The 115,343-nt window shown below is 60.4% G+C and carries 104 protein-coding genes and 1 pseudogene (1 of these 105 only partly in view); 14 read left to right on the top strand and 91 right to left on the bottom strand.

Features of this window, described 5'->3' with window-relative positions:
• From hflX to C1722_RS03830, 25 genes are all read right to left on the bottom strand, one after another.
• Positions 1-465, bottom strand: partial view of a GTPase HflX gene (gene hflX / locus C1722_RS03955; protein ID WP_102378093.1) — the 5' portion only. Its footprint begins 846 nt before the window's first position; only the first 465 of its 1,311 coding nucleotides appear in the window; its start codon is at positions 463-465; the stop codon falls past the left edge of the window.
• Between the two features lie 189 nt (positions 466-654).
• Positions 655-4,470 (bottom strand): InlB B-repeat-containing protein, encoded by a 3,816-nt coding sequence (locus C1722_RS03950; RefSeq protein WP_180995031.1) that lies wholly within the window; start codon positions 4,468-4,470, stop codon positions 655-657.
• Between the two features lie 175 nt (positions 4,471-4,645).
• Positions 4,646-5,812: an LL-diaminopimelate aminotransferase gene (locus tag C1722_RS03945; RefSeq protein ID WP_102378091.1), complete on the bottom strand. Its 1,167-nt coding sequence runs from the start codon at positions 5,810-5,812 to the stop codon at positions 4,646-4,648.
• An 84-nt stretch (positions 5,813-5,896) separates the two neighbouring features.
• The gene (dapF, locus tag C1722_RS03940) at positions 5,897-6,823 is read right to left on the bottom strand and encodes a diaminopimelate epimerase (RefSeq protein WP_102378090.1); all 927 of its coding nucleotides are present in this window, start codon (positions 6,821-6,823) and stop codon (positions 5,897-5,899) included.
• A gap of 15 nt (positions 6,824-6,838) precedes the next feature.
• Complete coding sequence (gene miaA, locus C1722_RS03935) at positions 6,839-7,807, bottom strand: tRNA (adenosine(37)-N6)-dimethylallyltransferase MiaA (RefSeq protein WP_102379517.1); 969 nt, start codon at positions 7,805-7,807, stop codon at positions 6,839-6,841.
• A complete protein-coding gene (gene miaB / locus C1722_RS03930; protein WP_102378089.1) occupies positions 7,797-9,185 on the bottom strand; it encodes a tRNA (N6-isopentenyl adenosine(37)-C2)-methylthiotransferase MiaB in 1,389 nt (462 codons plus the stop codon). Before miaB ends, miaA begins: the two co-directional genes overlap by 11 nt.
• Before the next feature lie 27 nt (positions 9,186-9,212).
• A complete protein-coding gene (locus C1722_RS03925) occupies positions 9,213-9,560 on the bottom strand; it encodes a stage V sporulation protein S (RefSeq protein ID WP_279611909.1) in 348 nt (115 codons plus the stop codon).
• Positions 9,561-9,689: 129 nt separating this feature from the next.
• Positions 9,690-10,781, bottom strand: a complete 1,092-nt coding sequence (locus C1722_RS03920) for an ATP-binding protein (protein ID WP_102378087.1) — start codon at positions 10,779-10,781, stop codon at positions 9,690-9,692.
• Positions 10,782-12,314, bottom strand: coding sequence for a ribonuclease Y (gene rny, locus C1722_RS03915; protein ID WP_102378086.1), 1,533 nt, complete (start codon positions 12,312-12,314; stop codon positions 10,782-10,784).
• A gap of 216 nt (positions 12,315-12,530) precedes the next feature.
• A complete protein-coding gene (locus C1722_RS03910; RefSeq protein WP_102378085.1) occupies positions 12,531-13,112 on the bottom strand; it encodes a regulatory protein RecX in 582 nt (193 codons plus the stop codon).
• 14 nt (positions 13,113-13,126) lie between these two features.
• A complete protein-coding gene (gene recA, locus C1722_RS03905) occupies positions 13,127-14,179 on the bottom strand; it encodes a recombinase RecA (protein WP_102379516.1) in 1,053 nt (350 codons plus the stop codon).
• A 226-nt stretch (positions 14,180-14,405) separates the two neighbouring features.
• On the bottom strand, positions 14,406-15,650 hold the full coding sequence (pgsA, locus tag C1722_RS03900) for a CDP-diacylglycerol--glycerol-3-phosphate 3-phosphatidyltransferase (RefSeq protein WP_102378084.1): 1,245 nt from the start codon (positions 15,648-15,650) through the stop codon (positions 14,406-14,408).
• A gap of 3 nt (positions 15,651-15,653) precedes the next feature.
• Entirely contained in the window at positions 15,654-16,967 is a 1,314-nt protein-coding gene (gene rimO, locus C1722_RS03895) for a 30S ribosomal protein S12 methylthiotransferase RimO (protein WP_102378083.1), read from the bottom strand.
• A 12-nt stretch (positions 16,968-16,979) separates the two neighbouring features.
• Positions 16,980-17,477 carry a YajQ family cyclic di-GMP-binding protein gene (locus C1722_RS03890; RefSeq protein WP_102378082.1) on the bottom strand — a complete coding sequence of 166 codons (498 nt, stop codon included), beginning with the start codon at positions 17,475-17,477 and terminating at the stop codon, positions 16,980-16,982.
• A gap of 209 nt (positions 17,478-17,686) precedes the next feature.
• Positions 17,687-18,796, bottom strand: coding sequence for a helix-turn-helix domain-containing protein (locus tag C1722_RS03885; protein WP_244385718.1), 1,110 nt, complete (start codon positions 18,794-18,796; stop codon positions 17,687-17,689).
• 4 nt (positions 18,797-18,800) lie between these two features.
• Positions 18,801-21,275 carry an FtsK/SpoIIIE family DNA translocase gene (locus tag C1722_RS03880; protein WP_102378081.1) on the bottom strand — a complete coding sequence of 825 codons (2,475 nt, stop codon included), beginning with the start codon at positions 21,273-21,275 and terminating at the stop codon, positions 18,801-18,803.
• A 134-nt stretch (positions 21,276-21,409) separates the two neighbouring features.
• The gene (locus C1722_RS03875) at positions 21,410-23,299 is read right to left on the bottom strand and encodes a ribonuclease J (protein WP_102378080.1); all 1,890 of its coding nucleotides are present in this window, start codon (positions 23,297-23,299) and stop codon (positions 21,410-21,412) included.
• A gap of 21 nt (positions 23,300-23,320) precedes the next feature.
• A complete protein-coding gene (gene dapA / locus C1722_RS03870; RefSeq protein ID WP_102378079.1) occupies positions 23,321-24,220 on the bottom strand; it encodes a 4-hydroxy-tetrahydrodipicolinate synthase in 900 nt (299 codons plus the stop codon).
• A gap of 74 nt (positions 24,221-24,294) precedes the next feature.
• Complete coding sequence (gene dapB, locus C1722_RS03865) at positions 24,295-25,059, bottom strand: 4-hydroxy-tetrahydrodipicolinate reductase (RefSeq protein WP_102378078.1); 765 nt, start codon at positions 25,057-25,059, stop codon at positions 24,295-24,297.
• Positions 25,060-25,452: 393 nt separating this feature from the next.
• Complete coding sequence (locus C1722_RS03855; RefSeq protein WP_102378076.1) at positions 25,453-27,681, bottom strand: polyribonucleotide nucleotidyltransferase; 2,229 nt, start codon at positions 27,679-27,681, stop codon at positions 25,453-25,455.
• 185 nt (positions 27,682-27,866) lie between these two features.
• On the bottom strand, positions 27,867-28,154 hold the full coding sequence (gene rpsO, locus C1722_RS03850) for a 30S ribosomal protein S15 (protein WP_102378075.1): 288 nt from the start codon (positions 28,152-28,154) through the stop codon (positions 27,867-27,869).
• A gap of 178 nt (positions 28,155-28,332) precedes the next feature.
• Positions 28,333-30,384, bottom strand: a complete 2,052-nt coding sequence (locus C1722_RS03845; protein WP_180995029.1) for a transporter substrate-binding domain-containing diguanylate cyclase — start codon at positions 30,382-30,384, stop codon at positions 28,333-28,335.
• A 217-nt stretch (positions 30,385-30,601) separates the two neighbouring features.
• Complete coding sequence (locus C1722_RS03840) at positions 30,602-30,871, bottom strand: ATP-binding protein (RefSeq protein WP_180995028.1); 270 nt, start codon at positions 30,869-30,871, stop codon at positions 30,602-30,604.
• A gap of 115 nt (positions 30,872-30,986) precedes the next feature.
• A complete protein-coding gene (locus C1722_RS03835) occupies positions 30,987-32,117 on the bottom strand; it encodes a sensor histidine kinase (RefSeq protein ID WP_102378073.1) in 1,131 nt (376 codons plus the stop codon).
• Between the two features lie 9 nt (positions 32,118-32,126).
• Positions 32,127-32,822 carry a response regulator transcription factor gene (locus C1722_RS03830; RefSeq protein WP_102378072.1) on the bottom strand — a complete coding sequence of 232 codons (696 nt, stop codon included), beginning with the start codon at positions 32,820-32,822 and terminating at the stop codon, positions 32,127-32,129.
• Between the two features lie 366 nt (positions 32,823-33,188).
• Between C1722_RS03830 and C1722_RS03820 the strand changes: the two genes are divergently transcribed.
• Together C1722_RS03820 and C1722_RS03815 are read left to right on the top strand one after the other, a co-directional pair.
• The gene (locus tag C1722_RS03820; RefSeq protein ID WP_244902434.1) at positions 33,189-33,707 is read left to right on the top strand and encodes a C39 family peptidase; all 519 of its coding nucleotides are present in this window, start codon (positions 33,189-33,191) and stop codon (positions 33,705-33,707) included.
• 36 nt (positions 33,708-33,743) lie between these two features.
• Positions 33,744-33,989 carry a TIGR03905 family TSCPD domain-containing protein gene (locus C1722_RS03815; protein WP_102378069.1) on the top strand — a complete coding sequence of 82 codons (246 nt, stop codon included), beginning with the start codon at positions 33,744-33,746 and terminating at the stop codon, positions 33,987-33,989.
• 17 nt (positions 33,990-34,006) lie between these two features.
• Here the strand turns inward: C1722_RS03815 and recO are convergent, their stop codons facing one another.
• The 17 genes from recO to lepA form a co-directional block, all read right to left on the bottom strand.
• A complete protein-coding gene (gene recO / locus C1722_RS03810; protein ID WP_102378068.1) occupies positions 34,007-34,780 on the bottom strand; it encodes a DNA repair protein RecO in 774 nt (257 codons plus the stop codon).
• 6 nt (positions 34,781-34,786) lie between these two features.
• Entirely contained in the window at positions 34,787-36,211 is a 1,425-nt protein-coding gene (locus C1722_RS03805) for a PASTA domain-containing protein (protein WP_102378067.1), read from the bottom strand.
• 177 nt (positions 36,212-36,388) lie between these two features.
• On the bottom strand, positions 36,389-37,522 hold the full coding sequence (locus C1722_RS03800; RefSeq protein WP_102378066.1) for a C39 family peptidase: 1,134 nt from the start codon (positions 37,520-37,522) through the stop codon (positions 36,389-36,391).
• Between the two features lie 4 nt (positions 37,523-37,526).
• Positions 37,527-38,453, bottom strand: a complete 927-nt coding sequence (era, locus tag C1722_RS03795; RefSeq protein WP_102378065.1) for a GTPase Era — start codon at positions 38,451-38,453, stop codon at positions 37,527-37,529.
• Positions 38,454-38,461: 8 nt separating this feature from the next.
• Positions 38,462-38,881, bottom strand: a complete 420-nt coding sequence (locus C1722_RS03790) for a diacylglycerol kinase family protein (RefSeq protein WP_244902433.1) — start codon at positions 38,879-38,881, stop codon at positions 38,462-38,464.
• Between the two features lie 19 nt (positions 38,882-38,900).
• Positions 38,901-39,410: an rRNA maturation RNase YbeY gene (ybeY, locus tag C1722_RS03785; protein ID WP_102378063.1), complete on the bottom strand. Its 510-nt coding sequence runs from the start codon at positions 39,408-39,410 to the stop codon at positions 38,901-38,903.
• A 3-nt stretch (positions 39,411-39,413) separates the two neighbouring features.
• A complete protein-coding gene (locus tag C1722_RS03780) occupies positions 39,414-40,370 on the bottom strand; it encodes a PhoH family protein (protein ID WP_102378062.1) in 957 nt (318 codons plus the stop codon).
• Between the two features lie 121 nt (positions 40,371-40,491).
• Positions 40,492-43,242 (bottom strand): hypothetical protein, encoded by a 2,751-nt coding sequence (locus C1722_RS03775; RefSeq protein WP_102378061.1) that lies wholly within the window; start codon positions 43,240-43,242, stop codon positions 40,492-40,494.
• A 245-nt stretch (positions 43,243-43,487) separates the two neighbouring features.
• On the bottom strand, positions 43,488-44,798 hold the full coding sequence (locus C1722_RS03770; protein WP_102378060.1) for a MiaB/RimO family radical SAM methylthiotransferase: 1,311 nt from the start codon (positions 44,796-44,798) through the stop codon (positions 43,488-43,490).
• Positions 44,795-45,577, bottom strand: coding sequence for an RsmE family RNA methyltransferase (locus C1722_RS03765; RefSeq protein WP_102378059.1), 783 nt, complete (start codon positions 45,575-45,577; stop codon positions 44,795-44,797). Before C1722_RS03765 ends, C1722_RS03770 begins: the two co-directional genes overlap by 4 nt.
• A gap of 12 nt (positions 45,578-45,589) precedes the next feature.
• Positions 45,590-46,717, bottom strand: coding sequence for a molecular chaperone DnaJ (dnaJ, locus tag C1722_RS03760; RefSeq protein ID WP_102378058.1), 1,128 nt, complete (start codon positions 46,715-46,717; stop codon positions 45,590-45,592).
• Between the two features lie 28 nt (positions 46,718-46,745).
• The gene (gene hrcA / locus C1722_RS03755) at positions 46,746-47,753 is read right to left on the bottom strand and encodes a heat-inducible transcriptional repressor HrcA (protein ID WP_180995027.1); all 1,008 of its coding nucleotides are present in this window, start codon (positions 47,751-47,753) and stop codon (positions 46,746-46,748) included.
• Positions 47,754-47,920: 167 nt separating this feature from the next.
• Positions 47,921-49,030 (bottom strand): radical SAM family heme chaperone HemW, encoded by a 1,110-nt coding sequence (hemW, locus tag C1722_RS03750; protein WP_102378056.1) that lies wholly within the window; start codon positions 49,028-49,030, stop codon positions 47,921-47,923.
• Entirely contained in the window at positions 49,014-50,024 is a 1,011-nt protein-coding gene (dusB, locus tag C1722_RS03745) for a tRNA dihydrouridine synthase DusB (RefSeq protein WP_244902432.1), read from the bottom strand. Before dusB ends, hemW begins: the two co-directional genes overlap by 17 nt.
• Positions 50,025-50,038: 14 nt before the next feature.
• Entirely contained in the window at positions 50,039-50,575 is a 537-nt protein-coding gene (locus C1722_RS03740; protein ID WP_102378055.1) for a nitroreductase family protein, read from the bottom strand.
• A 61-nt stretch (positions 50,576-50,636) separates the two neighbouring features.
• On the bottom strand, positions 50,637-50,828 hold the full coding sequence (locus C1722_RS03735; protein ID WP_102378054.1) for a hypothetical protein: 192 nt from the start codon (positions 50,826-50,828) through the stop codon (positions 50,637-50,639).
• Between the two features lie 74 nt (positions 50,829-50,902).
• A complete protein-coding gene (lepA, locus tag C1722_RS03730; RefSeq protein WP_102378053.1) occupies positions 50,903-52,708 on the bottom strand; it encodes a translation elongation factor 4 in 1,806 nt (601 codons plus the stop codon).
• A 545-nt stretch (positions 52,709-53,253) separates the two neighbouring features.
• On the opposite strand from lepA, the gene rpsT reads away from it, so the two are divergent.
• The gene (rpsT, locus tag C1722_RS03725) at positions 53,254-53,748 is read left to right on the top strand and encodes a 30S ribosomal protein S20 (protein WP_102378052.1); all 495 of its coding nucleotides are present in this window, start codon (positions 53,254-53,256) and stop codon (positions 53,746-53,748) included.
• Positions 53,749-53,900: 152 nt separating this feature from the next.
• On the opposite strand, the gene holA is transcribed toward rpsT, so the two are convergent.
• The 12 genes from holA to carA all read right to left on the bottom strand — a co-directional run bounded on the left by holA (position 53,901) and on the right by carA (position 68,101).
• Complete coding sequence (gene holA / locus C1722_RS03720) at positions 53,901-54,872, bottom strand: DNA polymerase III subunit delta (protein WP_102378051.1); 972 nt, start codon at positions 54,870-54,872, stop codon at positions 53,901-53,903.
• Positions 54,873-54,881: 9 nt separating this feature from the next.
• On the bottom strand, positions 54,882-57,179 hold the full coding sequence (locus tag C1722_RS03715; protein ID WP_180995026.1) for a ComEC/Rec2 family competence protein: 2,298 nt from the start codon (positions 57,177-57,179) through the stop codon (positions 54,882-54,884).
• An 80-nt stretch (positions 57,180-57,259) separates the two neighbouring features.
• A complete protein-coding gene (locus C1722_RS03710; RefSeq protein WP_102378049.1) occupies positions 57,260-57,973 on the bottom strand; it encodes a ComEA family DNA-binding protein in 714 nt (237 codons plus the stop codon).
• Between the two features lie 388 nt (positions 57,974-58,361).
• The gene (gene thiI / locus C1722_RS03705; protein ID WP_102378048.1) at positions 58,362-59,651 is read right to left on the bottom strand and encodes a tRNA uracil 4-sulfurtransferase ThiI; all 1,290 of its coding nucleotides are present in this window, start codon (positions 59,649-59,651) and stop codon (positions 58,362-58,364) included.
• Between the two features lie 68 nt (positions 59,652-59,719).
• Entirely contained in the window at positions 59,720-59,980 is a 261-nt protein-coding gene (locus tag C1722_RS03700; protein WP_102378047.1) for a DNA-directed RNA polymerase subunit omega, read from the bottom strand.
• Positions 59,981-59,994: 14 nt separating this feature from the next.
• On the bottom strand, positions 59,995-60,561 hold the full coding sequence (gmk, locus tag C1722_RS03695) for a guanylate kinase (protein ID WP_102378046.1): 567 nt from the start codon (positions 60,559-60,561) through the stop codon (positions 59,995-59,997).
• Between the two features lie 10 nt (positions 60,562-60,571).
• The gene (gene mihF / locus C1722_RS03690; RefSeq protein WP_102378045.1) at positions 60,572-60,880 is read right to left on the bottom strand and encodes an integration host factor, actinobacterial type; all 309 of its coding nucleotides are present in this window, start codon (positions 60,878-60,880) and stop codon (positions 60,572-60,574) included.
• Between the two features lie 377 nt (positions 60,881-61,257).
• Positions 61,258-61,983, bottom strand: coding sequence for an orotidine-5'-phosphate decarboxylase (gene pyrF, locus C1722_RS03685; RefSeq protein WP_102378044.1), 726 nt, complete (start codon positions 61,981-61,983; stop codon positions 61,258-61,260).
• Positions 61,977-62,876, bottom strand: a complete 900-nt coding sequence (locus C1722_RS03680) for a dihydroorotate dehydrogenase (RefSeq protein ID WP_102378043.1) — start codon at positions 62,874-62,876, stop codon at positions 61,977-61,979. Before C1722_RS03680 ends, pyrF begins: the two co-directional genes overlap by 7 nt.
• Positions 62,846-63,109 (bottom strand): ferredoxin reductase domain-containing protein, encoded by a 264-nt coding sequence (locus C1722_RS03675; protein ID WP_425319365.1) that lies wholly within the window; start codon positions 63,107-63,109, stop codon positions 62,846-62,848. The genes C1722_RS03680 and C1722_RS03675 overlap by 31 nt, the downstream gene beginning before the upstream one ends.
• 391 nt (positions 63,110-63,500) lie before the next feature.
• Entirely contained in the window at positions 63,501-66,725 is a 3,225-nt protein-coding gene (carB, locus tag C1722_RS03670) for a carbamoyl-phosphate synthase large subunit (RefSeq protein WP_102378042.1), read from the bottom strand.
• A 2-nt stretch (positions 66,726-66,727) separates the two neighbouring features.
• Positions 66,728-68,101, bottom strand: a complete 1,374-nt coding sequence (gene carA / locus C1722_RS03665; protein WP_102378041.1) for a glutamine-hydrolyzing carbamoyl-phosphate synthase small subunit — start codon at positions 68,099-68,101, stop codon at positions 66,728-66,730.
• A gap of 465 nt (positions 68,102-68,566) precedes the next feature.
• On the opposite strand from carA, the gene C1722_RS03660 reads away from it, so the two are divergent.
• Positions 68,567-69,454 carry a proline iminopeptidase-family hydrolase gene (locus C1722_RS03660; protein WP_102378040.1) on the top strand — a complete coding sequence of 296 codons (888 nt, stop codon included), beginning with the start codon at positions 68,567-68,569 and terminating at the stop codon, positions 69,452-69,454.
• An 86-nt stretch (positions 69,455-69,540) separates the two neighbouring features.
• Here the strand turns inward: C1722_RS03660 and C1722_RS03655 are convergent, their stop codons facing one another.
• Complete coding sequence (locus tag C1722_RS03655) at positions 69,541-71,133, bottom strand: helix-turn-helix transcriptional regulator (protein WP_102378039.1); 1,593 nt, start codon at positions 71,131-71,133, stop codon at positions 69,541-69,543.
• A 178-nt stretch (positions 71,134-71,311) separates the two neighbouring features.
• Here C1722_RS03655 and C1722_RS03650 point away from each other — a divergent pair, with 178 nt between their 5' ends.
• The 3 genes from C1722_RS03650 (at position 71,312) to C1722_RS03640 (ending at position 75,044) form a co-directional block, all read left to right on the top strand.
• A complete protein-coding gene (locus C1722_RS03650; RefSeq protein WP_102378038.1) occupies positions 71,312-73,576 on the top strand; it encodes a molybdopterin-containing oxidoreductase family protein in 2,265 nt (754 codons plus the stop codon).
• Positions 73,577-73,606: 30 nt separating this feature from the next.
• Complete coding sequence (locus C1722_RS03645) at positions 73,607-74,242, top strand: 4Fe-4S dicluster domain-containing protein (protein WP_102378037.1); 636 nt, start codon at positions 73,607-73,609, stop codon at positions 74,240-74,242.
• Between the two features lie 115 nt (positions 74,243-74,357).
• Entirely contained in the window at positions 74,358-75,044 is a 687-nt protein-coding gene (locus tag C1722_RS03640) for a TorD/DmsD family molecular chaperone (protein ID WP_102378036.1), read from the top strand.
• Positions 75,045-75,120: 76 nt separating this feature from the next.
• Here C1722_RS03640 and C1722_RS03635 read toward each other — a convergent pair whose 3' ends face one another.
• Genes C1722_RS03635 through pyrR form a run of 3 tightly spaced genes read right to left on the bottom strand, consistent with a single transcriptional unit; the run spans position 75,121 to position 77,931 of the window.
• Entirely contained in the window at positions 75,121-76,413 is a 1,293-nt protein-coding gene (locus C1722_RS03635; protein ID WP_102378035.1) for a dihydroorotase, read from the bottom strand.
• Positions 76,397-77,341 carry an aspartate carbamoyltransferase catalytic subunit gene (locus C1722_RS03630; RefSeq protein ID WP_102378034.1) on the bottom strand — a complete coding sequence of 315 codons (945 nt, stop codon included), beginning with the start codon at positions 77,339-77,341 and terminating at the stop codon, positions 76,397-76,399. The genes C1722_RS03635 and C1722_RS03630 overlap by 17 nt, the downstream gene beginning before the upstream one ends.
• A gap of 2 nt (positions 77,342-77,343) precedes the next feature.
• Positions 77,344-77,931: a bifunctional pyr operon transcriptional regulator/uracil phosphoribosyltransferase PyrR gene (pyrR, locus tag C1722_RS03625; protein WP_102378033.1), complete on the bottom strand. Its 588-nt coding sequence runs from the start codon at positions 77,929-77,931 to the stop codon at positions 77,344-77,346.
• 439 nt (positions 77,932-78,370) lie between these two features.
• Here pyrR and C1722_RS03620 point away from each other — a divergent pair, with 439 nt between their 5' ends.
• Positions 78,371-79,780, top strand: coding sequence for a GGDEF domain-containing protein (locus C1722_RS03620; protein WP_146040595.1), 1,410 nt, complete (start codon positions 78,371-78,373; stop codon positions 79,778-79,780).
• Here the strand turns inward: C1722_RS03620 and C1722_RS03615 are convergent.
• From C1722_RS03615 to C1722_RS03600, 4 genes are all read right to left on the bottom strand, one after another.
• On the bottom strand, positions 79,772-81,136 hold the full coding sequence (locus C1722_RS03615; protein ID WP_102378031.1) for an APC family permease: 1,365 nt from the start codon (positions 81,134-81,136) through the stop codon (positions 79,772-79,774). The two genes, C1722_RS03620 and C1722_RS03615, sit on opposite strands and share 9 nt — an antisense overlap.
• A 174-nt stretch (positions 81,137-81,310) precedes the next feature.
• Positions 81,311-82,402 (bottom strand): KamA family radical SAM protein, encoded by a 1,092-nt coding sequence (locus C1722_RS03610; protein WP_219724272.1) that lies wholly within the window; start codon positions 82,400-82,402, stop codon positions 81,311-81,313.
• Positions 82,403-82,790: 388 nt separating this feature from the next.
• Positions 82,791-84,104, bottom strand: a complete 1,314-nt coding sequence (locus C1722_RS03605; protein WP_102378030.1) for a serine/threonine protein kinase — start codon at positions 84,102-84,104, stop codon at positions 82,791-82,793.
• A 9-nt stretch (positions 84,105-84,113) separates the two neighbouring features.
• On the bottom strand, positions 84,114-84,533 hold the full coding sequence (locus C1722_RS03600) for a transcriptional regulator (RefSeq protein ID WP_102378029.1): 420 nt from the start codon (positions 84,531-84,533) through the stop codon (positions 84,114-84,116).
• Positions 84,534-84,819: 286 nt separating this feature from the next.
• On the opposite strand from C1722_RS03600, the gene C1722_RS03595 reads away from it, so the two are divergent.
• Entirely contained in the window at positions 84,820-85,374 is a 555-nt protein-coding gene (locus tag C1722_RS03595) for a DUF3558 domain-containing protein (protein WP_102378028.1), read from the top strand.
• A gap of 98 nt (positions 85,375-85,472) precedes the next feature.
• Here C1722_RS03595 and C1722_RS03590 read toward each other — a convergent pair whose 3' ends face one another.
• The 9 genes from C1722_RS03590 to C1722_RS03550 all read right to left on the bottom strand — a co-directional run bounded on the left by C1722_RS03590 (position 85,473) and on the right by C1722_RS03550 (position 93,148).
• On the bottom strand, positions 85,473-86,324 hold the full coding sequence (locus C1722_RS03590; RefSeq protein WP_102378027.1) for an aldo/keto reductase: 852 nt from the start codon (positions 86,322-86,324) through the stop codon (positions 85,473-85,475).
• Between the two features lie 223 nt (positions 86,325-86,547).
• A complete protein-coding gene (locus C1722_RS03585; protein ID WP_102378026.1) occupies positions 86,548-88,221 on the bottom strand; it encodes an AMP-binding protein in 1,674 nt (557 codons plus the stop codon).
• A 9-nt stretch (positions 88,222-88,230) separates the two neighbouring features.
• Positions 88,231-88,782 (bottom strand): helix-turn-helix domain-containing protein, encoded by a 552-nt coding sequence (locus C1722_RS03580; RefSeq protein WP_102378025.1) that lies wholly within the window; start codon positions 88,780-88,782, stop codon positions 88,231-88,233.
• A gap of 9 nt (positions 88,783-88,791) precedes the next feature.
• Entirely contained in the window at positions 88,792-89,328 is a 537-nt protein-coding gene (locus C1722_RS03575) for a 2-oxoacid:ferredoxin oxidoreductase subunit gamma family protein (protein WP_102378024.1), read from the bottom strand.
• A gap of 2 nt (positions 89,329-89,330) precedes the next feature.
• Positions 89,331-90,158 (bottom strand): thiamine pyrophosphate-dependent enzyme, encoded by an 828-nt coding sequence (locus C1722_RS03570; protein WP_102378023.1) that lies wholly within the window; start codon positions 90,156-90,158, stop codon positions 89,331-89,333.
• 4 nt (positions 90,159-90,162) lie between these two features.
• The gene (locus C1722_RS03565; protein ID WP_102378022.1) at positions 90,163-91,227 is read right to left on the bottom strand and encodes a 3-methyl-2-oxobutanoate dehydrogenase subunit VorB; all 1,065 of its coding nucleotides are present in this window, start codon (positions 91,225-91,227) and stop codon (positions 90,163-90,165) included.
• Between the two features lie 2 nt (positions 91,228-91,229).
• Positions 91,230-91,436: a 4Fe-4S binding protein gene (locus tag C1722_RS03560; protein ID WP_102378021.1), complete on the bottom strand. Its 207-nt coding sequence runs from the start codon at positions 91,434-91,436 to the stop codon at positions 91,230-91,232.
• An 87-nt stretch (positions 91,437-91,523) separates the two neighbouring features.
• Entirely contained in the window at positions 91,524-92,288 is a 765-nt protein-coding gene (locus C1722_RS03555; RefSeq protein WP_102378020.1) for a nucleotide-binding protein, read from the bottom strand.
• A 467-nt stretch (positions 92,289-92,755) separates the two neighbouring features.
• Positions 92,756-93,148, bottom strand: a complete 393-nt coding sequence (locus tag C1722_RS03550) for a MerR family transcriptional regulator (RefSeq protein WP_102379511.1) — start codon at positions 93,146-93,148, stop codon at positions 92,756-92,758.
• 307 nt (positions 93,149-93,455) lie between these two features.
• On the opposite strand from C1722_RS03550, the gene C1722_RS03545 reads away from it, so the two are divergent.
• Positions 93,456-94,040: a helix-turn-helix domain-containing protein gene (locus C1722_RS03545; protein ID WP_102378019.1), complete on the top strand. Its 585-nt coding sequence runs from the start codon at positions 93,456-93,458 to the stop codon at positions 94,038-94,040.
• A 94-nt stretch (positions 94,041-94,134) separates the two neighbouring features.
• Positions 94,135-95,898 carry an AMP-binding protein gene (locus C1722_RS03540; protein ID WP_102378018.1) on the top strand — a complete coding sequence of 588 codons (1,764 nt, stop codon included), beginning with the start codon at positions 94,135-94,137 and terminating at the stop codon, positions 95,896-95,898.
• Between the two features lie 70 nt (positions 95,899-95,968).
• Here C1722_RS03540 and C1722_RS03535 read toward each other — a convergent pair whose 3' ends face one another.
• A complete protein-coding gene (locus tag C1722_RS03535; RefSeq protein ID WP_180995025.1) occupies positions 95,969-96,847 on the bottom strand; it encodes a LysR family transcriptional regulator in 879 nt (292 codons plus the stop codon).
• A gap of 306 nt (positions 96,848-97,153) precedes the next feature.
• Between C1722_RS03535 and C1722_RS03530 the strand changes: the two genes are divergently transcribed.
• The gene (locus tag C1722_RS03530) at positions 97,154-98,836 is read left to right on the top strand and encodes an FAD-binding protein (RefSeq protein ID WP_180995024.1); all 1,683 of its coding nucleotides are present in this window, start codon (positions 97,154-97,156) and stop codon (positions 98,834-98,836) included.
• A gap of 83 nt (positions 98,837-98,919) precedes the next feature.
• A complete protein-coding gene (locus tag C1722_RS03525) occupies positions 98,920-99,528 on the top strand; it encodes a cytochrome c3 family protein (protein WP_180995023.1) in 609 nt (202 codons plus the stop codon).
• A gap of 67 nt (positions 99,529-99,595) precedes the next feature.
• Here C1722_RS03525 and C1722_RS03520 read toward each other — a convergent pair whose 3' ends face one another.
• Positions 99,596-100,762: an iron-containing alcohol dehydrogenase gene (locus C1722_RS03520; RefSeq protein ID WP_102378014.1), complete on the bottom strand. Its 1,167-nt coding sequence runs from the start codon at positions 100,760-100,762 to the stop codon at positions 99,596-99,598.
• A 155-nt stretch (positions 100,763-100,917) separates the two neighbouring features.
• Entirely contained in the window at positions 100,918-101,670 is a 753-nt protein-coding gene (locus C1722_RS03515; RefSeq protein WP_102378013.1) for a GNAT family N-acetyltransferase, read from the bottom strand.
• Positions 101,671-101,922: 252 nt separating this feature from the next.
• Between C1722_RS03515 and C1722_RS03510 the strand changes: the two genes are divergently transcribed.
• The gene (locus tag C1722_RS03510) at positions 101,923-103,086 is read left to right on the top strand and encodes a baeRF3 domain-containing protein (protein ID WP_102378012.1); all 1,164 of its coding nucleotides are present in this window, start codon (positions 101,923-101,925) and stop codon (positions 103,084-103,086) included.
• On the opposite strand, the gene C1722_RS03505 is transcribed toward C1722_RS03510, so the two are convergent.
• From C1722_RS03505 to C1722_RS03435, 17 genes and pseudogenes are all read right to left on the bottom strand, one after another.
• The gene (locus tag C1722_RS03505) at positions 103,080-104,534 is read right to left on the bottom strand and encodes a GntR family transcriptional regulator (RefSeq protein WP_146040594.1); all 1,455 of its coding nucleotides are present in this window, start codon (positions 104,532-104,534) and stop codon (positions 103,080-103,082) included. The two genes, C1722_RS03510 and C1722_RS03505, sit on opposite strands and share 7 nt — an antisense overlap.
• Positions 104,535-104,671: 137 nt before the next feature.
• A complete protein-coding gene (locus C1722_RS17540) occupies positions 104,672-104,875 on the bottom strand; it encodes a fructose-bisphosphatase class II (RefSeq protein ID WP_280522948.1) in 204 nt (67 codons plus the stop codon).
• The gene (locus C1722_RS03495) at positions 104,841-105,539 is read right to left on the bottom strand and encodes a class II fructose-bisphosphatase family protein (RefSeq protein ID WP_425319364.1); all 699 of its coding nucleotides are present in this window, start codon (positions 105,537-105,539) and stop codon (positions 104,841-104,843) included. The genes C1722_RS17540 and C1722_RS03495 overlap by 35 nt, the downstream gene beginning before the upstream one ends.
• Before the next feature lie 75 nt (positions 105,540-105,614).
• Complete coding sequence (locus C1722_RS17300) at positions 105,615-106,022, bottom strand: RsmB/NOP family class I SAM-dependent RNA methyltransferase (RefSeq protein ID WP_244902551.1); 408 nt, start codon at positions 106,020-106,022, stop codon at positions 105,615-105,617.
• Positions 106,009-106,893, bottom strand: a pseudogene (locus C1722_RS03490) (methionyl-tRNA formyltransferase); the annotation flags it as partial. The pseudogene C1722_RS03490 and the gene C1722_RS17300, both read right to left, overlap by 14 nt.
• Positions 106,894-106,904: 11 nt before the next feature.
• Complete coding sequence (gene def, locus C1722_RS03485) at positions 106,905-107,435, bottom strand: peptide deformylase (protein WP_102378005.1); 531 nt, start codon at positions 107,433-107,435, stop codon at positions 106,905-106,907.
• A gap of 65 nt (positions 107,436-107,500) precedes the next feature.
• Positions 107,501-108,508, bottom strand: coding sequence for a transcription antitermination factor NusB (locus C1722_RS03480; RefSeq protein ID WP_244902431.1), 1,008 nt, complete (start codon positions 108,506-108,508; stop codon positions 107,501-107,503).
• An 18-nt stretch (positions 108,509-108,526) separates the two neighbouring features.
• Positions 108,527-109,489, bottom strand: coding sequence for a methionyl-tRNA formyltransferase (gene fmt, locus C1722_RS03475; protein WP_102378006.1), 963 nt, complete (start codon positions 109,487-109,489; stop codon positions 108,527-108,529).
• Positions 109,486-110,016: a peptide deformylase gene (def, locus tag C1722_RS03470; protein WP_102378005.1), complete on the bottom strand. Its 531-nt coding sequence runs from the start codon at positions 110,014-110,016 to the stop codon at positions 109,486-109,488. Before def (C1722_RS03470) ends, fmt begins: the two co-directional genes overlap by 4 nt.
• 90 nt (positions 110,017-110,106) lie before the next feature.
• The gene (locus C1722_RS03465) at positions 110,107-111,072 is read right to left on the bottom strand and encodes an SPFH domain-containing protein (RefSeq protein WP_102378004.1); all 966 of its coding nucleotides are present in this window, start codon (positions 111,070-111,072) and stop codon (positions 110,107-110,109) included.
• Positions 111,069-111,497 (bottom strand): NfeD family protein, encoded by a 429-nt coding sequence (locus C1722_RS03460; RefSeq protein ID WP_102378003.1) that lies wholly within the window; start codon positions 111,495-111,497, stop codon positions 111,069-111,071. Before C1722_RS03460 ends, C1722_RS03465 begins: the two co-directional genes overlap by 4 nt.
• Before the next feature lie 190 nt (positions 111,498-111,687).
• Positions 111,688-112,074 (bottom strand): hypothetical protein, encoded by a 387-nt coding sequence (locus tag C1722_RS03455; RefSeq protein ID WP_102378002.1) that lies wholly within the window; start codon positions 112,072-112,074, stop codon positions 111,688-111,690.
• A gap of 35 nt (positions 112,075-112,109) precedes the next feature.
• Complete coding sequence (locus C1722_RS03450; RefSeq protein WP_425319363.1) at positions 112,110-112,613, bottom strand: class I SAM-dependent methyltransferase; 504 nt, start codon at positions 112,611-112,613, stop codon at positions 112,110-112,112.
• A gap of 118 nt (positions 112,614-112,731) precedes the next feature.
• Entirely contained in the window at positions 112,732-112,875 is a 144-nt protein-coding gene (locus C1722_RS16850) for a hypothetical protein (RefSeq protein ID WP_180995021.1), read from the bottom strand.
• Positions 112,876-112,931: 56 nt separating this feature from the next.
• Positions 112,932-114,221, bottom strand: a complete 1,290-nt coding sequence (gene dnaG / locus C1722_RS03445) for a DNA primase (protein WP_102378000.1) — start codon at positions 114,219-114,221, stop codon at positions 112,932-112,934.
• A gap of 214 nt (positions 114,222-114,435) precedes the next feature.
• On the bottom strand, positions 114,436-115,017 hold the full coding sequence (locus C1722_RS03440; protein ID WP_102377999.1) for a hypothetical protein: 582 nt from the start codon (positions 115,015-115,017) through the stop codon (positions 114,436-114,438).
• A gap of 89 nt (positions 115,018-115,106) precedes the next feature.
• A partial coding sequence (locus C1722_RS03435) for a hypothetical protein (protein ID WP_180995020.1) occupies positions 115,107-115,343 on the bottom strand: 237 nt, incomplete at its 5' end.

Here is a 115,343-nt window from a genome sequence, read left to right as displayed (position 1 = left end):
GTTCGAGGCAAGGTGGGCCCACATGCCCCGAAGACGCGGAAGAAGGTATTGGTTCTGAGCAAGCCTCACCTGCAAACGCCCCTCTTTGCTCGTCGCATGCAGCGCGAATATATCGAGGATCAGCGCCGTTCGATCGATTACCTTGACCTCCTTCGGAACGACCCTCTCAAGGTTCGTTTGCTGCGATGGGGTAAGCTCGTCATCGAATATCACGATATCGGCGCTATGGGCGCGGCAGAGGTCGGCAACTTCCTCGGCCTTTCCCGAGCCGACGAACGTACGCGGATTCGGTGCATCGAGCTTTTGCGACGTTACCGCAACCACGTCGGCGCCGGCGGTGTTGGCGAGCCTCTCGAGTTCTGCAAGGCTTTCGGAAACGGGCCACGTCGTATCGCCGCGATCGACCCCCACGAGCACGGCGCGCTCGCGTACCTCTTCTATAGTGAAATGCTTGGATTGGGTCATGGTCTATGGCCTTTCGTAAGGTTCAGATGGCGTGTATATGAATGAGAGCGCTTACCGCAACCTTATCGTGGCCATGTACGTACCCCGTCCTTTCCCGAACGAACATCGGTCTCAGATACTAGCACGGGTGCCGCACGGCAGGCAACACCCGCGTTTGCATTTCGTTACGCTTCCCTTCGCGGAGTCACGTCATTCGGGCATGCGCCGCCTGCTCCTGCTCCATGCGGCTATCGCAGCCGCTAGGCTGCCGAGTGTCGCAACCGCGATACCGACAGCGGCGAGCGCATCACCCGTCTTCGCCAGCCCAGCTGCGGAGTCTTTCAAACTCGCAGAGCCGCTCGGCTGGTTGGAGCCGACGAGCTGCCCAGGGGTCCCGGGATCGGTCGGCTCGCCGGGATCGGTTGGCTCCGTCGGGTCAACGGGATCGACCGGATCGGGGTTTTTCACCCATATAGCATACAGTGTCACATCGGTATCCCCCATGTCGATAGACACCGGCACCGGCTCGCCGCCGTCCGCCTTGAAAGACCAACCTCCGAACGTGTACCCTTCTCGCACGAGCGTATGCTCCGCTTTCACTGCGGCGACATCGCCAGGCAGGTACTTTCGATTATCGACCGGCACCGCACCGCCCGTCGCCCCATTTCCGTCGTAGAGCACCATCGCGGCTCTCCGATAGCTGATGTCGTAGTTGTTGTACCCGTATTCGAAGACAGCATCGGCTGCGCGGAACGGGAGGCCTGACGCGTCGTAGCTCTCGGGACGTTCGGAGAAGCTTCGCGTATGAATCCTCTCGTCATGCAAGGCAATATCACCAGGGTTGCCGAGCAGCACCGATTCCAGTTCTCGCGAAGCGGTATTGCCGGAGAACACCGTGGTATCCTCGATTTGCCCTTCGGTATCGACGGTTAAGTGCCCAAGGTTTTCGTACGGCGTCCAAACACCGCCGCCCGAATCCCCTGCCGCGTTGTCCGTAATGCTCGATGACGAGACAAACATCTCGGTAGCGTTCTGATCGTCATCCATGGCGCCGAACGCGAATGCTCCGCCGTTTCTTCCCGCTGTATTGCCGCTCATGACCACCTGCTGCACAAGCCCTGTCTGCCATCCGCCCTCAAGACACAGAGCCCCTCCGTCGAGCGCGGCTGCATTGTCGGCAAACTCCATGGGTCCCGATCCCGAACCGGCGGCGTGCAGCGAGAGGTTGTTTACGTTCTTCCCGAGATACACCGCACCGCCCGAACCGGCTCGGGCGGCATTTTCGCTGAACCGCACACTCGTCGCGGCAAACGACGACCATGCGCCTTCGGCTTCCCCGCTTCTCGCGGCGTACACCGCTCCCCCGGATCCTCCGGCCTCGTTCTTCTCAAACGACGATTCTGCCACGCTCGTGTCAAGCGAAGTGCTCGAATCGCCTCCCGCCGCACTTCCTGACGCATACAGCGCTCCGCCGTCTTCATGCGAGACGTTGGCGCGGGCATCGATGCGCTCGAAACGGTTTTCGATCTGGGATCCCTCAAGATAGATTCCTCCCCCGAATCCATTGCGGGCGCGGTTTTCGGAAAGGCTTCTCCGGCTGGGATCCCCGGTTTTGGGATCCCAGCCTCCATGCATCGACAAAGAGGCGTACGACGCCTTCGCGTAGATGCCGCCGCCGCTCTCCTCGGCTACGTTTCCATCAATATCCACACCTTCGACCTGGCCGTATGATTGCTGGCCTGAAACGGCGTACACGCCGCCTCCGTTTCCGTAGGCATGATTATCCGAAACCGCGTTTTTCTGCTGAGTGCTCGATTCGCTGAATCCGTACGTTGCGTACCCCTCGTTCGAAGCGAGGTACACGCCCCCGCCATCGCCTCTAGCAACCTCGCTTCCTGCTGTATTGCCCTCAAGAGCTGCACCGTTTCCGTAAAACGAAGACGATTGCACAGATGCCAGGTATACGCCTCCGCCCGATGCACCCGCAATGTTTCGAGAAATGCTCATGCTCGAAGCCTCGCTTCCAGCCGCTGCATGCAGCGTGGCGCTGCTGGTTGCAGCTCCGTAGATGCCGCCCCCGCTGCCTCGGGCAACGTTATCGTCTATCAACGCACCTTGCATTTGCATCGCCAACATATGGTAATCACCGCTGTCGGGGTTCTCGGAATACACGCCACCCCCGTTGCCTCCCGATCTGTTGTTCGATACGGAGCTATTCGCAACGAACGAACCGGACCCATCGAGTGCGGCGCTGGGGTAGATGAAGCTCGAGTGGGCGTTTACCGCAATGCCGCCACCGTTGCCGGCGGCGGCATTCCCGTTCACGGCAGTACCGCTAAGCACGAGGGTCGCAGAAGCCGATTGGCCTACGGCGATGCCGCCTCCTTCCGATTCGCTCGTGTTGGTCTCGATGATTCCGTAGTAGCTTTCAAACGACACGTCCTCTGCGGAAGACACGTGGATGCCGCCTCCGCTTCCCTGCGCATGGTTTGCATAGATGCGCGGTTCGAGAACGGGAGGCTCGAAGCTATGCGTCGGCCCCAAAGCGATCGAAACGTACTGTCCCGCGAAGGCCAAACCGCCGCCTTGCCCCCCTGCGGCGGCGTTGTCGCGAACCGAGCCGGTAGCCATCGTGGTGCTGGCTGTACCCGATTCTCCCGCGCCTTCAACGTACACCCCGCCCCCGGAGCCCTTAGCGGTGTTGTTGTATATATCGGTTGCACGAGAGTTTGTATCGGAATCGTCGATGAGCATGTCGGCATTGTCTCCGTAGAGGTAGATCGCGCCGCCGTTACCCTGTCCGCTCAATCCCGACGCTTCGTTCCCGAACACGTTCGCATGGGCAAGCGTAAGCGAAGCCTCGAAATCCGCGCCTTTCGAGACGAGCGCGATCGCGCCGCCGTTTTCGTGCGCGACGTTTCCCCGCAACGTCGAGGATACGATTTCCAGATAGCGCTCTGCGTACACTGCCCCACCGTTTCGATTCGCCGTATTTCCCTCAAGAGCGGAATCGTACACCTCGATCGCCGGCTGTCCGGCTCCCGATGCATACACCGCCCCACCATCGCCTGCAGTGTTGCCTGAAACGCTCGAGGAACCAAGGTGCATCCACGCTTCCGTTCCGAGGAATACGGCACCTCCGCGCTCCGCCGCTGCGTTACCCACAATCGAGGTATCGTGTACGTGCAGTGCGGTATCGATCGCATGCAGTGCGGCTCCGTCGATAGCTGTGCAGTTCTTTATCGTGAGGCTCGGGCTCTCGAAACCCGGGGGAACCGTTGCATCGGAAGTCGAATTGAGATAAAACGACGAAGTTCCCTGCTCGAGTTCTATCCCGCCGCCATTGCCGTTGCCGTCGAGCACTATATTCCTGAAATAGAGGGCCCTATCCTCGCTTTGCGGCTCGATTATCACGTGGCGGGCGGCGGGCGAAGCGGTTAGCACGACGGGTGCATCGGCGAAGATAGCCAGATAGCCGGACGAGAGCGCAGGAACGGCGACGGGGCCGACAAGCTCGAAAGAGCCTTTGATCTCGATCGGCAGGTTCTGCCTCGTTCCGTCGGCTATTTCGTCGATCAGATTCTGAAGCGCTTCCTGGTTGTCGGCTTCGTAGGACTCCTCGGCAGCATCGCCTGCCAGCATGTTCGCCTCTGCAGAGCCTTCGCCCGATTCGCTTGCCGGCTCGCTGCCTTCAATCGGGAGTCGGTCCGCTTGAGCGAATCCCGTGCCGCATTCGATGTCTTTTTGGGAGCCGCCGTCGGAAAGCTCGTCTGCGGAATCGGGCCCGGCCATCGCCTCGTCGGCCCCAGCTTGTCCGGTATCCGCCGCAGGAGAGGCCTCTGCCGTCGATGCAGATCCGCCCGCAAACCCGCTTTCAGACGCGACCGTCGCACCTCCCGCATTTGGGTCAGGGGAACGGGCGGGTTCTTCCGCCATCGCGCTGTACGGGACGCCGACCGTCGTTGCCACAACAACCGATACGATTGCACGAGCCGCACTGCGCCGTTTGTCTCTCAGCCAGTCCATACAAGTCTCCTTTATACCGAAAACTTCCACGCGCGACCAAGATCGAACGTGCATGCAGATTGCCATATACACCTATATAGAATACCTTACGTAATTAAGTAAGGTATTATAAATTGGTAGTATGACACATCCGCTTATCGAGATAAAGAAGTATTTGCTACTTATGTAGATACATTTACGAGAGATCCGCGATGCCCTTTATACGCCTCACCGCTTCGAGAAGCCTCTCGTCGGGCGTGGTGAGGGAAATGCGGATGTACCCCTCGCCGTCAGGGCCGTAGCCGCTGCCTGGCGTAACGATTACGTGTGCCCGTTCGAGCAGTTCCGTGGCAAACGATTCCGACGTATAGCCGTACGGCACTTTCGCCCACACGTATATCGTGGCCCGAGGCTTCTCGCACTCCACGCCGATTGCGCGAAGCGCGTCGACGATGAGATCGCGACGGCGCTCGTAGATGGCGCACATGTCGTCGATGCACTGCTGCGATCCGGTGAGAGCAACGATCGCGGCATCCTGGATTGCCGTGAACTGCCCTGAATCGAGGTTGTTCTTCACTGTTCCGAGCGCAGCTATCGCCTTGGCGTTTCCCGCCGCGAACGCGATGCGCCACCCGGTCATGTTGTACGCCTTCGATAGGCTGAAGAACTCGATGCAGCATTCTCTCGCACGAGGTCGCTCGAGAATCGAAGGTGCGCGGTACCCGTCGAAGCCGATCTCGCTGTACGCGTTGTCGTGGGCGAGCAGCAAATCGTGCTCGAGGCAGAACGCGATTGCGCGGTCGAAGTACTCCCCCGTCGCAACGGCACCCGTGGGATTATTCGGGTACCCCAGAAACATGATCTTTGCCTTGGCCAGCACGTCTTCGGGCACGCTGTCGAAATCGGCGAGAAACCCGTCCCCCTCGCGCATGGGCATGAAATACGTCTGCGCGCTCATGAGCGTGGCGCCGCCCGAATACACCGGATAGCCGATCGAGGGGGCGAGCACGTAATCGCCGGGATCGACGAATGCCGTATGGAGGTGCGCGATGCCTTCCTTGCTGCCGATGAGGGCGAGCACCTCGGTTTTCGGATCGACCTCAACGCCGAAACGGCACCTCATCCAATCGGCGCAGGCCGTTCGGTACGCAAGCGACCCCTCGTAGTCGGGATACCGGTGGTTTTCCGGCTTGCGCACGGCATCGACCATGGCATCGACGATATGATCGGGCGTCGGCAGATCGGGATCGCCGATGCCGAGCGAAATCACGTCGACTCCCTGCTCGACGAGCGCATCGCGCTTCTTGTCTATCTGGGCGAACAGGTACGGGGCCAAATGATCCAAGCATTCTGCAGTTCTCACATACGTTCCTTTCATCGCAACCTCATCGCGCAACCGCATCGGGATCCGCGCAAGCCAATCGTACAAACGCGCACAAGCGAATCGCTACAGGGGCAGGCGAACATGCCCGGAAAAGCTTTCCGCAGCAGGCCCCCTCATGGATACGTGCCCGTCATCGCCCCACGAGATCGTGAGCACACCGCCGGGCAAGTGCACCTCGTTGCTGCACCCCGAGCGCCCCGACAAGCATGCTGCGACACCCGTCGCGCATGCACCCGTTCCGCAGGCGAGCGTTTCCCCGCATCCCCGCTCATACACGCGCATGGCGATTCCCCCGCTTTGCACGACGGCGAACTCGATGTTCGCCTTTTCGGGAAAGACCGGATGATTTTCAAAGAACGCACCGACCCGATCGAGGTCGAGCGCATCGAGGCTCTTTGCGAGGGGATCGGCGAACAACTCGTCCGGCAAGGCGCGCATATCGTCCAAGAAGCAGACGGCATGGGGATTTCCCATCGATACGCAGGTAAACGAAAACGGACCCCAAGGCGAATCCACGGAAGCGTCGAGGACGAACGCTTCGCCGTAGGGAGATACGGCGTTCGCGGCGAGCGTCGTGGGCACCTCGTCGGGCGCAAGGCGCGGCGTGCCCATGTCGACGGTAGCCGAGACGAGCTTGCCGTCCTCGTCCACCGAAAACGTCAAGGGCCTCGCACCCGCAAGCGTTTCGGCCGCAAGGGCGCCGTCGCCCGGATCGACAAAGGCGTAGTCGACAAGGTACTTGGCGAAGCAGCGCACGCCGTTGCCGCACATCTCGGCCAAAGTTCCGTCTGAATTGATGTAGTGCATGTACGCTGCGCACACGGGGTCGTTCGGGCGGCGAACGAGGATAACGCCGTCAGCGCCGATTCCGAAATGCCGATCGCAGAGCCAGGCAATCTGCTCCTTCGTCAACTCGAGGGTGCCCGAGAAATCGTCTATGAAGACGAAATCGTTTCCCGCACCGTGAAGCTTCACAAAATCGAGTTCCATGGCAGACGCTGCTCCTTATCGTCGGTCGGCGGCGGCTCCGTTCAGCTGTGAAAGCACCTCGCGTGCCAAAGATGCCGTATCTCCATCGTCGGCTGAAAGCCAGTGGATCCTTGCATCCTTTCGAAACCACGTGCGCTGCCGCTTCGCGTAGCGCCTCGTCGCCGTTTTCACCTGCGCGATCGCCTCTTCGAACGACGTTGATCCGTCGAGCGCCGAAACGATCTCTTTGTATCCTATCGCCTGAGGAGCGGTGATCCCCTCCCGAAACCCGTGATGTAACAGAGATTTTACTTCATCGACAAGTCCCGCTTCGAGCATGGCATCGACACGGCGATCGATGCGCTTTGAAAGAATCGCAGGATCGATACCCAACCCGAAGAATGCAGCTGGAACCGCTTGCGGCAGGTGCTGGAGCCGCTCGTGCTGTGCCGCGTACGTCGTATCATCGGCGAGCATCTCGAAGGCCCTTACGACCCGGCGCACGTTGTTGGGATGGATGAGAGCGGCGCTCTTCGGATCGATGCGGTCGAGCTCGTCCCAAAGCGCCTGAGCTCCGCACTCCTCGGCGAAGCGCATGTAGCGGTCTCGAACAGGATTGTCCACCTGCTCGCCTTTCGGAAAATCCATATCATCGATGGCGGCTCGCACGTACAGGCCCGTTCCGCCCGCAAGAACGGCCCGCTTGCCGCGTGCGGCCAAGCTGTCGAAGCAAGCTCTCGCGTACGATTGGAACATGGCGGCTGAATACGGCTCACCCGGATCGACCAGATCGAGGCCATGATGCGCGACCACCCTATCCTCGGGCATAACCTTGCCCGAGCCGATATCCATGCCGCGATATATCTGCATCGAATCAGCGCTTACCACCTCGCCGTCGAGCGCAACCGCCACCGCTTGGGCGAGATCGCTTTTCCCCGATGCCGTGGGACCGACGATGCAGACGACGGGCAATCCATCGCCGCGCATGGACTGCCTAGCACCCATCGCTTCCCCGCGCGCCTTCGTCGGCATCGACGACGGTCCCTGCAAGGTACCACGTTTTAGCTTCGTCTACCCGCACGTTGACGAAGCTGCCAGCTAGGTCTTCCGCGCTTTGTCCTGCGGAAACCTTTGCATGCACCGTCTGGTTCTTCGGGCTTTTTCCGGCAAGGATGCCGCTATCGCGCTTGGACGCACCCTCGACGAGTACCTCGACCGTCTTGCCTTTATCCGATTGGTTGCTCTGCCAAGCCCTGTCCTGGACAAGATCGACCAAGCGATCGAAACGCTCCTGGATGACTTCACGCGGCGTAGAATCCTCGATGCTTGCAGCTGGGGTGCCTTCGCGCTTCGAATAGATGAACGTGAACACCTGGTTGTAGCCAACTTCTTCGACGAGACGGTACGTATCCTCGAAATCCTTCTCGGTCTCGCCGGGAAACCCGACGATGATATCGCTCGAAAGGGCTATATCGGGACAGGCTTTTCGCAGCTTCGCGATCAGCTCAAGGTAGTGATCCCTCGTATAGCGCCTGTTCATGGCTTCGAGGATTCGATCAGAACCGGATTGGACGGGCAGGTGGAGCGCCGGCATGAGCGAGCGAAGCGTGCCGAACCGCTCGATGACGCCGTCGGTCAGATCCTTCGGATGGCTCGTCGCAAACCGCAGGCGCGCTATGCCCGTCCCGTCGATCGCATCGAGCAGATCGTCGAAGCGGGGGGCTCCGTACAGATCGCGCCCGTAAGAGTTGACGTTCTGCCCGAGCAGGGTAATCTCTTTGACACCCGCGTCGACGTACGCCTTCGCTTCGGCCACGACGTCTTCCAAAGAGCGGGATTTTTCGCGTCCGCGCACATAGGGGACGATGCAATAGGAGCAGAAGTTGTTGCACCCGATGGTTATGGGCAACCACGCCGCCCAACTGTGCTCGCGGGCGGTAGGCAGATCGGTTGGAAACGTTTCGGCGGAGTCGAGCACTTCGATCTGGTGCCCCTCGCCCCCGATCGCGCGCTCCATGAGCTTCGGAAGCGAGCCGAGGTTGTGCGTGCCGAACACCACATCGAGGTGCGGGAGTTCACGCGTGAGCTTTTCACCGTCTCGCTGCCCGATGCAACCGCCGACTGCAATGATGCGCCGCCCGATTGCCGCCCCCTCGCGCAAAGGGAGGTTTTTCAGAGAAGCGACTTGCCCCATAAGGCGCACGTCGGCAGCCTCGCGAACGCAGCAGGTCATGAACACGACCATATCGGCCTCTTCGGAGGTTTCTACCTGAAGGGCGCCGAGGCCCTCCAGCATGCCGGCTATGCGCTCCGAATCGTGCTTGTTCATCTGGCACCCGAACGTGCGGATGCAAAACGTCATATCTGAAAACGTATGGTGCATGCTCTATGTCCTTGCGTGTGAAGGCTGTTATTCGTCTACGCTGTATTCGCCCGACGATCCAGCGGCTCGGGAAACGCCCCTTGTATAGCGAGGTTCGACGGTAAAGCGGATGGCCGTACGGTACTCGCCGTCTATCACGATGTCGGCGAACGCGGGAACGCAGTAGATCTCGATTCCTATCGGCGAGAGAAAGCCCCTCGATATGGCGATGGCTTTCACGGCCTGATTGACGGCACCTGCTCCAACCGATTGAATCTCAACGCTCACGCCATCTTTGATCATGCCGGCAATCGCACCGGCGACCGAAGCCGGAGAGGACTTCGACGATACTTTGAGGCACCCCGTTTCGGGTCTCTGTTCGGATGAGTTAGACACGCGCATATCCTTTGGTCGTTGTAGTACGTATCACGTGCATTCAGTCGCTGGATTAATATGCCGTCGTATTTACATATGTGCTTTTCAAACGTGTGGTTTATTGTAGCTATTAATGAATGGGCGCGCAACTTATAGCAGCTTGAGGAGGGGAAAGTTCACGTGTATCCCATCACGGGCGACGCGCACCTCCGGCTGGACGCCCGGTTCGAGATAGTACTGCTCGGCCAAATCGGAAAACGCCCGCTGAAGCTTTTCCGAAAACGCCGCCATATCGGATTGCTCGATCTTGAGTCCCCGCGGGTCGACCGAGAGGGCCTTGCTCGAAGCGCTTCGGTTCTTTTTAGCGGACGGGCCCCGCTGCTCGAACGCAATCGTCTCGGCAACCGACTCGAGGCCCCTGATGCTTCCGTCCATGATCCTTCTCGCGGAACGCTCGGACATCTCGAGACCGATCCCGCGCGCCAGCTCGACAAACCCCGCCGGATCGACCGCCAGGCACAGTCTTTTCACGACGGGCAGCTCTTCCGGGTCGGCTGTAAACGCCCGCGTGTTGGCGGAAACCGTCGCATTCGCGTACTCGTACAGCGTAGCGGCGATATCGGTCGGCGAACCGCTGTACACCGATACGGCATCCCGGTGCTCGAAAGCGAACTCCGCTGTTATGCGGTTGATGTTGCGCGGCCCCCGCACCTGAAGCTCGCCTGTTTCGGAGTACGAGAACACCGGCGAGCTCGACTGGTCGGTCTTCTCGGGCAAACGTCCGAGATCGGTCTCCACCGCCAACGATGCCCCCATCCCCGCCGCCGAAGCGACCACATACGCGCTCTCGGCGTTTTCAGCGATGGAGAACAAGGCCATGCCCCTGCCGTGCACGCCCCATTTATCCACGTGCATGGTATCGAGCTTCGAGGTGACCCGGGGTTCGAAAATCGCCCCCCTCATCGCTTCGGGCACGCCTGCGCCATCGTCGATCATGCATATCTTACGTACGGAGCCCTCACGGGACAGCGCGACGAATATGCTGCGGGCACCCGCGTCACGGGCGTTACGCAGCATCTCGATGACGATATCCTCGGTCGATCGAATATCGTGCTTTGCCTGCCTGCGCTCGGCTTCGGCGCTCCTTAAACGGACGAAGCCATCCCCGAGATCGTCTTCGACTCGGAGATGGCTGTCGCCGCAGACTTCCTCGATGAACGATGTCAGCGATTGGCCCGTCATTTACTTTGCTACTGCTGAAGCGCGGCTTTCGCGGATCACAACGACCTTGACCTGCCCGGGATACTGCATCTCGCTTTCGATTTGGTGAGCGATATCGTGGGCAAGAACGGTGGTGGCCGCTTCGTCGACGACTTCGGGCGTCACCATGACGCGAACCTCACGGCCCGCCTGAATGGCGTACGTGCGCTCAACGCCCTTGTGTGCGTTGGCGATCTCTTCAAGCTTCTCAAGGCGCTTGATGTACGAATCAAGTGTTTCTTTACGAGCTCCCGGTCGCGCTGCCGATACTGCATCGGCAGCCTGTACGAGCACGTCGAGCACGCTGTTGGGCTCGACATCGTTATGGTGGGCTTCGATCGCATGAACGATCTCGGGCTTTTCGCCGAATCGACGGGCGAGATCGGCACCGATGACCGCATGGCTTCCCTCAACCTCGTGGTCAACGGCTTTGCCGAGGTCATGAAGGAGTCCGGCGCGCTTTGCGGGAATCGGATCGAGACCGAGCTCGGCGGCCATAACGCCGCTGAGGTAAGCGACCTCGAGCGAATGGTTCAAAACGTTCTGTCCGTAAGAAGTACGGTACCTGAGCCTGCCGAGCGTGCGCACGAGTTCGGGATGCAGATCGTGGATTCCCGTATCGAACGTAGCCTGCTCGCCAGCCTCCTGAACCCGCTGGTTCACGTACTCTTCGGCTTTGCCGAACATCTCCTCGATACGCGCGGGATGGATGCGCCCGTCGGCGATGAGGTTCTCCATGGTAACGCGGCCGATCTCGCGGCGTACGGGATCGAAGCACGAGATGGTTACGCACTCGGGCGTATCGTCGATGATGAGGTTCGTGCCGGTCAGCTGTTCGAAGGAACGGATGTTGCGTCCTTCGCGACCGATGATACGGCCCTTCAGATCGTCCGACGGAATATGGATAGCCGAAACCGTATTCTCGGCCGAGTGGTCCGCTGCGACGCGCTGGATGGCAAGGCTCAGTATCTCACGCGATTTCTTATCGGCTTCAGCCCTCGTACGGGCCTCTGCATCGCGGATGATGGCAGCCGACTCGTGCGTTACCTCTTCTTTCAAGGTATCGAGCAGCTCCGCTTTCGCTTCGTCGGGCGACATGCCCGCAACGCGCTCGAGGCGGTGGTTGATTTCCTCGGCAGCGTCTTTGAGATCGCGCTCCCGACGTTCGAGCTGACCCTGCATCGACGAGATCTGATGTTCGCGCGAATCAAGCGATTCAACGCGACGATCCAGCGATTCTTCACGCTGCGACAGACGGTTTTCGGCAGCGCGAACCTCACGCAGCCGCTCTTTGTTCTCCGCCTGGGCATCCTGCTTCATCTTCAAAACTTCGTCTTTGGCTTCGACGATCGCTTCCCTTCGGAGCGTTTCGGCTTGTTTCTTCGCATCTGCAACGAGGCTCTCTGCCTCCTGTGCAGCCCGTTTCGTCGACGCATTGACGACGAAACGCGTGATAACAAAGCCGAGAGCGATACCGACGACAGCCCCGATTACGAGCCATAACACTTCGGGCATTCGCTCCCCCTTTCAATCTGTTTGTACTGGTCATGTATTCGTTTTCATTTTTTCGACATAAAAAATGCCGGGCGGAACACCTGGCATGAGCATACGCGCACAGTAGAGTACAGATATTGGATTGTCTCTATAGTCAGCACCCTATCGGGTACGCAAACGCTCAAGCTGCATACCATGATAAAGGTTTCTGCGATTTTGATAAAGGCTTTTTGGAAATTATAACGATTCGCTCCATATGCGAGCGGCGCTCTGAGCAGCAGAAGCGCTATACCCCTTCGATACGAGCCTGCGATACGCCGCATCGCGCTTGTTCTTTGCGGTGGGAGGCTTCCTGTTGAGAAGCTCGAGGGCGCGCGCCACCTCGTCCTCGCTTTCCGATTCGGTCCATTCGTCGATTTCGTCGGGGTCGATGCCGAGATCGCGCAACTCCGATTCGATGCCACGCCTTCCCTTGCCCGCCCTGAGCTTCGAGCGTACGTAAGCCTCAGCGTAACGGCGATCGTCAACGATGCCGTAGGAAACCGCGCGCCCAAGCGCCTCCTCGATCGACTCGGGTGAAAAGCCGTCTCGGTCAAGGCGCTCCCGCAACCCTTTCGTCGAACGCTCGCTTACGCTGACAAGCCGCTGTATCTTCTTGTAAGCGTCGAACGCCTCGTCGCCGAGCGTCTCCTGCGGCCGAGCGGCGCGCGTGGCCGGATCGGCCCGCTTCCCGCTCCGATCCGCTCGGCAAGACGGCGGCTCGGTCTCCCCGAGCCGCCGCTTCAAATCCTCGATGAACTGTTCGTCGATGTAGGGCATGAAGCAAGGTGCAGTTACTTCTTGGACGACGGTTTAGGCGCTGCTTCCGTCTCCGACTCTTCGGAAGCGGTAATGACAGGGATCTCGAAGAACTCGCGTACTTTGACTTCGATCTCGTCACGCAGATCGGGGTTCTCCCTCATAGTGAGTTTCGCCGCTTCCCTGCCTTGGCCGAGACGCTCCTCGCCGTAGGTGTACCACGCACCGCTCTTCTTCACGACGCCCGCCTCGACGCCCATATCGACGATGCACCCCTCGCGCGAGATGCCCTCACCGTACATAAGATCGAACTCGGCCTGTCGAAACGGCGGTGCCACTTTGTTTTTGACGACTTTGGCACGCACGCGGTTGCCGACCACTTCGCCGTCCTTCTTTATGGAATCGATGCGACGGATGTCGATGCGGACGCTCGAAAAGAACTTGAGTGCGCGCCCGCCCGTAGTGGTTTCGGGGTTGCCGAACATCACGCCTATCTTCTCGCGTAACTGGTTGATGAATATGCAGGTCGTATTCGATTTCGACAGAGAACCTGCAAGCTTTCGCAACGCCTGGGACATAAGCCGCGCCTGCAGACCGACCGAAGTGTCGCCGATCTCGCCCTCGATTTCCGCACGGGGAACAAGGGCGGCTACCGAGTCGACGACGATGCAGTCGATGGCTCCGCTGCGTACGAGCATATCGCAGATCTCGAGGCCCTGCTCGCCCGTATCGGGCTGCGAGATGAGCACTTCGTCGATATCGACGCCGAGACGGGCGGCGTAGACGGGGTCGAGCGCGTGCTCCGCATCGATGAAGGCCACTACGCCGCCGAGCGCCTGGGCTTCGGCGAGTATTTGAAGAGCGAGGGTGGTTTTGCCCGAGGCTTCCGGTCCGTACACCTCGACGATGCGACCTCGGGGAACGCCGCCTATGCCAAGCGCAGCATCGAGGGGCAACGCTCCGGTAGGAATGACGCCGATGGTGAGATGTTTGCCGTCTTCGCCAAGCTTCATGATCGACCCCTGACCGAATTTGCCTTCGATCTGATCGGTCGTCAGCTTAAGCATCTTGGCTTTGTCCTGGTTCATGTACCTCTCCTTGCCGTAGCGCATCTATGTTGCATAGGGACTGTTTTATTATACGAACAGATGTTTGTTAGTCAAGAACTTGTTTCGAATCCCACGGTAAATCCGATTATGGCACGTCGCTCTTGCGGAATCGAGATCCCCTCGCCGCGGCACCCTTACCGCAAAGGCTGCAAAACCTTACGGGTAACGCAGCCGGTTCATACGCGCATGGGATTCGAAAGCCGCTCTATGACGCGCCCGCCTCCTCGAGCCCCTCGATTCCGTCGCGCAGAAACTCGAGGGCCGCTCTCACTGTCAGCATTCTGACCTGCTCGCGATCGCCGGGAAAACGGCAGAGCTTCGAGACCGTGATGCCCGCGTTCGCAAGGCCGATCCACACGGTGCCCACCGGCTTTCCCGGAGCCGCTCCGCCAGGTCCCGCGATGCCGGTAACCGACACGGCTATATCGACGCCGAGCTTCGCGCGCGCGCCGACGGCCATCTGCTCGGCGGTTTGGGAGCTCACCGCGCCCACAAGGTCGAGCGTTTCGCGCTTTACGCCCAGCTCCGCTTGTTTCACCTCGTTCGAATAGCTTACGATTCCGCCCGCAACGCTCTCGGAGCTTCCCGGTATCGCCGTGAGCGTCGCGGCGATAAGGCCGCCGGTGCAGCTTTCCGCCGTACCTACGGTAAGGCCCGCAGCCTTCGCGGCGTCAAGAACCTCTGCCGCAAGTGTTTCGAGGGCGGCGGGCTCGATGGACGCCATCTGCCCGGCCGTCAGCGATCCGCTTCCGGAACAGCCGTCCGGTTCGCCCGAGCCGGCGCTTTCGCGTTCGGCTTGCTTGCGGGCCCTACGGGCCGATTTCGTGAACCCGAGGATCTCGCGCGCCTTGACGAAGTAATCGAGCATGGAGATGATCGTAAGCACGAGGGCGACGAACATGACCGCCCACGATATGAGGTAGAGATGGTTGCTGAGCACTTCGGAAAACGTCGTAACGGGCGTCGAATCCTTGATGATGAACAGGACGATCGCAATGATCTGCGTAACCGTTTTCGCTTTTCCGTACCAGCTCGCCGCGATCACGACACCCTGGCTGGCGGCCACCATGCGAATGCCCGAAACGATGAATTCGCGGCACAGGATGACGAGGGCCACCCATGAGGGGAGCACGCCGAGCTCGATGAGCGCGAGCAGGGCCGCGGCAACGAGTATCTTGTCGGCGAGCGGATCCATGAACTTGCCGAGATTCGTCACCTCGCCCCTGCTGCGCGCAAGATAGCCGTCGAGGCCGTCCGTCGCAGCGAGCAGAATGAAGATACCGGCCGCGATCCACGATTTCCATACCTCCGCATCGGCCCATACGGGCAGCCATGCGGGCCAAGGGCTGATGATCGCGATGACGAACAGCGGTACGCCGCAGATGCGGAGCAACGTTACGATGTTCGCCGGGGTCCAGAGCTTTTCATGGGTGGGATTGGGAGCTGCCATCAGCTACTCTGCCTCCATTTCGTACAGCAGGGTGTCGGCGATCGTCACCGACACGATCTGGCCGGGCACGCCTTCCCCGAGATACACCACGCCGTCCACGTCGGGAGCCTGGCACTTCGCCCGTCCGAAAAGCTGGCCGTCTTCCTCGCACCCGAGCACAAGCACTTCCATGCTCTCCCCGATGCGCTCGGCAACGCGCGCTGTGCATGCGGCATCGGCGATATCGCGGAGCGCTTGGGCGCGCTCGAGCTTCGTGTCCTCGTCGATCTGGTCGGGCATGTCCGCCGCCCTCGTGCCGTCCTCGCGGGAATACGCGAACACGCCTACATAATCGAGATCGACCGATTCGACGAATTCGCACAGATCGTCGAAATCCTCCTCGGTTTCACCGGGAAAACCCGCGATGAGCGTCGTGCGCAGCGTCGCATCGGGAATCCTCTTTCTGATGCGCCCGACAAGCGACTCGAACTCCTCGCGGGAGCCGGTGCGGTTCATGGCGCGCAGTATAGCGGGCTTTACGTGCTGCAGGGGGATATCGAGATAACTGCAGATGTTGTCGTGGGTTGCCACCGTCTCGATCAGCGCATCGCTGACGCCTTCGGGCTGAATGTACATGACTCGGAACCACGTATTCGAAAACCGTCCGGCAAGGCGCGCGAGCAGCTCCGCGAGCGTAGACGGTTCAGCGAGATCATCTCCCCATCGGCCGGTATCCTGGGCGATGAGAACGATCTCCCTCGTATCCGAGGATACGAGGCGATCGACTTCCGCTTCGATCTCCTCGTAGGGAAAGCTTCTATACCGCCCCCTGATGAAAGGTATCGTGCAGTACGAGCAGAAGCGGTCGCACCCATCGGATATCTTCACGTAGGCCGATACGGCCGCAGTCGATGCGGCTCGACCGGCAGACGCGGACCCACGCCGCATCGATGCCAGATCGACTTCGAGCGCCTCGGCCAATAGCTCCGCTATGTCGTCTTCCTTGCTGCAAGGGACGAACGCCGCCGCCTCGGGCAGCTCCGCTTCCAACTCGTCTCCGTAGCGCGCCGGCATGCATCCGGCAACGATGAGCGGTACGACCCCGCCTGCGGGCCGCTCGATGCCCGCAAGGTCGAATATCGCCTCCAGGCTTTCCTCGGTTGCCGCCTCGATAAACGAGCAGGTGTTGACGACGATGGCATCGGCTTCCCGCGGGTCGTCGGCCAACGCGAAACCCGCAGCCTCGGCACGCCGCGCCATGCGATCGCTATCGACCTCGTTTTTCGCGCACCCGAGCGTGACAAAAGCCACGCTCGGCGTATCGCTTCGCAGAACCATAGCGTTCGCCGGCTATCGGTAGTTGACGTATTGGAGCGGTTGGCCGTAATCCTTTTCCTTCAGGAAGGCGATGACCTCCTGAAGCGCATCGCGGGACGCGGAGCTCACCCGTAGCTTATCGCCTTCGATCTGCACTTTGACCTTGAACTTCCCTGCCTTGATATCCTTGTTGATGGTCGATGCGGTATCGCGGTCGATGCCCTCGACGATCGATGCCGTTTGACGGACGCTCTGCCCGGCGGCCGCCTGCACGGCGCCCCATTTGACTGCCGCAAGATCGATGCCCCGCTTGATGAGCTTCGATCCGATGACGTCGATAACCTGCTTGGCGACGAAATCGCTCGGGGCGGCCACCGTTATCGTCTTGCCTTGCTTGTCGAGCGATATTTCGGCACCCGAATCCTTGAGGTCGTAACGCTGTGTCAGTTCCTTCTTCGCCTGGCCGAACGCGTTGTCGATCTCCTGCATGTCGACGCTCGATACAACATCGAAGCTTGATTCCTTTGCCATGTCGTTCCTTTCAGCTCGTGCTCTATGGATGCGTTGCCGCATACGATCGAACGTGCGTGCATCGCGCATAAGGCCCGGCGCAAGCCGAGCCTCTCAATGTACCGCTTTATTATAGGCGAGCGGGGACATTTTCGCTCCCGCTCGCCCAGATACTCGGAAAACATCCCTGTTTCGCCCCAAACGGGCTTGCAGGTTGCATGCTCGAAGGCCTATTCCGACGAAGAGCCTCCCGCGTCTCCCCCGCTGTTCGCGTTCGCACCCTCGGCAGTCCCGTCCGAACCAGCGGTTCCGGCGGAGCCTGCGGTGCCGTTCTCCTCCTGCCACTTTTGCAGCACGGCGGCGAAATCGACGGTGACCTCGTACACGCCGTCATTGTAGGGCGAGGTCAGCTCGAGCTCTTCTCCGTCTTGGTACACCTTGACCGCATCGGGGTTCGTCGTCTTGAACCTCAGCTTGCCCGTTACTTCGTATTCCTTGTCAGCCGGCCCGGATATATCGTCGGCAACGATGGTTACGTCATCTTGGATGATCTCCACGTAGGGGCTCGCTCCCGACCCGATCTCGTACTTGAACACCGTGCTCGCCGGCGCAACCTTGGTGGGCGTCGGCTGTTGGACGTCTCCGCCCGAGTCCGCTCCCGAATCGGTCGCACCCGAATCCTCGGGATCGGTCAATCCGCTGACGGGCATCTTGGGTGCATCGGCGTCGTTGGAATTACCCTGCCCGAACACCAGCACGAGCACGATTACGAGCAGGATGAGGATAACCGCTCCTGCGATGATGAACGGCAGTTTCGAGCTGGCAACCGAAGGCGCCTTCGGCCCCGAGTAGAAATTCGTGTACTGGGTGTTCGGCAACGCGCTTCTGCTCGAGCGGTGCGTCTGCTCCTCGCCTCGCCCCGCTCCGCGCGCCGCTTCGGTACGACGTCTGTCCCCATGCGGATCGTCAACGTAGAGCTTGCGCCCGAGAGCCGACGTTTCCGGTTCGTCGTAATCGCGCCGAGCCCTCCCCCGTCCGCTCGCTGCCGACATATCGAACCCGGTTTGACGGGCGCCCGAGCGCGCTCGGCCCACCTGATAGGCATACGCTTCGTCGAGGTACATGCGGGTTACCTCGGTCGGATTGAGGCCGAGGTAACGGGCGTATGCGTTCACCATATTGCGAGCGTACCCGCGCGGGGGCATACGCGAGAAATCGGCAGCCTCGATGGCTTGCAGGATATCGGGGCGTATGCGCAAACGGCGGGCAGCCGTCGCTAAATCGTAGCCCTTGCGCATGCGGGCGTCTTGCAAAACCGTTCCAAAACTTACCTGGTCCACGTCGTCACTCCTCCGCAAACGATGGTTCGCCGGCTTCGTCCTGGGCTTCGAACGCCTTCAGCGTTTCGAGTTCCATGGCATCGACGAGCACCTCGCGCGGCTTGCTGCCGTTCGGAGGTCCCACGACGCCCTTTTCTTCAAGCATATCCATTATACGCCCAGCTCGAGAATAGCCAACTTTGAGGCGCCTCTGAATGTTCGAGGTCGATCCGAGGCCGCTCGACACCACAATGTCGGCCGCCTCCCAGATGAGCGGATCGTCGCTCGATCCGCTGCCCCCCGAGCCGTCGGGAGCCGAGGCGCCGAGCGTGATGAGGTTCGTCGTGAGGATCTCCGAGTGGTATTCGGGCTCCCCCTGCGCCTTGAGCATATCGACGACGGCGCCGATCTCGTCTTCCGAAACGTAACAGCCCTGGATGCGCTGGGGCTTTGCGTACTCGGGCTTCGAGAACAGCAGATCGCCGAGACCGATAAGGTTCTCGGCGCCCGGCGTATCGAGCACGACGCGCGAATCGATGCCCGATGCGACGTTAAATGCGATGCGGTTGGTGATGTTCGCCTTGATGAGGCCGGTTACCACGTTCGTGGAGGGGCGCTGCGTTGCAACGATCAGATGGATGCCGGCCGCACGGGCGAGCTGAGCGATGCGGGCGATGGAGAACTCGACTTCCTTGCCGACGTTCATCATAAGGTCGGCAAGCTCGTCGATGATGATGACGATGTAGGGAAGCTCCTTCGCCTCCTCGTCGCCCACGTCCCCTCGCTGCACCTTCGCGTTGTACTGCCCGATGTTGCGCGCGCCGACCTTCGAGAAGATCTTGAGCCTGCGCTCCATCTCGGCAACGCCCCACGACAGCGCGCTCGCCGCCTCTTTCGCCTCGGTGACCACCGGCACGTACAGATGGGGAATGCCGTTGTAGGGCGTGAACTCGACCCGCTTGGGGTCGATCATGATGAAACGGACCTCGGAGGGGGTCGCCCTCATGAGGATCGACATGATCATCGCGTTGATGGAAACCGACTTGCCCGAACCGGTCGTGCCGCCGATGAGTAGGTGCGGCATCTTCGCGAGATCCGACACGATCGAAGCGCCCTCGACGTCCTTGCCGATGGCTATCTGCAACGGGCCCTCGGTCGCATCGCGCAGTACGTCGCCCAGAAGCACGCTCTCGCGCTTGCTGTTCGGCACCTCGATGCCCACGTAGTTCGTCCCGGGAATCGGCGCGAATATGCGCACGCCCGGAGCGGCGAGCGCGAGGGCGATGTCGTCCTCGAGAGCGGTAACGCGGCTTACGCGCACGCCCGCCGGAAGATCGACCTTGAAAAGCGTAACCGTGGGTCCGGCAACCCAGCCGACCACTTCGGCGAGGATATTGAAGTCTTCGAGCGTCTCCTGCAGGCATGCGGCTGTTTCGCGCAGGTCCGCTTCGCTTGCGCCCGACCCCTTGCCCGACGAACGGGCGAGCAGATCCATCGGCGGAAGAGAGAATCCCTCGAGAGGCTGGGGTGTGGCAAGCGGCGTCGAGCTCTTGGATGCGGCCTTGGAAAGGGCTTGCGTCTTCGGCGCCTCCGCCGTCTTCTCCTTCTCGGCGCTCTTCTTCCCGAGCTTGCGCGTCATCGGCTGCTCGTGGGCTTCGGGCTCGTCGAACACCGGCACCGCGCCCGCAAGCACCTGGGTGTTGAGCGACGAGGTCGCCCGCTTCGGCCGACGTTCGATCTTCGAAGTGTACGCGTTGGCGACGGCGGCGGGAGCGGCCTCCTCCTTGACGGAATCGCGCTGGCGCTTGATCCGGGGCTCGAACGACGGCGCGTCGAGCGCGGTCGTTTCATCGAGATCGTCGTGCTCGCGCAGCGAGCGCACCTTCTCTATGAGGCTCGAGATGGAAAACCCGATGACGACAAGACCCGCGACGATGATGCCGCCGAGAATGATGGCCGCAACGGTTTGGCCGAACAGCGTGAGGCCCGCCCATGCGATTCCGGCTCCGATATAGCCGCCGCGCGCCGCAAGCGCGCCCTCGTCGAACAGGAGCATCGCATCGGTTTGCGCGCCCGGCGTAAAGAGGGAGAGGAGGGCCAGCACGGCCACGAAGATCATGACGAGGCCGACCGCGACGCGAACCGGCACCTGCTGGCGCTCGAACCGAATGAGGAAGCTCGCCCCGATAACGAGCAGAAAGAACGGCAAGAGGTACGCGCCCACGCCGAGCGTGAGGTGAAGCACCGTCGAGAGAAACGCGGTCACCACCGCATCGGAGGGCATGACGGCGGCAACGAACAGCACGATGGCGACGACGGCGAACACGACGCCGACGATATCGCGCTGCGTGCGCTCGTCGAAGAGGCGCGGGGCCTCCTCCACCTTTGCCGCACGGGCGCCTTTGCTTTTCTGGGCCTGTTTTTCCTTGGGTGAGGCTGCCTTCGCGCCCTTGCCCTGGGACTGCTTTTGCTTGGCTGCTGAGTTTGTCTGGCGAGCCACGTCAGAGCTCCTTTATATACTGTGTTTATGCTGCGATTGTCAAACTTCGCCCATTATAGACGAAAAGCCCGCTTGCGCGGGCTTTTTTCTCCGTTCAGCGACGAATCGTCACGGGTGTGTTTCCTATCTTACCCTTACGGCACGTCGAGGATGCTCACGATCACCATCGGGCGCTGCTTCGTCCGCTCCCACAGTACCGAAAGCAGGGCGCTCTTGCACGCCTTTTCGAGTTCGCGGGTCTGGGTTTCCTTCGCAAGCGCCCGCTTGAGCGCGTTTCTCACGGTTTGGGCGGCATCCTCTTGGAGGTATTCGTCATCGCCTCCCGTAATCCCGTGCATCTCGACGCGCACCTCGCTCGCCACGTCCTTGCGCTTCTTCGACACGGCTGCCGCAACGGTTGCGAACCCTTGCGCTCCAAGCGCGTTGCGCTCGTCGAGCACGCTTTGCGAGGTGTCGCCGACCGAGAGGCCATCCACGAACACGATGCCGCTCTGCACGGTTTCACCCCGGCGCACGCCCCTCGAGGTGAGTTCGAGGCTTTCGCCGTTTTCGCAGATGAAGATGTTCTCGCTCGGCACACCCGTCGCCTCGGCGAGCTTCGCGTGGGCCCTCAGGTGGGTGGCTTCGCCGTGCACGGGCATGAACGAGCGCGGTTGCACGATCGAGAGCACGAGCTTGAGCTCCTCGGCACCCGCGTGGCCCGATACATGCACCATGGCGCGCTTCTTATCGTACACATCGGCGCCGATCTTCGCGAGCGAATTGATCACCCGCGTGACGGCCTTTTCGTTGCCGGGCACCGGCGTGGCCGAGATGATGACGGTGTCGCCCTCTTCGATGCTGATAGTGCGGTGCTCGCCGTTGGCGATGCGCGCGAGCGCCGAAAGGGGCTCCCCCTGCGATCCCGTGCACATGATGACCACCTGGTCGGCGGGGATTCCCTTAAGATCGTAGGCATCGATGATATCGCTGTCGCTCACCTTCAAGTATCCGAGCCTGCGGGCGATATCGGTGTTCTGGATCATGCTGCGGCCGGTGACGACCACCTTGCGCCCGTTCGCGATAGCCGCATCGCAGATCTGCTGCATACGGTGAATGTGGCTCGCGAACGAAGCGATGATGACGCGGCCTTTGGCCTGCGAGATGATCTTCGAAAGATTCTTTCCGACTTCGGCCTCAGAGGGCGTGAAGTTGGGGTTCTGGGCGTTCGTCGAGTCCGACATCATGAGATCGACGCCGATCCTGCTGAACTTCGAGAGCGCCCCGAAGTCGGTATGCACCCCGTCGATGGGCGTCTGATCGAGCTTGAAGTCACCCGTGTGAAGCACGTTTCCCGCAGGACTCTGGAAGAACACGCCGACCGCACCGGGAATCGAGTGGTTGACCGCGAAGAACTCGGCCGTAAAGCATCCGAGCTTGATCTGATCGCCCGGCTTTATCTCGACGAGCTTCGCGTTCTTGATCTTATGCTCCGCCAGCTTGCCCTCGATGAGGCCGAGCGTAAGCTTCGTCGCATAGATGGGAACCTGCCTATCGAGGTCTTTGAGCAGGTAGGGCAGCGTCCCCGTATGATCCTCGTGCCCGTGCGTGATGATGATGCCGCGCAGCTTGTCGGCGTTCTCGAGCACATAGGTGTAATCGGGCAGGATGAGGTCGATGCCCGGATGATCGTCGTCGGGAAACATCAACCCCGCGTCGTCGAGGATCATGTCGCCCTTGCATTCGAAGGCCGTCATGTTCTTGCCGATGGCATCAAGGCCGCCGAGCGGGATGATCTTAAGCGTCGCCTTCGAATCCTTCTTCGGCGCTTCCGAGGAGCGCTTGTCGCTTTGCTGGTTGCGGTTTCTCGTGCTGCGGCTCTGCGTGGCTGCACCCCGCTTTGCAGCGGGCTGGTTCTGCGCTTCGTCGCCCTTGGTGAGCTGGGGCCTCTTTCGCTCCAGCTGGACATGCTTGTACGAGCGCGTATTCTTTTCTTTACGCGCTTGATCATTCTCGCGAGTATCGCGAGTATTCTTCTGTTCCATACTATTCCTTTGTCTTAGCGCTTACAGCACTCCGACTTCCCGCATAACCTGCGCGAGATGCTCGGACTGCTCCGGCGTTGCATCCACCAAGGGGAGCCTTACGCCCCCAACGGAGAACCCGGAAAGCTTAAGCGCCTCTTTCACGAGGATCGGGTTCGATGTGGCAAAAAGCTCTTTCATCAGCGGTTGCAACGCATTATGAGCTGCCTGCGCGCCATCGTAATCTCCGGCGGCGGCAAGCTCAACCAATTCCTTCATACGTGCGGGAGCAACGTTGCCGATCGTCGAAATGACACCGGCACCTCCCATTTTCATGATTGAGAGGGTCGCCTCGTCGTCTCCCGAGTACACCTGGAAGGTATCGGGCGATTCTTCGATGATCCTCTTGATCTGCTCCATGTTACCCGAAGCTTCCTTCACGGCAACGATGTTCTCGACATCGTGAGCGAGCCGTAACGTGGTATCGGCCTCCATGTTGACAACGCAGCGTCCCGGGATGTTGTAGAGGATGACTGGAAGGTCGACCGCTTCGGCAATGGTCCTGAAATGCTGGTACAGGCCCTCTTGCGGAGGCTTGTTGTAGTACGGAACCACAAGCATAAGGCCGTCGACGCCAAGCGCTTCGACCTCTCGGGCGAAATCGACCGTATCGGCCGTGCAGTTATCGCCGACGTTCGCAAGTACGGGCACGCGGTCTCCCACTGCCGATACGATAGCGCGGAACAGTTCGATCTTCTGGGGATAGAACACCGTAGGGCTCTCGCCGGTAGTGCCGTTGACGATGAGCGAATCGCTTCCGCCGTCGACGAGACGGTTAGCCAAAGCCTGTGCCTTATCGAGGTCGAGTTCGCGGTTTTCGTCGAACGGGGTGACCATCGCGGGTATCATGCGCCCGAATCGGGGCTCGGCTTTTGCTGCCATGCTGCTCTCCTTCGATACTGCGTTTCTCGGTTTCAGTGTTGTCATGACCGTACATTATGCCACGGATGTACGCTCTAGGCCATGAAGTTCTCCAAACCTACAATGAGTCCCTGCTGCTCCCCTACGCTGCGGATACCGAGAAGAACGCCGGGCATGTACGAGGTGCGATCCCATGAATCGTGGCGAATCGCGAGCGATTGGCCCATCGAGCCGAATACGACCTCCTGGCTGGCTACGTACCCCATCGATCGCACCGAATGCACCGGCACGCCGTCGACGAGCGCACCGCGGGCGCCCTCGCATCCCTCGATCTCGGTCTCCGCCCCAGGAGCCTGGCTTTCGAACGCGCGCGCTTCGGCGATGATCTGCGCGGTACGCACAGCCGTACCGCTCGGCGCATCCTTCTTTTTCGCATGGTGGAACTCGATGACTTCGGCTTCGGGGAAATAAGGGGCCGCGGCCTTGGCGAACTGCATCATAAGCACGGCGCCCGTCGTGAAGTTCGGCGCGTAGAACAGGCACGCTCCGTTTTCTGCAGTGGCAGCCAGCTGCTCGAGAGTGTCGTTCGAAAGCCCGGTCGTACCCACTACGCAATCGATGCCCGCGGGTAGGCAGACGGCCAAGTTGCCCGCCACCACATCGGGCTGCGTGAAATCGACGAGCACGTCGAACTCGGCTCGGTCGACCGCTTCGGCAACCGAAGCGTACACGGGAAACGGAGCGTCGGCCCCATGGGGGTCGATACCGCATACCACATCCATATCGTCGGCGGCGCCCACCGCGTCGACAACGGTTTTTCCCATTCGTCCGGCACAGCCGGAAACCGCAACTCGAATCATCGGAAACTCCCTATCTCTCGTTTACCGCAATGGTATCACAGCCCGCTTGCCCCGCCTTCGTCCCTTCGGAAACCGGCAAGGTAAACCGAAACGCCGCCCACCAGGGCCTTGCATGTTTTTGCGAGGACCGTTTTCGCAGCGGGAGCTTCGAAGCGGCATCCTGCTGCCTCGGGGTTCCTCGGGTGTTTTCCGGAAAAGCCCCGCTTGCACGCGCCTCTCGCCATCCACCCGCAACGGCCACCCGCACGGCTGCGCCGCAACAAGCCGAGAAGGGCATCCCATCGATATGCGAATGCAAGCCCTACAACCCGCGGTCGAAGCATGGCGGGCCCCGCATCGCGGTCGATGCGGGGCCCGCCCGTTGGTTCTAACGCTTCAGCGGTGACGTATCCGCTAGTGGCGGCGGCGCGGCGTGCGGCCGTTGTTGCCGCCTTCGCTCTTGCCGGAGCTCCCGCCGTTACCGCGGTCGCTGCGCTCCTTGCGATCGCCGCGACCCGGACGGTTGTCGCCCTTGTCGCTGTTGCCGGAAGATGCGGGGGCATCGGGCTTATCGACGCGATCGAGCGAGATCTTGCCGTTGTCGCCCACTTCGATGACCTCGACCTTCACGATATCGCCAAGAGCCAGCACGTCCTCGACCTTGGCGACGCGTCCGTTGGCCATACGCGAAATGTGAAGCAGGCCGTCTTTGCCGGGCGTCAGCTTCACGAATGCGCCGAAGTCTTTGATGCCGACGACTTCGCCGTCGTAAACCTCGCCCACCTCGGGCTCTTTCACGATACCGAGGATGATGGCCTTAGCGGCTTCGCCTGCAGGACCCTCGACGGCGGCGATATGCACGGTGCCGTCTTCCTGAACCTCGATCGTTGCGCCGGTCTCGTCCTGAATGCCGCGGATGACCTTGCCGCCGGTGCCGATGATATCGCGGATCTTGTCGACCGGGATATGGATGGTTTCGATGCGCGGCGCGGTGTCGCGCAGCTCTTCGCGCGGCTCTGCGATCTCGTCGAGCATGGCCGACAGGATGAAGGCACGGCCGTCCTTGGCTTGAGCGAGCGCACGGGCGAGGATATCGACCGAGAGGCCCTTCGCCTTGTTATCCATCTGAAGCGACGTGATGCCGATCTCGGTGCCGCACACCTTGAAGTCCATGTCGCCGAGGAAGTCCTCGATGCCCTGGATGTCGGAAAGGATGACAACGTCGTCGCCTTCCTTGATGAGGCCCATGGCGATGCCCGAAACCGGGCGCTTGATCGGCACGCCCGCATCCATCAGGGCAAGCGTCGAGCCGCAGGTAGAAGCCATCGAAGAGGAGCCGTTGGACTCGAGCACCTCGGAAACCACACGGATGGCGTAGGGGAACTCGTCTTCGTCCGGAAGCACCGGAATGAGCGCGCGCTCCGCAAGCGCTCCGTGGCCGATTTCGCGGCGCTTCGGGGCGCCCATGCGGCCGGTCTCGCCGGTGGAGTACGGCGGGAAGTTGTACTGATGCATGTAGCGCTTGCCCTCAGCAGGATCGATCGTATCGAGACGCTGCCATTCGTTGAGCATGCCGAGCGTGCAGATGGAGAGCGCCTGGGTCTGACCGCGCTGGAACAGGCCGGAGCCGTGAACGCGGGGCAGGTAACCGGGAACGATGTGCAGCGGGCGGATCTCTTCGGGTGTGCGACCGTCGGCGCGCTCGCCCGTCTCGATGACCATGGCGCGCATCGCGTGCTTCTCGAGCTTCTTGAGCTCGGCGGCGATGTCGCTTCCCCAGGCAGCGCACTCCTCTTCGGAGAATTCGTTCTCCTTGATGGAAGCCTTGAGCTCGGCGACTTTGTCCATGCGGGCATGCTTGTCGGCATCTTTGAGCGCCGCCGACATCTGATCGAGGAACGGCTCGATGCGCGCCGCGATAGAGGGATCTGCCTCATGCACGTTGTAGGACATGGGCTCGGGGTTCGCCTTGGCGATGAACGCAGCCTGCTTCTCGCAGAACGCTGCGATGGCCTCCTGACCGAACGTCATGGCCGCAAGCATATCCTCTTCGGATATCTCGTCGGCACCGGCTTCGACCATGGAGATGTAATCGGCCGTGCCGGCAATGGTGAGCTCGAGATCGGAATGCTCCTGCTCCTCGAACGTCGGGTTCACGATGAACTCGCCCGTTTCTATATCGCGGGCGATGCGCACGCAAGCCGCAGGGCCGTCGAACGGTGCGCCACCGACCATGAGCGCCGCGGACGCGCCGGCAACGCAGATGCAATCGGGCGGGTTGACGCTGTCAACGACAAGCGTCGTGGCCACGACGTGGACTTCGTACTTGTACCCGTCGGGGAATCCGGGGCGGATGGGACGGTCGATCATGCGCGCGGTCAGCGTGCCCTTGTCGGAAGGACGGGCCTCGCGCTTGAGATAGCCGCCGGGAATGCGGCCGACGGCGTACATCTTCTCTATGAAGTCGACCGTCAGCGGGAAGAAGTCGTAATCGGGCTTTTCCTTGCCCACCACAGCGGTGACCAAAACGGTGGTATCGCCCTGGGTGACCAGCACGGCACCGGTAGCCTGCTTGGCGAGCTCGCCGGTTTCGAGTCGGTACGACTTGCCGTACAGTTCGAAGGATTCGACAATTTTTTCCATAGTGCTTGTTCTTTCTTTCTCTTTTGCCCCCCGCGCCCTATTGCGCGAAAGCTTCTTCGGCTGTGCGGGTACTTATGTTTCCCGCTGCCTCGAGCAGAGTCGCCCTTGCGCCTCCGACCGATCCGGCACCCCGCATTCTGCAGGGCCCCGATATACAAAAGCCCGCTTGTGCGGGCTCATGCTTACTAGATGTTGTCGCGGATGCCGAGCTTCTTGATCAGAGTACGGTATTCCTCGATATCGCGATTCTTGATGTACTTGAGGAGGCTGCGGCGCTTACCGATGAGCATCATCAGACCGCGGCGGGTGTGATGATCCTTCTTATGCTCTTTCAAGTGCTCGGTCAAGTTGCGGATGCGCTCGGAGAGAATCGCGACCTGAACCTCGGCGGAGCCGGAATCCTTTTCGTCCTTGCCGAATTCCTTGATGAGTTCCGCGGTACGCTCCTTGGAGATACTGTCTTTGTTAGCCATGTTTCACCTTTCCTGGTAATCGTTCGCTTCGCGCTGGGAAGGCAAGCAGGTGGGCATGCAAACCAAGTGCGAAGTCGGGCTGCCGTTTGGCAACCTGCATAGTGTATCGGTTTTCCGCTGATGGGGCAAGAATGCGTTTGGGGCGAACGCGCACGTCCACAGGCTGAACACAAGGTGGCTACCCGATGGCGAATCCGTGTTTGCCGTTGCGCTTCGCCCGATACATCGCCTTGTCGGCGCGATCGTAGAGATCGGCGTAGCGTTCCTTTCCGCGAATCAACGCAACGCCTATGCTCACCCCGAGCTCGTAGCCAAGCGCTCCTGCGGCCTCGTTGACGTGCGCCAGAAGCCTACCGCACAGAAGTTCGACGCTCTCATCGGAAAGAGGGCCTCTTACGCAGGCGGCGAACTCGTCGCCGCCGAGACGGCCCACGATGTCGACGTGGCGAAACGTCTTGCGCAGCGCTTCCGCGAAGGCCATAAGCGCCGCATCGCCCTCGAGATGCCCCCTCGTGTCGTTGACGCGCTTGAAATCGTCGATGTCGATGACGAAGAAGGCGCCCGCACATCCCTCCTCGATAAGAGCGCGCGCCTTGTCTCGAAAGGTTCCGACCGCCAAAAGACCCGTCAGATCATCCTGTTCGACACGCATCTCGAGCCGGTCCTTCTCCGCCTCGACAATGCGCATCGCCCTGGCTCGGGCACGTGCGTACAGCACGGCGAGCACGATGATCACCATCGCAACCAGCAAAGCGACGAGAACGATTTCGACCGCATAATCCTTAACGAACTGCTCGAGCGTGAGCTTCTGGGTTTGCGAGACCTCGCCGTACAAGCTCGTGTTCACGACCCCGGTCGGCATGTTTTCTATCGCCTTGTTTACGATCTTCAAGAGCGTAGGATCGGAAGATATCGGGAACGCAAAGCATACGCTGTTCGAAATGCTCGCGTCGAGAATCGCGGCGATGTTGCGGTACTCCCGCGATGCCATGTAATAGGGAGCCGTGTACCCGTCGGTATTGGTGTAATCGGCCTTCCCCTCGTCGATGGCGTCGATGCATTCCTTCATCGTATCGAAGACGACCACGTTGTCCGCTTCATCGTAGACGCTCGCGCGATCCCTCGTGACCGCCAAGCGCTTACCGCTCAGATCGCTCGTATCGACCGACGAGTTGACGATTTGCCATGAAAGGGATTTGAGATAGGGCGTACCGAGCTGAAAGCTCTCATTGCGAGCGTACTCGAAGTCATGGGGAACGCCCGCAACCATATCGAGGTCGTATGCTGCGATGGCATCGCCCGGAGCCATATCGTCGGGAATCTCAATGGTTTCGATGCACAGCCCCGTGTACTCGGAAACGTAGTCGAGCACCCCCCTGCTCGCACCGCGCATCTCCCCTGTGGCATCGTCGGTGTCCTGAATCGGAGCCGCTCCCGGCACGTACCCGACCCGAACCGTGCCTTTTTGCTCAAGGTAGGAAACCATGTCCGCTGAAAGGCCGCTCGTATTCTCGTTGCCCCCGATGTACTTTGCGTACAGCTCGCTTTGGAGCTGAGGGTCGGCGTTCTCGAGGCTCGCGATCGCCTCGTTCAATTGGGCGGCGATATCGCCGTTGCCCTTCGCTATCCCGAAGTAGAACGGTTTCGGCTTGAACGTGGTCACGATATGCATGCCTTCGATCGGCGAGAGGTCGACGCCGAGCACGACATCCGCTTCCCCCCTCGAAACCGCTTCCGCGGCGCTCTCCTGGCCGTCGCATTCGACGATCTCAAGCTCGATATTGTTCATAGCGCAAAACGCCTTGAGCTCCGCCGTGGCTACGGGAGCGGGCCCGTTAGTCGCAACGCGCAGGTGGTCGAGCCGGTAGATGTTCGTATCGGTTATCATGGCGTTCTCGTTATCGGCAAAGAGCGCCGTATGGCCGTTGCCGTACGGTTTGACCGAAAAGTCGTAGATCTCGGCGAGCGCATCGCTGTACGACATGGCGCCGAGCATGTCGATCTCGCCCGCTTCGAGCATGTCGAGCATCTCTCCGAGCTGCTCGTCAAGACTGCCTTCGACCGTCACGTACTCGTAGCGCCACCCCGTGTACTGCGAGACCTGTTCGAGGTACTCGTAAGTGTAACCCGTGTACGTTCCGTCTGCGAGGATTTCAGAAAGGCCCTCCTGCTGCGGGAACCCCACGCGAACGACCCTCTGCTCCCCTGACGCAGCCGCACCTTGCTGCACGGCACCCCGGTCCTCCTCGTCTCCGAAGGCGATCCCGCACGCAGCCGATGCCGTCGCCAACGCAACAAAAAGAAGCGCGCAAACAAAAAAGAACCAGGGCAACGCGGTTCTCCGCGCAGCCCTATATGTTATTGTTTTGATCATTGTTTCAGTATAGCAGGGCAAGGCGCTTCGGGCGTACCAGAAGTTGCACCACGCGAAAAACCGACAGCGCCGCCTAGAAGCCCGCCTGCGGAATCCAGATGGCGAAACTCGTCATGCCGTTTTCGCTCGCTGCGGTGATGTCGCCGCCATGCGCCCGCGCTATTTCCCGCGCGATGGCCAGCCCGAGCCCCGCACCGCCCGATGAAGTCGTGCGCGCATCGTCGCCGCGGTAGAACTTCTCGAATATGCGATCGAGATGTTCGGGCGTAATCTCCCGGCCCCTGTTGACGACCATGATCTTGAGCCAGTTCGTCGTCCCGATCACGCTCTCCCCCACGTGCACGTCGACCGTGCTTCCNGCCTATGATGTTGTGGTGTTGATCATTTTTTCAGGACAGCAGGGCAAGGCGCTCCGGGCGTACCAGAAGTTGCCCCCCGCGAACACCCGACAGCGCCCCCTAGAAGCCCGCCTGCGGAATCCAGATGGCGAAACTCGTCATGCCGTTTTCGCTCGCTGCGGTGATGTCGCCGCCATGCGCCCGCGCTATTTCCCGCGCGATGGCCAGCCCGAGCCCCGCACCGCCCGATGAAGTCGTGCGCGCATCGTCGCCGCGGTAGAACTTCTCGAATATGCGATCGAGATGTTCGGGCGTAATCTCCCGGCCCCTGTTGACGACCATGATCTTGAGCCAGTTCGTCGTCCCGATCACGCTCTCCCCCACGTGCACGTCGACCGTGCTTCCCTCGTCGGCGTAGGCGAGCGCGTTTTTCAGCACGTTGTTGAACACGCGGGACAGACGGTTCGCGTCGGCGAAGGTGGGAAGCTCCTCGGGGGCGTCCAGCTCGATCGAAAGCGAGCGGGCCGCAGCCTGGGGGTAGAACTCGTCGATCACCTGCTGGCAGAACAAGGTCACGTCGAAGCGGCTTCGCTCGATCGGAATGGTCTGCAGGTTGTAGCGCGTGATCTCGAAGAATTCCTCTATGAGCTCTTCGAGTCGATAGGCTTTTTCCAGCGTGATGCTCGCGTAGCGCGCCCGGGTCTCGATGGGCATGTCGGGCGATTCGGCGAGCAGCGTCAGGTATCCGACGATGGAGGTCAAAGGAGTTTTTATGTCGTGGGCGAGATAGACCACCAGTTCGTTCTTGCGCTGCTCTGCCGCTTTCGCCGCCCGCTCGCTGCGCTCCCGTTCCGCCTGTATGTTGTTGAGGGCAAGCGCCGTCGTCGAAAGCTCGGACGGAAGATCGATCGGGGCATCATCGTGCGTGAGCATGCCGCCGACCGCCTCGAAGAGCGCATCGAAGTACCGGAGCGCCCGATTGATCCCCGCTCGGATGATCAGGATGATGCCGAAGAGGTACCCGAGAGCCGCGCCGAGGTAGTACAGCGTCGACAACGCGTTGTACAGCGTATAATCCATGCCCCCGAGCAGGCTGTAGAACACGAAGTTCGAAAGTGACGGCTTCAGAAGCTCGACGATGAGGAACGCGGCGGCGAACACCACGGTGAACAGCACCGCGTTGATAATCGTCCTCCAGAGAATCGAGCGGCGCAAGGCCTTGGTCTGGTCGTTGGTGTATTTCGCCGGCATCGGGAGACCCTATCCGAGCTTGTATCCGACGCCCCACACCGTTTCGATGTACTCCTGGGACGAATCGACCTGCGCGATCTTCTTTCGCAGGTGCCTTATATGGACCATAACGGTGTTGTTGCCCTGCACGCTCGCCGCCTCGCCCCACACCGATTCGAAGAGCTCGCTTGAAGCCACGGGTCTACCCGCGCGCTTCGCAAGGCACAGCAGTATCGCGTACTCCTTCGGGGTAAGCGACAGCTCCTCGCCGAGCACGCTTGCGGTATACGATTCCTCGTCGATGCTCACTCCGCCGACCTCGAGAACCGTCGAGGCGCTCGCCTTCGGCACTTCGACGGCCGATCTGCGCAACCGCGCCTTCACGCGCGCCATGAGCTCGCGCGGCTTGAACGGCTTGACGACGTAATCGTCGGCGCCGAGCTCGAAACCGACCACCTTGTCGATCTCCTCGTCTTTCGCCGTAAGAAAGATGACGGGCACCTGGCTTTTCTTTCTGATCTCCCGACAGCAGGTGAACCCGTCGATACCGGGCATCATGATGTCGAGAATGACGAGATCGAATCGGTCTCGCTCCATCAGCTCGAGAACCTGGGCGGCCGAATAGCACACCGAGGGGCGGTACCCCTCGTCGGCGAGCAGCTTGCCGACCAAATCGGCGATCGCCGCCTCGTCATCGCAAACGCATATGTGTTGAAGTGGCTCCATGGCCCAATTGTACCGTCAAGGGGTCGCGAAATCGCTGCGTACACAACAATTAAGGAAAATTTAAGGAATCGGTTACTGCTTCTTCTAGGACGAATCGAGCCCTGATGGCGATACTCGATAGGGGCCCGTTCGCAGCGAACGTGACCGGGNGCCGGGCGCAACGCGGCCCCCATCCGCCCGGCTCAACCGTTTCCCCAGCATTACCCCCAACAAACGCACCGCTCTTCCGCGCGCTCGATAACAACGGCCTTCACCGCCCTGCTGCTCGTAGCCGCCGTCGGCTTTGCGGGCTGGTTCTCCCTGCAGGCCATCCAAGGAAACCATCCCGTTGCCGATGCGGCTGGCAAAAACGATCCGGGATCGGCGTTGAGCACACCGAAATCCGAGTGGAAGAAGGGCACCGTGCCCGCCCTGTACCAAACCGATCCCGATTGGGCGAACGTCCGCTACGCCGAAAACAGCTTCTCCGAAAGCGGCTGCGGCCCCACCTGCATGGCAATGGTGTATGCAGCGCTCACGGGCGCGACCGACAAGGATCCAGCCGCCATGGCGGCGCTGGCAACGGACGGCGGTTACGCGGGGCCCGACGGGACCGCATGGCTGTTCATGACGGAGGGAGCCCGAGCGCTCGGGCTCAACGCAACCGAGGTTCCCGCCGACGAGCAGAGCATTCGCAGGGAGATCGTTGCGGGACGCCCCATCATCTGCAGCATGGGGCCCGGCGACTTTACGACCACAGGGCACTTCATCGTCATCACCGACATCGATCAGAACAGCAACCTCGTCGTCCGCGACCCCAACAGCCCCGAGCGTACCGCCAAATCCTGGAGTTTCGATACCGTACTCGGACAATGCCGCGCCATGTGGAGCTACTCGCTTATATAATGAGGCCGTTCAAGACGATTTCGGCCAAGGAGCATCATGTACACCTACACCCCTCGCGGCGTCTGCCCGCGCGCAATCAACATCGAACTTGACGGGGATATCGTTTCGCACGTGGATTTCGAAGGAGGTTGCAACGGCAACCTCAAGGCCATTTCCAAGGTGGTCGAAGGAATGACCGTCGACGAGGTAGCCGAACTCTTCGAGGGAAACACGTGCGGCCGTAAACCGACCTCATGCGTCGATCAGCTCGTAAAGGGTTTGAGGCTGGCGCAGAACGCCTGAGAGCGCCGCTGCACGCGCTATTCGAACAAGCCGCTGGTGAAGAAGAACTGGAGCGATTTGAGGTTGGCTCCGACGTGTTCGCGAACCCAGCTCTGGCAGAATTGGAGCACCGAAAACGACGTCGAGAGGTCTACGTCGAACGCCTCTATCCGATCGAACGTCGATACGAGGAAAACGTTTGCCCACGCGCATACCTCGGATTGAAGGCGTATCGTCTCGTTCGAGGGCGCGCAGGCGGCGCAGATAGATCCTCCCTCGGCGTAGGACACGAAGATCGTGGATCCCGCCTGCGCAAGGTCCACGTCTTTGCCGCAGCACACGCACGTCGCAAGGCTCGGCCGAAAACCCGAAAACGCCATTGCCTTGAGAATGTGGGCGGCCGTGAGAGCCGGTACCGCCTTGATCTCCGCGCCGTCAAGATGCTCGAAAGCCGATTCCGTGAGAGCGAACAGCTTCTCGTTCTCCAAGCCGAGCTGCGTTACCCGATCGAGCAGCTCGGCCATGCCCGACGCCCCCGCGGCACGCTCCATGCTGCTGCGAATGCGCTTGAAACCCCGCACGAGACGCGCTTCCTTCACGATATCGAGGCTTCTGCCTGATGCAAGGAGCACTTCGGCGACCGCGTACAGCTCGAGTCGCGACGCGAACTGGCTCGATGGCTTTCGGGCGCCTTTCGCCACCGCTCTGATTTGCGAACCGTCTTCGGAGAGCATGGTGAGGATCAGGTCGCTCTCGCCAAGGCGCGTCTTGCGCAAGACGATGACACGCGCCCTGTAGGTTCCCGCCGCCATCGACTGCTACGAAACGCTCTCTACGGTGTTCTCGCTGCTCCACACGATCGTGATCGTGCGCTGCTTGGACGATCCGTACACGGTTTCCCCGTCGAGCGTCGTCATAGCCCGCACGGTCACCGATGTTTCCGTGGTGTTATCGCCCTTGTACGTTGTCGACCCGTCCACCGAAACGATCTCGTAGGTGGTTCCTCCGATCGTCACGGTTCCCGCGCTGCCGAGGTAATCGTTCGTGAGGGCGATGACCTCGTTCGCCCGCGACTTGGCGATCATCACGCCGACATCGGTGCCCGAGGCGATTTTGCTGCCCGCTTCGGGATCGGTTCCGATCGCGGTTCCCTCGGGGTTTTCGGCGTATACGTACGTGGAGTATCCGGAGTACCCGGCATCGGCGAGGGCGGCGAGCGCCTCGGATTCCGACATGCCCGCAACGTCGGGCACGATATAGGCTTCGGCCACCGTCACGGTGATCTTCTGATTCGACAGGGCCTTGGCTCCCGCTTCGGGATCGACGGAGAGAACCGTGCCCTCCGCTTCGTTCGACTTTTCCGTTACGTACTCGATGTTTTCGAGCCCCTCGGCCTCAAACGCACCGGCTGCTTCCTCTTGGGTCATGCCCACCACGCTGGGAACGGCTCTGTTCACCGCAAGGTGCAAAACGACTTCAGTGCCCTCTTCCATGCGGCTGCCTGCGTTCGGATCCATGAGAAGAACCGTATCCGCCGCATCGTCGGACTTCACTTCGGTCGTCCGGACCGTGAACCCAAGCGCCTCGAGCTCGTCGATGGCCTGCTGTTTTTGCATGCCCTCGACGTTGGGCACCGTTTTGCCGCCCCAAAGCTCCATGGAATACGTGATGCCTGCCGCAGCAGCGCACGCGACTAAGACGACGATCAGCCCGATGATCACGAACCTTCCCTTGCCACCCTTCTTCTTTTCGGCGTCGGGAGCCTTGAATTCCTTTTTCTGAGGCGTGGCGCCGCCTTCCACCTTGGGCATTTCCATCGTATCGCCCGTTTTCCACGCGGGCGCGGGCGGCGTGTAGCCGGGCTCGACGAGAAACTCGTCGATTCCCCTCGTATCCTGGATTCGCTTCGTCGTGCCATCGCTATCGGGATCGTAGGCGTAGGGGCCCCAGTCGCCGTACTCGGGTTCCTCTTCATCGTCGATGGGATCGAAGTCGAACCCATCTTCCCCGGATTGATCGAGCACGCCCTGGCCGACGGAGGCGTCCGTCTCGTCGGCGTTGACGCCGGGGATTCTGATGTCGGGTATCTTAGACGTGTCGAGGTCGCCTCGCGGCGAATCGGCATGCTTTTCGGGCTCGACGGACAAACCGGCGATCTTGCCGCTATCGGTAAGCGGCGACCCGCATTCGCTGCAGAACTTGGCCCCTGGTATGTTTTCAAAGCTGCATTTTGGACAAATCATGCATCGGCTCCCTTTTCAATTTACTCGGGAGTATTGTAGCCGAAACGGCTACGCTTGCGTACGGGGGAAACAAGCATTTGGCCTGCGGCTAGAAAAACGCCACGATTATCGGACCGAATCGGCCTCGTTGAATTTACGCGTGCTGTTCAGGATAGCGAAACGTCGTCCTGCGAAACCTTAAGCAAGCGCGTAGGAGTACAGCGCCTTGGTCTGGCCGATAACCTGATCGATGTCCCAGGTCTTCGAGGAGCGTTCTGCCGAATACGGATCGTTCACCGAAACGGCGCCGTCGTCGGCGATGCCGGTGATGACGAAATAGTGTCCGCCTTCCGTGAAATCCCCGGGGCCGACGTTGCATATCACCACGTTGCCGCCCTCGAGCGTTTCCCGCAGAGCATCGGAGCTCACCCCGATCTCGGTGCACGACAGGCCGAGGCTTGCCGCCTCGTTGACGAGAAACGCTCCGTCGGTGCCGTCGTACTGGGTCATATACCCGCCGTTTTGAGCGCGCAAACCCATGTCGTAGGGAGTTATGTCGGTTTTGCCGGTCAACCCCATGTACACCATGGATAGCGAGGTCGGGCAGCAGCCGGTCAACGCGAACGTGGTCGAAGAGTAGACGGTATAGCCCCATCGCGGATCCCATTGGTACAGCCGGGGAACCGACGAGTCTGCGATCTCATCCTCGTAGGGGTCCCCCCCGTCAGCGGGGTAGAATTCGGGGAACCCCCGCACGAACGCAACCGCTTCCGGTTCGTCCACGGCAAGTTTGAGCAGCTTGTATTGCACGACATCGCCGTCCACCGCATAATCGTTCGCATGGTTCGCTATCCAAGCGATATCGCTGTTGCCGGCCGCCGCCGTCTCGAGCCTGCCGGTAAGCTCGGCATCGAGGCCTTCGGGGATGCTGACCGGCTCGGGTTCGCCGCCCTGCCCCTCGTCTTGCACGGACTCGTCGGGCTCGGGGGTCTGTTCTGCCGAGCAGCTGTGAGCGAGGCTCGCAATGCCGAACACGAGAAGGGCGGAAACGAGAATCGCACCGAGGACAATGGCGATGCGCCTGAGTCCTACGGCCCCGACAAACCCCCGCACCGCCCCGCCGAGCGCTCCCGCAACGCCCGACCCGCCTTGGGGTTCATCCTTTTCGCTTTGCTCGGCCCGCCGCGTCCCACGGCTTTCCGACCGCTCGCGGCGACTGCCTTTCGCAGGCCGTTTGCCCTCCTCTACAGCCCGTCGTTCCTGACGGGCAGCAAGCCGCTCCCGCGCGCGCCTGCGCGCTTCCTCGGCATCGTTGGGCACCCGGTTCGCCATAGGCTCACAATCCTTCGCCGTACCCGAAGCGCCGTATCTGGGTAAGATCGCGCCTCCAGTTCTTCTTCACCTTTACCGTAAGGTCGAGAAACACCTTGCATCCGAGCAGCTGCTCGAGATCTTCGCGGGCTTGCGTGCCCACCTGCTTGATGGCCGAGCCGCCCTTCCCGATTATCATGCCCTTCTGGCTCTCGCGCTCGACGTACACGACCGCGAATATCCTGTACATGTCCTTGGCCCGCACGTATTCGAGCTCGTCGGTTACGACGCCGATCGCATGCGGTATCTCCTCGCGAAAGCTCCTCAGGATCTTCTCCCTGATGAACTCCGCAATGATGACTTCGAGCGATTGGTCGGTATCCATATCGTCGGGAAACCATTTGGGCCCGGCGGGCAAGAAGCTCTCGGCAAGGTCGACGAACGCCTCGACGTTGCTCCCCGTTTCCGCAGACACTTCCACGACGCCGTCCCAATCGGCCAAAGACTCGGCTGCAAGCCTTTGCTTCTCGATCTCGTCGGCGCTCGCAAGGTCGGTCTTGGTGATGACGAGGATGCGCTTCGCTTTCGCGCCCCTCACATGCCCTGCGACCCATTCGTCGCCCGTTCCGATCGGCTTCGAGGCGTCGATGAGCATGGCGACGACATCGACGTCTTCGAGCGCCTTCAAGGCTGACGTGTTGAGCTCCTCTCCAAGCGCATCATGGGGCTTGTGAAGCCCGGGCGTATCCACCATGACGAGCTGGAACCCGGGACGCGTGAGCACGGCCCTGAACCGATGGCGGGTCGTCTGCGCCGTATTGGACGTTATGGCGATCTTCTTTCCCATCACGGCGTTGATGAGCGTCGACTTACCGGCGTTCGGCCTTCCGACCAGTGTCACGAAACCCGATCTGAACGAGGATTCGCCGTCGTGTTCGAGTTTTTCATCCATGTAACCTCCTAGAAACCCATCAAAGCCATGACGGGCGGAACGAATACGATTGCCGCAACGATGACCGATCCGATCGCGCAGACGAGGACCGCACCGGCGGCGCAGTCTTTTGCGTGCTTGGCGAGCTCCGAATACGCAGGCGAAACGAGATCGACCGCTGCCTCGATCGCCGTGTTCATGCACTCGAACGCGAACACGACAACGATGCAGACGGCGATGGCCGTCCATCCCCAGGGCTCGATTCCCAACGCGATGCCGAGGATAGCGGCAAGCAAGGCCACCGCAAGGTGTATCTTCATGTTGCGCTGCGTATTGAACGCATGGGCTATGCCGCACGCCGCGCACGAAAAGGCCCGGCCGAGCGAAAAACGCTCGCCGACCTGCTTATCCTTCGCGTTGCGGACAAACCGCTTGCGCCCATCTCCCATGCTCTCGACCTTTGCTGTTCTATTGGACCGGAGCAGAACCCGCATTCCCCGTCGCGCTTACCGAAGCTCTGCGCTTCGTCCACGCTTCGAGGATCTCAGCCTCGAGCGATTCCATGCGCTCGGCCTCGTCGTCCTCCACATGATCGTATCCGCAGAGGTGGAGCAGCCCGTGCACGAGCAGCAAGCTTATCTCCTCTTCGAACGTCGTTCCGAATTCCGCCGTCTGGCGGATAGCCACATCGGGCGCGATGACCACGTCGCCGAGCGTCAGCACCGCCTCCTCGACGCCGAACATGGCCGAAAGATCTTCGTCAGGGCCGTCGCATTCGAACGACAGCACATCGGTCGGACCCTCTTTTCCGCGGTAGCGCTTGTTGAGCTCGGCGATCGCCTCGTCGGTGACGAAGCTGATCGAGACCTCGGTATTGAACGGCTTTCCCTCGTGATTGAGCACGAATACGGCAAGGCCCTCGATCGGCAGCGCCTCGAGCTCTTCCTTGCGATGCTGGTAATCGATCTGTACATCCATGGTTTACCGCTTCCTTTCAGCAGAATCGTACGCGGCGACGATGGCGGCCACGAGCGAATGGCGCACCACGTCTTTGCCGGTGAAATCGCAAAACGAGATGTCGTTGAGACCTTCGAGGATCGCGCGTACGTTTTTGAGCCCCGAAACGCCACGCGGCAGATCGAGCTGCGTGACATCGCCCGTCACGACCATCTTCGAACCGAATCCGAGCCGCGTTAAGAACATCTTCATCTGCTCGGGCGTGGTGTTTTGCGCCTCGTCGAGAATGATGAAGCTGTCGTTGAGCGTGCGCCCGCGCATGAACGCCAAGGGGGCGATCTCGATGACGCCTCCCTCGATGAGCTGGTTCGCCTTCTCCATGTCGGTCATGTCGAACAGCGCGTCGTAGAGGGGCCTGATGTAGGGATCCACCTTCTCGGTGAGCGTGCCGGGCAGAAACCCGAGGCTCTCGCCGGCCTCCACCACGGGACGGGTGAGAATGATGCGGCCGACCTCCTTGCGCTTGAGCGCGGCAACGGCCATGGCCATGGCAAGATAGGTTTTCCCGGTTCCCGCAGGGCCGATGCCGAACGTGATCGTGTTTTCCCGAATCGCGTCGACGTAGCGCTTCTGCCCGGCGGTCTTCGGGCGTATGGCGCGCCCGCGATACGTGAGCAGAATGTCCTCGCGCAGCGCCTGCGGGGCGAACTCCGCCGTATGGAGCAGATCGATGGCGTGGCGCACGTACTCGAGCGTCGGCTCGTTGCCGCTCTCGACCATCTTGATCATATCCGAGAACAGCGCCGTCAGGGACTGCACTTCGAGCGGATCGCCCGAAAGCTCGATAGTCGTACCCCTTACGGTGATGCGGGCACCGAAGGCATCCTGGATGGCATGGAGCAGCTCGTCGGCCTGCCCGACGATCTGGACCATGCTCACGTTGTCGGGGGCGGTGAGGGTAATTTGCGTTTGATCTGTCATATCGCCATTGTACCATGCGCCCATAAAACGCATGGTGACGTAACCAAACCGACACCGCACAAAAACGGCGGTCCCGATCGACCGGGACCGCCGATGCTTGCTGCGCGCAATCGATTCAAACCTATCTGCGCCCGCCCCGCGTCGAGCGCCGGCGAAGGTGCGCCGATGCGACGATCAGCGCAGCACAAACGGCCATGCCGACTCCCGCCAAGGCGGCGTCGCCGACAGGATCGCCCGTCGTCGGGAACCGCATCGTTTCGTACGCGCGTTTTACAGAACCCGCATCGGTTTGCGGAAGCGGCTTCGGATCGTCTTGACCATCCGGTTCCCCCGTTGTCCCCGATGGGCGGCTATCGGGATTCTCCGGATTACCATCGGGGCTTTCAGGATTGTCTCCGCCGCCCGAATCTCCCCCGGGATTATGGGGGTCATCGGGATCGATCGGTTCCGGATCCCCGTACACAAGCGAATACACCGAGAACCGATCCGTCTCGAATGTGATCGTAGCGGGGTCGCCGTCGAGATCCTGAAGCTCCGTCACTTCGATGCCCCCGTCATCCAGTTTATGGAACCGCATGACGGAAAACGTGCGGTTTTCGGCAATTGCCTCTTGGGGAATCTCGAGGCAGAAACGCAATCGAGATCCCGTTTGCTGTACCGACGAAACGGATGATTCAACACCGTCGACCGACTTGACGAGATCGATGTCGAGATGATACGCCAACGTGCATCCATGCTCCGCAAAAGCTTGATCGACAACCGCCGCAACCTCGGACGGAACCTCCTCGAGCATCGCAACGTGAAGGGAGAAGCCGATGAGCGAACCTTGCTCCATGGCGTTTCGATCTTCGTCGGTGAGCAGCCGATCGGCCAACCCCGCAACGTTTTCGACCGAAACCGACGGCATGCCGGGCTCCTCCGGGACGACCGTCTCAATCGCTCCTGGACCGGGAGGCACCTCGTCTCCCACGCGCCAAACCGAAGACCGGTACCCGTCGATTTCTTCAACAGCGTGCTTGAGGCTTCCTCCTACGCGAGAAAACCAGTTCGATTGCGATACCTCGTCCTTGCATACGACCGCCGGCTCCCCTTCGGCGATTCCCGAAATCGATAGTTTAACCGGGTTCCCAGGCGCCTTTCCGACGAACGAGTCGATGTGCAGAGGCGAAGAAATCGACGCGGTATCGAAACAGGCGAACAGTTGGATCTCGTTCGCCGATCCGACGATGTCGATAGCGCTCTTGCCGACGATCGGCACGATTTTTTCTCCGACGAGCACGCCTCCTGCAAGCTGTTCCACCCACGATGCCTCGATCGGCACCGAAACGGAATTCGGTTCCACCGGCGAGGCGGCAACATCGTCTGTCTCGCCGCCAGCGTACAGCACGCTCGAAAACCAAACGTCGTCGTACATCGTATTCGAAACGTTGCGTAGCGCAACGCGTGAATCTAAGACGCGTGCATTACCGCCCGAACCGGCATCTCCGCTCCCGTAGATGTTTCCTCCCCCAACGCAATCGCTCATCGCAACCGATACGGTACCCGAGATCGAAGCATCCGCTCCGGCACCTTGCGCATTTCCCCCGGCAAACGTCGCACCCGCAACATAGCTGCCGAATTGCGTGCTAACGGGATACGCGGAATCGCGGACGGTTACGCTCGCCGAACCAGCACGGGCCGCACCGCCGTTGTACGCCTCCCCGCCGCCAAAAAAATAACCGTATAGATTGCTGCAGTTCTTTATCTCAACCGCCGCATGGCCGAACACATCGGCCATGCCACCCGAATGAGCCGATCCGCCACCTTGAACCGACATCGCTTCGTCGCCATCGACCACTACCGAAACGGAATCCGCGGTTGCGCTCGTATTGACCCCGTTCGCATAACCCGCCCCGTAAACCTCGCGTACATCAACGTCGGTGCACTGAACCTCGATATGCCCTCGAACATCCGCCGTCGCACTACCCGTAGCGCCGCTTGCGAGTTCCGCGCTGCCGCCACCGCGAAGCGAGTACGTTCGTCCTGCAACACTGGTATACGTCGATCCGACCGAAGCAGAGGCGTTGTAGCCCTTCTGCGAGAACGCCGATCCTCCTCCGTAGAGATTTCCGTGATTTCCCGTCGGCGTTGCCGAAACGACAACCGACGCAGCCCCCGCTACGTTTGCCGAAGCGTCTCCCTTGTACGCATTCGCATATCCGCCCCCGTGCACCGTTCCCGCATCGACGTTTCCCGTAATCGTCACGGTGGCATTCCCCGAAACATCGGCCGAACCCGATCCGTCGGAGTACCCTCCCCCGTATACGGTGCCGATTTTCACTCCCCCTATCCTGATGTTCGTATCTCCGTCAACCGGGGTGTTCTTCCCGCCGCCGTAAACCGTGCTCAGGCTACTCAACGCCGGCGTGAGCTTCTCGGTTCCGCTCTCGTCGAAAACGTAGAGTTTTCCATCGGAATCCCTCTTTATCGTTACGGCAACACCGTTGGCGTACAGGGTCGAGCCATCGATCAGGATGCCCCGATCGGACTGCACCCCATCGGTTTGCATGGAAGCAGTTGCCGTTTCCGTTTCAAGAGGTTCCGAACTGGAGTCGTCGATGCCGTTGCCGATCCCGTCAACGGCTTCTTCGTCTTCGGCGGTAGCGGGATCGCCGAAGACGGCGTCCGGGGTGCCTTCGTCTACCGATCCTTCCTCTTGAGCGGTTTCGGGCTCACCGCCAAAGGGTTCCTCCATCGATGTGTTTCCGAATTCGTCCCGAGACAGGGGAGCTTCTTCGGCTTGAGCCGAGAAACCCGAGAGGATCGATGTCAGCGACATGACGAGAATGATTGAAAGCGCACACGATCCAAAGGTGCGAACACGATGCAGCATAGCCTTGTTCCTTCTACGATGTGCCCCTACGTTTTCGCCAATCTGGCAATGCTAAGTATTTTTATTATATTAAACCATTCGTTTAGAGCAATCCACAGATTTCGACAAAAGAGTTGGACCGTTATCTCATCGTTTGTTTTCGTCGGGGGCATGTGCGCACGACCGACCGAAGCACCTGCGCGCGTGTTCGGCCGAAACGGTTTCTCAAGCAATCCAGGATGCGGCCGAAAGCTTCGCGCAATCCGTCAGGGAAGCCGAAGCTCGACAAGCTCGCCTGGCGATAGCTCGGCGGCAACGTCGATCTCGAAATAGCTCTCAGTCATGCCCTTGCCGTTCGTTTCGACGAGCACGCATTCGACGGATCCTCGCCGAACCTCGTATGCGGCGTTTCGCAAGCGGTCGCCGAGCTCGGACAACGCCGCCGCACGGAGCGCCTTCACGTTCGGGGGAACCTGATCGCTCCTGATCGCTGCAGGGGTTCCCTCCCGTTTCGAATACGGGAACACGTGGATCTTCGAGAACCGGCAACGCCGCGCCATGGCGAGGGTCTCCGCAAAGTCGTCGTCGCTTTCGCCGGGGAACCCGACGATGATGTCGGTCGAAAGGGAAAGCGACGGCATGGCCGCGTACAAACGGTCCACGAGATCGACATACCGCTCGGCCGAATACGGACGCGCCATCCCCCGCAGAACGCGGGAGCTGCCCGCCTGCAGAGGCAGGTGAAGGTGACGGGCGATCCTGCCGTCCGACCGCGCCATCAAATCGATCAGCCGCTCTGAAACGTCGCGTGGTTCAATGCTCGATATGCGGATGCGTGCTTCGCTCGACGCCCCGAGCAGCCTTTCGAGCAGGTCAGCCAAATCAAGGCCTTCTTCGCGATAGGTTCCGATGTTGATGCCCGAAAGCACGATCTCCCGAACCCCCGCCTCGGTATAGCGCCGATACTCTTCGACCACCTCGTCGGCAGGACGGCTCCAAGCCCTTCCCCGCGCAACGTGCACGATGCAGTACGTACAGGCGTTGTCGCACCCGTCCTGGACCTTGATCCCCACACGCGTCGGGAACCCTCTTCCAACGCGCAGAACCGAGATCGGGTCTTCGCCCCGCCCGTCGACGCGCGGCGGCATGGCGCGAAAACTGCTCCGAAGAGGCGGGATGAGCTCCATCAGCCTATCGGCTTGCCGCGTCGCTTCGGCGAGCTCGCGCTTCCCCGCGACAACCACCCTCCCGTCGAGCGCGCGAAACGCTTCGGCGTCGATAGCGGCCGCACACCCCGTTACCACCACGGAAGCCCGAGGATGTTCGCGCAGCGCGCGTCGAACGGCCTTCCTCGTTTTCTTTTCCGCCTCGCCGGTAACGGTGCAGGTGTTCACGATGACGAGATCGGCACCCGTGCTTTCGCCGAGCAAGCCGCCTCCAGAGGCTTCGGCCGCGTGGCCTCCCTCGCCATGACGGCGACTCCACGGCTCCATGCCGAGCTTTTCGAGGGAAACGGCCAGATCGTCCGATTCGACCCGATTCACCTTGCACCCGAGGTTGACAATCGAGTACCTCATTGAAGGCCGCCGAGTTCGTACAGTACGAGAGCGGGCGCGATGAGCCCGGCGGTTTCCGTTCTGAGGATGGAGGCGCCGAGGCTGACCGTAGACGCGAATCGGTTTTCACCGCAGATCGCTTTCACCTCGGTTTCGCAAAGGCCGCCTTCCGGTCCGACGACCACGAGCACGCGAGCGCCTTCGGGTCCAAGGGTCCGCCCCCTCATCGCCTCGCAGAGAGCGCGGCGAATCGAGGTGCTTCGCTCCTCCTCCCAGCAGACGAGCACGGCTGTCGCATTCCCCGCCATCTCGCGCACGCCAGCAAGGCCCGTCGGCTCCAAGACCTCGGGGACGCGCGTTTGACCCGACTGCATGGCAGCGCTCTTCGCGATGGCGCGCCAGCGAGCCGTACGCGATGCGGCCTTCTTCGCATCGAGCTTCACGATGGAGCGCTCGCAGGAAAACGGAACGAATCCCGCTACGCCGATCTCGGTCGCGTGGCGGATGATCCCGTCCATCTTATCGCCTTTCGCGATCCCCTGAACGAGCACCACCGTCGCCCCGTTGCTTTCACTCTCGATTTTCTGCGCGATGCGCACGCAGCACGCATCGCGGTCGAACGAGACGATCTCGCATTCGAAGTAGTCCTGCGCAGCGTCGATCACGGCAATGTGCTCACCGGGTGCGAGCCTGAGCACCCGCGCATGCTTCGCGTCGTCTTCGGCGAGGCGCAAGAGGAATACCTCGTCCGCCTCGTCCGCGAGAACCTGGTTGTCGAGATAGAAATGAGGAAGCGACATGCGCGTTCGCCTTTAGTTGAACACGTCGCGAAGCTTCTGGAGCGGTGTGCGCTCCTCGGCCACGTCGTCGCCCATCTCCTCGGCGAGCTTTTCGAGCAGCTCCCGCTGCTTCTTCGTCACTTTCTTGGGGATCACCACGTTGACGTGCACGTACATATCGCCGCGGTTATCGCTCTTGAAGCGCGGCATGCCGAACCCGCGTACGCGGACCACCTGCTCGTTCTGGCACCCCTCGGGAATGCGCACCTTGACGACCTCGTCGTCGAAGATGCCGTCTATTTCGATTTCCGCTCCGAGCGTCGCCTGCACGATGGATATGTTCGCTCGGGCATGGAGGTTGTCGCCCTCGCGCTCGAAGAACTCGTGGGGTTGGATGCGGCAGGTGACGATGAGGTCTCCCGCCACAGCTCCCTGCATGCCCGCCTCCCCGAATCCGGATATGCGCAGCTGTTGGCTGTCGCGTATGCCCACGGGAACCTCGACGGTGACGCGTTGCCGATCGGGAACGCGCCCCTGGCCCTCGCACTCGGGGCAGGGGTTGTCGATGGTGGTGCCGGTGCCCCCGCAGGTCTTGCAGGTTTGCGCGGTCTGCATGTCGCCCAAGAACGTATGCTGCACGGTGACGACGCGGCCCCTGCCCTGGCAATCGGGACACGTAACCTCTTTGCCGTCGGGTCCGAGACCCGTTCCATCGCAATCGGGACAGGGCGCCAAACGGTCGTAGACGATCTCCTTCTTAGCACCGGCGGCCACCTCTTCGAGCGTCAGCCTGAGACCCACGCCCATATCGCGGCCCTCTTTGCGCGTGACGGCATGGTTTCCGGCACCGCCGAAGAACGAGCTGAAAAGATCCCCCATGCCGAAGCCTCCGCCGAACAGGTCCTCGAAATCGACGTACTGGGATCCGCCTCCGCCGCCTGCCGCGCCGGGAATCGTCCCGAACCTATCGTATTGGGCCCGCTTGTTCGGATCGCTCAAGACATCGTATGCCTCGTTGAGCTCCTTGAAACGGTCCTCTGCGTCGGGAGCCTTGTTCACATCGGGGTGAAGCTCCCTCGCCTGTTTGCGGAACGCTTTCTTGATCTCGTCTTCGCTGGCGTTTTTCGAGACGCCGAGCACCTCGTAGAGGTCTTTGGCCATTGCTCGGATACCTTTCTACAATCTACAATCAGCTGTCCTGCAACGCGCTCTGCGCGAGCCTGACCGCTTTGATGACCTTTGAATAATCCATGCGCGTCGGTCCGATCACCGCAACGACGCCTGCAGCCTCGCCGCGACCGTACTGGGTTGCAACGACCGAAACGCCGGAAAGAGCCTCGTCGTTGTTCTCGTGCCCGATCCGCACGATCGGCCCGATACCCGCCGTCGCATCGTCGAACACGTGAAGCAGCACCGCGTCGTCTTCGAGGATCTGCATGATGGGAAGGAGCGCTTGGGCGTGGCTGAACTCGGGTTGTCGCAAGAGCGTGCTCACGCCGATGCGATAGGCGCGCCCCGTATCGCTTTCCTGCAGGCAGTACATGACCTCTTCGAGCACGAGCCTCACCAGCGGATCGCCCAACGCCTCGGCTGCCTCGAGATCGATGCGATCCCTGACCTCCGTAAGCGATCTTCCCGCGAATACGTCGTTCAAGAGGTTCTGCACGGCTGCCAGATCGTCGGAGGAGACTTCTTCCGAGAACTCGACGGAGCGGTTGAGAACCTGGCCGTCCTCGGTTACGAGCACCACCAAAGCACGATGGACCGAAAGCGAGATGAGCGAAATCTGGCGGATGTGCAGAGCGAGCACCGAAGGCGCTAAAACGATGGAGAGGCAATCGGTCAAACGCGTCAGCGCAACCGATGTGCGCTCGATCAGATCGTCGAGCTCGCTTGCGTTCCTCTTCAGCTCCTCGACCGTATCGCTGTAGGGAAGCTCATCGGTTGCAAGCCCGCTTTCGAGCAGCTCGTCGACGAACGCACGATACCCGACGTCGGTCGGAATGCGCCCTGCCGACGTGTGGGGCTGCACGATATAACCGGCGTCTTCGAGCACCGAAAGCTCGTTGCGCACCGTTGCAGGACTCACGCCCAGCTTGTACCGCTCGACAAGCGTGCGCGATCCGACCGGGAGCGCCCGGGCAACGTATTCTTCGATAAGAGCGCTCAAAACCCGTTGCCGTCTGTCAGAGAGCACCGCTCGCCTTCCTTCCGTTCGATCCCATACGAAGCCAACCACGTATTTTAGCAGCCTCGCCCAAGGAGTGCTAATCATTCTTGCGTTTTATCGGTATCTTGACGTAAGCACCACAGAGACGGTCCCTACGGTCGGGAGCCGATCGCCGCCCGCAACGGACCGGCGGCTTACGGAGCCATATCGAAGATGCGCCCGTACAACTCGTTGCCGCACAGCCACCCCATAACCGTGGGAAGGTAGCGCCCTTCGCGGCGTTCGGCGAGCCCCGCCTCGACAAGCCCGCGGAAAACGGTCAACGACTCGGGCAGCAGAAGCGCCGCAGCCCCAACCTGCTCGTCGCTCACCCCTTGCACCATGCGCATGCCGAGCATGAGGTCCTCGGCGCACATCTGCCTCCTGTCGAGATCGTCGATGACCTGCCCATCCTGAACGCGCATGCGCCGCGCTTCGTTCTGGGTCATGGTGACGGCCGACGTGCCGAAGCCGAGATAGGGCTTCCCCGTCCAATAGGCGATGTTGTGGCGGCATTCGAATCCGGGTTTCGCGTAGCTTGCGACCTCGTAGCGCGCATAGCCTGCCGGATCGAGTACGCGCAGCGCGGTTTCCATCATGATAGCCTGCACGTCTTCAACCGGCGCTTCGAGAGCGCCCGACTCCACGAGGGTTTCGAGCAGCGTGTTCTCTTCGACCGTCAGCGGGTACACGCTCACATGGGCAACGCCCGCTTCGATGGCGCACGCCAGATCCGCCGCGAAACTCTCGTGGCTCTGCCCGGGAATTCCGCACATGAGATCGATGCTCACGTTCTCGAACCGCGTCTGAGCGCAGGCGATGGCCCGCTTCGCGGTTTCCGCATCGTGTACGCGCCCGAGCTTCCTCAGCAGATCGTCGTCGAAGCTCTGCACGCCGATCGAGAGCCTGTTCACCCCGAGCGCCCACAGGTCCTTCACCATGGGCTCGGTCAGGCTCTCGGGGTTCGCCTCCATCGTGCACTCCACCTCGGGCGTCAGATGTAGCGAGGTCGAAAGCGTGTACAGGAGCTTCGAGAGGTTGCCCATGCCGATATGGCTCGGCGTTCCGCCCCCGATGTATACGGTCTCGATGCTGCCGAGCTTTCCCTCGCGCGAAGCGCGCCTGATCTCGAGCACGAGCTCGTCAACGTAGTCGGCGATCGCGGGATCGTCGCAATCTGCAGCCCGCGTTGCGAAATCGCAGTACGCGCACCGCTGCTTGCAAAATGGGATATGCAGGTAGAGCGCCTTATACGGGTCGTACATGGTCTTCGCATCCCTTCTCGATCGCCAGCCGCAGCGCTTCGAGTACGCGATCGAAATCCGCAAGCGTTTGGCAGGAATTGATCTCCTTGCGGGCAACCGACGCGTGCGGAAGCCCTGCTAGGTACCACATGGCGTGCTTTCTCATGCGCGCGATGTTCTTTCCGCCTCGCCGATCGAGCAGATCGGCGTGACGATGGGCCATGGCGAGCCGATCTTCCCAGCTCGGTGCCTTCGGCCGATCGGAGCCCGCCAGCGCAGCTTTCACGTCGGCGAACACCCAGGGGTTTCCCTCAGCGCCTCGGGCGACCATCACCGCATCGCAGCAGGTCTTCTTCACCATAGCGAGCGCGTCGTCGCCGCTTCTCACGTCGCCGTTTCCGATGACGGGAATCGCTACGGCGCGCTTCACTTCGGCAATCGTATCCCAATCGGCGCTTCCGCTGTAGTACTGCATCGCATAGCGTCCGTGCACGGCGACCGCCGCCGCACCAGCCCGCTCGGCCATGACGGCGAACGGAACCGCAAGTTCCTCGCCGACGGCGTATCCCCTCCTGAACTTGCAGGTAACCGGGACCGAAACCGCATCGACAACCCGCTCGATGATTTCGCGGGCGAGATCGGGCGTGGTCATGAGCTTGCTGCCGTCGCCTTTCGAAACGATTTTTCGGGCGGGACAGCCCATATTGATGTCGAGGTATGCGAGGCGCTCGCCCAGCTCGCCCTCGATCCATGCGGCCTCCCGGGCCATGACATCGGGTTCGTGGCCGAACAGCTGCACGGCGACGATATCCTCGCCGCCCGCCAGATCGAGCAAACGGCGCGTCTTTTCGTTCGCATACGAAAGCCCTTTGGCCGACACCATTTCGGTATAGGTGACATCGGCGCCCTGCTCGCGGCACAGGGTGCGAAACGCCGTATCGGAAACGCCCGCCATGGGGGCGAGCAATACGCGCCGCTCTTCGAAGAACGGTCTCAGGGCATCGTTCGTTTTCACGCGGTTCTCAAACTTTACGCATCGGCATCCGGACCGACCCACACCACCGGACTCGTCCTCTCGAGATGAACCGGTTCGGATGCGGCATACCCGAGAGCCGCCATTCCGTGCACCTCGTAGTCGGCCGGCACTCCGAGCGCGTCGAGGCACGCGCGCACTTCCGGCTCGTCGCAGATCCCCTGCAGCTGGTTGATCCACACGCTGCCGATGTCGAAGCTCGCCGCAGCGAGCATGATGTTCTCCATGGCGCAACCGTCGTCCTCACGGCCGAACGGCACGCCCTTTTTATGGGCGACGACGACAAGCGCCTGCGGAGCGTACATGGTGTAGGATTCCCGTCCCATCGCCTCGCCCATGACGCTCGCGAGCTGTGCGATTCTGCCCCGGTCTTCCACGAATACGAACACCCACTCTTGCCGGTTGTTCGCCGATGGGGCATGCTTTGCGCACAGGGCGATGGTTTCGAGCTCCTCGTGGGGTATCGGACGTTCGTCAAACGATCTGACCGAGCGCCTTTTCAAGATTGTTTCGATCGTGCCGTTCGTTTTCATGATGCAACTCCAATGCAGGCTCGGCGCTCAGCGCCGAACCCCTCATGGCGCAGGATCCCTGCTACCCGGTGTACACGTCGCCAATGGCTCCCAAGCTTCCGATGACGACGAAGCCCAAGACCACAACGAGCACGACGACGAGGATCATCGCGACGAGAGCGATGCCCGAGCAGCCGCCTTGCGGTTTCTGGTTCTTCCGCTCGTCGAACGGATCGTCGAGCCAATCGTAGTCTTCTTTTCGGTTCCTAGCCATACCAATCGCTTTTCATATCCAGTCGAACAGCTCCCGCTCGAGCCGCAACTTCCAGTTTACCCGAACACGGTCCCCTAGTCGTCCACCTTCAGAATAGCCATAAAAGCCTCTTGCGGAACCTCCACATTGCCGATGTTCTTCATGCGCTTCTTTCCGGCTTTCTGCTTTTCGAGCAGCTTGCGCTTGCGGGAGATGTCGCCGCCGTAGCACTTTGCGAGCACATCCTTGCGCTTCGCCTTCACCGTCTCGCGCGCAAGCACCCTGCCTCCGATAGCGGCCTGAATCGGAACTTCGAACATCTGGCGCGGAATGATCTCCTTGAGTCGTTCGGTGAGGATGCGTCCGCGATCGTAAGCCTTGTCCCGGTGCACGATGAACGAAAGCGCATCGATCGGCTTGCCCGAAAGCAGGATGTCGAGCTTCACAAGCTTCGAGGGCTTATAGCCGTCGAACTCGTAATCGAGACTCGCGTATCCCTTCGTGTTCGACTTGAGCTTGTCGAAGTAATCCATGATGAGTTCGGAAAGCGGTATCTCCCACAGCATCTCGACCGTTGTCGTCGACAGGTAGTTCATCGTGACGAACGTACCGCGGCGCGCCACCGTCAAATCCATGACCGCGCCCACGTAGTCGGGCGGGATGAGTATCTTCGCCTTGAGGTACGGCTCTTCGATCCGCTCGATCTCGCCCGGATCCGGCATCTCCTGCGGCGAATGGAGCGAGATCATCTCGCCGCCCTGCCTGTACACGTGGTACTCGACCGAGGGCGCCGTCGCAAGAAGATCGAGGCCGAACTCGCGCTCCAAGCGCTCCTTGATGACCTCCATGTGTAAAAGCCCCAAAAAGCCCACGCGGAAGCCGAAGCCGAGCGCGTGCGATTTCTCGGGTTCCCAGATAAGCGCCGGATCGTTGAGCGAAAGCTTCTCGAGCGCCTCCTTGAGCGGTTCGTACTGGTCGCCCTCGATGGGAAACAGACCCGTGAACACCATCGGCTTCACTTCGCGATAGCCCGGAAGCGGTTCGCTCACGCCGCCCGCCGCGTTCGTGATGGTATCGCCCACCTTTACATGGGAAACGTCTTTAAGCCCCGTCACGAGATAGCCCACCTCGCCCACCGAAAGCTCGGGCATAGGGGTTTCGGCGGGACGCCGGGCGCCGACCTCTTCAACGAGCGCATCGATGCCGGTTGCCATCATGTGGATGCGATCGCCCTTCTTCATGGACCCGTCCACCACGCGCACGAGCGCCACAACGCCCCGGTACGCATCGAAGTACGAATCGAAGATGAGGGCGCGCAGCGGCGCGGACGGATCGCCCTCGGGAGCGGGGATGTCGTACACGACCGCTTCGAGGAGGTCGTGCACGCCTGCGCCCGTTTTGCCGCTCGCGAGCACCGCATCGTCGGCGGGTATGGCGAGACCGTCTTCGATCTCCTGCTTCACCCGCTCGGGCTCCGCTGCGGGAAGGTCGATCTTGTTGATGAGCGGGATGATCTCCAGATCGGCATTCATGGCCATCATCGCGTTGGCAACCGTCTGGGCCTCGACGCCCTGGGTCGCATCGACGACGAGCACCGCGCCCTCGCAGGCCGCAAGCGAACGCGACACCTCGTAGGTGAAATCGACATGGCCGGGCGTGTCGATGAGGTTGAACTGGTAAAGCTCGCCGTCATCGGCGCGGTAGTCGACGCGAACGGCTTGGCTCTTGATCGTGATGCCGCGTTCGCGTTCGATATCCATCGAGTCGAGGACCTGTTCCTTCATGTCGCGCGACGAAACCGTACCCGTCAACTCGAGGATGCGATCGGAGAGCGTCGATTTTCCGTGATCGATGTGCGCGATGATCGAAAAATTACGGATGTATTTCGGGTCTTGGGTCATAACCTGTCTTTCGTGCATGAGCAAGCCGGATGGGCGCATGCCCGCCGCGGCGCGGTTTTCGGTGGCTTTCTATGATAGCCGAGGATCGCCTGCCCGCAAGAGAGCGGTTTGCATGTGCGTCGGTTTTCCCGAATTCCCCTGCAGCTTTCCATCGGCTTTCCGACGATCGGGCGGAAATGCGTAGTTTCGGTAAATTCTCCCCCGAAACGCCCTGAACGTTTGCTATTCTATCTCATTGTGTATTCAGCGATACGTTCGCGCGGTAACCGATACCGCCGAATCCGCAGACGTGGCTGCATTGAGGATTCGTCTCGCTGGTTGACCGATTGGTCCGAGAAACGTGAAAATCCCGCCGTTTCTCACGCATCGCAGGTTGGGCATGCGCTTTCATGCATGGGCATGATCCGTTTTCGGATCCTTTTGCGAGGCAATCGGCAATATCGGCGATCGCACGCGGCAGAAGCCCCGCGATCGGAACGCTGGATACAGGAAGTCGATTGATTTCGCAAGATACAAGCTCGTGATTCATTGGAGGAACTACCTACATGGCTAACATCAAAAGTCAGAAGAAGCGCATCAAGACCAACGAGAAGGCTCGCCTGCGCAACCGCTCTGTCCGCTCCGAACTCAAAACCGCTACCCGCGCAGTCCAGGACGCTGTCGCCGCAGGCAACGGCGCCGAGGCCTATGCTGCAGCCCTCGCTGCTTGCCGTCTGATGGACAAGGCCGTCTCCAAGGGCGTCATCCATAAGCGCCAGGCCGCAAACCGTAAGAGCGGCATCATGCTTCTGGCGAACACGGTTGTAACCCCCGAGGACATCGCTGCCTACAAGCCGGTCGAGAAGAAGAAGGCCGAAGTCAAGGGCGGATCCAAGAAGGCCGCCGCGAAAGCCGAGAAGAAGAAGGCTCTAGAGGCTGCTGCAAAGGAGAAGGCGAAGCGTCGCGCCGAGACCGAGAAGGCCCAGAAGGCCGCCGCGAAGAAGAAGGCCGAAGCCGAAGCTGCGGCTGCCGCAGAGTCCTCCGAAGAGGCTGCCGAATAACTAACGCATGATCGAACCATTCGGGTTCGTCCGCATATCAAGTGAGAAAAGGCCCGAAAGGGCCTTTTCTCATGGTTGCCGTATTCGAGCTCCGCCAACACGCGATGACGAGCGCTGGCGCCCACCGACGATCGCCGTTGCGGGCCAAGCGTCTAGCCGCGTCTTGTTACGGCAAGCACCCAATCGAGGAACGCGTCGTTGGGGTCGGTGCCGCTCTTCATGGCACGCTCGGTATCCCGGGCTCCGATAAGGGCCCCGCGCAACTCTTCGGCCGTATACGACCGAGCCCATGCCACGTGGTTCTTCACGCGCCAATCGGGCATCTTGAGCGTTGCGGCGAGGCTCCGCTCGGCACCGCGGGCCTCCAAGGAGCGCGCGCATATGAGCTCGCGCAGCCGCGTAACGCACATGGCGAGCAGAGCGTGGGGCGAAGCGGATTCCATGCGCTGAAGGCACATTATGCACTTCGTCTGGTTGCGTGCCGCGAAAGCATCGACGAATTCCCACGGCTTGATCTCGGCGGTTCGGCTGACGAGCGATGCGATCTCGTGCTCGTTAACCGCATCGTTGCCCCGATGGGACAGCGCGATCTTCTTCAGTTCGCTATCGAGATGCACGGTGTTTTCGCCAACCAGTTCGATAAGCTTGTTGGCAGCGCCTTCGGTGATGGTAACGCCGTGCCCGACCGCGAGCGAACGAACGGTTTTCGGAAGCTCGTAGCGTTTAAGGGGCGCGCAATCGATGATAGCGGTTTTACCGAGCGCCGCCATCGCCTTGTAGAGCCGGGTGTTCTTCGCGAGCTTATCGGTGACAAGCGCCAACACCGTCGAAGCAAACGGCGATGCGAGGTATGCGACAAGCGCTTCGGCATCGGCCTTCTTGAGCTTGTCCGCCGAAGTCACGAGCACCAGACGCGCCTCGCTGGCAAACGGCATCGTGTTGCATGCCGCCACGATGTCGGCCCCCGTTGCGCGTTCGCCATCGAACGTATCCGAGTTGAACGAAAGATCGCCGAGCTTGGCGATCCTCGCCTTGAGCCGTTTGAGGACCGCCTCGCGCTTGAGTTCGTCTTCCCCGTTCACAAGGTAGGCGGGCAGCAGTACATCTTTCTTTTCAGTAGTCATACGGCTATTTTAGCGTAGCGTCTCCACCTCGAGCGCATCCGATTTCATTCTGCACACAACATCCCCCGCAACATCGGTTCGGTACACGGCGCTCCCCTCGCCCTCAAGTACAAATAGCGTTTGTGCTGCCGGGTGGCCGTAGCGGTTGCGCGCCCCCGCGCTCACAAGCGAGACCGAGGGCGAGAGCACCGAAGCCGTTTCCGCATCGATCGCGGCTTTCGAGCCGTGATGGCCGACTTTGTACAGGTCGACCTTCCCGAGCCGCCCCGCAGCTATCATTTCGTCGAGCTGCGCGTCTTCGGCATCTCCGCAGAACAAACCCGTCCACTCGCTCCTTTCGTCTCGGTCTTCATCGACCGCCATGAGCAAGCACAGGCTATCGGCGTTGCCCCCGTCGTCGACGAAGGCGTCGGGCCAGATAACGCGAAGCGCAATCGCGCCGATGCGAAGCTCGTCCCCCACCGAAAGCCCCCTTACCCCCTCAGAGCCCGCGAGCGCGCCGGCTGCCGCTCTCAGCTTCGAGCACGAGGCGCACGCGCATTCGAGGAGATCGTCGGCAACGAACACGCACCCGACGCGAATAACGCCGTCGAGCGCGGCAAGCGATGCGCAATGGTCGTCGTCGGGATGGCTGATCACGACAGCGTCGAGCGAGAGCACGCCGTTGCGCGCCAAAGCCGCCAAAAGCTCGGTATCCCGATTGCCGGTATCCACAAGCACGGCGCGGCCCTCGCTGCGCACGACGAAGGCGTCCCCTTGTCCTACGTCGAGCATAACCACCTCCGTCGCACGGTTCCCGAATGCGACTCCCCCGATCGCGGCAGCCAGCACGCCGAGCGCCGCAATAAGCGCAACCGTCCGCCTCGTCGGCGGACGCGGCCACAGCAACCATGCAAGCGCAGCCGTCACGCCGCTTATCGCGAGCGCCCACCCAAGCGGCAGGTCGCAGGGAATCGATGCGACCGGCATATCGGCCATGACGCCTATGCCCTCGCAGAATCCCTGCGCCGCGCCGACGAGGGCATCGAGCAGCCAGCTGCAGGCATCGGGCAAAGCGCAGCAGACTGCGATTACGACGAGGCCTCCCCCGCAGAAAAGCGCGAAGAACGGCAAGACGTACAGATTCGCCAGAGGAGAGACGAGGGGCAGCTGCGCGAAAATCGAGGCGGAGAGGGGCATGGTGAGCGCGCCCGAGGAAACGGTAAGCGCAACGCAATCGCATAGCGCATGGGCGCGGGCCCCGGTTGCCGCGAGGTACCAGTCGCGAGCCAGAGGTCCGAACACGATGATGCCGGCGGTCGACAGCACCGACAGCGCGAACGAAACCGATACGGATACCTCGGCGGACAACGCCAGCATGAAGCATGCGCACACCGCAAGCGCCGCAAGGCCCGACGACCGTCGGCGCGCATAGACAGAGGACAGGGAAACGGCCGTCATGATCGCAGCCCTCACCCCCGAGACGGGCATCCCCGTGCAAACGAGGTACGCGAGAACGAACACCGCCTGCACGACAGCAACCGCACGCTTCGGCACGCGCATCGCCATGAGGAAAACCCCCAGCAGCATGCACACAATGGAGAGGTGGGCTCCCGAAACGGCAACGACATGAGCCAGGCCGACCGCCTTCACCTGCCGATAAAGCCCCGAAGAGTCGAGTTCGCTGCGATCGCCGAGAAGAACGGCCCGCAGAAACGCTGCGCCCTGCCCGCGGTATCCGTCGAACAGGGCGAGAGCGGATTCCCGAAACGCAACCAGGATATCCTTAAGCCCACCGGCCTCGACGCGCACCAGCTCGTCCGCCGTTGCAGCGGCCGCCACCCCGAACCCGTGATAATACGCCTTCGATCCCTCGGATAGCTCCGAGAACCGCGCACGTACATCGTACACGGCACCGTAGCGCAGCAGTCCGTATTCGGTCGGATAGCGCAAACTCACCGCCACCGATCCGCCGTCGGGCATACGCAGGTCCGCAACGCAAGTGCAACCGAAATCGCCTTCCCGCGCATCGGAGGCCAACTCGAGCCGGTACGTTTCCAAAGGCAGCGATTGCAGATCGTTTGCCTGCTTGTCCAGCTCCGCGCAGCGGAGCAGCCCGCACGAAACGCCCACCATGCATCCGAGCACTAAAAGCAAGAGCGCTCGCGCCGTTTTCCGCTTGCGCGCCGCGATGAGCGCAAGCGAGCTCAAGGCAGCGAAGCCTGCACCGAATGCCGCCCCGATAGCGCATGCATGCGCCGATGCGCCCTGCGCTGCCGTGAACGAGATCGCGGATGCGGCCCACCACGAAACCGCGAGAAGGGCCATAGGCGGCATCGACATGCGCGGTGTTCGCGCATCGACGCTTCCCAACGTCCGCCCGAGTCGCTCGGCTTTCGCTCTTTCGCTCATCCGACGCAGATGAGGTCTTCGAGCTGTTCGTATTTCTTCGCGCCGATGCCCGATACGCGCTGGATATCGGCGGCAGTCGCAAACGGGCCGTTCGCCTCCCGATCGGCGACGATCTTCTCGGCGGTTGCCTTGCCGATGCCCGGCAGCTCGTCGAGCTTCGACGCGTCGGCTGCGTTGATGTTCACCTTTCCCCCGACAACCGATCCGTCCGACAACGACGCGTTTCCGGCCTTTGCCCCCGCGCCTCCGTTGGCCGATGCGGCCGCATCGGCGTCTTGGACCTCCTCGGCAGTCGGAACCTGGATCTTTTCGCCATCCGACACGGGACGTGCAAGGTTGAGCGATGACTCGGCCGCATCGTCGGCGTACCCGCCCGCAGCATCGATGGCGTCTTGGACCCGCGAGCCTTCCGACAACGCATACATCCCAGGCTGCTCCACCGCACCCGCAACATGCACATACAGATCGAGGGCTTCGGCATTCTCTTTTTCACCCGCCTCTTCGCCAGCGGCCCCCGCTCCGCTTTCCCCAGCTTGTTCGTCGGCCTTGACCACCTCGAACGCGCCTCCCGAAACGATGCCGAACACGCCCTGGACCAAGAGCGCGATGACGATGACGACCGCAATGCAGACTCCCACCAGCGACGATGTTTTCGCATCGGTCATATGGAGCTTCGCGCGCAACGTTTCGGCGCTTTCAACGAACGGCATAGCACCTCCCAGCTTCCTCTGGCGAAAGCATAGCAGGTGCATTGCGCAGATCGGCGCCCCCGCCTGCACCGTACCCTTGCCCGATTGCAGCTTCGGTTCTCCATGATTCCAACGCAGCCTACACGGGATCTGCGGCGCAGCGCGACACGATGCGGGATCTCAGCGATGCGGATGCTACCCCGTCAAGCGGTATCCGGGATGCAGGCCTTACGCATCCGTACGCCCCGAGCGATGCGAATCCCGTATGCAGCACACGACCCTGCGTTGCACGGACAAGCGCTGCGCTCACGCATGCGGCATGAGACGGGTGCTTTGGGCAGAAGCGAGAACCGCAGAGCTCGCAAAGGGCGCTGCGGTTCTCGTTGTATGCGCTTTCGAACAGCGAGGTTTAGCGGGATCCCCCTTTTGCAGCACGCGTTTTCGGCGGCTTGTAAGCGGGGCAGCGGTAATCGCGCACCTCGGCATGCTCGACTATCTCGGCCACCCATTCGTCGATCGGAAGCGGCGCTTCCGCTTCGAGCACGCAGGCGAGCTTCGCATGCGTTTCCGGGCTACGGGGCATGAACAGCGTGCAGCAGTCGGGGGCATCCTGCGACGAGATTTCGAAGGTACCGAGCTTTTGCGCCTGGGCGATAATCTCCTGCTTATCGGTACCGATAAGGGGCCTGAACACGGGCATGCTCACCGCTGCATCGGTTGCCCCGATGTTCTCGAGGGTCTGCGATGCCACCTGCCCCAAGCTTTCGCCCGTCACGAGGGCGCCGGCCTTCTCGCGCGCCGCAAGCGCCTGCGCGACCTTGAACATGAGCCTGCGGTACATGATAACGCGAAGCCCGGGCGGCACCGACCCGGCAATCTCTCGCTGATAATCGCCGAAGGGCACGACGTACACGCGGGCGATGCATCCCGTTCTCTCGAGCACATGGGCGATGTCGTCGACCAGGTACTCGCTCGTCGAAGAGGTCTGCGGCCTTCCTGAAAAATGAACGCCGATGCAGACCGCTCCCCTTCGGGCCAACCTCCACGTTGCAACGGGCGAATCGATGCCGGAAGAAAGCAGGCACATAACGCGCCCGCTGCTGCCTACGGGCAGGCCGCCGACGCCGGGAACGCTCCGAGCGTACACGTACGCCGAACTCTGCACGACCTCGACGCATACCTTGAGGTCGGGATCCTTCATCTTGACCTTTTTTTCGGGGAACGCGTCGCATAGAAGCGATCCGACGAGCTGGTTCATCTGCATGGAATCGATTTCGAAATCGGTATGGCTTCGCCGCGCCGCAACCTTGAAGCTCTCGAACTCGCCCGCTTCGCTCATGGCGTCGACTGCGGCACGTCCTATCTCCTCGATATCGCGCTCCGTCTTGTATCCGCTCGAAACACGCGCCACGCCCGGCACACAGGCGAGCTTATCGGCGATTTCGCAGGCAACCGCGTAGTCGGTCTCCTCCCGAATGAAAACGCATACGCGGCCCGAGATCTTGCGGACGGTCACAACCGGATAACCTTCGAGCATCGCTTCGACGTTCTTGAGCAACCTCAGTTCGAACGAGCTGCGATTGTGGCCTTTAAGGCCGATTTCATGGTAATGGACGAGGCATATTCGCTGAAACACGGTCGGACCCTTTCGCGCGGTGCAGTCGGATGGCTTCCGAACGATTGGGAAGCCCCAAAACATACCGAAATCCCCTGAGGCTCGCAAAGCGGCCGCCCGAGGGGATTATCACGGTTGCTATTCGGTATCGGTTAGTGGTTCTTGATGTCGATCGACTCGGGATCGTAGGAGACCTCTCCCCGTGCGATCTCGTTAAATGCCAAGCTGAGCGGCTTTTTGTCGGCCGCACGGGCGATCTCGACGGCGGTCTGCAGCTGAATCGCGCGATCGCGCTGGCCGCGCATCATGTCGTTGATATCGTGCGCGCGCTTCGATGCGAGCGAGCACAGGAGAAAACGATCGTTATCGGTCCTGTTGAGAAGCTGGTCGATCTTCGGTTCGATGATGCTCATATACCTGTAATCCTTCAGTTCGATTCGGCTTGTTCGTCGATGTAGGCGATCAGTTCAGAAGTCGCCGCATCGAGGTCGTCGTTTACCAGCCGTATATCATACTCCATTTTCTGGGAAAGCTCCAGAAGCGCGGTTTTCATTCTCTTTTCGATCACATCTTCCGATTCGGTTCCTCGCCCCCGAAGCCGCGCTTCGAGGACTTCAAGCGAGGGCGGCTCGATGAAGATGAGGTGCGCTTCGGGCATCGAGGCGCGCACCTGAAAGGCGCCCTGCACGTCGATCTCGAGAATGACCTGCTCTCCTCGGGCCACATGCTCCCCTACCGTCTTACGCGGAGTCCCGTATCGGCACCCGTGAACGTTCGCCCACTCGAGCAGCCCGTTTTCGGCTACGAGCCCGTCGAACTCCTCGTCGGATGCGAAAAAGTAATGTACGCCGTCGATCTCGCCGGGCCGGGGCGACCGCGTGGTCACCGATACCGACACCCAGGCGTCTTCGACTGCGTCCAAAAGACGGGCCACCAGCGTGCCTTTGCCGGCACCTGATGGCCCAGATATGACAAATAGATTGCCGTGGCGCATGCGACGCGGTTTAGCCGAGACGCTCCAGCAGGGCAGCCTGCTGACGCTCGCCCAGGCCGCGAAGACGGCGGCTTTCGGCGATCTGAAGCTCCTTCATGATCTTCTCTGCCTTTGCCTTACCGTACCCAGGCATGGTCTCGATGAGAGTGGAGACCTTCATGCGACCGACGACCGGATCGTCTTTCATCCCGAGAACCTTCTCGAGGGTGAGCTTTCCGGACTTCAAATCATCACGAACCTGAGCGCGCTTGATGCGAGCAGCCTTTGCCTTCTCCAAAGCAGCTTGGCGCTCTTCGGGGGTAAGCTGAGGGATAGCCATAATGTTCTCTCCTTCTTCTCCAAAAGCAATTTCGAGATAGTAGCACGCAATCAGGAATTATGCATGGCAAAACGCCTGTTTTTCTTAAAAATTCAGCGCTACAGCACAGTATTTTAGGAATACGGCTGCATATGGGCTGCTTTCGTCGCTCAACCGTTACATTATCCCCTGTACATCAGGTAAATCTAACGTATTAACTTCATATTTTCAGCAAGAATCTTCCCAGGGTCAACCAATGATTGCAACGAAACCGGGAAAGCAGCCGAAACCGCCCGTCATCGCTTTCGCTTTCAGAAAAACACGAACAGATGTTTCACGTGAAACATCTGTTCTGATCCATGCGAATTTGCGGCGTCGATGCGCCCGCACCGCCCGCCTTAAAGCTCTGCGACGATACGCTCGAATGCGGCAGCCGGATCGTCGGCTTGGGTGATCGGGCGGCCGATAACGATATGCGAAGCGCCGGCGGCAAACGCCTCTGCCGGCGTCGCCACGCGGCTTTGATCGCCCCTCTCCGAACCGGCAGGACGAACCCCGGGGGTAACGATATACGCGTCGGGTCCGAGAAGCTCCCGCAGCTCCGCAGCCTCCTGCGGCGAAGCGACCACGCCGGAGATCCCTGCGATCTTCGCCTGTTCGGCAAGCACGGCAACCTGATCGGCAACCGAACGGCTCACGCCGATTTCGCGGAGACCTTCCTCGTTCATGCTCGTAAGCACGGTAATGCCCAAAGTCACCGGAACCTCGAACCCGTACTCTTCGGCCGCCCGCTCGGCACCCTTCTGGGCGGCACTCATCATGTCGACGCCTCCCACGGTGTGCATCGTGAGCATGTCGGCACCATTGCCCGTCGCCGACGCCGCTGCACCTTCCACCTGATGGGGAATATCGTGGAACTTCAAGTCGAGAAACACCTTGAATCCGCGCTCTTTGAGCGCGTAGACGATTGCGGGGCCGTTCGCGTAGAACAGCGTCATGCCCACCTTGAGCCACGTCGCCTTGCCCTGTAGCTTATCCGCAAGGTCGAACGCCTCATCGATTCCGCAGTCGAGCGCGACGATAACCCGCTCGCGTGTCGGAATGCTTTCGAACGAACTTAACACTGCAGTGCTCCTATCAATTCGGTAATGCTCTCTACACCCTGTTGTTCGCAATAATACTCCATGCCGGCGAGAACATCGAGCGTCGCGGTCGGGTTCATGAAATTCGCCGTACCGACCGCCACCGCCGTCGCGCCTGCCAGCATGAACTCGATCGCATCGGTTCCGGTTGAGATGCCTCCCATTCCGAGCAAGGGAATGCTCACGGCACGATGGGTCTCGTACACCATACGTAGCGCAATCGGCTTGATCGCAGGCCCCGAAAGCCCCCCGACGACACGGGCGAGCCGAGGTCGCCTCGTACGTGCGTCGATGGCCATCCCGAGTACGGTGTTGATGAGCGAGAGCGCATCGGCTCCCGACGCCTCGGCGGCGCGGGCGATCTCGGTGATGTCGGTTACGTTGGGCGTAAGCTTGACGACGAGGGGTCGCTGGGTGGCTTTACGGCAGCGCGATACGACCGCTTCGACGCTCGCCGTCTCGCATCCGATGGTCATGCCGCCAGCGTCCACGTTCGGACACGATATGTTCACTTCGTACGCATCGACCGAAGCGCCTTCAAGGGCTTCGATAACCTGCACGTACTCGTCGAAGCTATGCCCCGAGACGTTTACGATAACCGTAGCTCCCCGATCTGCCAGCCACGGCAGATCGCACTCCTTGAGATGCCCGACACCCGGATTCTGCAATCCGATCGAGTTGAGCATGCCCGAAGGGGTCTCCGCTATGCGCGGACTGGCATTGCCCTCCCAGCCGTTGAGGGACACGCCTTTTGTCGTAACGGCTCCGAGTGCGGCGACATCGACGAAATCGCCGTATTCGCGGCCTGCGGCAAACGTTCCCGACGCAACGGTGACCGGGTTTTTCATCGCGAGGCCGCCGAGGTTGACGCCCATANCCCGACGGGCCCGATGAGCTCAGCGCCCTCGTCGCCTTCCGTCAGCCGGGTCATGCGCTCGCTGCCCGCCCCCACCGCCTGATAGAGGATCTCTACGGTTCCGGCTTTCGCATCGCGTGCATAGACCGAGAACGGACGCCGCATGATGTGCGCCTCCATTCCCGGGATCTTCATATGCACGAACTGCCCCGGTTCGATGCATTGCGCAATTCCCGGCGACTCCAGGATCATGACATACAGGTTCGGACCGACGCATTCGTTTTCGAGAATGCGCACCCGTTCGTTGATGAGAGCCACGGACATCCTTCCATCCAACCGCCAGCGCACAGCGGCGAAGATCACTTATCTTTCCAATTGTAGCATCACGATAAACGAGCGGGCGTTCGACAAGCCGCAGCATCAAAGAAAAGACCCAAACGGATGCACGCGCCGTAAAATCGTCCTCGCAGCAGCCTGTTCGACAAGACGGCCGGGCGCCGCCAAGAGAGGATCGAACCGTCCGCGAAATCGATGCAGCAGCGCGGCCGCCCGTATACGCCGAAGGAGCCCGCCCCCGAGGGTCCGAGCTCCTTCAGTACGCGAATCAAGCCGCTACGACGCGTGCGCCCGCAGCGCTCGCCTTTTAATCCCATTGAGGAAGATCCTGCAGCGCGACGATGTCGAGACCGTCGGCGCGGGACACCTCCATGCCGGTCACCATAGCCTGCGCGCCGGCCAGGTTCGTCACCTGGGTGATGCCGTGCTTGACGGCCTCGAGGCGCAGCTCGTAGCCGTCGGCGCGCGTCGCGTGGCCGAACGGGGTGTTGATCATAAGGGATATCTCGCCGTTGGCGATAAGATCGCTCACGTTGGGCTCGCCCTCGTGGATCTTCTTCACTTCCTCGCACTCGACACCCGCGGCCCGAAGCGCACGCGCGGTGCCGCCCGTGGCGACCACCTTGAAGCCGAGGCGCACGATGTCGCGCGCGATCGAAACGATGGAGCGCTTGTCGCGGTCGCACACGCTGATGAACACGGTGCCGCCTTCGGGCAGCGCGTAGCTGATGGCCAGCTGGGTCTTTGCGAACGCGACCGGGAAGTTGCGGGCGATGCCCATGACCTCGCCGGTAGACTTCATCTCGGGGCCGAGCACCGTATCGGCGCCCGGGAACCGGCCGAACGGCATGACCGCTTCCTTCACGCTGAAGTGCTCGAGGCGGCGATCGTCGGGCGGCAGGCCCAAGTCCGCGATCTTCTCGCCCGCCATGATGCGCGCGGCGAGCTTGGCGAGCGGCACGCCGGTGGCCTTCGAGGTGAACGGCACGGTGCGGCTCGCCCTCGGGTTCGCTTCGATCACGTAGATGACCTGATCCTTGATGGCGAACTGTATGTTGATGAGGCCGACGACGCCTAGGCGCAGCGCAAGACGGCGCGCAATCGAGCGCAACTGGTCCTGAACGGCCTCCGAGAGCGCGAACGGAGGCGTACAGCAGGCGGAATCGCCCGAGTGGATGCCCGCCATCTCGATGTGCTCGAGCACGCCGCCCACGTACACCCGCTCGCCATCGCAAAGTGCATCGAGGTCGACTTCCACCGCGCCCTCGAGGAACCGGTCGAGGTACACCGGGTGGTCGGGCGAGATCTTGGCGGCCTCGGCCATGTACTTCTCGAGCTGGGCGCCGTCGTAGACGATGGCCATACCGCGCCCGCCGAGCACATAGCTCGGGCGCACGAGCAGCGGGAAACCGATCTGGTCGGCAACCGTGCAGGCCTCTTCGAACGTGGAGGCCATACCCGCAGCCGGATACGTGATCGACAGCTCGTCGAGGATCGCCGCGAAGCGGTCGCGGTCCTCGGCGAGGTCGATCGCCTCAGGGCTCGTTCCCATGATGGGCACGCCCGCATCGGCGAGCGCGTTGGCGAGCTTCAGCGGCGTCTGGCCGCCGAGCGTGACGACCACGCCGTCGGGCTGTTCGACGTCGACGATGTCCATGACGTCCTCGAACGTGAGCGGCTCGAAGTAGAGTTTGTCGGACGTATCGTAGTCGGTCGAAACCGTTTCGGGATTGCAGTTCACCATGATGGTTTCGAACCCGGCTTCGTGAAGCGCGTAGCTTGCGTGCACGCAGCAGTAGTCGAACTCGATGCCCTGCCCGATGCGGTTCGGCCCCGCGCCCAAGATCATGGCGCGCCGTTTGGTCTTGGGCGCAACCTCGGTCTCATCGGCATCGTAGGTCTTGTAGTGGTAAGCGGTCGTACTCGGGAACTCGGCGGCGCAGGTGTCGACGGTCTTGAACGCCGGCTTCACGCCGAGCATCTTGCGGCACGTGCGCACGGTCGTCTCGTCGGATCCGGTCAGATGCGCGATCTGCACGTCCGAGAGTCCCATGCGCTTGAGCACCCGAAACGCGTCGGCGTCGAGCTCGTCGAGGTGCACACCCCGCAGGTTCTCTTCAACGCGCACGATGTCGGCCATGCGGGAGACGAAGAACGGATCGATGCCCGTAGCCCCGCTCACCTGCTCGACCGTCCATCCGCGCCTGAGCGCTTCGGCCATGTAGAAGATGCGATCCTGCGTGGGCCTGCCCACGAGGTCGCTGAAATCGTCCTCGTCGAGAATTTCGAGACACTTGCCGTCGGCGTTGAGGCCCGCGCGCCCGTTCTCGAGCGAACGCATGGCCTTGCCGAGCGCCTCCTCGAACGTGCGCCCGATGCTCATGATCTCGCCGACCGCCTTCATGCGGGTCGACAGCGTATCGTCGGTGCCCTGGAACTTCTCGAACGCGAAGCGCGGCACCTTGACCACGCAGTAGTCGATGGAGGGTTCGAAGCACGCGGGGGTGGCCTTCGTGATGTCGTTCACGATCTCGTCGAGCGTGTAGCCGACGGCCAGCTTCGCAGCGGCCTTGGCGATGGGAAATCCCGTCGCCTTCGAGGCGAGCGCCGAGGAGCGCGACACGCGCGGATTCATCTCGATGACGATCATGCGGCCGTTTTCGGGATTGACGGCGAACTGCACGTTCGAACCGCCCGTCTCGACGCCGATCTTCTCGAGGATGGCAAGTGATGCCGCCCTCATGCGCTGGTATTCGACGTCGGAAAGCGTCTGCGCGGGAGCGACCGTAATCGAATCGCCCGTGTGCACGCCCATGGCGTCGAAGTTCTCGATGGAGCACACGATGATGCCGTTGCCGGCGTGGTCGCGCATGACCTCCATCTCGAATTCCTTCCAGCCCTCGATGCTCTCCTCGACGAGCACCTCGCCCGCGGGGGAAAGCTCGAGGCCCTGCCCCACGATGGCAACGAGTTCGTCGCGGTCGTGGGCTATGCCGCCGCCGGCGCCGCCGAGCGTGAACGAGGGGCGCAGCACAACCGGATATCCGAGCGTATCGACGATCGATTCCGCATCGGCGATCGAATAGGCGTATCCCGACCGCGCCGTCTCGATGCCGAGTTCGGCCATGCAGTCGTTGAAGAGCTTGCGGTCCTCGCCGCGCTCGATGGCCGCAAGGTCGCAGCCGATCATCTCGACGTCGTATTTCTCGAGCACGCCCGACCGGGCGAGATCGACCGCCGCGTTGAGGCCCGTCTGCCCGCCGAGGGTGGGCAGAAGCGCATCGGGCCGCTCTTTCTCGATGACCTTCTCGACGAACTCGGGCGTGATGGGCTCGACATAGGTACGGTCGGCAAGACCCGGGTCGGTCATGATGGTGGCCGGATTCGAGTTGACGAGAACCACCCGGTACCCATCGGATTTGAGCACTTTGCAAGCCTGGGCTCCCGAATAATCGAACTCGCAGGCCTGGCCGATGACGATGGGACCCGAACCGATGACGAGAATCGTCTTGATGTCTTCGCGCTTCGGCATGCCTACCGCCCCCCTTCCGTCATCGCCGGCTTCACTTCGATTGTCTCGGTTACGTCGCCGAACGTCCAGCCTGCAAGACGGTCCGCCGCAATATCGATATCGAGGTAGTCGTCGCGCCCGTCCATGAGGCGCCCGAACGCCGTGAAAAGGTAGTGGGCGTCGGTGGGCCCGGGTGAAGCCTCGGGATGGTACTGCACCGAGAAAGCGGGTATGTCCAGAAGCGCGATGCCCTCGGCAGTACCGTCGTTGAGGTTCACGTGCGTAAGTCGGATGCGGCCGAACTTCTCGTTCTGGACGACGGGCGCAATGCGCGAGCGCGCCCAGAAGCGCAGATCCTCTTCGTGGCCTTTGAACCCGCCCGAAAGCTCGGGCACGAGGGTGCCGAGGCTCGGGAACAAAAGCCCGAACCCGTGGTTCTGCGCGGTTATCTCGACGCGGCCCGTCAAAAGGTTCATAACCGGATGGTTACCGCCGCGGTGGCCGAATTTGAGCTTCTCGATCTCGGCGCCGGCTGCTTTGCATATCATCTGGTGCCCGAGGCATATTCCGAAGACAGGCACTTTGCCCAATAGTTTTTCAACCTGCGTGTACGTCCCCTCAACGGCTTCGGGGTCGCCCGGTCCGTTCGACAGGAACACGCCGTCGGGATCCATGGCGAGCACCTCTTCTGCGGGCGTATCCCACGGCACCGCCACAACCGAGCAGCCTGCGCGCAGGAGGTTCTCGAGAATGGAGCGCTTCGCCCCGCAGTCGTATGCCACGACCTTATGGCGACGCTCGCTGGCGGAAGACACGGCGAACGCCTGGCTTTCCGGAAGGTCGTCGAATTCGTAGGTCTTCTCGCACGATACGGTGGCCGCAAGGTTTAGACCCACGATCGATTCGCTCGCCCGAACCTTCGCAAGCAAGCTCGCCTCGTCGGTGTCGAGCGTTGAGAGCACGGCTCGCTGGGCGCCGTGATCGCGAACGTGGCGTACGAGCGCGCGGGTATCGACGCCTTCGATGGCTACGACGTTTTTCTCGCGCAGGTAGTCGGGCAGGCTCTTCGTGCTACGCCAGTTCGAAGGCGTCGTGCAGAGGTCGCGCACCACAAGGCCCCGCAGCGCCGGCTTTTCGGACTGCGCATCCTGCACGTTCACACCGTAATTGCCGATCTGGGGATAGGTCATCGTGATAATCTGACCCGCGTACGAGGGGTCGGTGATCACCTCGAGATACCCTTCGAGCGAGGTGTTGAAGCATATCTCGCCGAACACCTCCCCGTCGGCCGCACATGACGAGCCCCGAAACACTGCCCCGTCTTCCAAGACGAGCAACGCCGGTACTCCGCACGGCTTCGAGGTCCCCCGTAGCAACCGTTCGCTCATTTCACTCAAAATGCTTCCTTCCGTTCGGGCACCCTGCCTATAAAAAAACGCCCATGGGACGCGGGCGCATGAATGCATCATAGGTTGTGGTGCGCGCCTTGTCGGTCTCTCTGAACCGCCCTTAAAGGTCGTGGGTAAGTATACTCCTATCGTGCGTATCGATAAGCAGAAATGCAATTTTTACAGGTATTCGCACAGTTTTATGCAAAATTAAGATTCGAGCGGCAATCCGGGGCTCTCGCGCAGCCCGCACACTCGGCGTCCCGCCGAGCCGAGCGCATCGGCATGACGTGTGCGGCCGCCCTAAATCCCTCCCCCTAGCGGATGAAACGAGTCCGTACATTGCAAAATCTGACCCATTCGCCCATACTTTCGCGGAGGAAGACACATCCCGCCCGACACCGGCCGCGCAAGCGCAGCGCCTGTCTTGCGGATGCCCGTCCATACCGAACCATCCGATCGAGAGGAGCTTTCATGGCAAAGATTCGCGAAGAGTACGTGGACTTCAAGGGCTTCAAAACCTATTGCAAGATCGTTGGAGAAAACGACCCGGGCAAAAAAACGCTGCTCGTGCTGCACGGCGGCCCCGGCGATTGCCACAACTACCTTCTGACCTATGCCGATCTGGCCGACAAGTACGGGCGCCAGGTGGTGTTCTACGATCAAATCGGATGCGGGAAATCCATGATTCCCCATCAGGACGACGATTTCTACAACTACGATCTGTGGGTCGACGAGTTCTACGCCGTCCGCGAGGCGCTCGGGCTCGACGATATCCACCTGTTCGGCAACTCATGGGGCGGCATGCTCGGCATGCTCTGCATGATGAAAGACGATACCGGCGTGAATTCGTTCGTCATCAACTCCTCCCCCGTGCGCATCGCCACGTGGCTTTCCGAGGCAAACCGCCTGATCAAATACATGCCCGAGGAGATGCAGCAGGCCATCGCCGAAGCGGAGCGCACCGGCGATTACGAAACGCCCGCAGCCAAAGCCGCCTACGACGAGTACTACAAGCGTCACGTTGTGGGCCTCTACGAGAAGGACTACCCCGATTTCATCCAGGCCTCGTTCGACGGCGTGGGCGAGTGCTACATGATCATGCAGGGCGCAAGCGAGTTCGTTGTCACGGGCAAGATGAAAGATTGGGATATCCGCGAAGAGGTAAAGAACATCAAGGTGCCGTGCATGGCCCTTTCGGGCACCGATGACGAGGGTACTCCGCTCGTCATCAAGGAGGGAGTCGATCTCATCCCCAATTGCGAATGGACGCTCATCCAAGGTGCGCCGCATATCGCCAACGTCACGCATCCCGAGGAATGCCTCACCGCCGTTGAGAATTTCATCAGCCGCTTCGAATAACCTCCCGCAGGCTCCGAATAGGCTCTCGGCACATATACGCAATCCTTCAAGGGCGCTCCTTCGGGATGCGCCCTTTTTTCTGCCGGTCATCGCCCCGGGGTCTTTTTCCGGAGAAACGCAGAACCCCGCTGGCCGTCAGAAAGCCTCTGATCCTTGTCAACACCGATTTCCGCTTCGATTTTATCGATCAGCTCTTGCTGAGAGTGAACCTCGAGCTTTCTGTACAAACTGCGGCAGTGCGTTTTCACCGTATCCTTGGTCACGCAGAGCCTTTCGGCGATAAACGACATGTTGCGGCCACGGGCGAGCAGCACGAGCACGTCTCGCTCGCGTTCGGTGAGACGGTACCGTCGAGCCACCGCTTCGCAGGCAACCTTGAATGCGCTTGGGCGATCCGTCTCGTTGGGGCGAACGCCGCCCCAATCGCTCCACAGCCGATCGTTGGTCGCAATAAGCAAGCTCGCGAGCATGAGAAGAAAAATGGCCATCGTGCAGAAATCGGCCCGCGAAAGATGCTCGAACCCCACCACCATGCTCGACAGGAAGCCGAGAAGCTGACCGGATATGAGCGCAAGCCCCGATCGGGCGAACACCGTCACACGATCGCCTTTCTTCATCCGTACCAGATACGAGCACAGGGCCCACGTTGTAACCACAACATAATAGTACCCAGCAATGTAAACCACTTCTCCAGCAGTAAAATTGACACCCGACGCATGGCTTACCACTTCGGTAAGCCGAAACCCCGTATCGGAGGCAAGAATCAAAAACCCTACCGCCATGAGAGGGAACCCCACCACGTAAATGAGTTTGCGGAAGTTCAGCCGCAGCACGCTCGTACCCAACAAAACAATACCAGCCGCCAAAGCGACACCGAAGATGCTCATCAGACCATAAAAGTCCTCAACCGACACGAGGGGAAAGAACGTATTGAGAAAACGCAACGGACAATACGGATCTTCGCATTGCTCGAGCACGATGGTGCTGTAGAGCAGATGGAGAAGCCCGAAGGCCATCCCTTGGACAAGCACGGTAACGTAAAAATGCCATGCACCCGAATGCCCCGGTTCGACGATGCCCTCGCTTTCCGCAGCATCAACCTCCCACCCCGACAAACGACAGGCGAACACCGCGCCCGCCGAAGCAAAGGGCAGAAACGATAGCAGCGTCGTCGCCAAGCTCGTTTCGAACTGGTAGAGAACAGCCGCTAGGGAAAACGATACGAGAAGCGATACGCTCGACACCTTCAGAAGCTTTCGCGGGCCGAGGTCCCCCACGATCGACCCCCATTGCACGAAAAGCCACGCGGCAAGCGCCCCGACAACTACGATTTCAGCATACTCGCTGCCAAGCGTTTCCGTCCCGCTCAATTTGGGTACGTAGGAGACTGCGGCATAGGCCGCCAGCAGCGCCACCGTTATCCTGCTTTCAACGAGACGTCTTCCTCCCGCCGACACCCTTTTCGCCAAAACCAAGACAACGAGAAACGAGAGGGTCGCACTTGCCAGAACGAGCGACCAATACAGCGCATGCCCGGGATTCTCGACTCCCTGATGTACGGGAATATTGGGATTCTGCATAACCGACCAGAACCAGCAGAAAAACAACCCGAGCCCGGCGCATAGCCCAACCGACCGCGCACTGGACCTCGCCACCTTCACCTTGATCCTCTTGTCCATTTCCCTCCCATCGCACTGCCTCCTTGCGCCTATTGTACCCGCGCCCGGGGTGAGAGCCACCCCGAGGTGAAATATTCATCTACCACCGTTGGGGTGAAGCTTTGCCATTCCGCTCGGCGCACACTGCTGGCAAGCTCTGCGGCGAATCCGCCGAGCACGAACCACAAGGAGGAGGAACATGGAACTGAACCGCCGGAGTTTTCTGAAACTGTCAGCCGCCTGCGCGGGAATAACCGCATTGAGCGCTACCGGATGCGCGCCCCAGACGCTTGAGGAAAAGGGCGAAGGCACCGAGGCGCCGAAGCCGTCCGAGTCGCCCATAACCGAAATACGCACGACTTGCGGCAACTGCCATAACGACTGCGGAGTAATCATCAACATCCAGGATGGCGTTATCGCGTCGATCGAAGGCGATCCTGACCATCCATTCAATCAGGGTGCGCTCTGCCCGAAAGGCCAAGCGTTCGTCGACGTCGTCTATTCGCCCGATCGCTTGAAATATCCCATGATACGGGTGGGTGAACGCGGAAGCAACGACTGGAAACGCGTCAGCTGGGATGAGGCGTACGCCTTCATCGGAGAAAAGCTGACCGCAATCAAAGACCAGCACGGCGCACAAACGCTTCTCTACACTAACGGCGCACCCGTACAGAACATCGTCCGCAATGCGTTCTGCGAATTCTATGCGCGGTACGGCACCAATAACATGGTTGGCGCACCGAACCTGTGCTTCGTCCCACGCCTTGTCGCGCTCAAGAGCACCTACGGTTTTCGTGATGAAGAAGACTACAACAACACCGACCTCATCATCTGCTGGGGCGGCAATCCCTTCGCATCGCTTCGCCCCGGTGCCTACATGTGCTATGAAAAGCACGGCAACGCTTCGCCCATTCTCGACGCAAAAGAGCGAGGGGCAAAACTCATCGTCATCGACCCCATCTTTACGGAAACGGCTGCAAAAGCCGACCAGTTCATCCCCATCAAACCTTCAACAGACGGCGCTCTGGCAAACGCCATGGCCAATGTGATCATTTCCGAAGATCTCTACGATCATGATTTCGTCGAAACGTGGTGCCATGGTTTCGACGAGTACAAGATGTGCATCGAGCAGTGCACCCCCGAGTGGGCCGAAGGCATCACCGATGTGCCGGCGGACACCATTCGCGAACTGGCGCGACTGTACGCAACAACCGAAAAAGCCGCCTTGCATGAAGGAAACAGCCTCGCATTGCACAGCAATTGCGTGCAGGCGGTCCGCTCGATCGGATGCCTGCGCGCCATTTGCGGAAAGCTCGACAAAGAGGGCTGCAATGTATGCTTCCCCACGGTGGTCGGACATCCCGTCGCAGTTGAAAATGGTAATCCGACGGGCATGAAAACCACGGTTACCGCCGATGCGGTGAATGTGAACTCAAAACGATACCCAATGTTTCTGAACGGATTGCCCGGCGCGCTCGATGCCATTGAAACGGGCGACCCCTATACGCCGCGCGGTCTCATGGGCTACCACACCAACACCATCATGGCCCAAGGCGATTATCACCGCAACCTCGACTTGCTGAAAACGCTCGACTTCATTTGCTATACCGAAATTTTCATGACCGAAACGTGCCAACAGCTCGCCGATATCGTCCTTCCCGACGTAACGTGGGCGGAACGGTACGACTACCGCACCTATCCCTCTGAAAAAGGAGCCGTCATCGCGCTTCGCCAACCGGCAATCGAGCCCTTGCACGAATGTAAAACCCCTTACACAATGGAGATCGAACTCGCTCGTTTTATGGGAATGGACGAGGGCTATCCCTGGACTACCGATGAGGAGTTCATCGAATACGCACTCAGTCCGAGCGGCCTAACCCTGGCTGACTATCAAGACAATCCGGTTCAAATCGTGGGGACACATGAGTATCGCAAATACGAAACGGGCGGTTTGCGCCCCGATGGCGAGCCTGGATTCGACACGCCGAACGGAAAAGTTCTTCTCTACAACATCCCCTTCGAGAAAAACGGTTACGACCCCTTGCCCAATTACGTTCCGGGATTCGGCACGCCCGAGGGAAGTCCCGAGCTAGCCGAAAAATACCCTCTCGTGGGAACGAATCGGCGCACCGTTCACTACGTGCACTACAAGTACCGCAACAACCCCTATCTGCTCGAAAACCATCCCGAGCCTGAACTGAGTTTGAACCCCGCCGACGCCGAAGCGCGAAGCCTCAGAGACGGAGACGCCGTAAAGGCCTTCTCCCACCGCGGGGAAGCATATTTCACCCTGCGCGTTTCGGAGAGGGTCAAACCCGGCGTTGCATGGGTCGACGGCGGCTGGGGCAACCCGTGGGACAAGCCCGACAGCAACATGAACGCGCTTGTCGACAACGTTGCACGCGACCCTATTTCCCAATCCCCCGATATCTCATCGTTTCTCATGGAAGTTGCAAAAGCATAACGTCTTCGAGCAAAGCAAGGAGTTGATCTCATGGCTCGTTTAGGAATGGTCATCAATTTGGATCGGTGCATCGGCTGCCACGCCTGCTCCGTCGGATGCGCAGTGTCTCGCGGCCTACCCGCCGACGATCGCTGGTCCCATGTCAAAGAATTCTCATCTGGAACATTTCCCGATCTGGAAATAACGTATCTTCCCACGCTCTGCATGCAGTGCGAAAAACCTCTCTGCATGGCGGTCTGTCCAACCGGTGCAACGAAAATAGACGAAGACGGCATCGTCACGGTAGATGCAGACGAATGCATCGGATGCGGCTCATGCGAGACCGCATGCCCATACGGAGCACGCACCGTTATCGACAGCGTTGACTCCAATCACGGGGAAGCGGGGCCGACCGAACACGAAGCGCACCACTTCGTCGCCCACAAAGTCGGCGTAGCCGAAAAATGCACGTTCTGCGCCGACCGCAGATCGCTCGGTGAGGAGCCCCTCTGCGTAAAGACCTGCGTAGCGGATGCCCGCGTTTTCGGCGATCTTGACGACGAGTCTTCAGAGGTATCCAAGCTCGCAGCCCAGGGAAAGGCTCTCCTTGAATCGGAAGGCACCATCCCCGCAGTCTATTACCTCTACAGCGGCAAGAACGATCTGGACGAAGTTTTTTCCTCGTAAAGCAAGGCAGGCCGCCGGCCTGGCGTAAAGCCGGCGGCCTGCCGCGTAATCGCACGTTCGACGAGCACAAGATTGCAGCACCGATGCGGGCGGGCGAAAGCGAAAGGAGTACATCATGGAGAGTCTTACCAGGCGGAGTCCGAACCCGGCATCCAGCGACAATGAAAACACCTTCACCGAGCTTTCATGCGAACGAGCAGCCGTATACGGATTGCTCGCCCGGCTATGCCGAGAAGAGATAGACCGCGCAACCTTCGACGAGCTGAAGCGCTTCCAAAATCAATCGCCGCGAAACGACGATGCCATAGGCAGAGGCCTTGAGCTTATCGGTTCGTACGTCAACGCTGAAAACGAATGCGAAAACGATCGGCTGACCGAGCTGGCCGTCGACTTCGCACGCGTTTTCATTGGGCATGGAACAGATGGCCATTCAGCCGCATATCCGTACGAATCGGTGTATACGTCGGACAAGAGGCTCATAATGCAACAAGCACGTAAGGATGTTGCGGGGATATACGCTTCATACGGGGTCAAAACGCGATCCTCTTGGGGAGAAGGCGAAGACCACCTTGCTACCGAACTGGAGTTCATGCAAATCCTCTGCCTGAAAACGGATGGGAGCGCAGAAGCCTTCATCAAGCAGAAAGACTTCCTCGACGCGCACCTCATGAATTGGGTTCCCCTTATGGCAAACGATATAAGGCGCTTCGCCAGAACGGACTTCTATCGCGGATTCGCCTATATGCTCGAAGGATTTCTCTTCCTCGACGATGAATTCTTAGCCGACGCTGCGGCCGCTTAAACCCCTCGTCCGAAAAGCACAACGGGTCGAGGCGGCAAGCGTCCTCGACCCGTTGCAAAAATCAGGCTCAGGCCTCTTATTCGGCGATTGCACCGTCTTCCAGGGTTGCGTAGCCGCCCACGAACACGTCGGTCGCACGCCCTTTGAGTTCTTCGCCGATGAATCCGGAATTGGTGGCTTTCGAGAGGAAGTCCGCAGCGTCCACCGTCCATTCGACCTCGGGATCGATGACCGTCAGGTCGGCCGTGCTCCCAGGCTCGATCGCCACGCGCTCGACGCGCAGGATCGCCCGCGGGTTCACGCTCATAAGCTCGATGGCGCGCTCCCAAGAAAGATGCCCGGGATCCACGAGGTTCGTCAGCACGAGCGCAAGCGAAGTCTCGAGGCCGATCATGCCGAACGGCGCGATCTCGAACTCGCAGTTCTTCTCCCAAGCAGTATGCGGCGCATGGTCGGTAACGATGGCGTCGACGGTGCCGTCGACTACGCCGTCGATAAGCGCGTTGCAATCCTCGGGCGTGCGCAGCGGCGGGTTCACCTTGAGGAAGGTGTTGTAATCGTCGCCGATGGACCATTCGTTCAAGAAGAGATGATGCGGCGTCACCTCGCAGGTAACCGGCAGGCCCTCCTCTTTCGCGGCGCGCACCAGGTCGAGGCCCCGAGCCGTGGTCAGGTGCTGGATGTGCAGCGGGCAGCCCGTCAGACGGCAGAGCGCGATGTCGCGGGCGATCTGGAGTTCCTCGCCCTCGGCGGGCCAACCGAGCATGCCGAGGCGCGTGGAGGCGATGCCCTCGTTCACCTGGCCGTCGCCGACAAGGGCCTCGTCCTGGCAGTGGCTCATGATCACACGGTCGAACATGCTGCCGTAATCCATAACGCGGCGCATCATGCCCGCGTCCTGCACGCCGCGGCCGTCGTCGGTGAAGGCGACGGCGCCGTGCGCCACCATATCGCCCATCTCGGAGAGCGTCTCCCCTTTGAGCCCCTGGCTGCAGGCGCCCGCCACGTGTACGCGGCATTTTCCGACCGCGCTTGCGCGCGCCTGGATGAACTCGACGGCGGTCGCGTTGTCGGTCACGGGCTTCGTATTGGGCATGCAGCAGACTGCCGTGAACCCGCCATGGGCCGCAGCCCTCGTGCCGCTCGCGATGTCCTCTTTCTGCTCGAATCCGGGCTCGCGCAGATGAACGTGCATATCGACCAGGCCCGGGACGACGATTTTGCCCGCCAGATCCTTCTCGACACCCTTCTCGATGGACAGGCCTTGGCCGACCTCGACGATCTTCCCGTCGCGGATCGCGATATCGGCAACTTCGTTCAACCCGACCTGCGGGTCGATCACATGGGCGTTCTTAAGCAGTAAGGCCATCTTCGCTCCCTCCCAGAAGTAGATACATCTCGGCCATGCGGGTGAGAATGCCCGCGTAGACCTGATCGAGGATAACCGACCGGTTCGGATGGTCGGCCATGTAGCTGTCGAGCTCTACGCCGCGGTTGATCGGGCCCGGATGGCAGATGAGCGCGTCGGGCTTCATGAGCGGCTCGCGGTCCTTGGTGAGGCCGAAGAGCTGGTTGTACTCGCGCAGGCTCGGATACGGCGCGCCTTCGAGGCGTTCGCGTTGGATGCGCAGCATGTAGACCACGTCGAGCTCGGGCAACGCCTCATCGAGGTTAGAGGTCACATGATCCGCACCGAGCACGTCGGGGCGTGCGGGCATGAGCGTAGGAGGAGCGATGACGGTCACCTCGCAGCCCATGATCTTGAGCGCGGGGATGAGCGATCCGCACACGCGCGAATGCCCGATATCGCCTACGACGCCAACCTTGAGACCGGCAAGATCGCCCTTCTTCGCCCAGGTGGAGTACAGGTCCAAAAGCGCCTGGGTGGGATGCTGGTGCTTGCCGTCGCCCGCGTCGATCACGTGCGCGCCCGACACGTCGGCGATGAGCCGCGGCACGCCCGCATGCTTATCGCGCACGATGACCATGTCGATCTTGTAGGAGCAGAGCGTCTCCACCGTGTCGACGAGGCTCTCGCCCTTGACCGCCGAGGTGGACGATCCGCCGAAGTTCAGGCTGTCGCACGAAAGGCGCTTCTCGGCGATCTCGAACGACGAGCGCGTGCGGGTGGAAGGCTCGTTGAACATGTTCACGACCGTGAAGCCCTTGAGCGTGGGGACCTTTTTAATCTTTCGCTCGTTGACCTCGCGGAACTTCACGGCGGTTTCGAGGACGAGCATGATGTCATCGGCGGAATACTCCGTGATGTCGATAAGATGCCTATGGTTGAACGCCACGGTTATTCACCTCCCAGCGGTGCGGAACCCGCGCGGCCGCCCGCCTCGATATCCAGTATTTCGACAGCCGACACGCCGTCGACTTCCTCGAGGAACAGACGCACGTTCTCATCGGACGACGAGGGAACGTTCTTGCCGACGAAATCGGCGCGGATCGGCAGCTCGCGGTGACCGCGGTCGACGAGCACGGCGAGCTGAACGGTTGCCGGGCGACCGAGGTCCATAATGGCGTCGAGCGCCGCGCGGATCGTACGGCCGGTATAGAGGACGTCGTCAACGAGGATGATGTCCTTGCCGTCGATGTTGAATAGGATGTCGGTTGCGTGCACTTCGGGGGAAAGGTGAGTCAGGAAGTCATCGCGGTAGAAGCTGATGTCGAGCTTTCCGAGCGGCACCTTCGCGCCCTCGATCTCCTCGATCTTCTCGGCGAGCTTCTTGGCGAGAAGATCGCCGCGAGTCACGATGCCCACGATCGCGATGTTGCCCGCTCCCCTGTTGTGCTCGAGGATCTGATGCGCGATGCGCGTAAGCGATCGCTCGATCTCCTCCGCATCCATGCACACGGATTTGACGTTGTCGTTGTCGTTCATACACACTCCTTTTCTTTCTTCGAGTGCGTACAGACGGACCAGGTGGCTCTCGTCGAATCCCCGCCCTAGCCGCGAGGCTTCTCGCCTGCCTGTGCCGAGGCAAAAAAACGCCTTTGCAACAGACAAAGGCTTCCGAGTTGCTGACTGCGTATGTGGGTAGGTGCAGCTTGCAAGCCTTGTCGGTCTCTCTGTACCGCTTTTAAAGGACTGCAGCGCAGTATATGCGCTTTCGACTTGCTTTGTAACCCCTTTATGCAAGTTTCTCGGAAAAATATGCAGAGCGATCGAATAGAACACGGCAGGCAAAGCCGCGACGGCTACTGCCCGCCGCGATCTTGCGAAGGCGATCACCTCGTGATACAGTCAACGCATTCAATCAATCGGACAGTCAACCACCTGCTCGTCCGACGTTATTCCCGTGATCGACAAGGCGATGCCGATGATTCAAAGAAGAAGCGCTCCCCCAGCCAACAGCTCGCCTGCGTTCTATCAGCTGCTGGTACGCGTCGTTCAGGTGGCAGACGAGAACATCGACAGTGCCGCTTTGTCTACCGTGCTTGCCGACATCAGAGATCACTTCGGCTTCGACAGCGCATTCGTTTACGAACACGAGCCATCGGGACGCCTCACGCTTCAGGAGAGTGCCAGCACCTCCGGCCGCACGAACCTGCCGGAAAGCTTCACGCTCGACTCGGTGTTTACAGCCGACCAGACAGCTCAACTCGTCGATTTTCCCGTTCTCTACACCGACGCGCCCGGTTCCGCCGAAACCGACACAACCTGCCGTATAAGGGAGCTATTCGCCTCGGAAAGCATGTTCATCGTGTTCATCAGCGACGACGTCCAAGCGATCGTCGCGTGCGTGGGGATGGCGGACACGCGACGTCACGAACCGCCTGAAGATGACGAGCTCGATCAGGCGAACATGCTTTTCAAGCCGCTCGCGGAACGAGCTCGGCTGCGCGTTTACAAACGTAAGCTCGGCTACGCTGTCACAACGCTCGAAAGCATCATGGACCACATCGGGTTCGACATCTACGTAAACGACTTCGACACGCACGAAATGCTCTACGCCAACAAGTCCATGGCGAAGCCCTACGGAGGATGGGAGAACATGCGGGGCAAAACCTGCTTCGAAGCGCTCTACAGCGGGCAAAGCGACGAATGCACGTATTGCCCGAAAAAGCATCTGATCGACGAACAGGGAAACCCGAGCAAAACGTACTCGTGGGATTACCAACGCCCTTTCGACGGAAAATGGTTTCGCGTTATCAGCACGGCGTTTACGTGGACGGACGGCAGACTCGCCCATGTCATTTCAAGCACCGACATCAACGAGGCAAAAAACAACGAGCTGCTCATCAAGCGCATGGCGTACTGCGACATGCTGACAGGAATGCCCAATCGCAGAAAATTCGAAGAAGACATGGAAAACGCTCTCTCCAACGCCCAAGCGCGCGATGAAGGCATAGCCATCATGTTCATGGATCTCGACGGATTCAAACAAGTTAACGATGTCTACGGACACAACGGGGGCGATTACCTGCTCAAGCACGTTGCAGATATGTTCCTGGAAAACGCGCTCACCGCCGACCGCTGCTACCGGTACGGAGGCGACGAGTTCATATTCCTATTCGAGAACACGTCGCCAACTCGCGCGTGCGAATACCGCGAAGCCATCCTCGGAACACTCGGACGACCGTTCGTCCTCAACGATAAGGAGATCGCCTGCAAAGGAAGCGTCGGTATAGCTCACTACCCCGAAGACGGTACGAGCTATTGGCAGCTTTTAGACAAAGCAGACGAGGCTATGTACCGCGACAAGGAGCAACGAAAGCAATCACGCTAACGTCACCTCCCTCTTCAGCACCTTGCGCATGACCAGATAGTAGACGATGCCGATCGCCACCCATGAAATGCCGAGCAGCTTCGCCGGCATGCTCAAACTCACCCACGTATAAGCGATTACAGCAAAGCCGATCAGCGGCGATATCAGATGCGCGAATACCTTTCCGTCGCGCTTTTTGATGAAGAAATGCCAGATGACGGTTACATGCAGTACCAGAAAGGCCGTGAGCGCCCCGAAGTTCACGAACAGCGATATCGTATCGGTGCCGAACCTTCCCAACGCGAGAACGAGCACGAGCGATACCGCGCCCACGAACAGCGTCGCCACGTAGGGCGTTTTATACTTAGGATGAATCTTCGAGAGCACGCGAGGCAGATTGCCGTCGCGCCCCATGGCGAACAAAATCCGCGAAATGGCCGTCTGCGCGGCCAACGCGGTAAAGATGCCCCACGAGAGAGCGGTCGCCAGCGCGCAGGTAATCGAAAGCGCCTTTCCTCCCGCAATGCCCGCTACGATGTAAAACGCATTATCCGTATCATGGGCAAACGCCGCGCCATCGGGGCTGATGCATCCGGCAATGTAGGTCTGCACCGCGAACAGGGTGCCCACGATCGCAAGCGACACCATCATCGCGCGGCCGGGACCCCTGCGTGCATCCTTCGCTTCTTCGGCGAGCGTTGCGATACCATCGAATCCGAGAAACGAGAGCACGCCCAAAGACACGGCGCTCATGACGAGGTTCGGATCGAACGTCGACGCGTTGAACACCGGGTCGAGCGAAAATCCCTTCGAAGACGGGTCGGTCATGATCCAATGAACTCCGAGGACCGCGAACACGGCAAGGCAGAGTATCTCAAGCACCAGCGCGATGCGGTTCACCATCGACGCCGTCTCTATGCCGCGTACGTTCACCAACGTGTTCGCGACCACGAAGACGATGCCGAAGGCCCATGCGGGAACTTCGGGGACGATGCCGTGAAGCGCCGTCGACGACACCACGTAGAGCAGCACGGGGCTTAAGATGTAATCGAGCATCAGCGCCCACCCCGTCAGAAAACCCACCGCAGGCCCGATCGCCCTGCTTGCATATGCGTAAACCGAGCCCGAAACAGGGTATTCCCTTCCCAGCGAGGCATACGAAAGCGCCGTAAACGCCATAGCGCAGGTGCCGACGATATAGACAAGCGTGGGCATGCCTCCCGACTCGGTGAAAATGCCGCCGTAAATGCCGAACGGGGCAATGGGGACCATGAAAATGAGTCCGTACACAACCATATCGGGAACCGACATGATCTGCCTGAGCTTGGGTTTGCCCGCTTGCCCGCCGCTCGCTTTTTCCAACGTCTTGGTTTTCATAGCACCAGCCTCCTACTGCGGCAGAGCCTTTCGCAGTCTCGGTGGCTTGCCCGTGCTTACTGTACCTCTCGGGAAAGCGGCAATCGAGCGATGTCACGCATTGCTTGTTAAGCCGTTATTGTTTTGTAGGTTCTTGGATAAACGCTCGCGGGAATCGCCGGCCTTCGTCCCGTCCTATTCAAACCACGCTTGGTCGTCCGCAACCTCGCGAGCGAACACCCGCCCGAGGTTTCTGCGGTCCTTGGCTTCGTGGTACTTGAACACCATCGACCCGTCGCCGAGCTCGCCGAGGATCTCGATCTTTCCCGTCACATGGGACATGCAGTACCGAAACGACTTCCCGATGCCGTTCTGCATCGCCTTCGCACCCTCGACGATGCGGCAGCCCTCCTTCAGGGGAACCTGGAATTGGTTCTTCACGCCCGTGACGGGGCGGCATTGGAACACGTAGTACGGTTCGGCGCCGATGGACGTCAGCTTCTGGAGCAGGCTTCCGAGCACCTCGGGATCGTCGTTGACGCCGCGGAGCAGCACCGTCTGGTTTCGTACCGGGATACCGAGGTCGAGCACAGCGCGCACGGAGGCGGCCGCTTCGGGCGTCACTTCGCGCGGATGATCGAATTGGGTCACCATGAACAGCTGCTTTTTTTCCCGCGCCCGCCCGAGTACGTCGAGCAGGGCCCCGTCCGAGGTGATGCGTGACGGAAGCGTAACGGGAACGCGCGTCGCGATGCGGATGAAATCGAGATGAGGAATGGCGGTCAGCGTATCGAGGATGGCGGCGATGCGCTCGTTTGAGTTGAGCAGGGCGTCCCCGCCGCTGACAAGCACGTTGGTGATCTCGTCGTGCTCGCTCAGGTACGCGCCGATCGCTTCGAGATCGCGGGCGATGCCCTCGTCCGGAAGGCCGACGAGGCGCTTCCTGAAACAATGGCGGCAATACATGGCGCATTCGTTGGTCGAGAGCATCATCGCCGTCTCGCGGTACTTGTGCTGAAGGCCGTTGACCACCGTGTTATCCGCTTCGCCCGACGTGTCGAGACTGCCGGAAGGATCCGCTTCGAGAAGCGATGGAATCGCGAGCTTCCTGATCGGATCTTCCGGATCGTCGAAGTCGATGAGCGAGAGATAGTACCGGGGAACCGCCATGGGAGCCCTTTCGAGGATCTCGGCTACCCTCGCCCGTTCCGAATCGTCGTAACAGACGAACTCTTCCAGATCCTCAAGCGTCCTAACGCATTCCCTCATCTCGTTCTTCCACTTCAAAATGCATCTCCTTTGCCTCGCTTCGCGCTGCTTGAAGCAGCACGGCAGGTCGCCCGTCAATGTGTGCGCACAAGACCGTTATGCGGTGTACCACCGATGTGGTTGCGGATGTTTGCCCCGCTGTCGCCCGATGCGACAGCCATCCACGCGCGGGGCGGCGCCTGCGGACCGAGGGCCATATCGCTCTATGCTCCTCGGATAAAAATGAACTAGACTTCGAATAGCTATGGTAACACAATACTGTTATTTGGCGGTTTTTCGCCAGGCAAATGCTATAAAATTACGCAACTGTCTGCACAAACCTTAAAAATAGGTTTCAAATCCCAAACCATGCAACGGCTTATTGCCCACGTCAACAATAATGCAAAACCCGACAATCGAGAGCCGATCACAGAGCCGTGCAGGCGACGATGATGATAACCGCAAGCGCAAAACCGCCGAGAAGGATCAAGGCGTCTTTGGGAACCGTAAGCTTTCCCAAAGCGGGAACCATCTTCTTAAGAGGCCGTCTATCGGAAACGAAGTACGCGAGCGGAACGAAGAAGAAAACGAACAGGCTACCGTACAAAACAATCCGCTTGGCCAGCGGATACCCTGCGTATACCGCCGTCGGATCAGGCGATGCGATCAGCCCGACGGTAGCTGCGAGAAAAATGCACAGTACGAACAGCACCACGATATCCCAAGCGATTCCCAACCCCACAGGTATGCGGGAGAGAGGCCCGCCTGCTTGGCGTAGATGCGATCCGCCGGCACCAGGAGGCATGGAAGACCGAACCGATCCCGGAAACGCGATCGGCGGACTCTGGGGCGCTGCCGGAGCGCTCGGAAAATGCCCCGCACCCGCCGAGCCGCTCGCTTCGTTTCGGTATCGCGCGCCGCTCAGAACGTAGGCGGGTTCAGCCGTAGCGCGGTCGAACGCCGCGAGCAGCTCCGCAACCGTTTGGTACCGATCGACGGGATCGAGCTCGACGGCTTTCTGGATGATCATCCTCAGCACCTCGGGCACCGCCGGAGCGGCGAACGCATGGGCACGTGCTTTCGCATCGGGCGTTTTCTCGGTCAAGCAGAAGTACAAGAGCATCCCCAACGCGTACACGTCGCTGCGCACGTCGGTCTGCCCGAAGCCGAACTGCTCGGGAGGTGCGTACGCCCGCGTTCCGAAATGCTTCGTATCGGCATCGGCGCCATCTTTGTACGTTCTCGTGATCCCGAAGTCGATGATCGTCAAGCTGTCGCGTGAGACCATGACGTTCGAAGGCTTCAGGTCGCGATGTATGAGGGGCGGGCTGAACGCGGCATGAAGCTCTTCGACCGCTTTGCAGAGCTTCGGAAACAGGTCGACGGCCAGCGCAACCGAGGGGTCGCACCGATATACCACATCCTGCAACGTTTCCCCGTACACGTACTCCATGACAACGACCCGGTCCGATCCGGTCGAGTAGCACTCGGCCACCCGGGGAAGGTACGAGAATCTCCGGCCGTTCTTCTGAGCCTGAAATATGCATTCGTATGCCGAGCCGAGGCCGCTTTCCGCCTTGATGATCTTTCTCACATACGGACCCTGCTCCGACCCGTTGGCTCCGACGAAGTAAACCTTTTCGGTTCTCTCGTACGGACCCTCTTTCATAACGGTATCAACACGATAGCAATCATCGCGCTGCAGGGCATTCAGGTGTTCCGATAGCTCGTCGTAGGTCATGCGAGTATGTTAGCAGATGGTTTCTTCGCCGAAGCGGTAAAGCTCCTCATCGGTCTTTTGCAGCGAATAACCCTTGTCCAGGCAGAAGATGATGATCGCATCGCGCCTGTTCTTACAATACAGCTCGTTTGCCCCCGCCGCCTGCAGGAGGCGATTCGCCTCTTTGAGCGTAAGGCCCATGGCGAAGGCAAGCTGGAGGATCTTGTCTCGCGATGCGTTTCTCTGTCCCATGAATATCTGATACCCAAAGGTTTCGTTGATGCTCGCCTTTCGCACGACCTCCGATCGCACGAGCCCTTTCTCATCGAGAAGCTGCTGCAGGTATTCGGGCAAGCTTCGTTTGCCGATGTTGTTTTTCTCGGCGAACCGGAGGGGATCGGACGACTCAAGCAGCTCTTGGAGTAGTTCTTCTGTCAAAGGTTCTTTCATACGTCGCTTTCTTTTGCGAATCACCGGTTGCTCCATTGTAGCGATTCGGACCTCTGGGTACGAGTCCGATCGCCGTGCTTCGTTCAAGGGAAGAGTATCGCCCAGATTTATCAATGCTAGACAAAACCTAACCCCTTTTCATTAGCTGCCAGCTAATGGCCTCACCTCCTAAAACGCCTAAAATCCGCTTGCCTTTTCTTAGCTGCCAGCTAATGAATGAGACCGTCCGCTTCCCTATGATCGACACGTATCCCCAAACGGATCAAACAAGAGAGAGGAAACTCACGTGAAAGCAAAATCGAAACTGATCGCCTTGTGCGCAGCTGTATGCATTACGGCATTGGCCCTTGCCGGCTGTTCGTCTTCGGGCGACAAGGAACCCGCTGACGGCGATGCAAACTCTTCGGGATCGAGCGCCCCGAAGAGCGAACCCGTCGCCGAACCCGAAGCGCCTGCCGAAATAACGTTTGACGTTCCGTTCGAGTTCGACGGACTCACCATCACATTCGGATCCGACGTTCAAGCTGCGACGCTCGAGAACCAGTTCAGCGATCTCGACGGAACGACGGTTGCCGCGATACCGATCTCCGTCACGAACAACTCGGACGAGACCAAGGGCCTCAACATGTTCTACTACAAAGCATTCGGCCCGAGCGGCACCGAGCTCGACGACGTATCGAGCTATTTTATGGAAGCCGATATCGCTTTCGCGGGCGACGCGCGCCCTGGTGCAACCATCGAGGCGACGCTCGACATCCCCTACGAGGGCAGCGGAGACTACTACATCGCATTCGACAATTTCAAGGAGAAGATCGAAGTCAAACTTCCGATTTCGCTATAACCTCTTTGCAGCGCCGGAAGCAATGGGCCCCCGATAATCGGGGGCCCATTGCGGTTGCCGCCGCAAGATGCAGTTCGACTTTGGCGAGCAGCTCGCTCTTAAAAATCAACCTCGTCGGGATCGAGGCCCGACATGCCGAACTGCTCGAGTTCGCTGATCTTGCGCATGTCGTCGGCGCTGATATCGAACCTGAACACATCTGCGTTCTCGCGAATGCGCTCGGGCGTAATCGATTTGGGCAGGGGCACCGCGCCGTTCTGCAAACACCAGCGAATGCAAAGCTGGGCTACCGTGCAATCGTAGCTGACCGCTATCTGCACGAGCCGGTCGTCGTCGAGCACGCGCCCCTGGCCGAGCGGCGACCACGCTTCCACGAGGATGCCGCTCAAATCGCAGAACTTCCGCGTTTCCTGCTGGGGAAACCCGGGGTGCATTTCGATCTGGTTCACCATCGGGTCGATCTCGCTCGCCTTCATAAGCGGCTCGAGATGGTGCGCCTTGAAATTGCTCACACCGATGGCGCGCACATAGCCTTCGCTGTAGAGCTTCTCGAGAGCGCGCCACGTATCGGCGTTCTCCTTCTGCCATTCCTCGTCGGGCCCTTTGGCTGCGGGCCAATGGATGAGGTAGAGGTCGAGGTACTCGAGGCCGAGCTTCTTCAGCGACGCGTCGAACGCCGCAAGCGCGCTCTCGTAGCCCCGATCGCTCGCCCAGAGCTTGCTGGTGACGAAAAGTTCGCGGCGGTCGATCCCCGACTGCTTAAGGGCCTTCCCTACGCTCTCTTCGTTGCCGTAGGCTGCCGCCGTATCGAAATGGCGGTACCCCGCATCGAGCGCCACGTTGATGGCGTCGATGGCTTCTTGCCCCTCGGGCATCTTCCACGTGCCGAAACCCAAACAGGGTATCTCGTATCCGTTGCGCAAAACAAAGGTATCATGAGGGCCATTCATGGTTAATCTCCCTTCGGTAGTAAGCTCCTCTTCATCATAGGCACACGCCGCCCGCCCCTGCGAAACCGTCACGCGTTTGTAGCGCGATCTGCATAGGGCCGTTTATTTTGGCACTCTGGCGCGACTGACTTCGAACCCCAATCTCACGCATGAAAAAAAACGGGCGAACCGTTGGCTCGCCCGTTTTTTACTTCCCCCGTTTGCTCCCGCAATCGACAGCACCTTAGTCGTGGATGCCGTCGTTCTGGCGAATGAGCTTGCGTTTGATCTTGCCGCCGATGGTCTTGGGCAGCTCGTCGACGAACTCCACGATACGCGGGTACTTGTAGGGTGCCGTCGTATGCTTCACATGATCCTGCAGCTCCTTGACGAGCTCGTCAGACGGCTCCCAGCCCTTCGCGAGTACGACGGTGGCCTTCACGACCTTGCCGCGAATCGGGTCGGGCGCTGCCGTGACCGCGCATTCGATGACCGCGTCGTGCTCGACGAGCGCGCTCTCCACTTCGAAAGGCCCGATGCGGTAGCCGCTGCACTTGATCACGTCGTCATCGCGGCCCACGAAGTAGTAATACCCGTCGCTGTCGCGCCATGCCATGTCGTGCAGGTTGTAGAAGTCGCCGCCGACCGCCTCTTGCGTGCGCTCTTCGTCCTTGTAGTAGCCGACGAACAGCCCGGGAGGATACGCCTGCTTGAGCTTCGTCACGCAGATAGCGCCCTCTTCCCCGTCGTCGACCTCGTTGCCTTCCGCGTCGAGCAGCCTGATGTTCAGAAGCGGCGAGGGCTTGCCCATCGAGCCGGGCCGCGGATCGATCCACGGAAACGTCGCAAGCAGCACCGGGCCTTCGGACTGGCCGAATCCCTCGCGGATCTTCTTGCCCGTCAAACGCTCCCAGGCGAGCGTCACCTCGGCGTTGAGCGGCTCGCCCGCCGTTGCGAAGTTCTCGACCGACGAAAGGTCGTAGGACGCCACATCCTCCTGCAGCATGAACCTATACATCGTCGGCGGCGCGCAGAACGTGGTGAGCTTGTAATCCTGGATCTTCTGAAGCAGATGAGTCGGAACGAACTTGTCCATGTCGTAGGCGAAGATGGACGCTCCCGCTATCCACTGCCCGTAGATCTTTCCCCAACCGAATTTCGCCCAACCGCTGTCGGTTACGCTCATGTGGAGCTTGTCTTCCTGAACCTGCTGCCAGTACTTCGCCGTGATGATGTGGCCGAGCGGGTGCGCGAAGTTGTGCGAGACGGCCTTCGCGAGCCCGGTCGTGCCGCTCGTGAAGTAGATGAGCATGATGTCCTTGGCCGTCGTGGCCGCATCGCCTAACGGGCGCTCCCACTCGTCGGACTCCTCCTCGATGAGCGTCGTGAAGCGCCGCCAGCCGTCGCGATCGCCGGCAACCACGATGCGCTCCTGTATGCTCGGGGAGCTCGGAAGGGCCTCTTCGACCTGCATGCACACGTACTCGTCGTTCACGCAAACCATCATCTTGACGTTCGCGCTCGCAGCACGGTACTCGATGTCCTTCTTCGTCAGTTGCAGCGATGCGGGGATGATCGTCGCGCCGATCTTGCACAGGGCCATGGCGGTGATCCAGTACTCCCAGCGACGGCGCAGGATGACCATGACGACATCGCCTTTGCGGATGCCAAGCTTCCAAAACGCATTCGCCGCTTTGTTCGAGAGCTTCGAGATGTCGGTGAACGTGAATTCGCGCTCTTCGCCGTTGTCGTCGCACCACAGAAGTGCGCGCTTGTCGGGTTCGACGCGCGCCCATTCGTCGACGACGTCGTAGGCGAAGTTGAAATCGGCGGGAACATCGATCCTGAAGTTCTCCAAGAAGTCCTCGTACGAATCGAAGTCGATGCGGGGGCAATACTTGTTTAAGATGTAGTTCACGAGCCGATCCTATTCTGCGATTATCGTAACGAATTTTGCGGGCACGTCTCCACCGCATCGCTGCCCATGCGGGTATTCGGGGTTGAAGTAGATGCTATCGCCAGGGCACAGCTCGAACTCCTTATCGCCCCAGGTAACCACCACGCAGCCTTCGAGCACAAGGTTGAACTCCTGACCTGAGTGGCAAACGAGCTTTGCCGCCTCGTCGCTCGGGTCGAGTACGACGAGCAACGGCTGCATGATCTTTCCGCTGTAGCGCCAAGCCAGATCCTCGAAGTGGTATCCGGGATAGCGATCGACCTCGCGGCCTTCCCCGCTTCTCACCACGTGGTAGCTGTTGAGCTTAGCCGCCGTGCCGGTGAGTATCTCGGTAAATTCGACACCGAACTTATGGGCCAGGTGGTAGATGGCGGAAATCGGCACATCGGCGCCGGTTTCCTCCCAGTTTACGTAGGTGTCGAGCGGCACGCCCAGCTCCTGCGCCATTTCTTCGCGGGTAACGTCGCAGGCTTCGCGCAACCCTTTGATGCGCAAGCCGATTTCGGCAAACTCCGTGACCATGCGGCCTCCTTATGCTTCCATTCCGAGCGCGATCGCGCGCTTGTTCTTGTCGAGCATGCCCTTCTTCGATGCAGGCACGCACTTCTCGATGGCCGCCTCGAGCGTTTCCTCGCTGCAGAAACCCGTCTCCTTGAAGAGCTTGCCCACGCACACGACGTTGGCAAGACCCTTCAGGCCTGCCTTTTCGGCGATCTCGGTTGCCGGTATCGCGCACACCTTGACGCCCTCGCGTTCGGGAATGTCCTGCACAAGCGTCGAATCGGCAACGATAATGCCGCCGTCGGCCACGGTGTCGATGAACTTCTCCAGCGAAGGCTGGTTCATCACAATGAGCGTATCGGGGGTCACCACAAGGGGGCTGCCGATGGGATCGTCGGCGAGGCATACGCTGCAATTCGCCGTACCGCCGCGCATCTCGGGGCCGTATGAGGGGAGCCACGACACCTCGCGATCGTCGATGAGGCCTGCCGTCGCGATGATCTTTCCCGCGAACAGGATGCCCTGGCCGCCGAATCCTGCGAGCACGATGTTGTACGATTGGGCCATGGCTATCTCCCCTCACCTGCGGCGATCGGACAATCTTTCGCACGCTGCGCAGCCGCAGCGGCAACGCTTTCGAAGCCGTCCGCGATCACGTCGCGGTACACGCCGAGCGGATAGTACGGCAGCATGTTCTCGCGCATCCACGTGAAGGCATCCTGCGGCGTCAGGCCCCAGTTGGTGGGACAAGTCGACACGACCTCGATAAGCGAATATCCCACGCCGTCGATCTGGTTCTGAAACGCCTTCTTAATGGCCTTCTTCGCTTTGCGCACGTTTTTGGGGCTGTCAACCGTCACGCGTTCGATGTAGGCAACACCGTCGAGCGACGAGAGCAGTTCGGACACGCGAATGGGATAGCCCGCCGTCGACACGTCGCGCCCGTAGGGGCTTGTCTGCGTGACCTGATGCGGCAAGCTCGTGGGGGCCATCTGGCCTCCGGTCATGCCGTAGATCGCGTTGTTGATGAAGATGACGGTAATGTTCTCGCCGCGGGTGGCCGCATGGATCGTTTCGGCCATGCCGATGCTCGCCAGGTCACCGTCGCCCTGATAGGCGAACACGACGTTGTCGGGATGCACGCGCTTGACCGCGGTTGCCACCGCGGGCGCACGGCCGTGAGCGGCCTCGATCATATCGCACCCGAAGAAGTCGGTTGCGGTAACCGAGCACCCGACGGGGGCCACGCCGACGGTCTTGCCCTCAACGCCCAGCTCGTCGATCGATTCGGCGACAAGGCGGTGAACGATGCCGTGAGGACATCCGGGGCAATAGTTCGTTATGACGGGAAGGAGCGCATGGGGGCGCTCGAAGATGACCTTTTCTTCGGTTGCCATGGCTTTAAGCACCTGCCTTTCCGTTGAGCTTTTCAATCTGAGCGAGCACTTCGGCGGGCGTGGGGATGATGCCGCCCGCATGGCCGAAGAACTCGACGGGCACACGACCCGCAGAAACAAGTCGCACGTCGTCTACCATCTGACCCATGTTCATCTCGACGCTCAGAAGCGCCTTCGCATGGGGGATAACGCCCTCGATCGCGTCCGTCGGAAACGGCCATAGGGTGATGGGCCTGATCAAACCCGCTTTGATGCCATTCTCCCGGGCGGATACGACTGCGCTGCGCGCGATGCGGGCCGACGCCCCGAAAGCGACGATCACGATATCGGCATCGTCGGTCATAAAGAGCTCGGCTCGCTGCTCGGTCTGCTTGATCTTCTCATAGCGCTCGAAACGCTCGTTGTTCAGGCGCTCGAGATCGGCGGCCTGCAGATACAGCGAGTTTACGATATTGTGCTCGCGCTTACCTTGATGGCCGGTCGTCGCCCACGGCTTGTCGGGGAGATCGGCCTTCGGCTCGGGCAGAACCACCGGCTCCATCATCTGGCCGAGCATGCCGTCGGCGAGAATCATCACCGGCATGCGGTATTCGTCGGCCTTCTCGAATGCGAGGAACGCACAATCGGCCATCTCTTGCACCGTCGAGGGAGCGAATACCATGAGCTGGAAGTCGCCATGCCCAGTCGCGCGCGTCGCCTGCCAATAGTCGGACTGCGAGGGCTGAATGCCGCCGAGACCCGGGCCGCCGCGCTGCACGTTCACGATAACGCCCGGCAGATCGGCGCCCGCCATATAGGAGATGCCCTCGCCCTTGAGCGAGATTCCCGGCGAAGAGGACGACGTCATGACGCGGGCGCCCGCCGCCGATGCACCGTAGACCATGTTGATGGCCGCGATCTCGCTTTCAGCCTGAAGGTAGGTTCCCCCCACCTTCGGCATGCGCTTGGACATGTAGGCGGCCAGCTCGGTTTGCGGGGTGATCGGGTAACCGAAGAAGAAACGGCATCCGGCGCGCAAGGCGGCTTCGGCCAAAACCTCGTTGCCTTTCATCAGTACTTTCTCAGCCATGGCTACCTCACCACCGTAATCGCAACATCGGGGCACATCGTGGCGCACGACATGCACCCGGTGCATTTGTCTTCATCGGTCAGATACGCAGGATGGTATCCCTTCGCGGTGATCTTCTTGTAATCCAGTTCGATTATGTCCACCGGGCATGCGTCGACGCACAAGCCGCACCCCTTGCAGAAATGATCGTCTACGATAATTCTCGGCATGGTCAACCTTCCTCGTCTGAATACGCACTCTACGAACAACCAAGGCCGCTCGACGCGGCCGCTCGGTGCAACTATGTACCGGGTTTCTCAGGTGCCCCACGGAGTACGAACATACACTTGCACAGGATACACGTTTTGGGTAGCGCAGCTTTCCGAAAACGAGTCGTTTTTCTGGTCAACGATCTCTTTTGGCACCGCAGTGCACACGATGGGCAAACCGAGCACCGCCGAGACCGCCCGCGCAAAACCCAACGACTCGATCACGGTCTCCTCTTCCGTATCCTGCTTGAGGTGCGAATTGTTCACGATCGCCGTTGCGCGCAGACCCGCTTTCGCCTCTATCTCCGCAAGGAGCGCCGCCGCCTCTTCGGGCGTTTGCGTGAGATTGCGATACCGGTTCACCACGTACCAGACAGCATGGTCGCGCTCGGCGATTCGCGGCGCGAACCGCCCGAGCGCCGTTGCGCCCACATCGTCGCCGCCCGCATCGACGATCACGCGCTTGCGCTCGCCGGTACCCTGCCTGATCGCATCCTCTATGGCCGTGTACACCGCACCCGAGAGGCTCGGCGAATCGAGCGTCGTGCCAGCGAAGACGGGGCTCACCACGCGAACGCCCGCTTCTTCGAGCAGCTCTCGATAGTCGCTTGAGCGGAAATACGGGTTCACCACATCGAGGTCGACAAGCGTAACCTCCCACCCCTGCGCGACGGCATCGAGTGCGAGGTTGATCGAGAAGTTCGTTTTCCCCACCCCGTAATGCCCCACGATCACCGTGATGGGCGCAAGGGGAAACGGCGGAGCCGTTGTCGCCTTCGGCTGATATCGTTCTTCTCCGGTACCTTCGCGCATACGCTGATCCTTTCGAGTAGAGCTCCATTCAACCACATCCGGCATCGACCTGCAGGCAAGATGCCCCCATCGGCACGTTATACCATCCCAGCGATAGCCGCGGTTGAAAACACGGGTGGAAAATTCGCTGTCGTCTGAAATGCATCGGCGAAGCCCGCCCGCACGTCCGCGAAGACCCTTCGCATGGAGGCCCGATGTTCGGTGACATTCGATTCGGAAACCCGTCCGCGCGTCCGCATATCAGTATGTCCGCGAAGGGCCTTCGTGCGACGTTTTTCGATGCCTTTCGGCGGCTTTGGTTTTTCCGACCTGCGAATATATCAGACGACCGAGCCGAAGCACGCCGATTTTCCTCGCACGAAGGCCCTTCGCGGACATCGGACGAACCGGACACGGCTTGCAGCTCGGCGCAAAAACAGTTTCTCGACGGCTCGTCGCCTTCTCGAGCGGTGAAGCCCGCAGCTTTCTTATCCGTCCGAATTCTTGCACTTCGACATGTCGATGCTGTTCCTCATGACGCGATCGTAGTTGTCGATCTTGTAATTGAGCCGCTCGAGCGTAGATTCCATGTCCGCCATGCGCTGCATGAGCTGGGCTCGCTGCTCGACGAGTATCTCCTTGCGGGCCTCGTTGGTTTCGTCGCCCTGCTGGTAAAGGGCAACGTATTCTATGAGCGCTTCGACCTGGATTCCCGCCGAGCGCATGCACTTGATGAATTCGACCCAATTCAGGTCGCCCTCGTCGTAGTCGCGGATACCGTTGTCGCGGCGATGGACGGCGGGGATGAGCCCCACGCGCTCGTAGTATCTCAGCGTGTCGGCGGATATATCGTATTTCCTGCTTACCTCGGCGATCAGCATATCGTTCGCTCCTCGCATCGTTGCTTTTGTTTATCCTTGCGCCCTTTATAGCACTTGGAGTCGGCTCCAAGTCAAGCGTTCAGTGGTTTTCCGCGCAAACGGCACCGACGGAACACCCCGACAGCCGCACGGCGCGCTCGGAAACGGCCTCTTGTCGGATTATCTGGAACACCTTGGGGATTTATTTGATCTTCAAGCTAATCCCGAACCGCTTGCTATACAATTGGAAAACCGCACATCGGATGCGGAGCCGCACCGATATGCTGCGGCGGCAATCAGCGAAAACAGAAAGAGAGGTGCATTGTTCATGGAGCCGAATATCAAAGAGGTGGCGGGTCGAATTCGTGCGCTGAGGGAGGACATGGACCTCACCATGCAGGAAATGGCCGACGCAACCGGTCGCAGCGTTGCCGAGTATTCCGCACAGGAAACCGGCGAGCACGATCTTTCGTTCACGTTTTTGTACCGTTGCGCGGAAAAGTTCGGCGTCGATGTGATCGAGCTTCTCACGGGAGAGAACCCGCACCTGAGCGGCTACTCGCTCACGCGAGCCAACGACGGCCTGTCCATCAAGCGGCGCGCCGGCTTCGAATACCTGCACAAAGCTCCGCACTTCAAGAACAAGCTCGCCGAACCGTTTCTCGTTACGGCGCCGTATCTCGAAGAGGAGCAGAACCAGCCCATCCACCTCTCCCGCCATGCCGGACAGGAAATCGACTATATCCTGTCGGGCAAAATGCGCTTCGCGTACGAAGACCACGTCGAAGAGCTCGAAGCGGGCGACATGCTCATGTACGATTCGGGCCGCGGACACGGAATGATCGCAACGGGCGGCGAACCGTGTACGTTCCTCGCCATCGTCATGAAGCCCGGCGAAGACAAGATTTCTTAGGCACTGCCGCACGCGCCGACAGTGCCGCAAACCGAATTCCCGTCATCATCCGTTCACGGCCTCAGTGCCGTTTGCTCGAAAGAAAGATTGTCTTATGCGAAACATCAACCTCCGCTACGTTTCCGAAACGTACAACGACCTCGATCAACTTGAAACCTTCTCGGTCACCTGCCCCGATACGTTCAACTTCGGCTACGATGTCGTCGACGACATAGCCGAAAACGATCCCGACCGCCGCGCCATGGTATGGTGCAACCCCGAAGGCGAAGAGCACGTCTTCACGTTCGCCGACATGAAGCGCTGGTCCGACAAGACGGCCAACTTCCTGAAAGGCCAGGGCATCGGCCGCGGAGACATGGTCATGGTCATCCTGCGGCGCCACTACCAGTTCTGGTTCGTCGCCACCGCGCTCCACAAGCTCGGCGCGGTTATGGTTCCCGCCACGTTCATGCTCAAGGAGCACGATCTCGAATACCGTCTCAACGGCGCGGGGATCAAAGCTATCATCGCAACGACGCTCGGCGATATCACGCAGGTATGCGACAACGTGGCGGACGCCTGCCCCACACTCGAAACGAAGATAATCGTCAACGGCGCAGGCGGCGGCCTTACGCCCGAGGACGAAGACCATAACCTCGTATTCGCCCCCGAAGATCATCCGATCGGACCCGAGCTCTCGGGACCCGAGGGGATCTGCGCCAAGCCCGCCCCCCGCGAGGGCTGGCTCGATTTCAACACGCTCGTCCGAGAGGCCTCCGAGGATTTCGAGCGTTGCGAAACCGCTTCGGCCGATCCGATGCTCATGTATTTCTCAAGCGGCACATCGGGCAACCCGAAAATGGTTCTGCACGATTCGGCCTATGCGCTCGCCCACCTTATCACCGCGAAGCATTGGCACAACGTGGACCCGGACGGCATCCATTTCACCATCGCCGACACCGGCTGGGGCAAGGCCGTATGGGGCAAGTACTACGGCCAGTGGCTCATGGAGGCCTGCGTGTTCACCTACGACTACGACCGCTTCCACGCAGGCGACATCCTCTCGCTCGTCGGAAAATACGGCATCACCACGCTATGCTGCCCGCCCACGATGTACCGCATGTTCATGCAGGATGACGTAGACGCCTACGACCTGACGTCCCTAGTCTACTCGACGACCGCCGGCGAAGCGCTCAACCCCGATATCTTCGAGTTCTGGAAAGAGCACACCGGGCTTACGATCTACGAGGGCTTCGGCCAGACCGAAACGCCGCTGACGATCGCCAACCTCACGAACTCGGTGCCTCGCCCCGGCTCGATGGGCAAGCCCGTCCCGCTCTACACGATCCACATCCTGCGCGACGACGGCACCCGTTGCAACACCGGCGAAACCGGCGAGATATGCATCAAATGCGAGCCGAAGATGCCCGGCCTCATGCTCGAGTACTACCTCGACGACGAGAAGACGGCAGCCGCCATGCATGATGGCTGGTATCACACCGGCGACACCGCCTGGTGCGACGAGGACGGCTACTTCTGGTACGTGGGCCGAAACGACGACGTTATCAAGTCGTCGGGCTACCGCATCGGGCCCTTCGAGATCGAAAGCGTCATGCTCGAGCACGATGCGGTAGCCGAGTGCGCCGTCACGGGCGTCCCCGACGAGCTGCGCGGTTTCGCCGTCAAAGCGACGGTCGTGCTCGCACCCGGATTCACCGGCAACGCCGAGCTCACCAAGGAGCTGCAAACGTGGGTGAAGCACCAGACCGCTCCGTATAAATACCCCCGCATCATCGACTACGTCGATGCGTTGCCGAAAACTGTCAACGGCAAGATTCGCCGAGCCGTCATCCGCGACAAGGATCTCGAGAGCGAGTAAAGCCGCTCTGCTCCCAAGCGTACGAACCGGAAAGGACCTCAAAGGAGGTCCTTTTTTATCCTGTCGTAAATCACTTCTTTGCGATCGCGCGGAACAATGCGTCAACCGCTGGCGCCGACCTCCCTTTTCGCTTCATCACGCATACATCGAATGAGTCGCTTGTGTCATCAAGCGCCCGGGCAACCATATCCCCCCCGTATCGAGCATATCCAGGAAAGTGAATGCCGAAGACGATGCTTCGCTCCGCATCGGGAAAGCAAAGGGCGCCTTCTTCTAGGAATTCCATCTCTTGGGCAATCCCATGCTTCGAGCAGACGGCGCGAACGAAAGCATGGTATCGAGCTCGACCCGCCATCGGGTATGACACTATCTTTTGCCCAGCGATGTCACCGAACCTCAAGAGATTTTTATGAGCCAGTTCATGGGTTCCATGGCAGGCGATTCCAAAAGGAATGTCGGACAGATGCACGCACTCGAGACCCTCTTCGTCAATCCCGTACCTGAACCCAATGGCTATATCGGCACGACCATCCGTAAGCGATTCATGGCAATCTCTCACTCCCGTATCGGCGAGCGACAGCTTCACGTCAATGCCCATCGCCGCCACAACGGTCCTTGCAGTAGTCACCCGATCGACTATGCGTTCGTTGAGCAAGGGGCCGATAATATGAACCGTTGTCTCTCGCTCGCGCTCAAAATCACGGCCTTCCTTGAGCGCCGTGTCGTATCGATCGACCACATCTCGGATGCTCTCGATAAACACCCTGCCGCTCTTCGTGAGTTCGACGCGCGAGGTACTCCGGTCGAAGATCCTGAACCCGACCTCTCGCTCCATGAGCGCCACATGCTTGCTCAACGTCGATTGGGTGATATAGAGTTTTTCGGCTGCTTTACTGAAATTCAGCTGATCGGCCAATTCGATCAATTCCCTACAGTAGGCAATATCCATAGCGACATCCCCTATTGCTCCCCTACGGCAATTCAAATCCATACCGCCTAAGGCGGCACCCTCGATTAGATTATAGTACATCCTATCCGCATCTTTTCTGTCGCTTATAGCTCGATCAGGCTTTATTCCCAACCGTCTTTCGCTTATGCCGAATTGGAACAATTTAGCCGATGAATCCCAACCTGCGCTTATTCCAAAACGGCACAATCCCATTCCCAGGCATCGTTTCCCTTCAGCCCAGATCACCAGTACCGTAATCGCTAGCCAAGCGCATATGGCGCTTAAGACGATTGAAGGGAGATGGTCATGGGGAACAAACAAGCCAATCAGGGGATTTCGCGGCGTAATTTCCTCAAGGGAACAACTGTTGCCGCCGCAGGGTTCGCGGTAACGGGTCTCGCGGGGTGCGGAGGCCAAAGCGAAGGAAAGCCGACCGGCAACCTTCCCGACTCATGGGATTCGGAGGCCGATGTCGTAGTGGTCGGACTCGGCGCTGCGGGTCTTTCAGCCTCGATTGCAGCGAAGATGGCTGGCGTCGAGCACGTGCTCGCACTCGAGGTAGCTCCCGAGGAACTGTCCGGCGGCACAACGCGCGTATCGGGAGACATGCTCATGATTCCCGAGTCCGTCGATGATGCAATAACCTACCAAACCGAACTAAACGCAGGTTATGAGGTTCCCGAAGACCTCATGAAGGCATGGGCCGAGGGGGTATGCGAAAACATGGCATGGCTCTCCGACGAACTCGGCTACGACCTGCAACCCGCTACGGCGGCCTCGCCGGAGTTTCCCGGAATCCCCGGCGGCGACAAGATAAAAACCTATTACGTCGATGGTATCTGCGGTATGTCCTCCCTCTGGTTACCGCTGAAAGATACAGCCGACGAACTCGGCGTTGAAATCATGTACGACACGCGCGCAACCGAACTTATCTACAATTACGAAACCAAAGAGGTATACGGCTTGATTGCTGGCGGAAAAGCCATCAAGGCAAACAAAGGCGTCGTGCTTGCTTGCGGCGGATTCGCCGCAAATCCTGAAATGCTGAAAAACTATTCGGTTTCGCTTGGCTGTCCGAGAAGTTTCGTATGCGGCAGTCCTTACAATGTTGGCGACGGCGTAAGAATGGCTCAACAAATCGGAGCGGATCTCTGGCATATGAACAGCTACGCCGCTGCAAGCACCTGCGTCCGCGCTGAATCCCCCGATTCGCTTGTATGCAACATACCTTACCCCATGGGCGTCGATTACATCTACGTAAACAACGAAGGTAAGCGATTCATGTACGAGGAACTGCGGGGAACCCTTCGCCACGGAAAAGGTAAAGAGCGAGGCGTTTGGCCGTTGCTTGCCGTTCCGACTCCCTCCTATATGATCATGGGCAAAGATACCGGAGCAAAAGATATCCTCGGAGCCGTTACGTACATGGCATGGCCCGTCATCATGGAAACAGGAAAAACAACGAACCAAGAACTTATCGATGCGGGAATCATGATAAAGGCAGACACCATCGAAGAGCTTGCCGAAAAAATCGGCTATCCGCCAGAGACGCTTGCGGAAACGATCGCAACCTACAACCAGTATTGTGCCGAAGGCGCAGATAAAGACTTTGGCCGCGGCAATGCCGTGTACGATGATTATTATTTCAATGCCGCAGACGCCTCAACCGCCTATGGCGAAGGAGAGCTGTCGAGCGATGAGACCGCAATCATAAAAGCCTTTCCTATCCAGCCTATTGAGCCGCCATTCTACGCAATCGAAATCGCTCTTGGGCTTTTGAACACGCAAGGCGGCGCTAAACGCAACGGGATGAGCGAAGTGCTCGACCTTAACGGACAGCCCATTCCGCGATTGTACTCAGCAGGTGAATTCGGTTCTATCTACGGATACATGTACAACGGCGGCGGGAACATAAGCGAAGCCGTTTCGACGGGACGCATTGCAGGAGAACAATGCGCAGCCCTCGAGCCGTGGGATGCAAAGCAATAGCTTTGAATATATAGAATATCGGCAGGGGTCGACCCAAGCGGTCGACCCCGTTCAGCTAGGAGGAGCCAATGGCATCAGCGCACTTGCGCAAGCCCGTCCTGCTCGTTTTAGCCGCTGCGATTTGCTTGATAGCCATGCTTCTCGCGGCGTGCTCCCCAGAGCAGGCGCCAAACGACGATAACAGAACGGACCAAGCAGACTCAAGCAGTATGTCGTCTGAATTCACCTGGTCGGAAACCAGCGACTGCACAGCCTGCCATGGAAACGCTGCGGCCTCTTTCGACGACGCAGCCTGCACCGCATCGCTGCATGCGAATCAAAAAGACGATTGCTTCAGCTGCCACGATGATAAAGACGGACTGGCGAAAGCACATGAGAAAGTGACGCTCGACAGCAAAAAGAAGAAAGCGACGCTTAAGAAAACGGAAATCGGCAACGACACCTGCATACCCTGCCATGACGCAACCGCGTTAGCCGATGCGACCGCATCGGCCACGGTGCTTACCGACAAAAACAGCCTCACGGTTAACCCCCATGCGCTTCCCGAACATGAAGACCACGCAGATATCACCTGTTCTTCATGCCACAAGATCCACGCACCAGAGGGGCCAGCCGAAACAGCACCTGCTGTTTGCAGAAACTGCCATCACGCAGATGTTTACGAATGCAACACCTGTCACGTAGAAAAGTAGAGCACAGACAAGCAGCGAGACCTGTCGGCCGCATCCTGCATAGGGTGCGGCCGAAACGCCCGATTCCCTACAGGCTCTCCCTCAGGATAGCAACGATTTCGTCGTGGTCGGGAGCGTGGTATCCCCCGTCCATGGCAAGCGTCGCATCCGCGATGCCTGCAAGCATTCCCTCGGTAACGCCGAGTTCCGAAACGCTCATCGCAAGACCCATCTCGCACATCCATGCCTCCATGGCAGCAAGGCCCGCCTGCGCGGTTTCTTCGTCGGTCTTCCCTGAGGAATCTACCTCCCATACCGCTTGGGCGAAGCGGACGAACTTCGGCAGCCCATAGGGCATGATATGGCGATAATAGGGAACCGAAACGGCCGACAGCGTCATGCCGTGGGTCGCGTCGGTGAAGCCGCCGACGGCCTGCCCGATCATGTGCACCATCCAATCGGTGCTCTTTCCCATGGCAACGAAGGTATTGAGCGCCCAGGTAGCCGACCACATGATGTTGCTGCGCGCTTCGTAGTCCTCGGGATTCTCGGCTGCGATGCGCGAGCTATGCACGAGCGAGCGCATAAGGCCCTCCATGATGTAGTCCGACGTGTTGTCGTCGGTTCCCGAGAAGTACTGCTCCATGATATGGGACATGACGTCGAAGATGCCGGCAACCATCTGATAGTGCGGCACGGTGTAGGTAAGCTCGGGGTTCAGGATCGAGAACTTCGGGAACACCTCGGTTCCGAACACATGGCCGATCTTCTGCTTTGTCTCCGGATTAGTAATCACGGCACCGCCGTTCATCTCGGAACCGGTACCGGCCATGGTGAGCACGCACCCCACGGGAACGATCGCGCAGTCGGGCTCCTCGAACCTCAGGTAATACTTCTCCCACGGGTCCTCGTTGCAGTAGGCCGAAACCGAAACGGCCTTCGCGTAGTCGCATACCGATCCGCCGCCGACGGCCAAAATCAGGTCGACTTCGTTTTCCCGAGCGGTGCGGCTGCCTTCGTAGAGCTTTTCAACCGTCGGGTTCGGCATGACGCCCGCATCTTCGAACACTTCTTTTCCGTTCGATTCGAGTATGCTTACGACTTGGTCGTACAAGCCCGTCCTCTTGATCGATCCTCCCCCGTAGACGAGCTGCACCCGCGAGCCGAATCGAGGCAGCTCTTCGTTCAAACGATCGAGGGCGTCTCTTCCGAAATGAAGGCGGGTCGGATTGCAGTAGCTGAAATTACCGAGCATGGATGTCTCCTTATCGCATGGTTTCGCAGTTCGCTTCCCATCATGCATCCTGGAGCCGACTCCAAGTCAAGGGCGTTTCCGAGAATGTCGAGATTCCATGTGCACGTTACGCGACGGGCGCGATACGCTCCTCGACCGAGCGCACTCTCGCCGTCTCAGTCGGCCGCGAACAAGGTGGCAAGCTTCTTCTCGCTCAGAATCTCATTGGCGACGAATGCGCCATCGCGAAAAAGCGTGTAGGCGGTAAAGGGCGCGGGCGCGGCTTTCGCCTGGTCGAGCGTCTCGATCTTGCGCAGCTCAAACCGTACGCCCCGAGCTTTCGCCTCCCTTGCAGCCGCCATCGCGTATTTCTCGGCAAACGGGCATTGGTTGGTGAAGTAGAGTACGAAGCCGTCTTCGTCCACCCGGGGCTTCTTGACGTGGCTCATGAAACGCGGAACGGGAGCGTCTTCGGAAAACGGCAGGTACAAGAGCTCGTAGAACGGCTCTGCGGTGTCGGCGGTTTCGAACCCCTTGTACCGCAAGAACTTCGGGTCGGAGAGAAACGGCATTTTCTTGGCCGAAGAGAGCGCCGTGATACCGAGTTTTCCCTGCTCCCTTGCGTCTGCTATGCACGCTTCGAGCAGTTCGGTTGCATGACCCCTCCCCTTGTACTGGCCCGACACCCAAAAACAATCGATATGCAGGTATCCGTCGGCTTCGATGGGGCACCAAGCCTTTTCGGCGGGAATGTATTCGATGAAAACCTTTCCCCTCGCATCGAGCTTTCTGAAGACGAGCCCGTCGGCGAAACGCTCGCTCATCCACACCTTCTTCTGCGAGACGCATGACTCGCCCCTCTTCTCGGTGATCGCGCAGCAGATGTGCTCCGCATCGATGTTGTCGGGTGTTACCGATATGATCTCCATAGGTTGCTCGCTTTCCCGTGCCCATCCGACCCTGCGGGCGCAAACCAGCCCGCCTTCCAGTGTAGCAGCATCGTAGCCGTCCAGAGAGGACACAAGCTGTCCTCTTATACGCAATTCAACAGCATCGCAACCATCGAAAAACAGTGCCGTTCGTTCTCTGGCTCCCAACACGCGCAACGAGTATGGTAGGTATCAAGTTCACTATCGATTGCGGGTACCGAACCTGCAAGCAAGCACCCGAAGGGAGCACCCATGAGACCCGATCTGTCGGACATAACCGTACAAAGCGAATTCGACCCTGCCCTGTTTTCGAACCACGAGGGGCCGCTCGTATCGCTGTATATGACAACCCACCGCCATGCACCGGAAAACCGTCAGGACCCCATACGGTACAAGAACCTTGTAACCGAAGCGAAGAACCTGTTCGAGCTCAACTACGACCGCAAGGACTACGAGAGCGTCCTTGCACAGCTCGACCTGCTCGAGGCGTATCGCGACGCCGATGTATGGACCCATGCGAAAGACGGCCTCGCCGTGCTTGCCTCGAACAGCAAAACGACGGTATACCACCTCGACTATCCCGTCGACGAGTTCGTCTCCATCACCGATAAGTTCCACGTCAAACCGCTCATCAGGAATTTCCAGTTCGGCTCGCACTACTATCTGCTCGCGATCGACGAGAACGGCTTCGAGCTCTTCGAGGGAGATTTTCATTCCATAGAAAAGCTCGAAATGCCCGATGGCGTCGAAACCGAGTTCCGCAAAGCGTTCGACGACTATACGAACTCGCTCTCCGGCATGAACGGTCATCAGGGAAGCCATTCCCCCACGTACCATCGCTACGGCGACAAGAGCAACGTCGACGAAAAGGATACCGCCGAGCACTTCCGCTATGCGGCCAAGACGGTCGAAGACCACTTCGCCAAATTCCGCTCCTGTCCGATAATGCTCGTAGGCCTACCCGAAAACCAAGCGATTTTCAGGCAAGTCGCCGCAATGCCCACGCTTCTCAACGAAAGCATCGACAAGCCCGTCGAGTCTATGGACGAGAAGGAGCTCCTCGAACGCGCCGTACGGATCATCGAGGGCATACAGGAGACGCGCATCCGGGAACGGCTCGGCAGGTTCGGTGACGAAGCGGTTCAAGGCCGCGCCTCGGCCGATCCACGCGAAATCGGCCATGCGCTTGCAGAGCGAAAGGTGGAAACGCTCTTCGTCGAGCAGGACAAGCTCATCCCCGGTAGCTTCGATCCCGAAACGGGCTCGTTGTCGTACGGTGCCGATATGCTCGACGCTTCCGACGACCTCACCGACGACCTGGCTCAGGCAACCTACGCCCAAGGCGGCGACGTGTTCGTGCTCCCGCACGACCGCATGCCCGCCGAAACCGGTGTCGCCGCTTTGTACCGCTACTGATCGGCAAGCGCCTCGTTCGCCCGCCGTGTTGCGGCAAAAAACTGCTGCACGGCGGCGAACATGCAACGGTAATACCCCGCTATCGCGTCGGAAAAACCCTGCAGATCCCTCTCCCGCAGCGCATCGATGCCATCGTAGCCGTATGAGAGCAATTCGCTTCTCCGTGCCTCCGAAGGCCCCATGAACATGAGGAAATGCCCCCATATCAGCAGATCGTTCAGCTCGGTCATCACGACGCGCAAAGGGCGGATGGGGATGTGCGCGATCAGGCTTTCCGTCAAGGCGCTCGGCACCGCCCATTCGCCTGTTTTCTGCGAGAGGTACGCCAGCGCGTCCCGCTCGACGCCACCCAAGTCGTCGGAGACCGAATTCACGACTGCGGGAAGGATAACGCAGATCATCTTCACTGCATTGACGAACACATCGACATCGCGCATGAAAACCTTATCGGCAACAGAGCGCGGATCGAGCCGCACGTTAGACAGGCGCACACGCGAACCGCGGCCGTTCACCGTCTCCACAACGCCCATGGTGTTGAGCATGCCGAGCGTCTTCTGGATGGTCGACGGCGAGGCGTCGTACTGCTCGGACAGCGCGGCGATCGAGGGGAGCGCCTCGCCGTCGACGTACTCGCCCGCCGCCATACGGCTCACCATATCGCGAGCAACCTGCGCGTACACGTAGCTTTTCCCGGCTTTGACATCCCACGCGTACGCGAATTCCCGGGGGCCGTCGTAAGGATACGCCGCCGCAAGTTCCTCGAAATACGCTTCGACGAACGCCGCCGTGCCGCTGTACATCGACCCGAAACGGTGCTGCACCTCATCGAAGTCCCTGCTCTTCAGCGATTCGAAGATCCAAGGCAATGTATTACCCGAATCAACCGAGGCCCTCTCGTAGGGGCTCTCGAAAGAGGGGTGCACCGAGACGATGCTGATACGCTCCAAGCTGGCATAGCACTCCGAAAGCAAGGGATTGCCCGTCTTGTCAAGGAGCCCATGGAGCACCAGCGAAGACCGCGATAGGCGCCAATCGCCCTTGCGCACTTCGAATTCCTTCCCTTTGACAGCGCGGCACAGCTCGTCGATTTCGCTTTCGCTGCAATGCTGTGCGGCATAGTAGAACAAGGGAGGCATGATGAGCTCGAGCGCCCTGAGGCTTTCGAGCACATCCTGTTTTCCAGCAAGCACCTTTCGCGCAGTTGCCTCGACATCCTCTTCGGCTTCGGTGCGATGGGTTACCGTCGCGCGCTTGCGCTCTTCGGTTGCAATGTAGCCGTCGGTTCGCAACGCGCTCAGCACATCGCGAACCGTTCTGAGGCCGACGTGGTAGCGCGTTGATAGGTCTTTCATTGACGGAAGCGTATCGCCGTCGCGCAACGTACCGTCTTCGATTTTGCGCGCGATATCGCGATACATGTATTCGAACAACGTGTTTCGTTCCTGCACGCTCGCTCCGTTCAAGTAAAAAAAGATGCCCTACGGCATGGTCCGTAGGGCATCATATCATGCTCTTTGCCGAGAACCTGAGCTGCTCTCGGTAAAAGTATTATCGTTTCGGTCGTCTATGACCGAACCATTCGGGTTTAATGGAATCTGATGACTCCGTTTTCGCCGCGACGGCAGGTCTTGATGAAGCGAACCGTCTTGTCGGCAGCGTTCATAACAACCGATTCGGTGGTAATGCATCCGTCCGTTTTCGAAACGCCGGAAACCATCTCGCCGTCGGTTACGCCGCACGCGAGGAACGCAGCGTCATCGGAACGGACGAGCATATCCATGGTAAGCACGCCGTCGAGATCCACCTCGGCGGTCTTCTCGGCACGAGCGCGCTCGTCGTCGGAGCGGAAACGGNCCCATGTAAAACGCGAGGCCGGTGCCGGGAACCGCCGTAGCGATCGCGCCGAACACGTCGCCGTCGTCGATCAGGCGCACGCGGGCGCCGGCATCGCGCACACCCTGGATAAGATCCTTATGGCGATCGCGGTCGAGGATGCACACGTTCACATCGGAAACCTCTTTGCCGAGCGCCTCGGCGACGGCGCGAACGTTCTCTTCGGGCGTGTTGTCGATATGGACCTTGCCGACACATGCCGGACCTGCAGCGATCTTTTCCATGTAGGTGTCAGGAGCAAACAGGAGCGCACCCTTCGGCGCAATGGCGATGGTCGTCAGTGCATTGGGCTTGTTGTATGCGCACAGGTTCGTACCCTCGAGCGGATCGACTGCGATATCGATCTCTTCGCCGCCGCGCCCGAGCTCCTCGCCGATGTAGAGCATGGGGGCCTCGTCGCGCTCGCCCTCCCCGATCACGATGCGTCCCGAGAACTCGATGTCGTTGAACGCGTTGCGCATGGCGGTCGTCGCCGCCTGATCGGCTGCGACCTTATCGCCCTTGCCCGACCAATCGGCACACGCGATGGCTGCAGTCTCGGCTACGTTGAGGATTTCCATGATTCGTGCAGCTTGCATACTTACCCTTTCGTAGATGTCCATTGAGTAGAGCTGATGAGCGCGATTCTACACCACTCATCTGGTGCGCACCATACGCACCGCGAAATGCGCATCAGAAGAACGCGGAGCGAGCCGCGTAGAGAATACGCGCGTTTTGCATATCTCGTCGAGCGCGAACGGCGAGCCCGCCTCGCTTTCGAGGAACCGTTTGACCACGGCCGCGTTCTCGGCCTTGAGCACCGTGCAGGTGGCATAGGCGAGCACGCCGCCCGGCGCTACGTGCCCGGCAGCCGATTCGAGCATCGCGAGACCCGTTTCGGCGAGCCTGTCGATGTCCTGTTCGGTTATGCGCCATCGGATCTCGGGATGGCGGCGGAGGGTTCCGAGCCCCGAGCAGGGCGCATCGATGAAAATTTCGTCGAAGACAGCTGCCGGCAGCACCTNCTTTGATGCCCTGCACGCCCGCCGCAAACGACTTCGCATCCATTGCCTGTTTTCCGTCGGGTTTGAGCCGTACAACCTCCACAGCGCCGCCCGTCGCACCGAGGAACAGTTTCTTGGCGGCGAAGCGCACCTCCCCGGGCTCCATGCCTGCGGCAAGTTCCGAAGCCCGCTCGTCGTTCGAGATATCCTTCAACTCCAAAACCGTAACCGCGCGGCCGGCCACCACCGCATGCGACGGGTGCGCCGCACTCGATGCGCGCACCTTCAGCACCAGCGCGCGGCAACGATCCGCCGGATCGAGGTCGAGCTCGTGCTTGCCGATCTTATCCGCATAGGTGACCCGGTCTTCGTCCTGCTCGATCCATTCGGCGGCGCCCTCCTGTATATGGACGAGCGCGGTCAGAAGGGCGTGCGACCCGAGGTTTGCCAGCTCGTCGGTCAGCTCGTCGGCGTTTTTATCCTCCATGTTGGCCGTACGGCATATGCAGTAGGCGCCGGTATCGAGCCCCTCCTCCATCCGCATCACGCATACGCCCGTCTCGACCTCGTCGGCGAGGATGGCGCGCTCGACCGGTGCTGCTCCCCTCCACGAGGGAAGCAGCGACGCATGCACGTTGATGCAGCCGTATTCCGGTATGCCCAAAACGGCGGGCGGGAGGATCATGCCGTACGCCGCGACGCATACGACGTCGGGCGCAAGCGAGGCGAGATGGTCCTGCTCGGATTCGTCGCGCAGCGTTTTGGGGCAGCGCACCTCGATGCCGTATCGCTCGGCAACACGCTTCACGGGCGACGCAACCGCTTCGGCTCCCCTTCCGCGCACGGCGTCGGGGCGCGTATAGGCGGCTACGACCTCGTGCTGCTGCACAAGGTCCTCAAGGATGGTTGCCGCGAATTCGGGCGTGCCCATGAAGACTATTCTCATTGCTCCGGACCTGTCTCTCCCGGCTTTGCGCCGTTCGCAAGCGCCACTTCGTATGCCCTGAGCGCTTCGATCCTCGTCATGGGATCGCAGACTTCGAACATGGTTTTGCCATCAAGATGATCGAGTTCGTGCTGGAGGCAGCGACCCAAAAGGCCGTCGCCCTCGATCGTCCATTCCTCGCCGTCGAGATCGAGGAAGCGCACCTTCGCAAAAGGCGGTCGGGCGATCTCCACGGTGATGCCCGGGCACGAAAGGCAGCCCTCGCCCATGACGATAGGATCGCCCTGGAGCTCGACCAGCTCGGGGTTGATCATGTAGATGGGGTTCTTCTCGTCGGATTCGGTGTCGCAATCGACGACGACGACGCGCTTGAGCACGCCCACCTGGGGCGCCGCAAGGCCGCAGCCGTTGTTCTTGTACATGGCCTTCGCCATCTGCTTTGCAAGCTTCTTGATGCTTTTATCCTCGACCCGGCACGGCTCGCACACTTGCCGGAGCATGGGGTCTGGGGAGAGCACGATGTTCATATTCGTTTCCTTTTCAGAGCTATGTGTAAAAGGACCTGCGGGCACGTGCGCCCGCCAGGTCCCCGTTATTCAGAGCCATTGTCGAACAGGTCAGCGATCTTGTCCAGCGGTTTTATCGCGCTTGACAGAAGCATCATCAACGAATACCTCCTTGAGCGATGCGGCCAGACCCGCAATGCCCTGGATGTCGGACGGGACGATGAGCTTGGTGGCGGTGCCGTTGGCGAGAATGCCGAGCGACTCGAGCGCCNGAGCAGCTTCGTCTTGAACTCGTGGTTGTCGAGCGTGCTCAACTCGAGCTGGCTTTCGTACAGGCGGTTCGCGTTGCTCTGCAGCAGGATGGTCTTCGTTGCCCGCCCCGCCCCGATCTCGAGAAACGTTGCCGGCTTCTTGTTTTTCGAGAGGACTCCCGCAGCCACCATCTGGGAAGCGGCATCGCTCACCAGTATCTTGCCGTCGGAGAACAACCGCTTCACGCCCTCGTCCTGCAAGGCCTTCGGCGCGGCAAGGCGATAGCACCCGGCTACGGCTTCGGTACCGAACCTCACTGTCTGCAGCGGCGCCGAAGCCCGCTCGAATACAGCGAGCACGGACTCGTCGCTTGCCTTCAAGCTGTTCACCGCAACGAATACGGGGGCGGGCTCGTTCGAGGCCGCCATGAAGTCAATCGCCCCGTCACGGCCGAGATCGGCTATGAGCCGATTCGCCAACCAGACGGGAAACGCATGCGACCGCGCAAGCGGCGCCACATCGGTTGCAGGATCGCCGAACGGGAACTCCGCCTTGGAGGCCACGATCTTGCGCAGTACGGCGTTGGCGAGCCCGGCCGCCTTCGGAGCAATCGCCCTGACGAGCTCGACGCCCTGATCGACGGCCGCATGCGGGCTCTTGTCGAGGAATACGATCTCGTAGGTGCTGATACGGAGCGCATCGCGCACATCGCTTTTGATGTCGGACGGCGATTTGAGACAGCGGTCGATGACCTCGTCGAGCGTTCCCGATCTGCTCGCAACGCCAAGCGCGAGTTTGGTTGCGAACGCGCGGTCTTCCGGAGAAAGCGAAGAGGCGTCCACGTGCTTGGCGATNTTCCCTTATACGCCATCGGGCGCCCCCCAGCTCAGACGACCGTCTTTGATGCCCTGCACGCCCGCCGCAAACGACTTCGCATCCATTGCCTGTTTTCCGTCGGGTTTGAGCCGTACAACCTCCACAGCGCCGCCCGTCGCACCGAGGAACAGTTTCTTGGCGGCGAAGCGCACCTCCCCGGGCTCCATGCCTGCGGCAAGTTCCGAAGCCCGCTCGTCGTTCGAGATATCCTTCAACTCCAAAACCGTAACCGCGCGGCCGGCCACCACCGCATGCGACGGGTGCGCCGCACTCGATGCGCGCACCTTCAGCACCAGCGCGCGGCAACGATCCGCCGGATCGAGGTCGAGCTCGTGCTTGCCGATCTTATCCGCATAGGTGACCCGGTCTTCGTCCTGCTCGATCCATTCGGCGGCGCCCTCCTGTATATGGACGAGCGCGGTCAGAAGGGCGTGCGACCCGAGGTTTGCCAGCTCGTCGGTCAGCTCGTCGGCGTTTTTATCCTCCATGTTGGCCGTACGGCATATGCAGTAGGCGCCGGTATCGAGCCCCTCCTCCATCCGCATCACGCATACGCCCGTCTCGACCTCGTCGGCGAGGATGGCGCGCTCGACCGGTGCTGCTCCCCTCCACGAGGGAAGCAGCGACGCATGCACGTTGATGCAGCCGTATTCCGGTATGCCCAAAACGGCGGGCGGGAGGATCATGCCGTACGCCGCGACGCATACGACGTCGGGCGCAAGCGAGGCGAGATGGTCCTGCTCGGATTCGTCGCGCAGCGTTTTGGGGCAGCGCACCTCGATGCCGTATCGCTCGGCAACACGCTTCACGGGCGACGCAACCGCTTCGGCTCCCCTTCCGCGCACGGCGTCGGGGCGCGTATAGGCGGCTACGACCTCGTGCTGCTGCACAAGGTCCTCAAGGATGGTTGCCGCGAATTCGGGCGTGCCCATGAAGACTATTCTCATTGCTCCGGACCTGTCTCTCCCGGCTTTGCGCCGTTCGCAAGCGCCACTTCGTATGCCCTGAGCGCTTCGATCCTCGTCATGGGATCGCAGACTTCGAACATGGTTTTGCCATCAAGATGATCGAGTTCGTGCTGGAGGCAGCGACCCAAAAGGCCGTCGCCCTCGATCGTCCATTCCTCGCCGTCGAGATCGAGGAAGCGCACCTTCGCAAAAGGCGGTCGGGCGATCTCCACGGTGATGCCCGGGCACGAAAGGCAGCCCTCGCCCATGACGATAGGATCGCCCTGGAGCTCGACCAGCTCGGGGTTGATCATGTAGATGGGGTTCTTCTCGTCGGATTCGGTGTCGCAATCGACGACGACGACGCGCTTGAGCACGCCCACCTGGGGCGCCGCAAGGCCGCAGCCGTTGTTCTTGTACATGGCCTTCGCCATCTGCTTTGCAAGCTTCTTGATGCTTTTATCCTCGACCCGGCACGGCTCGCACACTTGCCGGAGCATGGGGTCTGGGGAGAGCACGATGTTCATATTCGTTTCCTTTTCAGAGCTATGTGTAAAAGGACCTGCGGGCACGTGCGCCCGCCAGGTCCCCGTTATTCAGAGCCATTGTCGAACAGGTCAGCGATCTTGTCCAGCGGTTTTATCGCGCTTGACAGAAGCATCATCAACGAATACCTCCTTGAGCGATGCGGCCAGACCCGCAATGCCCTGGATGTCGGACGGGACGATGAGCTTGGTGGCGGTGCCGTTGGCGAGAATGCCGAGCGACTCGAGCGCCTTCAAAGTGAGGACCGCGTTGTCGGCCCCGGCTTCGCGCACTACGCGGATGCCGTCGGCGGTCGCTTGCTGGACGTTGCGGATGGCCTCGGCCTCGCCTTCGGCCTCGCGGATCTGCTTCTCGCGCTCCGCCTCGGCGGCGAGGATGGTCTGCTGCTTGTTTGCCTCTGCGGCGAGGATGATCGCCTGTTTGTTGCCCTCGGCGATCGTGATGGCCGCCTGCTTCTCGCCTTCGGCCAAAAGCACCGCCTCGCGCTTTTCACGCTCTGCCTTCATCTGCTTTTCCATAGCCTGCTGGATAGCGGCAGGCGGCGTGATGTTCTTCACCTCTACGCGGTTGACCTTGATGCCCCAGGCATCGGTCGCCTCATCGAGGATGGCGCGCATCTTCGCGTTGACCACATCGCGCGAGGTGAGCGTCGTATCGAGATCGAGATCGCCCACGATGTTGCGCAGCGTGGTGGCCGAGAGGTTCTCGATGGCGATGATGGGGTTCTCGACGCCGTAGCAGTACAGCTTCGGATCCATGATCTGGAAGAACACGACGGTGTCGATGGACATGGTTACGTTGTCCTTCGTGATGACGGGCTGAGGCGGAAAATCGAACACCTGCTCCTTGAGCGAGATGCCGCCGCGCACGCGGTCGATGAACGGCACCTTCACGTGCAGGCCGTTGTTCCAGGTAGTCAAATACGATCCGAAGCGCTCGACAACCGCCGCGGTCGCCTGGGGGACGATCTTGATGCAGGTGACCGAGAAGAGGACAAGCAAAACGACGAGCACCGCAACGACGATCAGAAGATTCATGAGGGTTTCCTTTCAACGATGAGCTTGATGCTCTCCCTGTCCTTGATGACGACCGTTTCGCCGGCCGGTATTACCGAACCATCGGCGCTTCGAGCCGCCCACGTCATGCGGTTGGCGGTTTCGATGCGGCCCGAAAGGCGCTCGTTGTCGATGGCTTCGACCACGAGAGCCGACTGCCCGACCACGTCGGGCTCTTCCTTTTCACCGCGTTTGCGGTATTTGATGAACAGCGGCCGAAGCACGATCAGGCACACGATCGAGACGACGAAGAACACGACGAGCTGCACGATGATGTCGTAGCCGAGCAGATTCGCGAGAAACGCTACAAGCGCGCCGACGACGAACCACATGGTGATGAGGCCGAACGACAGCACCTCCACGATGCCCATTACCGCTGCGACCCCCAGCCAAACGAAGGGACTCATTGCGCCTCCTTTCCTAACGGTACGTTCTCGTTAATGTAATATATTCTATATCATATAAGGTCAGTCAACGCCGTTGTGCAACCCGTCCACTCATACTACACGCTTCGCTCCCGCAAAGACAACGCCGTCGAACGCAAAGCGATGCGCCGCGACGGACGGGATGGATCCCATCGCGTCGCAGCGAGGCTCGCTACGACTGTCCGCCCGACGTATGCGCGAGCCTTCTTTTCGCCAGCTCCTTCTGCATGGCAACAGCGCTCTCGAACAGCAACTCGTACTCCTGGGGATCGAGCCTGTCCGCCTGCGCAAGCTCCGCCCTGAGAGCCGCAACCGCATCCTCCATATCGCCGATAGCGAGCTCTTCGGCCAGAAACGAGGCGACCTGCGCAGCCCCGGACTCCTCCGACATCGTGCCCGAAGTGAGGATGCTCGCCGCCGCAGGCACCGCCTGCTGTGCGGCGGTGATGATTTCGGGTCCTTTCGCAGCGGGGTTATCGGCCAGAGCGGCAAGGATGCTCTGGGAAAGAAGCCCGTGCACCGGCTCGTGCCACTGCGTTTGAGCGAGCGCGTCTGCCAAGCGCAGGCCTTCTTCGGGACGCCTTGCCACCAGGCTCAAGAACTCGCGCTCGTAGCGTCGGCGCGACAGCTCGCTTTGCGGCAGCGCAGACGAAGGCCGCCTGCGAACCGGTTCATCCCCCGCAGCCTGCTCTTCNCCGTACCGGCATCGCGCGGCCCCGCGGCGACCACCCCGTCGAACACGAGCACTCCGCCGGGCCGCAGCACGCGGAAAAGCTCGCGAAATATCGCTTCGGGACAGTAGTCGATGTTGATGCTGCTGTTGGCGAACACCAGATCGAACGCATCGTCTTCGAGACCTGCCGCCGCGAGATCCTCGGGGTACGCCACGTGGAACTTCATGTTGTTCTCCGGCAGCCCGTTTCGGCGCCACGCGTCTTCCACGAAGGATTCGGCGACGGCGATCCATGCGGGGTTCGGATCGACCCCCACAACATGGCCGCGAGATCCGACGTAGTCGGAGATCTTCACGACCCCCTTGCCCCGGCGGCAGTCGACATCGAGCACGCGCTTGCCCGTAATGCTGCCAAAGAGCACCATCTTGCACCGGCTCGCGAACCCGTACTCCGTAGGCGTCTGCTCGTAATGCGCTTTCAGGGCACCCTCGTCGAGCGGCTGTTCTTCGTTCATGCTCATCACCCCGGCTGTGCGGACTCGGCTACCGATACGACACGCGCGAGTTGTTGACCAGCCACGACAAGGCGGCTTCGCGGCGCGCGAACACGACGGCCTCGTCGCCCAAGCCCTGCTCTTCGAGCTGCTTGCGAATCTTGATGCGCTGTTCGAGATCGTTGCCGGGCATCTGGGCCGTGATGTCGTCGTCGGACAGCTCGATGTTCAGGTGCTCGGCGAGCGCGTCTATCGCACAGGTGACCTTGAGCGCATCGAGGGGCNGGCTCGGCCTTCGGCCGAAGCAAGGTTGTGCTTGGCAATGCGGCGTTCGATGCCGTATTTAAGCAGCGGGCGCGCCGAAGCGAGCAGCTCGCGCAGCGCATCGGCCCCGCGCTGGCCCACGAAATCGGCCGGATCGAGATCGTCGGGAAGCGTGACGGCCGCCAACTCGATCTTGGTACGGCCCGCTTCGGGAGTCATCGACCGATCGATGAACCCAAGGGCTCTGTCAGCAGCCCTCTGGCCGGCCTCGTCGCCATCGAACAGGTAGATGATCTGCCGCTTGGCGTGCCGCGAAAGCGCCCGGATATGCTGGTTCGTGAGGGCCGTCCCCAACGTCGCCACCGCGTTCTGGATTCCCGCTTCGTGAAGCGCGATCACGTCGGTGTAGCCTTCGACGACCACGGCGATGCCCGAGGAAGCCATGGCCGTCTTTGCCTTGTCGAGGCCGAAAAGCACCTCCGATTTATGGAACACCGGGGTTTCCTGCGAGTTAAGGTACTTGGGCTGCCCGTCCCCGATGATGCGACCGCCGAACGCAATGCAATCGCCCTGCACGTCGAAGATGGGAAACATCACACGGTTGTAGAACCGGTCCTTCAGGCCGCCGCGCCGAGAGTCCCCGCTGCCATCGAGGGCGACGTTCGCGTCGACGAGCTCTTTATCCTTGAAGCCCTTCGCCTTGAGATGGCGAACGAGCTGGCCCGAACCGGGCGCGTATCCGAGTTCCCAGCGCTTGGGCACTTCGCCGCCGAACCCGCGGCTCGCCAGATACGTGCGCGCCGAGGCGGCTCCGGGGTCTTTGCCGCGCATGAGCTGCGTATGGTAGAACTCGGCGGTTTCCTTGCAGATGTCCTTGAGCCGGGCCTTGTAGCCGTGGGCTACCGCAGGCTTGCCGTTCTCGGTGATCTGGACGTTGCCGCGCTCAGCGAGCTTGCGCACCGCATCGGGAAAATCGAGGTCGTCAACCTGCATGACGAAGCTGAACACGTCGCCGCCCGCGCCGCATCCGAAACAGTGCCACAGCTGGGATGCCGGATCGATCTTGCATGACGGCGTTTTCTCATCATGGATAGGGCAGCAGCACCAGAAATCCCGTCCACGCTGGCGCACGGGCACGCGATCGCCGACGACCGACACGAGGTCGTTCGCCTCGCGGACCTTTCGGATGTCCTCTTCGCTGAATCCTGCCACTGACTGAGTGTTCCTTCGCCATGAAACGCCTATAACGGTATGCTCCTTTGCAGTATACCCCATATGCGGCGCCTCGACGCACGCCGCATGGCAGACAACACACCGCGAAGCGCTCCGGGCGGCTGCGAGAAGAACCGCGCTCGCACCCGCCCGGCAAGAGCGCCGCTTGCAGGATCGCCCGCCTTCTCTCACCCTCGCGGCGAATGCGCGTACGGCCCGTTCGCTCCGTCGGGCACCGAGGGCGAAGATGCGCCCAACGTCGTTCCGGCGAAGCGCCCTACCATGGGGTCGCGCAGTCGCAACCGGTGCGGACCTGGCCTTTCCCGTGAGCGCGCCGCTTCAGCTTGTCGATGGTCCATCGCTCGAAGATGAGCGTCCTGTGTCCGCGGTACACGTCGAACGCACCCTCGAGCTCGATGCCGACGCACGAGAACGACCCGTTGATCGAGCCGTAGAGCTCCGCCGCCTTCGCATTGAACCCGCTGTCGGCAAACAGGTACACATTCGCCCCGTGCCCACGGCCGTGCAGCGGGATGAGCAGCTCGTTTCCCTTGCCCTCGAGGAAGAGGCCCTTGTTCTCGAGCAGCACGCCCCGAAGCGCGCGTTCGGGCTCGAAGCGATCGGCCCAGGGCTCCTTGTTCATCTTCGCCCAATACGCCCATGCGTTCTCGAAGCGACAGGCATCGTCGTCGTAGATCGACTTGAAGAACCCTCGGCAATCCTCGGCCCGCTCGAGATGCTCGCCGAATTGGGGCCAAACGCCGCCCGCGATGCTCGCCAGGGCCAACAGTTCGCGATAGTCCTTCGCCTGCGGGGCATCCATTGCCTCGACCTGCGCTTTCAGATCTTCATAGTTCATTGTTTCCCCTTGAATACGTTGCCGCTAAGGCATGTGCCCCGCAGCCTTTGCCTTCGGCGCCCGCATGCGGGCGCCCTTACACGGCCAATCTAGCGCCGCGGCTTGCAGATGCGCGCCGTGGTCTTCACGAACCGCACCTTCTCGTCGGTCTCGGCGACCGGCACCTCGAAACCGTTCTCGAAGCCCGTCTCGGCGGCGACGTCCGATTCCTCGTAGTACTCGGGGGATTCGAACCCCGCGCGGCCGACCAGCGCTTCGAACTCTGCGCGGGAAAGCGCCGCCTGCACCGCGTTGCCGAGGGCGCGGGCGCGGGCCACCGTACCGGC

Source organism: Raoultibacter timonensis (assembly GCF_900240215.1).
Lineage (GTDB): Bacteria > Actinomycetota > Coriobacteriia > Coriobacteriales > Eggerthellaceae > Raoultibacter > Raoultibacter timonensis.
Note: the sequence above shows the minus strand (reverse complement) of the source record. Positions and strands in the feature narration are given on the sequence as shown.

Excerpts from the sequence above, each read along its gene's own strand:
- C1722_RS03775 (WP_102378061.1), bottom strand. The coding sequence starts at position 43,242 with ATGCTGCATCGTGTTCGCACCTTTGGATCGTGTGCGCTTTCAATCATT.
- C1722_RS03855 (WP_102378076.1), bottom strand. The coding sequence starts at position 27,681 with ATGGAAAAAATTGTCGAATCCTTCGAACTGTACGGCAAGTCGTACCGA.
- C1722_RS03460 (WP_102378003.1), bottom strand. The coding sequence starts at position 111,497 with ATGAGTCCCTTCGTTTGGCTGGGGGTCGCAGCGGTAATGGGCATCGTG.
- C1722_RS03680 (WP_102378043.1), bottom strand. The coding sequence starts at position 62,876 with ATGGGCGTCAACCTCGGCGGCCTCGCGATGAAAAACCCGGTCACCGTT.
- C1722_RS03570 (WP_102378023.1), bottom strand. The coding sequence starts at position 90,158 with ATGGCAACCGAAGAAAAGGTCATCTTCGAGCGCCCCCATGCGCTCCTT.
- C1722_RS16850 (WP_180995021.1), bottom strand. The coding sequence starts at position 112,875 with ATGCCCGGCAACGATCTCGAACAGCGCATCAAGATTCGCAAGCAGCTC.
- recA (WP_102379516.1), bottom strand. The coding sequence starts at position 14,179 with ATGAACCAGGACAAAGCCAAGATGCTTAAGCTGACGACCGATCAGATC.
- C1722_RS03660 (WP_102378040.1), top strand. The coding sequence starts at position 68,567 with ATGGCAAAGATTCGCGAAGAGTACGTGGACTTCAAGGGCTTCAAAACC.
- C1722_RS03550 (WP_102379511.1), bottom strand. The coding sequence starts at position 93,148 with ATGCTGATCGCCGAGGTAAGCAGGAAATACGATATATCCGCCGACACG.
- lepA (WP_102378053.1), bottom strand. The coding sequence starts at position 52,708 with ATGACCCAAGACCCGAAATACATCCGTAATTTTTCGATCATCGCGCAC.
- C1722_RS03740 (WP_102378055.1), bottom strand. The coding sequence starts at position 50,575 with ATGAAAACGAACGGCACGATCGAAACAATCTTGAAAAGGCGCTCGGTC.
- thiI (WP_102378048.1), bottom strand. The coding sequence starts at position 59,651 with ATGTTTTGGGGCTTCCCAATCGTTCGGAAGCCATCCGACTGCACCGCG.
- C1722_RS03600 (WP_102378029.1), bottom strand. The coding sequence starts at position 84,533 with ATGAAAGAACCTTTGACAGAAGAACTACTCCAAGAGCTGCTTGAGTCG.
- C1722_RS03520 (WP_102378014.1), bottom strand. The coding sequence starts at position 100,762 with ATGCTCGGTAATTTCAGCTACTGCAATCCGACCCGCCTTCATTTCGGA.
- C1722_RS03640 (WP_102378036.1), top strand. The coding sequence starts at position 74,358 with ATGGAGAGTCTTACCAGGCGGAGTCCGAACCCGGCATCCAGCGACAAT.
- hemW (WP_102378056.1), bottom strand. The coding sequence starts at position 49,030 with ATGTACGACCCGTATAAGGCGCTCTACCTGCATATCCCATTTTGCAAG.
- C1722_RS03575 (WP_102378024.1), bottom strand. The coding sequence starts at position 89,328 with ATGGCCCAATCGTACAACATCGTGCTCGCAGGATTCGGCGGCCAGGGC.
- C1722_RS03535 (WP_180995025.1), bottom strand. The coding sequence starts at position 96,847 with ATGGATATTGCCTACTGTAGGGAATTGATCGAATTGGCCGATCAGCTG.
- carB (WP_102378042.1), bottom strand. The coding sequence starts at position 66,725 with ATGCCGAAGCGCGAAGACATCAAGACGATTCTCGTCATCGGTTCGGGT.
- fmt (WP_102378006.1), bottom strand. The coding sequence starts at position 109,489 with ATGAGAATAGTCTTCATGGGCACGCCCGAATTCGCGGCAACCATCCTT.
- rimO (WP_102378083.1), bottom strand. The coding sequence starts at position 16,967 with ATGGTTCTGCGAAGCGATACGCCGAGCGTGGCTTTTGTCACGCTCGGG.
- era (WP_102378065.1), bottom strand. The coding sequence starts at position 38,453 with ATGGATGAAAAACTCGAACACGACGGCGAATCCTCGTTCAGATCGGGT.
- miaB (WP_102378089.1), bottom strand. The coding sequence starts at position 9,185 with ATGCACCATACGTTTTCAGATATGACGTTTTGCATCCGCACGTTCGGG.
- mihF (WP_102378045.1), bottom strand. The coding sequence starts at position 60,880 with ATGGCTATCCCTCAGCTTACCCCCGAAGAGCGCCAAGCTGCTTTGGAG.
- C1722_RS03635 (WP_102378035.1), bottom strand. The coding sequence starts at position 76,413 with ATGGCCTTACTGCTTAAGAACGCCCATGTGATCGACCCGCAGGTCGGG.
- C1722_RS03655 (WP_102378039.1), bottom strand. The coding sequence starts at position 71,133 with ATGGACAAGAGGATCAAGGTGAAGGTGGCGAGGTCCAGTGCGCGGTCG.
- C1722_RS03440 (WP_102377999.1), bottom strand. The coding sequence starts at position 115,017 with ATGAACTATGAAGATCTGAAAGCGCAGGTCGAGGCAATGGATGCCCCG.
- C1722_RS03710 (WP_102378049.1), bottom strand. The coding sequence starts at position 57,973 with ATGCCGTTCGTTGAAAGCGCCGAAACGTTGCGCGCGAAGCTCCATATG.
- C1722_RS03875 (WP_102378080.1), bottom strand. The coding sequence starts at position 23,299 with ATGGAACAGAAGAATACTCGCGATACTCGCGAGAATGATCAAGCGCGT.
- C1722_RS03555 (WP_102378020.1), bottom strand. The coding sequence starts at position 92,288 with ATGCGCGAAGGTACCGGAGAAGAACGATATCAGCCGAAGGCGACAACG.
- C1722_RS03770 (WP_102378060.1), bottom strand. The coding sequence starts at position 44,798 with ATGAGGTACTCGATTGTCAACCTCGGGTGCAAGGTGAATCGGGTCGAA.
- C1722_RS03615 (WP_102378031.1), bottom strand. The coding sequence starts at position 81,136 with ATGAAAACCAAGACGTTGGAAAAAGCGAGCGGCGGGCAAGCGGGCAAA.
- C1722_RS03920 (WP_102378087.1), bottom strand. The coding sequence starts at position 10,781 with ATGACGGGCCAATCGCTGACATCGTTCATCGAGGAAGTCTGCGGCGAC.
- recO (WP_102378068.1), bottom strand. The coding sequence starts at position 34,780 with ATGGCGGCGGGAACCTACAGGGCGCGTGTCATCGTCTTGCGCAAGACG.
- C1722_RS03950 (WP_180995031.1), bottom strand. The coding sequence starts at position 4,470 with ATGGACTGGCTGAGAGACAAACGGCGCAGTGCGGCTCGTGCAATCGTA.
- rpsT (WP_102378052.1), top strand. The coding sequence starts at position 53,254 with ATGGCTAACATCAAAAGTCAGAAGAAGCGCATCAAGACCAACGAGAAG.
- pgsA (WP_102378084.1), bottom strand. The coding sequence starts at position 15,650 with ATGGCAGCTCCCAATCCCACCCATGAAAAGCTCTGGACCCCGGCGAAC.
- C1722_RS03510 (WP_102378012.1), top strand. The coding sequence starts at position 101,923 with ATGAGACCCGATCTGTCGGACATAACCGTACAAAGCGAATTCGACCCT.
- dnaJ (WP_102378058.1), bottom strand. The coding sequence starts at position 46,717 with ATGGCCAAAGACCTCTACGAGGTGCTCGGCGTCTCGAAAAACGCCAGC.
- ybeY (WP_102378063.1), bottom strand. The coding sequence starts at position 39,410 with ATGGATGTACAGATCGATTACCAGCATCGCAAGGAAGAGCTCGAGGCG.
- rpsO (WP_102378075.1), bottom strand. The coding sequence starts at position 28,154 with ATGGCTAACAAAGACAGTATCTCCAAGGAGCGTACCGCGGAACTCATC.
- C1722_RS03815 (WP_102378069.1), top strand. The coding sequence starts at position 33,744 with ATGTACACCTACACCCCTCGCGGCGTCTGCCCGCGCGCAATCAACATC.
- C1722_RS03590 (WP_102378027.1), bottom strand. The coding sequence starts at position 86,324 with ATGAATGGCCCTCATGATACCTTTGTTTTGCGCAACGGATACGAGATA.
- rny (WP_102378086.1), bottom strand. The coding sequence starts at position 12,314 with ATGCCCGAAGTGTTATGGCTCGTAATCGGGGCTGTCGTCGGTATCGCT.
- C1722_RS03780 (WP_102378062.1), bottom strand. The coding sequence starts at position 40,370 with ATGACAGATCAAACGCAAATTACCCTCACCGCCCCCGACAACGTGAGC.
- C1722_RS03565 (WP_102378022.1), bottom strand. The coding sequence starts at position 91,227 with ATGGCTGAGAAAGTACTGATGAAAGGCAACGAGGTTTTGGCCGAAGCC.
- C1722_RS03465 (WP_102378004.1), bottom strand. The coding sequence starts at position 111,072 with ATGAATCTTCTGATCGTCGTTGCGGTGCTCGTCGTTTTGCTTGTCCTC.
- C1722_RS03830 (WP_102378072.1), bottom strand. The coding sequence starts at position 32,822 with ATGGAGCCACTTCAACACATATGCGTTTGCGATGACGAGGCGGCGATC.
- gmk (WP_102378046.1), bottom strand. The coding sequence starts at position 60,561 with ATGCGCCACGGCAATCTATTTGTCATATCTGGGCCATCAGGTGCCGGC.
- C1722_RS03530 (WP_180995024.1), top strand. The coding sequence starts at position 97,154 with ATGGGGAACAAACAAGCCAATCAGGGGATTTCGCGGCGTAATTTCCTC.
- C1722_RS03700 (WP_102378047.1), bottom strand. The coding sequence starts at position 59,980 with ATGAGCATCATCGAACCGAAGATCGACCAGCTTCTCAACAGGACCGAT.
- C1722_RS03715 (WP_180995026.1), bottom strand. The coding sequence starts at position 57,179 with ATGGCCCTTCTCGCGGTTTCGTGGTGGGCCGCATCCGCGATCTCGTTC.
- def (WP_102378005.1), bottom strand. The coding sequence starts at position 107,435 with ATGAACATCGTGCTCTCCCCAGACCCCATGCTCCGGCAAGTGTGCGAG.
- C1722_RS03605 (WP_102378030.1), bottom strand. The coding sequence starts at position 84,104 with ATGACCTACGACGAGCTATCGGAACACCTGAATGCCCTGCAGCGCGAT.
- def (WP_102378005.1), bottom strand. The coding sequence starts at position 110,016 with ATGAACATCGTGCTCTCCCCAGACCCCATGCTCCGGCAAGTGTGCGAG.
- C1722_RS03890 (WP_102378082.1), bottom strand. The coding sequence starts at position 17,477 with ATGGCAAAGGAATCAAGCTTCGATGTTGTATCGAGCGTCGACATGCAG.
- C1722_RS03835 (WP_102378073.1), bottom strand. The coding sequence starts at position 32,117 with ATGCCGGCGAAATACACCAACGACCAGACCAAGGCCTTGCGCCGCTCG.
- C1722_RS03765 (WP_102378059.1), bottom strand. The coding sequence starts at position 45,577 with ATGTCGCTTCCTCATTTCTATCTCGACAACCAGGTTCTCGCGGACGAG.
- dapA (WP_102378079.1), bottom strand. The coding sequence starts at position 24,220 with ATGGCAGCAAAAGCCGAGCCCCGATTCGGGCGCATGATACCCGCGATG.
- C1722_RS03580 (WP_102378025.1), bottom strand. The coding sequence starts at position 88,782 with ATGGTCACGGAGTTTGCCGAAATCGGCTTGCGCATCAAAGGGTTGCGC.
- pyrR (WP_102378033.1), bottom strand. The coding sequence starts at position 77,931 with ATGAACGACAACGACAACGTCAAATCCGTGTGCATGGATGCGGAGGAG.
- C1722_RS03645 (WP_102378037.1), top strand. The coding sequence starts at position 73,607 with ATGGCTCGTTTAGGAATGGTCATCAATTTGGATCGGTGCATCGGCTGC.
- holA (WP_102378051.1), bottom strand. The coding sequence starts at position 54,872 with ATGACTACTGAAAAGAAAGATGTACTGCTGCCCGCCTACCTTGTGAAC.
- C1722_RS03790 (WP_244902433.1), bottom strand. The coding sequence starts at position 38,881 with ATGGGAGATGGGCGCAAGCGGTTTGTCCGCAACGCGAAGGATAAGCAG.
- C1722_RS03650 (WP_102378038.1), top strand. The coding sequence starts at position 71,312 with ATGGAACTGAACCGCCGGAGTTTTCTGAAACTGTCAGCCGCCTGCGCG.
- C1722_RS03560 (WP_102378021.1), bottom strand. The coding sequence starts at position 91,436 with ATGCCGAGAATTATCGTAGACGATCATTTCTGCAAGGGGTGCGGCTTG.
- C1722_RS03540 (WP_102378018.1), top strand. The coding sequence starts at position 94,135 with ATGCGAAACATCAACCTCCGCTACGTTTCCGAAACGTACAACGACCTC.
- dapF (WP_102378090.1), bottom strand. The coding sequence starts at position 6,823 with ATGGAACTCGATTTTGTGAAGCTTCACGGTGCGGGAAACGATTTCGTC.
- C1722_RS03910 (WP_102378085.1), bottom strand. The coding sequence starts at position 13,112 with ATGCCCTACATCGACGAACAGTTCATCGAGGATTTGAAGCGGCGGCTC.
- C1722_RS03545 (WP_102378019.1), top strand. The coding sequence starts at position 93,456 with ATGGAGCCGAATATCAAAGAGGTGGCGGGTCGAATTCGTGCGCTGAGG.
- C1722_RS03735 (WP_102378054.1), bottom strand. The coding sequence starts at position 50,828 with ATGGCTAGGAACCGAAAAGAAGACTACGATTGGCTCGACGATCCGTTC.
- miaA (WP_102379517.1), bottom strand. The coding sequence starts at position 7,807 with ATGGGTGCTAGGCAGTCCATGCGCGGCGATGGATTGCCCGTCGTCTGC.
- C1722_RS03620 (WP_146040595.1), top strand. The coding sequence starts at position 78,371 with ATGATTCAAAGAAGAAGCGCTCCCCCAGCCAACAGCTCGCCTGCGTTC.
- C1722_RS03805 (WP_102378067.1), bottom strand. The coding sequence starts at position 36,211 with ATGATTTGTCCAAAATGCAGCTTTGAAAACATACCAGGGGCCAAGTTC.
- dapB (WP_102378078.1), bottom strand. The coding sequence starts at position 25,059 with ATGATTCGAGTTGCGGTTTCCGGCTGTGCCGGACGAATGGGAAAAACC.
- C1722_RS03515 (WP_102378013.1), bottom strand. The coding sequence starts at position 101,670 with ATGGAGATCATATCGGTAACACCCGACAACATCGATGCGGAGCACATC.
- C1722_RS03800 (WP_102378066.1), bottom strand. The coding sequence starts at position 37,522 with ATGGCGAACCGGGTGCCCAACGATGCCGAGGAAGCGCGCAGGCGCGCG.